This window comes from Rathayibacter sp. VKM Ac-2927 (genome assembly GCF_022815525.1).
Lineage (GTDB): Bacteria > Actinomycetota > Actinomycetes > Actinomycetales > Microbacteriaceae > Rathayibacter > Rathayibacter festucae.
This window is the reverse complement of the sequence record NZ_JALGRT010000009.1, coordinates 56102-168025: the sequence shown is the minus strand read 5'-3', so window position 1 is coordinate 168025 and position 111924 is coordinate 56102. Positions and strand designations below refer to the sequence as shown.

Sequence of the window (111924 nt, the reverse complement as noted above, 5' to 3'; positions counted from 1 at the left end):
TGTCTCCCCGGCGCTTTCGCTGCCCGGCTCGACCTAGAAGACTGTATCCGAACGCCGCGCGAACTTCCAAATCGACGGCGCCCCGATTCGGGCACCGCGACGCCGGACCCGCGTCGTTCCGCGCGAAACCGGCCCGCAACCCGCTGTTCACCCGGGCGTGGCGCGCCGTTCCCGGTGCATCGCAGCGCCGCGGATCCGCTACGATCATTTCTCGGGCCGTCCACAAGACGGCCGTCAGGGCGATTGGCGCAGTTGGTAGCGCGCTTCCTTCACACGGAAGAGGTCATCGGTTCGAGTCCGGTATCGCCCACCACCTCTCTCCCCTCCATCTTCCGCATCTCCACCCGCGCATCTCCACACCGCGGAGGCACTCTCGTGATGGGTCGCTCCCACGCCGTCTCCGGCGCGCTCGCCTGGTCCGTCGTCACGACCGTCCCAGCCCTCGCCGCGCCGCTCGGCCTCGCCGGCCTCCCGCTCGACCTGCGGCTCGTCGGTCTCGGCGTCGCCGCCGGCTGGGCGCTCGTCCCGGACGCCGACCACGCCCGGGCGACGATCTCGCGCTCGGCACCCGGCGCGTCCCTCCTCACCGCGACCGCCGGCCGCATCAGCGGCGGCCACCGGCACGGGATGCACTCCCTGCTCGCCGTGGCCGTCGTCTGGTACCTGATCCCGCTCCTGGTCGCCCTGCGCTTCCCCGTGCCGCTCGTCGGCCCGGTCTCGCTGGCCGCCGTGCTCACCCTGCCGGCGATCGCCTTCGCCGCGAAGGCGGTCAGGGCGGCGCCCTCCTGGCCGATCGCCTGGGCCGGAGCACTCGTCGTGACCGTGCTCCTGGTCACCCTCGCCGACGGCACCTGGGCCTGGCTGCAGGTCGCCGCGACCCTCGGCTACCTCGTGCACGTCGCCGGTGACGCCCTCACCACCGAGGGGATCAACTGGCTCTGGCCGCTGCGGATCCGCTCCCCGCGCTGGGTGCGCCGCACGCCCGTGCTGCGGCGGCTCTGGACGTCCGGCGGCTACGCCGCGATCCCCGTCCTCGGCTCGGCCGGCTCCTGGCGCGAGACGATCCTCTACTGGCTGATGTCGGCCGCCACGATCGTGCTGACGGCCTGGCTGCTCGCCGAGGAGCTCCTCTGACCCCGGGCGGGAGCCTTCAGTACACCGCCCCCGGGTTCATGATCCCCAGCGGATCGAACACCGCCTTGATCCCGCGCTGCAGCGCCATGGAGTCCTCGCCGAGCTCCTCCGCGAGCCAGCGCCGCTTCAGCAGCCCCACCCCGTGCTCCCCGGTGAGGGTGCCGCCGAGCGCGAGCGCGGTGCGGAACAGCTCGCTCGCCGCCGCCCAGACCTCCTCGCCGACCCCGTCGGACCCGGCAGGCACGACGAAGTTCGGGTGCAGGTTGCCGTCGCCCGCATGGGCCACGGTCGGGATGCTCAGCCCGGTGCGCTCCTCGATCCCGCGGATCGCGGCGAACATCGCGGGCAGCGCCGAGCGCGGCACGCAGACGTCCTCGATCAGCACCTCGCCCTCGGCCTCGAGCGCGGGATGGAAGGCCCGCCGCACCGCGAGCAGCGCCTCGCCCGCCACCGGGTCGTCCGTCGACTCGGCGTCCCCGCCGGCCTCGGTGACGATCGCGAGGATCCGGCGCGCCTCGTCCTCCGCTCCCCCACCGTCCGTCTGCACGAGCAGGTAGGCGGCGCCGCGGTCGAGCTGTGCGCCCGTGTAGCGGCCGATCGCCGCGAGCGCCCCCTCGTCCATCAGCTCCATCACCGCCGGTCGGAGCCGGGCCGCCGTGATCGCCGCCGAGGCGGCCGCGGCCGCGACAACACTCGGGAAGTACGCGCCGATCGTCACGACGCGGCCGGCGGGGATCGGCCGCAGCTTCACCGTCGCCTCGACGATCACGCCCAGCGTCCCCTCCGAGCCGGTCAGCAGCGCCGTGAGGTCGTAGCCGGCGACGCCCTTCACGCTGCGCCGCCCGGTCCGCACCAGGCGCCCGTCGGCCAGCACGACGGCCAGACCGAGCACCGCCTCGCGGGTGACCCCGTACTTCGCGCAGAGCAGCCCGCCCGCGTTGGTGGCGATGTTGCCGCCGATGCTCGAGATCGCCTTGCTCGCCGGGTCGGGCGAGAAGATCAGCCCGTCCGCGGTGACCGCGTCCGACAGAGCCTGATTGAGCACGCCCGGCTCGACGACCGCGAGCTCGTCCTCGAGCGAGATCTCCAGGATGCGGTCCATGGCCGCCGTCGAGAGCACGATCGCGCCGTCCCGGCCGACGGCCCCCGCGGCGAGCCCCGTCCCCGCACCGCGCGGGACGACCGGCACCCGGTGCTCGGTGGCGAGCCGGAGCGTCGCCTGCACGTCGGCGACCGAGCGCGCGCGGACCAGCGCTAGCGCGCGTCCGCCGGCGGTCCAGCCGGACTTGTCGGTGTGCGCGGACTCGAAGTCCGGCCCCTCGGTCGTCACCGCGTCGCCGAGCTCCTCGCGCAGCCTCCGGAGGACGAGCGCACCGCCGACGGCCTCGGCACCGATGCCGATTCCGGTGTGAACTGTCTCGGCGGCGCTGGTCTCGGTACGGCTGGTCTCGGTGCTGCTCATGCGGGTCACTCCGGGCGGATCGCGGGTCGGCCCCTCGATCCTTCCACGGCGGCCCGGTCACGCGGCAGGATGGGCGGATGAGCGGAGCGCGGCGATGACGGGACCCACGAGCGCGGGGATCCTCCTGCACCGGCTGCGTGACGGCACGCGCGAGGTGTTCCTCGGCCGGATGGGCGGCCCGCTGTGGACCCGCCGCCCGCGGGCCTGGTCGATCCCCAAGGGCCTGCACACGCCCGAGGAGGCACCGCTCGACGCCGCTCGGCGCGAGTTCGAGGAGGAGATCGGCGTCGCCGCCCCGGACCTCGACTACGCGCTCCTCGGTGCCTACCGCCAGCGCTCCGGGAAGACCGTCACCGTCTTCGCCGCGGAGTGCGCCGGCGAGGTCGCGTTCGTCGCCAGCAACACCTTCGAGCTCGAGTGGCCGCGCGGCTCCGGAGTGATCCGCGCCTACCGGGAGATCGAGCGTGCGGAGTGGCTGCCGCTCGAGCGCGCCCGCGAGGAGATCACCGCCGGGCAGGTGCCCGCCCTCGACGATCTCGAGCGGGCCCTGACCGCGACGGACCGACCGGCGGCCCAGCGCCCGGGAGCGCAGGACTCGGCTCAGTAGTCGAGGACGTCCAAAGGGATCGCCAGGTCGTCGTCGGTCGCCATCGGCACGGGCCGGCCGAGTCGGCGGGCGCGGTCGGCCAGCTCCGCGACCAGCGCCTCGTCGACGATCTCCGCGGCGTCCTCGGGCTCGTCCTCGACGAGCATCTGGCTCGACGGTCCGAGCAGCAGCCGGGCCGTCAGCACGCCGCCACCGCGCCGGACAGGGATCTCCACCGTGGCCGCGGTCGCCGTCGAGGCGAGCATCCGGGCGTACTCGAGCACCGCGTCCGCGATGTCGTCCCCGGTGAGGACGCTCCCCTCGGCGTAGTGGATGCGTCGCACGGCGGACTCCTTCAGTCGGCGGAGCGGCCGGCTGCAGGAGAGCCCGGCCGGCTCCCTCCCCAGGGTGGCACGCGCTCCCCGGCGCGCAGGCGGATCGGCAAACATCCGCCGGGGGCTTTACTTCCCGGCACCGCCCCCGCCGTGCCCGCGGTCGTCGGCCGCCGAGTAGACCCGCAGCGCCAGTGGCACGATCCGGACCCTCGCCTCGTGGAAGCCGTCCGGCTCGCCGTCGAACACCTCGCTCTCGCCGTCGTGCGCCCACTCCGGGTCCACGCCGGCCGGTCGCCGCGCGCCGACCACGACGCCCGCGGTGCTGGCCGACTCGACCACCGGCGCGCGCCAGCCGGGCACCCGCCCGACCACCGGCGTCGCGCCCCGCCCGAGCGCGAGCGACACCGCGCCGCGGGTCCGGGGCGTCCGTCCCGAGTGCAGCACGCGGATGTCGAGCTGCCCGTCGTCCAGGCGCCGGCGGGCGAGCGGCGTCGCGGTGCGCGGGTGCTCCCGGTTCACTCCGACGAAGTACGACCAGACCAGCTCCGTCCGCCCGTCGCGCCGCAGCTCGAACGGGTCGGTCGAGCGCACCACCTCGAAGGCGGCGAGGACCGCGGCGAGCGGCTTGCCGATCACCTTCTCGCGCTTCTCCCGCGCGGCCACGAACTCCGGATACAGCCCGATCGAGACGGTGTTCAGCACCGTGACCGGCTCGGCGTCCCCGGCCGTCACCTCGGCCACATCGACGTCGCGGCGCTCGCCGTGCGCCGCCGCGTCGAGCGCTTCCTGGATCGTCACCAGGCCCAGCGCCTTGGCGAAGTGGTTCATCGTCCCGCCCGGCAGCACCAGGAGCGTCAACCCCTCGGCCCGCGCGAGCCCCGCGCCGACCGCCATCGTCCCGTCGCCGCCGTAGACGCCCAGCACCTCGGGCGGAGCGTCGCCGGCGCACGCCGAGCGCACCACGTCGCCGAGGTCCTCGCCCTCGGCCAGCCGGTGCACCCGCGCCGCGGGGAAGCGCTGCAGGAGGAGCGGCTCCGGATCCGGCCGGTGCGAGTCGCGCCCGGCGCTCGGGTTGAGCACCACCAGCAGCCCGGCTCCGTCGCCGAGCGGACGCACGTCGACCGGCGGCCGGCTCGTCCGCTCCGAGACGGGGACGTGCCGCGGGCGCGCCGGGACCAGCACCTTCCCGAGGCTCGCGACGACCGCGCCGAGCGCCGCTCCGCCGACCACGTCGGAGAGCCAGTGCACCCCGACGTGCAGGCGCGAGAAGGCGACGGCCGCGGCGAGCGGCGCGACGGCGAGTCCCACCCGCGGGTTCTCGAGCGCGACCCCGGCGGCGAAGGCGGCGGCACTCGCCGCGTGGCCGGAGGGGAAGCTCGGCGAGGTGGGCACGCGGGCGAGCCGCCGCCCCACCGGCACGTCCACCACGAGCGGTCGGACCCCGCCGAAGAGCTGCTTGCCGACGAGGTTCGCCGCGGCGCTCGCCACCGCCAGCGACGCCGCTCCCCGCGCCGCCTCGCGGGGCCGGCCGGCCAGGAGCAGCAGCGCCCCGAGCCCGAACCAGAGCGCTCCGTGATCGGCGGCGCGCGAGAGCCCGACCAGCGCTCCGTCCACGAGCGGCACCGGACGGCGCGCGTTGAGCTTCCGGGCGGCGCGGGCATCGGCCCGGCGCACGGCGCGCGGCACTGCGAGGACGCGCCGGAGCAGGACGGACGGGGGTCGGGTTCCGCGCAGAGGCATGCCTCCAGGGTAGGAGGCGCCTTCCGCGACTCCCTGAGCCCTGGGCGGCTAGACCTCGCCGAACCCCGACGCGACCAGGTCGGCCAGCCGCCCCACGGCCTCCTCCGCCTCGGCGCCGGTCGCCGAGATCGCGATCTCGTCACCGCGGTCGAGCCCGAGCGACATCACGCCGAGCAGGCTCGTCGCGTCCTTGCCGTTCACGTCGATCCGCGCGTCGAAGCGGGTGGCGAGGGTGACGAAGTCGGCCGCCGGCCGGGCGTGCAGCCCGTTCGGGTTGATCAGCCGCACCGTCCGCCGCACGCTCGCCGACTCGGCGGGCGCCACGGGTGACTCGGCGAGGAGCGCGCCCCGGGCCGACTCCGCCGCCGCGAGCACGTCCGCCAGCGCGGCACCGGTGCCCGCCGCCACGGCCGCCGCCACGGCGCCCTCCACGAGCGGCGCGTCCGCGATCCGGACCCGCTCCCGCGCCTCGTCGTCCAGGAACTCCACCGCGGTCTCCGCGGTCATGATCGCCGAGCCGAGGTCGCAGAGCACCACGGCGCCCTCGCCGGAGTCGGCCTCGGCCAGCGCCGCGGTGATCCGCTCGAAGCTCGTCCCGATCCCGCCGTCGTCCGTGCCGCCCGCGGCGATCAGCGCGACGTCGGGCGCCATCTGCGCCGCCAGCTCCACGAGTCCCTCGGCCAGTCGCGCGCTGTGCGAGACGAGGACGAGCCCGACGCTCACGCCGCCGCCTCGGCCGCGGCGCGCAGCAGCAGGACGCTCGACACGCTGCCCGGATCGCGGTGCCCGACGGCCCGCTCGCCCAGGTAGCTCGCCCGGCCCTTCCGCGCGACGAGCGGGTCGGTCGACTCCGCTCCGCCCTGTGCCGCGTCCGCTGCCGCGGCGAGCACGGCGGCCGCCGAGGAGCCGTCGGCCGAGGCGGCCTGCGCGGCCTCGACCGCCGGCGTCCACGCGTCCACCATCGTCTTGTCGCCGACCTCGGCCTTGCCGCGCAGCACGATCCCGTCGCGCGCCGCCGCGAGCAGTGCCGCGACCGCGGAACCGTCGAGCGACTCCTGCCCGGTGACCGCGCCGGACGCCTTGAGGAACGCGGTGCCGAACAGCGGCCCGGAGGCTCCGCCCACCGTCGAGATCAGCGTGGTCGCCACCAGCTTGAGCACCTCGGCCGGAGTCGCGAGCTCGGCAGCCGCGTCGAGCTTCGCGACCACGGCCTGGAAGCCGCGGTCCATGTTCTCGCCGTGGTCGCCGTCGCCGATCGCGCGGTCGAGCGTGATCAGCTCCACCCGGTGCTCCGAGACCGCCTGCGCCGCGGCCCGGATCCACGTCACAGCCCATGCCGCGTCGAGCCCCTGCGCTCCCTGTCCGTCCTGCATCGATCCGTCCTCTTTCCTGTGTCGCCTCTGCGACCGTCGTGTCGTCGTGCGGTCGTGTCGTCGTGTGCGCGCCGCTGTCCGGGCCGGGCGCCCGCCCTCTGCTCGGGGCCGCTCAACGCCCCCAGCGCAGCGCCGCGGTCTGCACCGGTGCGTCCCAGAGCTCCGTCAGCGCGTCGTCCAGCTTCAGCAGCGTGATCGAGACCCCCTGCATCTCCAGCGAGGTGACGTAGCTGCCGACCAGGCTGCGCCGCACCGTCACGCCCTTCTCGGCGAGCACCTCCGCGGCACGCCGGTAGACGAGGTAGAGCTCGACCTGCGGGGTGCCGCCCAGTCCGTTGACGAAGAGGAGCACGTCGTCGCCGGAGGAGAAGGGCAGGTCCTCGAGGATCGGCGCGAGCAGGCGGTCGACGATCCGGTCGGCCGGCTCGAGCGGGATCCGCTCGCGGCCGGGCTCGCCGTGGATGCCGATGCCGATCTCGATCTCGTCCTCGGCCAGCTCGAAGCTCGGCTCCCCCGCGTGCGGCACCGTGCAGGGCCGCAGCGCGACGCCCATCGAGCGGACGTTCGCGATCACCGTCTCGGCGATCGCCGCCACCTCGTCCAGCGAGTCGCCGCGCTCGGCCGCCGCTCCGGCGATCTTCTCCACCATCACGGTCCCGGCCACGCCGCGGCGCCCCGCCGTGTAGAGGGAGTCCTTGACGGCCACGTCGTCGTCGACGATCACCGAGCGGACCTCCACGTCGTCGGCGAGGGCCAGGTCGGCCGCCGTCTCGAAGTTGAGCACGTCGCCGGTGTAGTTCTTCACGATGTGCAGGACGCCCGCACCGCCGTCGACCGCCTTCGTGGCGGCGACGATCGGATCGGGCGTGGGCGAGGTGAACACCGGCCCGGGCACCGCGGCATCGAGCATGCCGACGCCGACGAAGCCGGCGTGCAGGGGCTCGTGCCCGCTGCCGCCGCCGCTGACGATGCCGACCTTCCCCTGCCGAGGAGCGTCGACGCGCACCACGAACAGCGGATCGGGCTCGACCCGCACCAGGTCGGCGTGCGCGAGGCCGAATCCGGCCACGGACTCCGCGACGACGTTCTTCGGGTCGTTGATGAGCTTCTTCATCGAGGTCTCCTCCAGGGCGCTCCGCTCCGTCGCGGACAGCGGCTCCACGTTACGCCCGCCGTCCCGGCTCGCGCAGGCCCGGCCGCGCGGCTCAGGCGCCGCGCCGGGTCTCCTCGACCCACTGGTCCAGCTTCGCCGTCGCGGCACCCGAGTCGACCGCCTGCGCGGCGCGGTCGAGCGCCGAGCGGAGGCGGTCGAGGATCGCCGTCCGGATCAGACCCGGGTCGCGCGCCAGATCGAACGCGATCAGTCCCGCCGCCGCGTTCAGCAGCACGATGTCCCGCACCGGCCCCTCCTCGCCGGCCAGGACCGAGCGGACGACCTGCGCGTTGTAGGCGGCGTCGCGCCCCCGGAGCTGGTCGATGCTCGCGCGGCGCAGGCCGAGGTCGCGCGGGTCGAGGTCGTGCTCGACGACCGAGCCGCGCGAGACCTCCCAGATGTGGCTGTGCCCCGTGGTGGTCAGCTCGTCGAGCCCGTCGTCGCCGCGGAAGACGAGCGCGGTCGCGCCGCGGGTCTGGAACACCCCGACGAAGAGCGGGACCCGGTCCAGGTGCGCGACCCCGACGGCGGACGCCTCCGGCCGCGCCGGGTTGCAGAGCGGCCCGAGGAAGTTGAAGACGGTCGGCACGCCCAGCTCGGCCCGCACGGGCCCGGCGTGGCGGAACCCCGGGTGGAACATCGCGGCGAAGACGAAGGCGATCCCCGTCCGGCGGAACACCTCGGCCACCCGGTCGGCGGAGAGCGTCAGATCGACGCCGAGCGCCGCGAGCACGTCCGAGGAGCCCGACGAGGAGGACGCCGCGCGGTTCCCGTGCTTGATGACCGGCGTGCCCGCGGCCGCCGCGATGATCGACGCGGTGGAGGAGATGTTGACCGTGCCGAAGCGGTCCCCGCCGGTCCCGACGATGTCGAGGGCCATCGGATCCACGTCCAGCGGCACCGCGTGCTCGAGGATCGCGTCGCGGAAGCCGACGATCTCGTCGACCGTCTCGCCCTTGGCGCGCAGCGCGATCAGCAGGCCCGCGAGCTGCGCCGGCGTGGCCTCGCCCTGCATCACCCGCTCCATGGCCCAGGTCGCCTCCGACACCGAGAGATCGGAGGAGTCGAGGAGGGAGCCGAGAATGAGCGGCCAGGACAGGGTTTCCGACATGGCTCTCAGATTATGCGACTACGAAGGCCCCACGGGAAGTGCGAGTTCCCCCCCTTGCGATCGTCCATAATGGTCTGTGTGACGAGCACCTCTCTCTCCCCCACGGCCACCGTGCCCGCAGTGAACCGACCCAACCCGGTCGCGGTCGGAACGATCGTCTGGCTGGGCAGCGAGGTCATGTTCTTCGCGGGCCTGTTCGCGATCTACTTCACCCTCCGCAGCACCTCCCCGGAGCTGTGGTCGGCCGAGACCAGCATCCTGAACGTCCCCTACGCGAGCGTCAACACGGTGATCCTGGTCGCCTCGTCGTTCACCTGCCAGTTCGGCGTCTTCGCCGCCGAGCGCCTGCAGCCCCGGTCCACCGGGCTCAGCCCGTTCAAGTGGGGCATGGTCGAGTGGTTCTTCCTCACCTACGCCCTCGGAGCGGTCTTCGTCTGCGGCCAGGTCCTCGAGTACGCGACCCTCGTCTCGGAGGGCGTCACGCTCTCGAGCAACGCCTACGGCTCCGCGTTCTACCTCACCACCGGCTTCCACGCCCTGCACGTGACCGGCGGGCTCATCGCCTTCCTGCTCGTCATCGGCCGCGCCTTCGCCGTCAAGAACTTCGGCCACAAGGAGGCGACCAGCGCGATCGTCGTGTCCTACTACTGGCACTTCGTCGACGTCGTCTGGGTCGGCCTCTTCGTCGTCATCTACTTCCTGAAGTGAGGCCAGCCGCCTCCATGCCCCACCACACTCCCGAACCCCGCAGGAAGGTTGCCTCGATGGCCTCCCCGAAGACGAAGAGCCGCGCCAAGAAGGGTCGCCGTCACCCCCTGGCCACGCTGGCCCTGATCGCGATCGGCCTCGGCCTCACCGGCGGCACCTACGCGGCCGTCGGCGTCGCGACCTCCGCCTCCGCGGAGACCTCGGCCACCAGCCAGCAGACGATCGACGAGGGCTCGAAGCTCTTCGCCGCCAACTGCGCCACCTGCCACGGCCTCGACGCCGCGGGCACCGACAACGCCCCGTCGCTGATCGGCGTCGGCGCCGCCTCGGTCGACTTCCAGGTCGGCACCGGCCGCATGCCGATGCAGATGCACGGCCCGCAGGCCCTCGAGAAGCCGGTGCAGTTCACCGACGACCAGGTCGCCGAGCTGGCGGCCTACGTCGCCTCGTTGGCGCCCGGCCCCGCCATCCCCAGCGGCGAGGTCCTCGACGCCCAGGGCGACTCGGCCAACGGCGCCGAGCTCTTCCGGATCAACTGCGCGATGTGCCACAACGTCGCCGGCGCCGGCGGCGCCCTGACCGAGGGCAAGTTCGCTCCCCCGCTGGGCGGCGTCACCGAGGCGCACATCTACGAGGCGATGGTCACCGGCCCGCAGAACATGCCGGTCTTCAACGACCTCAACATCTCGCCGGAAGACAAGCGCGACATCATCTCCTACCTCAAGTACATCGAGGCCAACCCCTCCCCGGGCGGGTTCGCCCTGGGCTCCCTCGGCCCCGTCGCCGAAGGCCTCTTCCTCTGGATCTTCGGACTCGGTTCCATCGTCGCCCTGACGGTGTGGATCACCGCACGATCCAACTAGCAGACACCGGCGCCCTGGCGGGCGCTCGACCCCCACGACGCCGAGCGGCGTCGACACGGCGTGAAAAGGAGAACCATGGCAGAGCACGATGAGGGTGGCACCGACCTCGCCACCTCGTCGGCCACCGGGCACGGGAGTGCTCCGGCCGGCACCGCGGTCGTGACGCGGGACCGCGTCCAGGACCCGGGCCTCCCGCCGCACCGCCCCCGGATGACCGACGTCGACCCCAAGGTCGCGAAGCGGGCCGAGCGCACGGTCTACACGCTCTTCTACCTCTCCTTCGCGGGCTCGATCTTCGCGGTGGCCGCCTACATGGCGTTCCCGATCACGGAGAACATCGAGTCGGTCCGGCTGAACACGCTGTTCATCGGCCTCGGCATGTCGCTGGCACTCCTGGGCATCGGCATCGCCGCCGTCCACTGGGGCAAGCAGCTGATGTCCGACCACGAGGGCATCGACATCCGCCACCCCGTCCGCAGCGCGGAGGACACCCGTGCCCGTGCGCTCGAGATCTTCGACCAGTCCGACAAGGAGTCCGGCTTCGGCCGGCGCTCGCTGATCCGCAACAGCCTCATCGGCTCGCTGATCGTCTTCCCCCTGCCCGCCGTGATCCTGTTCCGAGGCCTCGGACCGCAGGACCAGAACCCCGTCGCCCTCCTCAAGACCACGATGTGGCGCGAGGGCACGCGGCTCACCCTGGACCCCTCCGGAGCGCCGATCCTCGCATCGGACGTCACGCTGGGCTCCGCCTTCCACGTCATCCCCGAGGGACTCGACGAGGTCGAGGGCAAGCTGGAGGAGAAGGCCAAGGCCGCCGTCCTCCTGATGCGCCTGAAGCCCGAGGACCTGACCGTCAGCGAGGGTCGCGAGACCTGGAACTACGACGGCATCGTCGCCTACTCCAAGATCTGCACGCACGTCGGCTGCCCCGTGGCGCTGTACGAGCAGCAGACCCACCACCTCCTGTGCCCGTGCCACCAGTCGCAGTTCGACATCAAGCGCGAGGCCGAGGTCATCTTCGGTCCTGCGAAGCGCCCGCTTCCGCAGCTCCCCATCACCATCGACGCCGACGGATACCTGGTCGCCCGCAGCGACTTCACGGAGCCGGTCGGACCATCCTTCTGGGAGCGATGACACACATGTCCACCACCACACCTTCCCGCCCCGCGGCATCGCCCGCAGAGCCCGGCGACGGCGTCATCCTCGGCAGCGGCAAGCTGCAGAAGGGCTACGTCGGGGCCGCGTCGAACTACATCGACGAGCGCACGAGCATCTCGGCGGTCGTCAAGGAGTTCGGCCGCAAGATCTTCCCGGACCACTGGTCGTTCCTCCTCGGCGAGGTCGCGCTCTACAGCTTCGTGATCATCCTGCTGTCGGGCACCTTCCTCACCTTCTTCTTCCAGGCCTCCATGGTCGAGACGCACTACGAGGGCAGCTACCTGCCGCTCAAGGGCATCGAGATGTCCGCGGCGATGGCCTCGTCGCTCGACATCTCGTTCGACATCCGCGGCGGCCTGCTGATGCGGCAGATCCACCACTGGGCGGCCCTGCTGTTCGTGGCCTCGATCGGCCTGCACATGCTCCGCATCTTCTTCACCGGCGCGTTCCGCAAGCCCCGCGAGATCAACTGGGTCATCGGCTTCGTCCTCTTCATCCTCGCGATGGCCGAGGGCTTCACCGGCTACTCCCTCCCGGACGACCTGCTCTCGGGCAACGGCCTCCGCATCATCGACGGCATGGTCAAGGGCATCCCGATCGTCGGAACCTGGGTCTCGTTCCTCCTCTTCGGCGGCGAGTTCCCCGGCACCGACATCGTCGGCCGCCTCTACACGCTGCACATCCTGCTGCTGCCGGCGCTGGTGCTCGCGTTCATCGCTCTGCACCTCGTGTTCGTGGTCGTCCACAAGCACACCCAGTTCCCCGGTGCGGGCAAGACCGAGCAGAACGTCGTCGGCTACCCGGTGCTCCCGGTCTACGCCGCCAAGGCCGGTGGATTCTTCTTCATCGTCTTCGGTGTCGTCGTCCTCATCGCCTCGCTGTTCACGATCAACCCGATCTGGAACTACGGCCCGTACGACCCCTCCCCCGTCTCCGCCGGCACCCAGCCAGACTGGTACATCGGCTTCGCCGACGGTGCCCTGCGTCTGGTCCCGCCGGGACTCGAGTGGGCGATCCCGGGCCTCGGCACGATCTCGTTCAACATCCTCCTGCCGCTCTCCGTGGTCGGGCTGTTCATCGTCGTCGTCCTGCTCTACCCGTTCCTCGAGGCCTGGATCACCGGTGACAAGCGCGAGCACCACCTGCTCGACCGCCCGCGCAACGCCGCGACCCGCACCGCGATCGGTGCCGCCGGAGTCACGTTCTACGCCGTCCTCTGGGCTGCGGCGTCCTCCGACATCATCGCGACGCACTTCCACCTCACGATGGAGGGCGTCATCCACGCCCTGCAGTTCCTCCTCTTCGCCGGTCCGGTCATCGCGTACTTCGTCACGAAGCGCATCTGCCTCGCCCTGCAGAAGAAGGACCGCGAGATCGCCCTGCACGGCTTCGAGTCCGGTCGCATCGTCCGCCTTCCCGGCGGCGAGTTCATCGAGGTGCACCAGCAGCTCGACGCGTACGAGCGCTGGAAGCTGGTCGGCCAGGAGGAGTACGAGCCCCTCATGATCCGCCCGGACTCCCGCGGCCGCATCACCGCCCCGGAGCGCGTGCGCGCCGGCCTCTCCCGCTGGTTCTTCGAGGACCGGATCACCCCCGTCACCCAGAAGGAGCTCGAGAGCTCGCACAGCGAGCACTGACTCCTCCCCCGAAGGGCCCGGACGCACAGCGTCCGGGCCCTTCGTCGTCCCCTGTTCGACCACCCCTCACAGAGCGCGGACACCACCGGTCGAGCGGCACCCCCGCACGGCAGAGTCCGCCCCCTCATGCTGACTGAGTAGCGCGCACCGCGGGCACATCGAGATCCACCACTGTCAGAACGCGAGTCTGCAGACCCGCCCTGCTGAGGACCCTGGTCTCGATACGCCCCTACGGGGCTGTTCGACCAGCATGGACAGCACGGCCGCCCTCATGCTGATCGAGTAGCCCGCGCAGCGGGCGTATCGAGATCCACCACCGCCAGAACACGAGTCTGCAAACCCGCCCTGCTGAGGACCCCGGGGCTCGATACGCCGCTGCGGGGCTACTCGACCAGTATGGACAGCACGGCCACCCTCATGCTGATCGAGTAGCCCGCGCAGCGGGCGTATCGAGATCCACCACCATCAGAACATGACTCTGCAGACCCGCCCTCCTGAGGACCCCGGGTCTCGATACGCCCCTGCGGGGCTACTCGACCAGCAAGAACAGCACCGCCGCCCTCATGCTGATCGAGTAGCCCGCACAGCGGGCGTATCGAGATCCACCACCATCAGAACACGACTCTGCAGACTCGCCCTGTTGCGGAAGCCAGGTCTCGACACGCCCCTGCGGAGCTACTCGACCAGCATGAAGGGTGCTCCGCGCTTCCGGACTATCGGAACGGATGCAGGCAGTCGGCTGAGGCGCGTGACGGGTCCGCTCGCGGCCCAGTGACAGCACGAGTGGAGTCGGGGCGGCCTCAGGGGGCCCTTCAAAGCCTGTTTCGCGCCCGTCCGTGTGTTGGACGCTCGGAGGCAGACCTCAGACGCCCAGACCCGCCCTGCGGGCTCCCTCGCGCCACGCGAAAGGGCCGGGTGCCGGAGATCGAAGCCTCCTGCACCCGGCCCTCGGAGCCGTGCAGTCCGCCTAGCGGGCGAAGTACCCGCGGTAGTACTCGTACACCCAGCCGGCGATGGCGACCAGGAAGAGGCCGACCGCGATGTAGGTGATCCAGAAGCCGACCGCGAGGCCGAGGAAGGCCAGCGCAGCGGAGCCGCCGAGGATCAGCGGCCACCAGCTCCACGGGCTGAAGAAGCCCAGCTCTGGGTCGCCGTCGTCGATGTCGGCGTCGAGGCGGTCCTCGGGCAGCTCGGCGCCCTGGGCCTTGTGCACCCGGCCGACGTAGAAGGCGATGAAACCGCCCAGCACCGATGAGAGCGCGATGCCCACGGTGCCGACCCACTCGACCTGGCCGGTGTCGATCAGCGACCAGAGGATATAGGTGACGTCCGCGAGGAGGAAGAACCCGGCGAGCAGCCAGAACAGATTGACGTTGGCGCGCATGGCCCTACTTCACCGTGCCTTCGGACTTGTCGTACGTGGGGGCGTCCGGAGCGTCCTTCGCCGGGCCGATGCCGACGGGGATGCCGGCCTCGGGGTGGTTGAGGTCGAAGGCCGGAGCCTCGCTGCGGATCCGCGGGATGGAGGTGAAGTTGTGCCGGGGCGGCGGGCAGGAGGTCGCCCACTCGAGCGAGCGAGAGAAGCCCCACGGGTCGTTCACAGTGACCTTCGGCGCCTTGCGGGCCGTGATGTACACGTTGAGGAAGAACGGGATGAGCGAGACCGCGAGGATCATCGCGCCGATCGTCGACAGCTGGTTCATCCAGGTGAAGCCGTCCTCGGGCAGGTAGCTCGCGTAGCGGCGGGGCATGCCCACGACTCCGAGCCAGTGCTGGATGAGGAAGGTGGTGTGGAAGCCGATGAACAGCAGCCAGAAGTGCCACTTGCCCAGGGTCTCGTTCAGCATCTTGCCGGTCCACTTGGGCCACCAGAAGTAGAAGCCCGAGAACATCGCGAACACGACGGTGCCGAACACCACGTAGTGGAAGTGCGCGACGACGAAGTACGAGTCGGACACGTGGAAGTCCAGCGGCGGCGAGGCGAGGATGACGCCGGTGAGGCCACCGAAGGTGAAGGTGATCAGGAAGCCGATCGCCCAGATCATCGGGGTCTCGAACGTCACCGATCCGCGCCACATGGTGCCGATCCAGTTGAAGATCTTCACGCCGGTCGGGACCGCGATGAGCATCGTCATCAGCGAGAAGAACGGCAGCAGGACCGAGCCGGTGACGTACATGTGGTGCGCCCACACGGTCACGGACAGGGCGGCGATCGCGATGGTCGCGTAGATCAGCGTCTTGTAGCCGAAGATCGGCTTCCGGCTGAAGACCGGGAAGACCTCGGAGACGATGCCGAAGAACGGCAGCGCGATGATGTACACCTCGGGGTGGCCGAAGAACCAGAACAGGTGCTGCCAGAGCAGCACGCCGCCGTTGGCCGCGTCGTAGATGTGCGCATCGAACACGCGGTCGGCACCGAGGGCGAACATCGCGGCGGCGAGGACCGGGAAGGCCAGCAGCACGAGGATCGACGTCACCAGGATGTTCCAGGTGAAGATCGGCATGCGGAACATCGTCATGCCGGGGGCGCGCATCGTGATGATCGTGGTGATGAAGTTCACCGCACCGAGGATCGTGCCGAAGCCGGACAGCGCCAGGCCGAAGACCCAGAGATTGCCGCCGAGCCCTGGCGAGAACGTGGTGCTCGAGAGTGGCGCGTAGGCGAACCAGCCGAAGGACGCGGCGCCCTGCGGGGTGATGAAGCCGGCGACCGCGATCAGCGAGCCGAAGCTGTAGAGCCAGTAGGCGAACGCGTTGAGTCGCGGGAACGCGACGTCCGGAGCGCCGATCTGCAGCGGCATGAGGACGTTGGCGAAGCCCGCGAAGAGCGGCGTCGCGAACATCAGCAGCATGATCGTGCCGTGCATCGTGAAGAGCTGGTTGTACTGCTCGCGGGTCTCGACCACGGCGAGGCCGGGCTCGAAGAGCTGGGCGCGGATGACGAGGGCCATCACGCCCGCGATGCAGAAGTAGATGAACGAGGTGATCAGGTACATGTACCCGATGACCTTGTGATCGGTGGACGTCATCCAGCGAACGAGGACGTTCGCCTTGCGCTCGACCGGCGGTGTGCCGAATGAGCGGGACGGGGCGGGTGCGGTGGCGGTGCTCATGCTCCCTCTACTCCTCGTTCTCGGTGCGGGCCGGCGCGCCGGTGCCGGGCAGGTTGCTGTTGCGGTCGTACTCGGCGCCGAGCTGGCCGGTCTGGCCCGCGTCGCGCAGCGACTGGATGTAGTCGTCGTACTCGCCCTGCGAGACGACCTTCACGTTGAAGAGCATTGCGGAGTGGTACTCGCCGCAGAGCTCGGCGCACTTGCCGGCGTAGGTCCCCTCCTTGAGCGGCGTGACGTACATGTAGTTCGTCTTGCCGGGGATCATGTCCTTCTTGTAGAGGAAGTCGACGACCCAGAAGGAGTGGATGACGTCGCGGGCGTCGAGCTGGATCTTGATCTTCTGGTTCACCGGCAGGTAGAGCGTCGGGACCTCGGACTCGACCAGCGAGCCGGCGCCGTCGGCGCTGTCCTCGTACTGGCCCTGGATGCCCGCGGAGTAGACGTCCTCGTCGACGTAGTTGAAGTCCCACGCCCACTGCTTGCCGTACACCTGGATGGTCTCGTCCGGGTCGTCGTAGGCCTGCTCGATGGCGGCCTGGTCGCGCGCGGTGAAGGCGAAGAAGCCGATCACGAGGATCAGCGGCACGATCGTGTAGAAGATCTCGATCGGAAGGTTGTAGCGCAGCTGCACCGGGAGGCCGGTCTGGCCCTTCCGGCGGCGGTAGACGACGACCGCCCAGATCGTCAGGCCCCAGGTGATGACACCCACGGCGAGCAGGACGATCCAGGAGGTGACCCAGAGTCCGATGACCCGGTCGACGTGGTTCGTCGTGCCGGGTTCAGTGGGGAGCCAGCCCTGCAGCTGCTCCTGCGTGCAGCCCGCGAGGACGAGGGCGAGAGCTCCTGCGACGGGTACTGCGACCCATCGGCGGAGACGGCGATTGAAGCGCACCGGTGACCTTTCGGAAGACTGGGGACCAGTTCACACGAAACTGTATTAGACCGGCCCTAGCCTACCCGCCGTCGTCGGCAGGGAGTGCACCGGCACCCGCTCTTGACCTCTCGCCGAAGTGGTGCTGCAACGGCGAACGGCACCCGGCCGCCCGCCGGAGCGGGGAGTCGGGCGCCGTTCGAGCGGGCCGTGCGGCGTGTCGCCGCGGGTGATCAGTGGAAGCTGTCGCCGCAGGCGCAGCTGCCGCCGGCGTTGGGGTTGTCGATGGTGAAGCCCTGCTTCTGGATGGTGTCCTCGAAGTCGATCGAGGCGCCGTCGAGGTAGGGGACGCTCATCTTGTCGACGACGAGGCCGACGCCCTCGAACTCGACCGCGGCGTCGCCGTCGAGCGTGCGCTCGTCGAAGTAGAGCTGGTAGATCAGGCCGGAGCAGCCGCCGGGCTGGACGGCGACGCGCAGGCGCAGGTCGTCGCGGCCCTCCTGCTCGAGGAGGCTCTTCACCTTCGCGGCGGCGACGGGGGTCATCGAGACGCCGTGCGCCGCGGTGGTGGTGCTGGCGGTCAGTGTCGTGTCGGACATGTCACTCCTCGGTGGGATCGGTCGGAACGGAGCCGAGCGTGAACAGCGCTGGCGGGATCGGACGGCGTGCTGCCGACGATTCTACGGTGGCAACCCGGGCGCGGGCCGGGCTATTCCGAATCGCTCAGGCCCGGTGCTCGGCGGCGCGCAGCAGGAACAGCGCCTCCGTCTGCGCCGCGCGCTGGAAGACGCCGAGGTGGAGGGACTCGTTGGGGCTGTGCGCGCGCGAGTCCGGGTCCTCGACACCGGTGACCAGGATCTGCGCGTCCGGGAACTCGCGCACGAGGTCGGCGATGAAGGGGATGCTGCCGCCGACGCTGGTCTCCAGCGGCGCGCGGCCCCAGGCGTCGGCCATCGCCTGCTCGACCAGGCCGACGGCCCAGCCCGAGGTGTCGACCAGGAAGGGCTCCCCCGTGTCGACGTCGGCGATCTCGAGGTGGGCCCCGAACGGAGCGTGCGCCCGCAGGTGCCGCTCGAGGGCGGTGAAGCCCTCCTGCGCCTCCTGCCCGGGAGCGATGCGGGCGCTGATCTTGACCCGCACGGACGGGCTGAGGGTGTTGGAGGCGTCCACCACGCTGGGCGCGTCGATGCCGGTGACCGTGATCGACGGCTTCGACCAGATCCGGGAGAGGAGCGGTCCGGAGCCGATCGGCGACACGCCGTCGAGCAGGCCGGAGTCGCGGCGCAGGTCCTCCTCGGTGGTCTCCGGAACCGCACCGTCGTGCTCGGTGAGCCCGGCGACCGCGACCGAGCCGTCCTCGTTCCAGAGCGTGTCGAGGAGGCGGATCGTCGCGAGCATCGCGTCGGGCACCGCGCCGCCGAGCATGCCCGAGTGCGAAGCGTGCTCCAGGGTGCGGACGGTGAGGGTCAGCGTGACGTTGCCGCGCAGGCCCACGGTGAGCGAGGGGGTGTCGATGTCCCAGTTGTCGCTGTCGGCGACCACGATCACGTCGGCCCGCAGCGCGTCGTGGTGCTCGCGGAGGAAGGTCGGGAACGAGCGGGAGCCGAACTCCTCCTCGCCCTCGATGAAGAGCACGAGGCCGAGGTCGTGGTCGTCGCCCGCCACCCGGCGCAGGGCCCGGACGGCGGCGAGGTGCGAGACCACGCCGGCCTTGTCGTCCGCGGCGCCGCGGCCGTAGAGGCGGTCGCCGCGCACGGTCGGCTCGAACGGCGGCGTCTCCCACGCCTCCTCCGCCCCCTGCGGCTGGACGTCGTGGTGGGCGTAGAGCAGGACGGTGGGTGCGCCGTTGCGGGCGGCCCGCGTCGCGAGGACGGCGGGCTGACCGAGGAGGTCGGAGTCGCCGATGGTGGAGCTGCGGATCGAGACCTCGTCGAAGGCACCCGTCTCCCGGGCGAGCTCGGCGATCGCCTCGGCGCTGGCGGCGACGCGGGTGGCGTCGAAGCCGTCCCAGGAGACGGAGGGGATCCGGACGAGCCGGCCCAGCTCGCCGAGCGAGCGGGGCAGGTCGTCGCGCACGGCGGCGAGCACCTCCTCCTCGGCGGCGGACAGGGTGGAGGACGGAGTCGGAGCGTCGTGAGCCATGGAGGTAATCTTAAGAGACCCTCGATTCCAAGGACGTTCCCCTGTGGCCAAGCACCCGATCGCACCCGACACCCCCGACGACGCCGACGTGACGGCCATCGGGAAGGGCCGGCCGACCCCGACGCGCCGCGAGCAGGAGCTCGCCCGCAAGCGTCCGCTGGTCGTGACCGACCGCAAGCAGGCCGCGCGGGACGCCCGCGTGAAGACCGCGGAGCTGCGCGAGCAGGCCCGCGTCGGCATGGCCGCCGGTGACCAGCGCTACCTGCCGGTGCGCGACAAGGGCCCGCAGCGCAAGTACGTCCGCGACTACGTCGACGCGCGCTTCAGCTTCGGCGAGTTCCTCATCCCGGTGATGGTCGTCGTGCTGCTGATCAGCTTCTTCCCGCAGCCCGAGCTCGCCTCGCTCACGCTGATCATCCTGTGGGCGTTCTTCCTGCTCGCCGTCCTCGACTGCATCCTGCTCGGCCGCCGGCTGAAGAAGAAGCTCGCCGAGCGCTTCGGCGGCGCCGACAAGGTCGAGAAGGGCATCCCGTGGTATGCCGCGATGCGCGCCCTGCAGCTGCGCGTGATGCGCCTGCCCAAGCCTCAGGTCAAGCGCGGAGCGTTCCCGGCCTGACCCGGCTGCGCGAACCGGGCCGGCAGAGGCCGGACCGGTCCCGGCGGCCTCGGATTACGCGGCGCGCAGCCTGGCGAGCCCGCGGTTGATCTGACGGCCCCAGAGCGGACCGCGGAAGACGAACGCCGAGTAGCCCTGCACCAGCGTCGCGCCGGCGTCGAGCCGTTCCTGCACGTCCTCCGCTGTGTCCACTCCCCCGACGGAGATCACGCAGAACCCCGCGGGGACGACACCACGGATGACCCGCAGCACCTCGAGTGCGCGCGCGGCGAGCGGAGCGCCGGAGAGCCCGCCCGCTCCCGCACGCTCGACGACGGCGCGGTCGGTGCGCAGTCCCTCGCGGGACAGGGTGGTGTTCGTGGCGATGACACCGGCGAGGCCGAGGCGCACCGCGAGCTCGGCGACGCGGACGACCTCCTCGTCCGAGAGGTCCGGCGCGATCTTGACCAGCAGCGGAGTCGTGTCCGCCGCCTCGGCGACCGCGGCGAGCAGCGGCTCGAGCTTGTCGATCTCCTGCAGGCCGCGCAGACCCGGGGTGTTCGGCGAGCTGACGTTGACGACCAGGTAGTCGGCGAGCGGCGCGAGCATCCGGGCGCTGACCAGGTAGTCCTCGACGGCGTCGTCGACGTCGACCACCCGGCTCTTGCCGATGTTGACGCCGATCACGGGGCGGCCCCGGGCACTGCGCAGGCGGGCGAGGCGCCCGGCCGCCGCGCGGGCGCCGTGGTTGTTGAAGCCCATCCGGTTGATCAGCGCGCGGTCGGCGATCAGCCGGAAGAGACGCGGGCGGTCGTTGCCGGGCTGGGCGCGGGCGGTCAGCGTGCCCACCTCGACGTGGCCGAAGCCGAGCGCGCCGAGACCGAGCACGGCGGTCGCGTCCTTGTCGAAGCCGGCGGCCACACCGAACGGCGTCCGGAAGCGCAGGCCGAGCGCCTCGACCGAGAGGTCGGCGCGCGGCACGGTGAGCCGGCGGACGAGCGGGGCGACGGGGCCGAGCGCCTGGATCACCGGGAAGGCGAGGTGGTGCGCACGCTCGGGATCGAGGCGCTTGAGCACGGTGGAGAACAGCAGCGGGTACACGGCGGCCCTCACAGCTCGTCGGCGGTGTGCAGGGCGGCGGGGCGCTCGGCGCGCAGCAGGGCGATCGCCGACTCGAAGTCGTCGAGGGAGTCGAACGCCTGGTAGACGCTCGCGAAGCGCAGGTAGGCGACCTCGTCCAGCTCGCGGAGGGGGACGAGGATGGCGAGCCCGATGTCGTTCGCGTCGATCTGCGAGGCGCCGGTGGAGCGGAGGTTCTCCTCGACCCGCTGGGCGAGCACGGCGAGGTCGGTGTCGGTGACCGGGCGGCCCTGGCAGGCCTTCCGGACTCCGCTGACGATCTTCTCGCGGCTGAACGGCTCCACGACTCCGCTGCGCTTGATCACGACGAGGCTCGCCGTCTCGGTGGTGGAGAAGCGGCGGCCGCAGGACGGGCACTGGCGGCGGCGGCGGATGGAGAGGCCGTCGTCGCTGGTGCGCGAGTCGATCACGCGGGAGTCGGGGTGCCGGCAGAAGGGGCAGAACATCTCGGGTGCCTCTCGAGGTCAGGCGAAGCGGGCGTCGACGGCGTCGCCGTGCGCGGGGAGCGCCTCGGCGTCGCTCAGCGCGCGGATGTGCGGGGCCACCCGCTGCAGGGCGGCGCGGTCGTAGGAGACGAGCTGCTGCGGGCGGAGGAAGGTGTGCGCGCCGAGACCGGAGGAGAAGCGCGCCTGCCCGAGGGTCGGCAGCACGTGGTTGGAACCGGCCAGGTAGTCGCCGAGGCTCACCGGGGTGGTCGGGCCGAGGAAGACGGCGCCGGCGTCGTGGATCCGCTCGGCGGTGGCCTCGGGATCGACGGTGTGCAGCTCGAGGTGCTCGGGGCCGTAGGCGTCGCTGAACGCGCAGGCGATCTCGAGGTCGTCGACGATCACGAGGGCCGACTGCGGACCGGAGAGGGCGATGCCGACGCGCTCGGAGTGCTGGGTGCGCCCGGCCTGCTCGACGATCTCGCGGCCGACGGCTTCGGCGAGGGCCGGATCGTCGGTGACGAGCACGGCGGAGGCGGCCTCGTCGTGCTCGGCCTGGCTGACCAGGTCGGCGGCGATCAGGCGCGGGTCGGCGCTGGAGTCGGCGATGACGAGGATCTCAGTGGGTCCGGCCTCGGAGTCGATGCCGACCTGGCCGAGCACCTGGCGCTTGGCGGTGGTGACCCAGACGTTGCCGGGACCGGTGATGATGCTCACCGGGTCGAGGCCGAGGGAGTCGACGCCGTAGGCCAGGGCGGCGACCGCTCCTGCGCCGCCCATGGCGTAGACCTCGTCGACGCCGAGAAGCCCGGCGGCGGCGAGGATCGTCGGGTGCACGGAGCCGCCGAACGCCTTCTGCGGCGGCGAGGCGATCGCGACGGAGCCGACGCCGGCGACCTGGGCGGGCACGGCGTTCATGATCACGCTGGAGGGGTAGACGGCCTTGCCGCCGGGGACGTAGAGGCCGGCGCGGCCGACGGGCTGCCAGCGCTGGGTGACGGTGGCCCCGTCGTCGAGCACCGTGGTGCAGGCCGGCGGGATCTGCGCGGCGCTGGCCTTGCGGACGCGGACGATCGCCTCCTCGAGGGCCGCGCGGATCGCGGGGTCGAGGTCGCGGACCGCCGCGGCGATCTCCTCGGCGGGCACGCGCAGGTGCGGCGGGCGGACACCGTCGAGGCGCTCCGCCTGCTCGAGCAGCGCTTCGGCGCCGCGCGCGCGGACGTCGGCGATCAGCTCGGCGACGACGGGCCCGACGGCGGCAGAGGTGCCCGGATTGCGCGGAACGAGGGCGAGGAGCTCGGCGGCGGACGGACGTCGCCCCCGCAGATCGAGAGTCTGAATCATGGCCGCCCCAGCCTACCGGCCGCGCTCGCGCCGCTCCCCCGCGGGCGCCTTCCCGCGCCGCCGACGGCGGGACTCGATCCGTCGCCGGGTCTCGAGACGCCGCTCCGCGGCTAGTAGACCAGCATGCGCAGCGCACGCGCCCCGCCCGCTTCATGCTGATCGAGTAGCCCGCGCAGCGGGCGTATCGAGATCCACCACCGCCCGCACGCCGGTCACCGGGTCTCGATACGCCGCTGCGCGGCTACTCGACCAGCATGTGCAGCGCGCGCCGCGTCGGCGCGGCTCAGTACAGGCAGTTCGGACCCAGCAGGCTCTTCAGCTCGCCGAAGAGGTCCGGGGTGATCCGGACCGGGAACGGGACCTCGAAGACGCGGGCCGTGTCGCCCTTGATCAGCTTGAGGCGGACCTCTGTGCGGCCGGAGTGGCGGATGAGCACGTCGCTGAGCTGCGAGACGGTGTCGGTGGTCGCGCGCGACTCCGGCATCGAGACGGTCAGTGGCCCGGAGTCGCCGTCCTGGCTCATCTCGGGAGCGAAGAGGCTGAACGCGTGCAGGTTCATGCCGTCGTCGCGCATGCTGACGCGGCCGCGCACGACGACGATGGAGTCGTTCGTCAGCGCCGGAGCGAACTCCTGGTACGCCTTGCCCATGAACATGCAGGTGATCTCACCGCCGAAGTCCTCGACCTGGATCATCCCGTACTGGTTGCCCGACGCCTTCGCCATCCGGTGCTGCACGCTCGTGACGAGTCCGGCGACGACCACCGTCTCGCCGTCGCCGATCGACTCCGAGACCAGCAGGTCGGCGATCGTCGTGCTGTAGTGCTTGGCCAGCTCCGTCTCGAGCCCGGCGAGCGGGTGGTCGGAGACGTAGAGGCCGAGCATGTCGCGCTCGAAGGCGAGCTTGTCCCGCTTGGCCCACTCCGGCCGGGTCGGCACCTGGATCGCGGCCTGCGGCTCGTCCCAGAGGCTGTCGAAGTCGAACCCGACCTGCCCGTTGGCCTCGTTGCGCTTCTCGCCGACGGCGGCCTCGACCGCGTCCTCGTGCACCTCGACGAGCGCGCGCCGGGTCGAGCCGAGCGAGTCGAACGCGCCCGCCTTGATCAGCGACTCGATGGTGCGCTTGTTCGCGACCGGGAGCGGCACCTTGCGGAGGAAGTCGTGGAACGACTCGAAGCGCCCCTTCTCCTCCCGGGCGACCCGGATGCCCTCGACGACGTTGGTCCCGACGTTGCGGACGGCACCGAGGCCGAAGCGGATGTCGGGCCCCACTGCGGTGAAGAAGCCGATCGACTCGTTGACGTCCGGCGGCAGCACCTTGATGCCCATCCGGCGGCACTCGTTGAGGTAGGCGGCCATCTTGTCCTTGGAGTCGCCGACGCTGGTGAGCAGCGCGGCCATGTACTCCGCGGGGAAGTGCGCCTTGAGGTAGGCGGTCCAGTAGGAGATGACGCCGTACGCGGCCGAGTGCGCCTTGTTGAACGCGTAGTCGGAGAAGGGCAGCAGGATGTCCCAGAGGGTCTTCACCGCGGCCATCGAGTAGCCGTTGTCGGCCATGCCGCCGGAGAAGCCCTCGAACTGCTTGTCCAGCTCGGACTTCTTCTTCTTGCCCATCGCGCGGCGGAGCAGGTCGGCCTGCGCCAGGGTGAAGCCCGCGAGCTTCTGCGCGATCGACATCACCTGCTCCTGGTAGACGATCAGCCCGTAGGTGCCGCCGAGCACCTCGGCGAGCGGCTCCTCGAGCTCCGGGTGGATCGGGGTGATCTCCTGGACGCCGTTCTTCCGCAGTGCGTAGTTGGTGTGCGAGTCGGCACCCATCGGGCCCGGCCGGTAGAGCGCGAGGACCGCGGAGATGTCCTCGAAGTTGTCGGGCTTCATCAGGCGCAGGAGCCCGCGCATCGGCCCGCCGTCGAGCTGGAAGACGCCGAGCGTGTCGCCGCGGGCCAGCAGCTCGTAGGCGGCCGGGTCGTCGAGCGCGAGGTCCTCGAGGACGAGGTCCTGACCGCGGTTGGCGCGGATGTTGTCGAGGGCGTCGTCGATGATCGTGAGGTTCCGCAGCCCCAGGAAGTCCATCTTGATCAGGCCGAGCGACTCGCATGCGGGGTAGTCGAACTGCGTGACGATCTGGCCGTCCTGCTCCCGCTTCATGATCGGGATGATGTCCTTGAGCGGATCGCTCGACATGATCACGCCGGCCGCGTGCACGCCCCACTGGCGCTTGAGGTTCTCAAGGCCCAGGGCCGTCTCGAAGACGAGCTTCGCCTGCGGGTCCTCGGCGATGACGTTCCGGACGTCGAGCGCCTCCTTGTAGCGCGGGTGCTCGGGGTCGTTGATCCCGGTCAGCGGGATGTCCTTGCCCATGATCGCGGGCGGCATCGCCTTGGTCAGCTTCTCGCCCATCCCGAACGGGAAGCCGAGCACGCGCGACGCGTCCTTGAGCGCCTGCTTCGCCTTGATGGTGCCGTAGGTGACGATCTGCGCGACGCGCTCGTCGCCGTACTTGTCGGTGACGTAGCGGATGACCTCGCCGCGGCGACGGTCGTCGAAGTCGACGTCGAAGTCGGGCATCGAGACGCGGTCGGGGTTGAGGAAGCGCTCGAAGATCAGGCCGTGCTTCAGCGGGTCGAGGTCGGTGATCTTCATCGCGTAGGCGGCCATCGAGCCGGCTCCGGAGCCGCGGCCCGGGCCGACGCGGATGCCGTTGCGCTTGGACCAGTTGATGAAGTCGGCGACGACGAGGAAGTAGCCCGGGAAGCCCATCTGCAGGATGACGCGGGTCTCGTAGTCGGCGCGGTCGCGCACCTCCTGGGAGATCCCGTCCGGATAGCGCTCGTTGAGCCCGGCCTCGACCTCCTTGACGAACCAGGTGTCCTCGGTCTCGCCCTCGGGGACGGGGAAGCGCGGCATGTAGTTCGCGGAGGTGTCGAACTGCACGTCGCAGCGCTCGGCGATCAGCAGGGTGTTGTCGCAGGCCTCGGGGTGGTCGCGGAAGACCTGGCGCATCTCGCGCGGGGACTTGAGGTAGAACTCGTCCGCGTCGAACTTGAAGCGCTTGGGGTCGTCGAGCGTGGTGCCCGACTGCACGCAGAGCAGCGCCGCGTGCGAGGTGGCGTCGTGCGCGTGGGTGTAGTGCAGGTCGTTCGTGGCCACCAGCGGCAGATCGAGGTCCTTCGCCAGCCGGATCACGTCGCCGATGACGCGGCGCTCGATGTCGAGGCCGTGGTCCATGATCTCGGCGAAGTAGTTCTCCTTGCCGAAGATGTCGCGGTAGTCCGCGGCCGCCTGGCGCGCCTCCTTGTACTGCCCGAGGCGCAGTCGCGTCTGCACCTCGCCGCTCGGGCAGCCGGTGGTCGCGATGAGGCCCTCGGAGTGCTCGGCGAGGATCTCGCGGTCCATCCGCGGCTTGAAGTAGTAGCCCTCGATCGAGGCGCGCGAGGACAGCCGGAAGAGGTTGTGCATGCCGGTCGTCGTCGAGCTCAGCAGCGTCATGTGCGTGTAGGCACCCGAGCCGGAGACGTCGTCCCCGCCGCCGTCGCCCCAGCGGATCCGGGTCTTGTCCGAGCGGTGCGTGCCGGGCGTGATGTACGCCTCGGTGCCGATGATCGGCTTGATCCCCGCCGCGGTCGCGGTGCGCCAGAAGTCGAAGGCGCCGAACACGTTGCCGTGGTCGGTGACGGCGATCGCCGGCATGCCCTCCTCCACCGCCGCGTCGATCAGCGGCTTGACCCGGGCGGCACCGTCGAGCATCGAGTACTCGCTGTGCACGTGCAGGTGGACGAAGGAATCGTTACTCGGCAAAGGATGCGCCTCCGACGGACTGCGGGCAGGGAGACCGAAAGTCTACCCGCGTCACTCCCCGCGGAGGACGTCCAGCGCGTGCGCGAGGTCGTCCGGGTAGGTCGCCTCGAACTGCACCCACTCCCCCGTGCCCGGGTGGGTGAAGGCCAGCCGCACGGCGTCCAGCCACTGCCGGGTGAGGCCGAGGCGCTTGGAGAGCGTGGGGTCGGCTCCGTACATCGCGTCGCCCACGCAGGGGTGGCGCTGGGCCGCCATGTGCACGCGGATCTGGTGCGTCCGGCCGGTCTCGAGCCGGATCTCGAGGAGCGAGGCGAAGGGGAACGCCTCGATCGTCTCGTAGTGCGTGACCGAGGGCTTGCCGTCGGCGCGGATCGCGAACTTCCAGTCCGAGGAGGGGTGGCGTCCGAGCGGCGCGTCGATCGTGCCGGTCAGCGGATCGGGGTGCCCCTGCACGACGGCGTGGTAGATCTTCTCGACCAGCCGGTCGTGGAAGGCGCGCTTGAGGTGGGTGTACGCGCGCTCGGACTTCGCGACGACCATCAGGCCGCTCGTGCCGGCGTCGAGCCGGTGCACGATGCCCGCCCGCTCGGCGGCGCCGGAGGTCGAGATCGTGAAGCCTGCCGCGGCGAGGGCGCCGAGCACGGTCGGGCCCTCCCAGCCGACGGCCGGGTGCGCCGCGACCCCGACGGGCTTGTCGATCACCACGATGTCGTCGTCGTCGTGGACGATCCCCAGGTCGGGGACCGCGATCGGGACGATGCGCGGCTCCTCGCGGGGACTCCACTCGACGCTGAGCCAGGCGCCCGCGGCGACGCGGTCGCTCTTGTCGAGGACCCGGCCGTCGGCGGTGACGCCGCCGGCGTCGATGACCTCGGCGGCGAAGGTGCGCGAGAAGCCGAGGAGCTTGCCGACGGCGGCGTCGGCGCGTAGGCCGGCCAGCCCGTCGGGGACGGGCAGCGCGCGGGACTGCACCATCAGGCGCCGCCGCGCGGCTCGGAGTCGATCGCCGCGGTGCTGTCGGTGTCCGCACCGTCCTCCGCGGCGGCCTGCTCGGCCTTCCGCGAGGAGCGCGTGCCGTCGAGGTTCACGCCGCGCAGGCTGAGGATCACGAAGAGCCCCATCGCCGTGCAGATCGCGATGTCGGCGACGTTGTAGATCGCCGGCAGCAGCCACGGCGTGTAGAGGAAGTCGACCACGTGGCCGAGACCGAACGACGGCTCGCGGAAGAGCCGGTCGAACAGGTTGCCGAGCGTGCCGCCGAGCAGCAGCCCGAAGAACAGCGCCCACGCCGTCGAGCGGATGCGCCGCGAGAACCAGATCACGGCGACGACCACGCACGCGGCGATGATCGAGAAGATCCAGGTGGAGCCGCTCGCGAGCGAGAACGCGGCTCCGGGGTTCTTCACGTAGTGCAGGATCAGCACGTCGCCGAGGACGTGCACGTCCTCACCGAGCGTGAGCCCGGTGCTGACGAGGTGCTTCGCGGTCTGGTCGATCGCGAACACCGCGAGCGCAACGAGGCCGAGGGTGACGAGCACCCTCGGCCTGACGTTCGCTGCGGTGGTGCTACGCCCCAAAGCCGGGGAACGAGGACGACTCGGCCGACACCGGCTGGGTGTCGAGGTCGCGGAGCTGGCCCTCGATGTAGCTCTTCAGCTTCTGGCGGTACTCGCGCTCGAAGGTGCGGAGCTCGTCGATGCGGTGCTCGACCGTCGCGCGCTCCTCCTCGAGCTTCGCGACCTGGGCACGCTGCTTGGCCTCGGCCTCGGCGACGATGCGCGCGGCGGTGGCACGGCCCTCGGCGACGAGAGCATCGCGCTTGTCGGCGCCCTCGCGGACGTGCTCCTCGTGGAGACGGCGCGCGAGCTGCAGGAGTCCGCTGGAGCTCTCGGCCTCGTCGACCGGAGCCGACTGCGAGGCGGCGGGAGCGGCCTGGGCGGGAGCCGGGGTGGGCTCCGGCTCGGGCTCGGGCTCCGGCTCCGGAGCCGGGGTCTCGTCGACCACGGGAGCGGGGGCCGGCGTGGACGCGACGGGGGCGTCCATCGGCCGCGAGTCACCGGAGGAGAGGCGCTGGCGCAGCTCCTCGTTCTCCTGGTTCAGGCGGCGGAGCTCCACGACGACCTCGTCGAGGAAGTCGTCGACCTCGTCCTGGTCGTATCCCTCGCGGAACTTCGTCGGCTGGAACCGCTTGTTGACAACATCTTCGGGAGTGAGCGCCATGGCTTTCCACCTTCGATTTCAAGTAGGTACACGTTCAAGAACGTTCGGCTGGAGCTAGCAACGACTAAAGCTAGCAACTGGGAGCGCGCGGCGCAGTGCGGGCACAGCGGAGCACGTCCGATCGACGCCAACGATACAGGGGACGCGGGCGACCCGTGCACCGCCGGGCATCAGACGCGCTGGAGCCAGGTGGCGATGTACATGCCCACGATGACGCAGAGCATGGTGAGGCTCCAGCCGAAGTCGAGGGCGATCGGGCCGATCGAGACCGGCTTGATTACGCGGCGGAAGAAGGAGATCGGCGGATCCGTGACCGTGTAGACGGTCTCGGCCGCCACGAGTCCCACGCCGCGAGGGCGCCATTCGCGGCGGATCACCCGGACGAGATCCAGGACGAACCGCGCCCACATGGCGAAGAAGTACAGCAGGAGCGCGAAGTAGAGGACGCTCGCGAAGAGCGAGATGACGGAGCTCACCGAACGACAGGGCTCCCGGGATCAGGACTTCGCGAAGAACGACGCGTCGGCGTCGCTCTCGGCGGAGGCCGAATCGCCCGCGACCGTGATGTGCGACGGGGAGAGGAGGAACACCTTGCTCGTGACGCGCTCGATGCGGCCGTAGAGGCCCTGCGAGAGGCCGCTGGCGAAGTCGATCAGGCGGCGCGCGTCGGCGTCGCTCATCTGCGAGAGGTTGATGATGACGGGGATGCCGTCGCGGAAGTTCTCCGCGATCACCTGAGCGTCGCGGTACTGCTTGGGGTGGACGGTGAGGATCTCGTTCATCTCAGCGTGTGCCGTCGCCTTCGGGGTCTGGGGGGTGGGCTTGCGGAGCGGGGTGACCGTCGCGCGGGGCTGCTGCGGGGTCGGCTCGACCGGCGGGACCGGCTGGACCGGGGAGACCGGGGCGCGGTGCGCTGTCGCGGGGGCCGCCTCGACGGTCTCGGCACGCTCGTACTCGACCTCTTCGTCGGCGAGTCCGAGGTACACCATCGTCTTCTTCAGCGGGTTGGCCATCAGTGTCCTCCGTGTTGTCGTCGCACCCACAGCTGGGTCACGACGAGGCTACGGGCGGGCGGGCCGATTGCCGGTGATTGCCGACCCGATTCGCAGGTGTGTCGCACCCTCGGCGATCGCGTCGGCGAAGTCGTTCGACATGCCGGCGGAGATGCCGGTCGCACCGGGGTCGATCGAGCGGACCCGCTCCGAGATCGCGCGAAGCCGCGCGAAGGCCGGGCGGGGCTCCTCGCCGAGCGGAGCGACGGCCATCACGCCGCGCAGGACCAACCCCGGGGCGGCCGCGAGGGCCTCCGCGAGCGGCTCGACCTCGCCGGGAGCCGCTCCTCCGCGATCGGGGTCGTCGGTCAGATTGACCTGCAGGAACACGTCGAGCGGCGCCTGCCCGGGCTCCGGCGGGCCGGCGTCGAGCAGCGGCACGAGGGCGAGCCGGTCGACCGAGTGGATCGAGCTCGCGTAGCGCTCGACCTGGCGCGCCTTCTTGCTCTGCAGCTGGCCGATGTAGTGCCAGCGCGCGGGCGTGCCGGCGAGCTCGGCCGCCTTCTCCTGCGCCTCCTGGTGGCGGTTCTCGCCGAAGTCGGCGACGCCGAGCTCGAGGAGGTCACGGAGGAGGGAGACGGGGTGGTACTTGGTGACCACGATCGTGGTCAGCTCCGACGGGTCGCGACCGGCCGAGCGGGCGGCGTCGGCGACCTGCTCGGTCACCGAGGCCCAGCGCTCGGCCAGCTCGCGATCCACCACAGCGGCGACTACTTGAGGAAGTCGGGGATGTCGAGGTCGCTCTCGTCGTCGTCGAACGACGGGTCGGCGACGGGAGCCGGCGCGGCGACGGGGGTGCTCGACCAGATCGACCCGGCCGACGGCGCGGCGACCGGGGCCGGGGCGGGCTCGGACGACGCCTCCGCGGGCAGGCTCTGCTGCGGGCGCGGCGCGGCGACGGCCGCGGGACCGGTCGCGCCGGGCTCACCGCCGTCGAAGCCCGCCGCGATCACGGTGACGCGCACCTCGTCACCGAGGGTGTCGTCGATCACGGCACCGAAGATGATGTTCGCCTCGGGGTGCACGGCCTCCTGGACCAGGCGCGCCGCGTCGTTGATCTCGAAGATGCCGAGGTTCGATCCGCCCTGGATGGAGAGCAGCACGCCGTGCGCGCCGTCGATGCTCGCCTCGAGCAGCGGGGACGCGACGGCCAGCTCGGCCGCCTTGATCGCCCTGTCCGCCCCGCGCGACGAGCCGATGCCCATCAGCGCGGAGCCGGCGCCCTGCATGACCGACTTGACGTCGGCGAAGTCGAGGTTGATCAGGCCCGGGGTGGTGATCAGGTCGGTGATGCCCTGGACACCGGCGAGCAGCACCTGGTCGGCCGTGGCGAAGGCCTCGAGCATCGAGATGCCGCGGTCGCTGATCTCGAGCAGGCGGTCGTTCGGGACGACGATGAGGGTGTCGACCTCGTTCTTCAGGGTCGCGACACCGGCCTCGGCCTGGGTCTGGCGGCGGCGGCCCTCGAAGCCGAAGGGCTTCGTGACGACACCGATGGTGAGCGCGCCGATCGACTTCGCGATGCGCGCCACGACGGGCGCGCCGCCGGTGCCGGTGCCGCCGCCCTCGCCCGCAGTGACGAAGACCATGTCGGCGCCCGCGAGCACCTCCTCGATCTCCTCCGCGTGGTCCTCGGCGGCGCGGCGGCCGACCTCGGGGTCGGCGCCGGCGCCGAGTCCGCGGGTCAGCTCGCGGCCGACATCGAGCTTGACGTCCGCGTCGCTGAGCAGCAGCGCCTGCGCGTCGGTGTTGATCGCGATGAACTCGACGCCGCGGAGGCCGAGCTCGATCATGCGGTTGACGGCGTTGACGCCGCCACCGCCGATGCCGACGACCTTGATCACGGCGAGGTAGTTCTGGTTTGAAGTCACGTGTCCGGCCTCCGGGCTGAACCTTAAACCTGTAGTTGAGGCTTAAAGTTATGCTGAGTATGCATTTGGGGTGTGGGCTCGACGGTAGGCGGAGTGCGCGCCGCGCTGCGACAGACACGCCCGCAATCGGAAAAGAGCCGCGCGGATCCGTCCGGCGCGCCGCTCATCGCCGGGCGACGACGGCGGCCTCGGGCGAGGAGACGTCGTAGGAGGCGACCGCCGCGGGGTCCGTCGCCGCCATCAGCTTCTCCAGGACGACGGCCTTGAGCGCGGAGTCGTCCGACCCGCCCCAGAAGACGACCGCGCCGTCCGCGAGGGTCAGGGAGACGTCGTCCCCCGTGGTCGCGGCCGCCGAGGCGACCTGGCTCTCGAGCGACTCCGGCAGGGTGAGCAGCACCCGGGCGGTCGCGCGGAACGCCGCTCCCGAGGCGGAGCCGGTCGGCGTGCTGAGCAGCGGGTAGCCCTCCTGCGCGGCCGGCGCCGTCTCGATCACCACGCCCGCCGGGTCGACGAGGTCGAACTCGGCGCCGTCGGCGATCACGCCGACCGGGGTCCGCTCGACGACGCTGACGATGAGCGTGCTCGGCGGTCGCGTCTGCACGGAGTAGCTGCGCACCAGGGGGTAGCTGCCGAGCACCCGCCCGACGGCGGCGCGGTCCACCAGCGTGAGCGGCACCCCGACCTGGTCGGCGAGCGAGTTCTGGATGTCCTCGGCGCTGACGCGCTGGGTGCCGGTGATCTCGATCGTCTTGACGGCCATCAGCGGCGAGTACGCCGCGACCGCGACGACCAGGGCGAGGACGACGAGCGAGCCGGCCGTGACCAGGGCGATGGTGCGGCGGCGGCGTGCGCGCTTGGTGAAGCGGCGGACCTCGCCACGCTCGAAGCGGCGGCGCTCCCGAGCCGCCTTCGCGAGCGCGCGACCCTCCGCCCCGGGCAGCGGGAGACCCCGGAGCCGGGACAGCGGCGTCCTCCGCGGCTCGGCCGCCGTCCCGGGCGGAGTCCTCTCCGACTCGACCGGGGCGGGCTCGGCACGCGCGGGTACCGCCTTCTCGGACGTCGCCTTCGTGGACGTCGCCTTCGCGGGTGCGACCTTCTCAGGTGCGAGCTTCGCGGGTGCGACCTTCGCCGGTCTCCCGGCCTCCGCCGCCTTCTCCGCCTTCATCCGCTCGGCCTGCAGCTTCCCCGCCGCACTCCGAGGAGCGGACGGCAGCCGCAGCGACGCCGGCGTCGTCAGCCGGATCGGCTCGGTGGGGTGCTCGTCGTCGCCGGACGGACGCGATTGCGCCGGCGGAGGGCTCGCCGGACGAGCGGGCGCGGAACGCACTCCGCTCGGCGGCCGCACGCCGTCCGGCCGCTTCATCGCGCGACCGGCGCGACCTCGCTCGCGCCGAGCGACTCGAGCAGCTGCGGGATGATCCGGTAGACGTCGCCGCAGCCGAGGGTGATCACGAAGTCGCCCTCGCGTGCGATCTCCGCGGTGCGGCGGGACGCCTCCTGCCAGTCGGCGAGGAACGAGACGCGCGAGGGGTCGGCGAACTTCTCGCTGACCAGCGCGCCGGTGACGCCTGGCTCGGGGTCCTCGCGCGCGCCGTAGACGTCGAGCACGATCGTCTCGTCGGCGTAGGTCTCCAGCGCCTCGGCGAACTCGCGGGCGAAGAGCCGGGTGCGGCTGTAGAGGTGCGGCTGGTGCACGGCGATGATCCGGCCGGTGCCGACGACGGTCCTCGCGGCCGAGAGGGCGGCGGCGACCTCGGTGGGGTGGTGCGCGTAGTCGTCGTAGACGCTCACGCCGCGCACGGCGCCGTGCAGCTCGAAGCGGCGCTCGGTGCCGCCGAACTCGGAGATCGCGGCGAGGGCCGGAGCCGGTTCGAAGCCGAGGCCGACGAGCACGGCGAAGGCGCCCGCCGCGTTGATCGCGTTGTGGCGACCCGGGATGCGCAGGCGCGTCGTGTAGCGGCGGCCCTCGTACTCGACGGTGAAGCCGACCGGGCCGACCAGCTCGAGGTCGACCACGCGGACGTCCGAGCCCTCCGCCTCGCCGAAGGTCAGGACCTTCGGTCCGTCGATGCGGCGGGTGACGCTCACGGCGCCGGGGTCGTCGGAGGAGATGACGACCAGCTCGCGCGCGCTCGAGGTGAAGGTGACGAACGCCTCCTCGAACGCCTCGAGCGAGCCGTAGTGGTCGAGGTGGTCCGGGTCGACGTTGGTCACGAGCGAGACCGCGGTGTCGTAGAGCAGGAAGCTGCCGTCGGACTCGTCCGCCTCGACGACGAAGACCTCGCCGGAGCCGGCCGCCGAGGACGTGCCGAGGCCCTCGATGATGCCGCCGTTGACGAAGCTGGGGTCGGCGTCGAGACCGAGCAGACCGGTGACGATCATGCCGGTCGAGGTGGTCTTCCCGTGTGCGCCGGCGACGGCGACCAGGCGCTTGCCTCGGACGAGCCAGGCGAGCGCCTGCGAGCGGTGCAGGACGGGCAGGCCGCGCTCCTTGGCCAGCAGGTACTCGGGGTTGTCCGGCCACAGGGCCGACGTGACGACGACGGCCTCGGCGTCGCCGAGATGCGCCGCGTCGTGCCCGATGGCGACCGGGATGCCGAGCTCGCGGAGCTGCTCGATCGGGTGCGACTCGCGCACGTCGGAGCCGGTGACGCGGTGACCGGCGCGGTGGAACAGCCGCGCGATCCCGCTCATCCCCGAGCCGCCGATGCCGATGAAGTGGACCGAGCCGAGCTCGTCGGGGACGGTGATGCCGAGGTCGGGCTTGATCACGGGGCTCTCGCTTTCGGGTGGTCGGCGCGGCGTGCGGGGTGCCGCAGGCCGGACGAAGGGATCAGTTTAACCGCGGAGGGATCAGTGCGGACGGAGACCGGAGCCGATGAGGTCGACCAGCCGGCCGGAGCCGTCGCGCACGCCGACGGACGCGGCACGGCGACCCATGTCGGCGAGGCGCGGAGCGTCGTGCAGGAGCGGCACCAGGTCGCTCGCGACCCAGGCCGGGGTGAACGCCGAGTCCTCGACGAGGAGCGCTCCGCCCGCATCGACGACACCGCGGGCGTTGAAGCGCTGCTCGCCGTTGCCGACCGGGTAGGGCACGTACACCGCAGGGAGGCCGAGCGCGCTGAGCTCGCTCACGGTGGCCGCTCCGGCGCGGGAGACCGCGACGTCCGCGGCGGCGAGAGCGAGGTCCATCCGGTCGCAGTAGGCCAGCAGCTGGTACCCCGCGACGCCGGGGTCGGCGATCTCGGCGCGGTCGCCGGTGATGTGCAGCACCTGGAAGCCGGTCGCCACGAGCGCGGCGGCGCTCGCGTGCACGGTCGCGTTGATCCGCCGGGCACCGAGCGAGCCGCCGGTGACGAGCAGGGTGCGGCGTGCGGGATCGAGACCGAAGGCGGCCATCGCCTCGTCGCGCACGGCCGCGCGGTCCAGCTGCGCGATCTCGCGGCGCAGCGGCATCCCGACGACCTGCGCGTTGCGCAGCGGCGTGCCCTCGAAGGCGACGCCGACGAACGGGGTGAAGCGGGCGCCGAGCCGGTTGGCGAGACCGGGCCGGGCGTTGGCCTCGTGCACCACGAACGGGATCCCGGCGCGCCGGGCGGCGAGGTAGGCGGGCGCGGCCGCGTAGCCGCCGAAGCCGACGACCGCGTCGATCCGGCGCTCGCGGAGAGTGCGGACGATGCCGTCGATCGTCGCGCGGAAGGCGGAGGGGAAGCGCAGGGCGGCGCCGTTGGGACGGCGCGGGAACGGCAGGCGCGGGATCACCGACAGCTCGTAGCCGCGCAGCGGCACCAGTCGTGCCTCGAGTCCCTCGGCCGTGCCGAGGACGAGGACCTCGTCGTCCGGGTGGCGCGCCCGGATCTCGTCGGCCGTGGCGAGCAGCGGATTGACGTGGCCGGCGGTCCCGCCGCCGGCGAGCAGGAAGCGGGTCATCGGGCGGCGGCCTTCTTGGCGGCGCGCGCGGCGGCGCCGTCGCTCGGCGAGGTCTGGTGGCGTGCGAAGGAGAGCACGACGCCGATGGCGAGGAGCGAGCTGAGCAGGGCGGTGCCTCCGGAGGAGATCAGCGGCAGCGGCACTCCGAGCACCGGGAGCACCCCGAGCACCACCCCGATGTTGACGAACGCCTGGCCGATCAGCCAGACCATGACGGCGCCGGTCGTGATGCGGACGAACGGGTCGGTGGACGCGTGGATGATGCGGAAGAACGCGATCGCCAGGACGACGAAGAGCGCGAGGACCACGATCGCCCCGATCAGGCCGAGCTCCTCGCCGATGATCGCGAAGATGTAGTCGTTGTCGGCCGCGGGCAGCCAGGACCACTTGGCCTTGGAGTTGCCGAGGCCGACGCCGAAGATGCCGCCGGAGGCCATCGCCCAGGTGCCGTGCACGGGCTGCCAGCAGGAGGTCTCGTACTGCTCCGAGCCCGAGCAGTCGCCGAGGAAGGACATGATCCGGGTCAGCCGGTTCTCGCTCGAGACCGCGAAGAGCACGGCGCCGACCGCGCCGACGAGCACGATCGGGATCAGCACCTTCATCTGCACGTTCGCGTAGAAGAGCGCAGCCAGGACGATGCCGGCGAGGATCAGGACGGTGCCGAGGTCGCCGCCGCCGAGGACGAGGCCGATCGAGCCGCCCGCGACGATCAGGACGGGCATCAGCGCGTCCTTCCAGTCCTTGGGGCCGCGGTAGCGGCGGGCGAGCAGCAGGCCGAGCCAGAGCGCGAGCGCGAGCTTGATGATCTCGGACGGCTGCATCGTGAAGCCGCCGATCCGCAGCCAGTTGCGGTTGCCGCCGACCTCCCAGCCGAGCGGCGAGAAGAGCACGAGCAGCTGCAGGACGCAGCCGGCCCCGAGCAGGAGGGGTGTCGCCTTCTTCCAGAAGCGGATCGGCACGCGCGACACCACGAGCATCAGCGGCACGCCGAGCAGGGCGAAGCCGCCCTGGCGGAAGAAGCCGCCGAAGGAGTCGTCGCTGCGCACGTAGGAGGTGACCGAGGAGGAGGAGAGCACCATCGTCAGCCCGAAGAGCACGAGGAAGAGCGTCGTGCCGAAGAGCAGGAAGAAGTTCGGCGATCCCGAGGCGAGGACGCGGGCGAGCACGATCCGCGCCGTGCGCAGTCCGCCGCGCTCCTTGTGCTGCTCGCCCTCGGTCGCCTCGGCGCGCGAGCGGTCAGTGCGCGAGCGGTCAGTGCGCGAGCGGCCCGGGCTGCGGTTCGTCGTCGGAGCGGTCATCGGCTCCCCCTCCCAGATACGTCGCCACGGCGGCCGCGAAGAAGCGGCCCCGCTCCGCGTAGTCGCGGAACTGGTCCATCGACGCCGCAGCAGGTGCGAGCAGGACGACGTCACCCGTGCGGGCGAGCACCGCGGCGGCCTCGACGGCCGCCTGCATCACCGCCCCAGTGTCATCCGGGACCACCTCGGTCACGGGGAGGGCGGGCGCGTGTCGCCGGAATGCCTCGAGGACCTCCGCGCGGTCCGCGCCGATGACCACGGCGCCGCGCAGGCGGCCGACGTGGGCGCCCACGAGAGCGTCGATGTCGACGCCCTTCAGCAGCCCGCCGACGAGCCAGACGACGGACGGGTAGGCCCGGAGCGAGGCGTCGGCGGCGTGCGGATTGGTGGCCTTGGAGTCGTTCACCCAGACCACGCCGGAGCTCTCCGCGACCACCTGGATGCGGTGCGCGTCGAGCTCGAAGGTCGCGAGGGCGCGGCGGACGGCGGCGGGCTCGATGCCGCAGGCCCGCGAGAGCGCGGCGGCCGCCAGCACGTTCTGCACGATGTGCGGGGCGGCGAGTCCGCGAGCGGCGAGCTCGTCGACGGTCGCGATCTCGATCGCGCTCGTCGCGCGGTCCTCGAGGAAGGCGCGGTCGCAGAGGATGCCGTCGACGACGCCGAAGTCGCTCGGCCCGGGGACCCCCAGGCCGAAGCCGATCGCGCGCGCGCCCTCGATCACTTCGGCGTCGACCACCATCTGCTCGGTGGCGGCGTCGGCGCGGTTGTAGACGCAGGCGACCCGGGTGTTCGCGTAGACCTTCGCCTTCGCGGCGCGATAGGCCTCGAAGGTCCCGTGCCAGTCGAGATGGTCGTCGGCGATGTTCAGGCAGGTGCTCGCGAGCGGCTCGATCCGGCCGAGGTAGTGCAGCTGGTAGCTCGAGAGCTCGACCACCAGGACGTCGAAGCCCTGCGGGTCACGGACCGCGTCGAGCACCGGGATGCCGATGTTGCCGCAGGGGGCGGCCCGCAGCCCGCCGGCGACGAGCATCGTCGCGGTGAGCTGCACGGTCGTGGTCTTGCCGTTCGTGCCGGTGACCAGCACCCAGTCGGCCGGGGTGCCGTCGGCACGGACGACCTTGTCGCGCACGCGCCAGGCGAGCTCGACGTCGCCCCAGAGCGCGATGCCCGACTCCCCCGCCCACGCGACGATCGGATGCGTCGGCGCGAAGCCGGGCGAGACGACGACGAGCTCGGGGTCGAACGACGCCAGCTCCACCGGGACGCGGTCGAGCCGCTCGGCCCGGTGCAGGCGCGCCCCGATCACCTCGAGCAGGCGCTCGCGCTCCTCGTCGGCGCGATCGGCCAGGACGAGCACCTCGGCGCCCAGCTCGGTCAGCGTGTCGGCGACGGAGAAGCCGGTGACCCCGAGGCCGAGCACGGCGACGCGGAGACCGCGCCAGTCGGCGTGCCAGCTGGTCAGCGACTCGGGGCGGGCGGACGAGGCGGGATCGGTCATGCCAGGGAGAGCCATTCGAGGTAGAAGAGCCCGACGCCGGCCGCGACGAAGATGCCGGCGATGATCCAGAAGCGGACCACCACCGTGATCTCGGCCCAGCCCTTGAGCTCGAAGTGGTGGTGGAGCGGGCTCATCAGGAAGATGCGCTTGCCCCGGGTGAGCTTGAAGTAGATCCGCTGCACGATCACCGAGCCGGTGACGATGACGAACAGGCCGCCGATCAGGATGACCAGCAGCTCGGTGCGGGTGAGGATGGCGAGTGCGGCGAGCGCGCCGCCGAGGCCGAGCGAGCCGGTGTCGCCCATGAAGATCTGCGCGGGCGAGGTGTTCCACCAGAGGAAGCCCACGAGCGCGCCGGAGATCGCCGCGGCGATGATCGCGAGGTCGAACGGATCGCTCACCTGGTAGCACTTGTCGGCCACCTCGGGGTTGAGCTGCGCGTCGAAGCACCACTGGTTGGACTGCCAGAAGCCGATGATGACGTAGGAGCCGATCGCGAGGATCGAGGAGCCGGTCGCGAGGCCGTCGAGGCCGTCCGCGACGTTGACGCCGTTGGACGTGCTGGTCACGATCACGCAGATCCAGAGCACGAACAGCCCGATGCCGATCCAGCCGAGCGCGGCGAAGTCGAAGGGCAGGTCGCGGATGAACGAGATCGACGTCGAGGCGGGCGTCAGTCCGTTGGAGTCGCGCACCATGATCGCGATGACCGCGAAGGCCGCCGCGACGATGATCTGCCCGGCGATCTTGGCCCAGCCGCCGAGCCCGAGGCTGCGCTGGTTGCGGGTCTTCAGGAAGTCGTCGATGAAGCCGACGAAGCCGAGCCCGACCATCATGAACAGCACCAGCAGCGCCGATGGCGCGAGCGCCCGGTTGCCGAAGAGCGAGCCGAGGAAGTATCCCGCCACGGTGGCGATGATGATGACGATGCCGCCCATCGTCGCCGTGCCGTGCTTGACGTGGTGCGACTTCGGTCCGTCCTCGCGGATGAACTGGCCCCACTGCAGGCGGTGGAACAGCCGGATGAACAGGGGCGTCAGCAGCAGCGTGAAGGCGCCGGAGAAGGCTCCGGCCAGAAGGAGTGCTCTCATCGGTGGCGCTCTCCCAGTCGGTCGCCCAGGAATCGCAGCCCGGCGGAGTTGGACGACTTCACCAGGACGGTGTCGCCGCTCCGAAGATAGCCGTCGAGCAGGTCGTACGCCTCGTCGGCGGTCTCGACGAAGACGGACTCGCCGCTCCAGGAGCCCTCGCGCTCGGCGGCGACGTGGATCCGTCGCGCCTTCGCGCCGACCACCACGATCTGCGCGATGTTGAGCCGGACGGCGAGCAGGCCCACGCGGTCGTGCTCCTCGTCGGCCCACTCCCCCAGCTCGCTCATCTCGCCGAGGACCGCGACGGTGCGCCCCTCCGGCTTCGCGATCTGGGCGAGGGTCCGCAGGGCGGCGGCGGTGGAGTCGGGGCTGGCGTTGTACGCGTCGTTGACGACCGTGACGTCGGCGCCGCCGAGCACCTGCATGCGCCAGCGCTCGGCGAGCGTGACGGTCCCGAGCGCGTCGACGATCGCGTCGAGCGGGACGCCGACGGAGAGCGCGGCCGCGGTGGCCGCCAGCGCGTTCATCACGTGGTGCTCGCCGAGGACGCGGAGGAAGAGCTCGGCGCGGGCGGCCTCGCGGCCCTCCCCGGCGCTGATCTCGACGGTGAAGCGGGTGCCCTCGGCCGTCGGCTCGATGTCCACGGCGCGGACGTCGGCCTGCTCGCCGTGGCCGAACCACAGCACCCGGGCGGCGGTCCTCGCCTGCATCGAGGCGACGCGGCCGTCGTCGGCGTTCAGCACCGCGACGTCGTCGGCCGTCAGGTCGGCGACCATCTCGGTCTTCGCCTCGAGGGTGCGCTCGATGCCGCCGAACTCGCCGGCGTGAGCGAGGCCCACCGCGAGGACGATCCCGACGTCGGGCTTCGCCATCCGGACGAGGCGGCGGATCTCGCCGACCGCGCTCGCGCCCATCTCGGCCACCAGGAACCGCGTCGAGGGCGACACCTTCAGCATCGTGATCGGCGCGCCGACCTCGTTGTTGAAGGAGCCCTGCGGGGCGACGGTCTCGCCCTCGCGCTCGAGGATCGTGCGGAGGAGGTTCTTGGTGGTCGTCTTGCCGTTGGAGCCGGTGACCGCGAGGACGGTGAGGTTCCCGAGCGCGCGCACGCGGCGGACGACCTCGGTCGCCAGGGCGCCGAGCGCCTCGACGGAGTCGTCGACGAGCACCTGCGGCACGTCGAGGTCGAGCGGGCGCTCGACGATCAGCAGGGCGGCGCCGCGCTCGACGGCGACCGGAGCGAAGAGGTGGCCGTCGGTGTGCTCGCCGCGCTTGGCGACGAAGATGCCGCCGGGCGCGATCTCGCGCGAATCGGTCTCGGTCGCGCCGTCGACGACGGTGCTCGCGTTCGCGGAGGAGCCGGCGAGGTGCAGCCGGCCGGAGACGGCCGCGGCGATCTCGGTGAGGGTCAGGGCGATCATCTAGAGCCAGCCCGCCTCGCGCAGGGCCTGCCGGACGTCGTCTCTGGCCGAATACGGCATGTGCACTCCTGCAATCTCCTGATAGTCCTCGTGGCCGGGTCCGGCGTAGAGGATCGCATCGCCCTCGTCCGCGAGGGCGACGGCCGCCCGCACGGCGGCCCGCGGGTCGGGGATCTCGTGGATCTCCCGGCCGGGCACGGCCTCGGTCGCCGCGCCGACGAGGACGGCGCGGATCGCCGCCGGGTCCTCCCAGCGCGGATGGAAGTCGGTCACGATCACGACGTCGGACAGCTCCGCGGCGATGCGCCCCATGTCGGCCCGCTTCGTGGTGTCCCGGTCGCCGTCGGCGCCGAAGACCATGATCAGCCGGCCGGGGGTCAGCGCCCGCAGCGCCTCGAGCGCGTTCGAGAACGCGTCCGGGGTGTGGCCGTAGTCGACGTAGACGCGCGGACCGCGGTCCCCGGAGACGCGCTCGGCGCGACCGGGGATGTAGACGTCGAGTGCGCCCTCGCCCAGAGCGTGCGCGATGGCCTCGAGGTCGAAGCCCGACTCGACGAGCATGACGATCGCGAGCGCCGCGTTGGCCGCCATGTACCAGCCGATCAGCGGGATGCTCACGACGACCGAGCGGTTCTCGGGCCCCTCGAGGCGGAAGGTCGTGCCGTCGGCGGTGCTCTCGACGACGGTCATCGACCAGTCCGCCGGCGTGCTCGGAGCGACTCCGACGACGGGCGAGCTGGCGAGCGTCGTCACGGGGATGCGGCTGCGCTCGACGAGCTCGCGGCCCCAGCTGCTGTCGACGGTCACCACGCCGCGGCGAGCCCGGTCCGGACCGAACAGATCGGCCTTCGCCTCGAAGTAGTGCGCCATGTCGGTGTAGTCGTCGAGGTGGTCGTGCGTCAGGTTGGTGAAGCCGACCACGTCGAAGACGAGGCCGTCGATCCGGTGGCGGGTGAGCGCCTGCGCGGAGACCTCGATGGACACCGCACGCACCGCGGACTCGCGCATCCGGGCGAGCAGGGCGTGCAGCTCGCTCGCCTCCGGAGTGGTCAGCGAGCTGACGACCGCCACGTCGCCGATGCGGCGCTCGGCGGTCGAGCTGAGACCGGAGACGACGCCGAGGCGGCGCAGCAGCGCGTCGAGCAGGTACACCACGCTCGTCTTGCCGTTGGTCCCGGTCACGCCGAACAGCGTCGGCGCGTCCTCGCGGGTGCGGTGGATCCAGGCCGCGACGTCGCCGAGGGCGGCACGGGGGTCGGGCGTGACCAGCACGGGGAGGCCGCTGCCGGCGGCCAGCTCGGCGCCCTCGGGATCGGTCAGCACCGCGACCGCTCCCGCTGCGGCGGCACCGGCGGCGAAGGCGGCGCCGTGCGCGGCCCGGCCGGCGACACCGACGTAGAGGTCGCCCGGCTCGACGCAGCGCGAGTCGAGGGTGACCCCGCTGACCTCGACGCCCTCGACCCCGCGGACGGGCCCGAGCGAGAACTCGGCGACGAGCTGCGCGAGCGCGCGGGGCGCCGGGTGCTCGGGCCGGAGGGAGGACTGCGGGCGAGTGTCGTGCAATGCCCGCTCTTTCTCTCGTGCTGGTGCTCGTGCTGGTTCTGGTCTGCTGGGTCGTGTCCTGGAGAGGGCGGTCACCACGTGGTGGGGTACTCCACCGGCGGGACCGTGGACGGCTCCACCCGGTTGGTCTTGAGCACCTGGGTCATGACCTGCTGGAACACGGGGGCCGTCGCCTGGGACGTGTTCATCTTAACCGGATCGGCGATGGTGACCGTCACGACGTACTCCGGGTCCTCCGCGGGCGCGAGGCCGGCCAGCGAGACGGTGTAGCTCTTCGAGTAGCCGCCGTTGCCGTCCGGCTGCTGCGCCGTGCCGGTCTTGGTGGCGATGTTGTAGCCGTCGACGTGGATGTCGTTCGCCAGCCAGCCCTCGTTGTAGTGGGTCTGCAGCATGTCCACGACGTCCTTCGCGGCACCGGCGGAGACCACCGGGGTCCCGGTGGTGTCGGGCACGTCGATCACCGAGCCGTCGGGCATGGTGCAGCCCTCGACCAGCTGCGCGGGCAGGCGCACCCCGCCGTTGCCGAGGGTCTGGTAGATGCTCGCCACCTGGACCGCGGTCGCCGAGACGCCCTGCCCGAACATCGTCGTGTAGTTGGTCTGGTTGTCCCAGTCCTCGGAGTCGGCGAGGAGGCCGCCGGTCTCGCCGGGGAAGTCGACAGCGGTCGAGGCGCCGAGGCCGAACTTCTTCAGGTAGTCGTAGCGCTGCGAAGCGGAGAGCTTGGAGCCCATCATCGCGATGCCGACGTTCGAGGAGTCCTTGAGGATCCCGGTCAGCGTGTAGTTCGTGGGCGTGTGCGCGAAGTCGTCGCTGAAGGAGGCGCCGTCCTTCTCGAAGGTGTCGGGGACGACGACCTGGCTCGTCGGGCTCGCGAGGCCCTGGTCGATCAGCATCGCCGCCGTCATCGGCTTGAAGGTCGAGCCGGGCTCGAACGGGCTCTGGAAGGCGCGCGAGCCGCGGTCGGCCGGAGCGCTCGCCGAGACGTTGTTCGGGTCGACGGTCGGGGTCTCGGCGACGGTCAGGAGCTTGCCGGTCTTGACCTCCTGCACCACGACGATGCCGTAGCTGCCGCCGACCTCGGCGACCCGCTGCGCGAGCACCTGCTGCGAGTAGTACTGCAGGTCGGCGTCGATGGTCAGCTCGAGCGTCCCGCCGTCGACCGCGGGGGTCTCCGCCACGGTGCTGCCGGGGATGCGGACGTAGTCGGCGCTGCGCTCGTAGCTCTCGGAGCCGTTGGCCCCGGCGAGGCAGGCGTTCTCGGCGTACTCCATGCCCTCCTGGGCGGCGCCGTCGCCGCCCACGTAGCCGACCAGGTTGCCGGCGACCGCGCCGTTCGGGTAGGTCCGGCCCTGCTGCGTCTCGAAGTAGGTCCACGGGATGTCGAGGGCGACGAGCTTCTGGTACGCCTCGAGGTCGAGGCCCTCGGAGAGGATCAGGTAGTTCGCCTTCGGGTCCTTCGCGACCGCGTCGCTCACGGCCGTGACGATCTGCGGGACCGTCTGCCCGGTGATGGCGCCGATCTCGGAGGCGGCCTGCTCGACGCTGACCATCACCTCCTGGCCGTCGGGCATCTCGCGCAGGAACTCCGCGACGTTCTTCGGCGAGGTCGTCAGCCGGTACCGGGTCGTGGCGTCGGCGAGCACCGTGCCGGAGCGGTCGACGATCGAGCCGCGGGTGCCGTAGGTGATGACGCTGTTCGACTGGTTCTGCGCCGCCTCGTCGGTCAGCTCGTTGGCGCGGACGACCTGGATGTCGACCAGCTTGCCGATGAACAGTCCGACGACGGCGGCGATGACGAGGAAGGTGACGGCGGTGCGTCGCCTGCTCGAACGGTGATGTCTCACGGCGCTAGGGGCCCTTCGGTGCGTGGTCGGAGCGGCTCAGTGCGTGCTCGGGCGGAGTCAGTGCGTGATCGGGGCGGGCAGCTCGCCCTGCAGCGGGGCGACCGCCGTGGTGGAGCCGGGTGCGGCCGCGGCGGCCGGCGGTGCGATCAGCGCGTTCGGCACGGCGGAGGCGGTCGCGGCGGTGCCGACCTCGCTCGCGGCGGCGGTGGCGGGATCGCCCAGCACGGCACCGTCGGAGAGGCGGAGGTAGACGGGCGCGGTGTTCGCGACCATGCCCAGGCCCTGCGCGGCGGTCGCGAGGTTCTGCGGCGAGCTGAGGGTGTCGACCGCGTCCTGCTTCTCCGCGTTGCCGCGGGTGAGCGTCTTCTGCTCGCCCTGCAGCGTCGCGATCTGGTAGGCGCCCTCGGAGAGGCCGACGCTGACCAGGAGCTGGATCACGATGATCGCGAACAGCCCCGCGACGGCGACGATCCCGTAGACGAGCTTCGGCCGGGCCTGGCGCGCCGGAGCGGGGACCGCCTCGATGCGGGGTCGCTGGGCCGGCTCGGCGGGCTGCGCCGGTCGTGCGGTGCTGCGGTCGATGACGGGGTCGATGACGGCGGTCGCGCTCATGCGGTGCTCCTGATCCTCTCGGCCGCGCGCAGTCGCACGGGTGTTGCTCGGGGGTTGGCGGCCTTCTCGTCGTCCGAGGCGAGCTCTGCGCCGCGGATGACGAGCCGGAACTCGGGTCGGTGCTCGGGCAGCTCCATCGGCAGGCCGACCGGCGCCGTGGAGGAGGAGGCGGCCTGCAGGGCGCGCTTGACGATGCGGTCCTCGAGCGACTGGTACGCCTCGACGACGAGGCGCCCGCCGACGGCGATGCGGCCGAGTGCGGCGGGGATCGCCCGCTCGAGCACGGAGAGCTCCTGGTTGACCTCGATGCGCAGCGCCTGGAAGACGCGCTTGGCCGGGTGCCCGTTGCGCTGGATCGCGACCGGGGTCGCCGCCTGGATGATCTCGACGAGCCGGCCGGAGCGCACGATCGGCGCCGACGCGCGGGCCTCGACGATCTTCTTGGCGTAGCGCGCCGCGAGCCGCTCCTCGCCGTACTCGTGGAAGATCCGCCGGAGCGCGATCTCGTCGTAGTCCGCGAGGATGCTCGCCGCGGTGAGCGGCGCCGACGCGTCCATCCGCATGTCCAGCGGAGCGTCCTTGGAGTAGGAGAAGCCGCGCTCGGTCTCGTCGAGCTGCAGCGAGGAGACGCCGAGGTCGAACAGTGCGCCGTCGATCGTGTCGATGCCGAGCTCGTCGAGGACGTCGGGCAGCTCGTCGTAGACGGCGTGCACGAGGTCGATCCGCGCGGAGTGCGCGGCGAGCCGGGCGCCCGCCAGCTCGAGGGCCTCCCGGTCGCGGTCGAGGCCGACGAGGTGGAGGCGCGGGAAGCGCTCCAGCAGCGCGAGCGAGTGGCCGCCCATGCCGAGCGTCGCGTCGACGAGCACGGCGCCGTCGCGCTCGAGCGCCGGAGCGAGCAGCTCGACGCAGCGCTCGAGGAGCACGGGCAGGTGCCGCTCCTCGGTCGGGCGCACGTCGGCGCGGGGTGCGTCGGCGCTGCTCGCGTCGTCCGCGCTCACGTCGGCGCGGTGCGCAGGGGTGCTCTCGGTGCTCTCTGTCATGGCGGTCCCGCCGTCCTGTTCCTGCCGTCCGATCCCCATCCAGCTCACGACCGGACACCGGGGAAGGTGCGTCCGGGCGCCGAGTGGCTGGGAGTCGCGCGGCAGGAGCTAGAACAGTCCGGGGATCACCTCCTCCTCGGTGTCGGAGAACACGGACTCCTGCTCGGTGAGGTAGCTGTCCCAGGCGTCCTGGGCCCAGATCTCGGCGCGATTGCCCGCACCGATGACGGTGAGGTCGCGGTCGAGACCGGCGTAGGCGCGCAGCGGCGCCGGGAGGGTGATGCGGTTCTGCTTGTCCGGCGTCTCGGCGCTGGCGCCGGAGAGGAACACGCGGAGGAAGTCGCGGGCCTGCTTGCTGGTGACCGGCGCCTGGCGGATCTTCTCGTGCATCGCCTCGAACTCGCGCTGGCTGAAGACGTAGAGGCACCGCTCCTGGCCGCGCGTGACGACGACTCCGGAGGAGAGCTCGTCGCGGAACTTGGCGGGAAGGATGACGCGGCCCTTCTCGTCGAGCTTGGGGGAATGAGTGCCGAGGAACAACGGACTGCCCCCACTTCTCTCCGGCCAAGGTTGGTGTGGGCCCCACAGTACTCCACTTCCCCCCACCCACAACCCTCCGAACCGTCACGGCGCGCCGGGACGGTCCCGTCGATCCGCGTCGTTCTGCGGATCCAGCACGGTGGAGCGCAGTGGAGGGGAATCGCACTCCCGGGGAGCGTCCGGGCATGAAAAAAGGGCCGATCCGTGAGGGTCGACCCTGTGGGTGGTGCGGGGTGGAGGACCCGCGCCGTGGAGCGCTAGGAGCGGCCGTCGCCGCGGTTGTCCCACCGGTCGTTCAGACGGTCCATGAAGTTGGACCCCTGGCGTCCGCTCGCGGAGCGCGGCTTCGAGGGCCGGCCCGCCTCCGGGATTCCGGAGGTGGTGGAGCCGCCGGGCGCGGGGCGCATCGCGACGACCACGCCGGCCAGCATCAGCGCGAAGCCGGCGACGCCCACGAGGGGCTGACGGACGATCACACCGGCGACGAGGACTCCCAGGCCGACGATGGCGAGGAGGATGCCGAGCACGAGCGCGCGGTAGTTGGTGCCGCCCCGGCCCTTGCTGACCGCCGCGACGAAGTCGGCGTCGTTCTGATAGAGATTGCGCTCCATCTCGTCGAGGAGCCGTTGCTCGTGTTCCGAAAGCGGCATCGGGACCCCTTCAGGGTGTGGCGTCGACCCGGCGGGGACGGCACCGAGGGTGGGCGGGCGGTCTGCTCGACCGGGCTGGTGGCGCTTCAGTGTAGACCGCGGCCCGCCGAGGCGCCAGGCGCCATCGGTGCATAGGCTGGTCGGGTGAACCACAGCACTCGTCTGGTCGATCGCGTCCAGTTCCGAATCGATGAATTCCTCACCGGGCGCACGCCAATTCTGCGCTCCATCGGAGAGGACGTCTCCGCCCTCGGCGACCTTTCGCGGGACTTTCTCAGCGGGGGCAAGCGCTTCCGGGCGCGCTTCTGCGAGGCGGGCTGGACGGCGGTCTCCGCCGTCCCGAGCGACGCGCACCGGAGTGCCTCGGATCCGGTCGCGCGGGTCGGCGCGAGCCTGGAGCTGTTCCACGCCGCGGCCCTGGTCCACGACGACGTGATCGACAACTCCGACACCCGCCGGGGCGCCCCCTCGGCGCACCGCCGCTTCGCGTCGCTGCACGCGGGCGGCGGCTGGTCGGGCGACGCGGACGAGTTCGGCCGCTCCTCCGCGATCCTCCTCGGCGATCTGCTGCTGGTCTGGTCCGACGAGATCTTCGCGGACGCCGAGTGGGCGCTCGAGGACCGCACCGCCGCGGCGCGGGCCCGGGCGGAGTTCAACCTGATGCGCACGGAGGTGACCCTGGGCCAGTACCTCGACATCCTCGAGGAGAGCGCCTGGGTGCGGCACCCCGAGCACGAGCACCTCGAGCGCTCGGAGCGCGTGGTCGTCTTCAAGAGCGCGAAGTACAGCATCGAGGCACCGCTGACCATCGGCGGCTCGCTCGGCGGCGGCGACGACGCCCAGATCGACGCCCTGCGCCGCTTCGGCCTGCCGCTCGGCATCGCCTTCCAGCTGCGTGACGACGTGCTGGGTGTCTTCGGCGATCCGGCCGTGACCGGGAAGCCCGCCGGCGACGACCTCCGCGAGGGCAAGCGGACCGTGCTGCTCGGCCTCGCCCGCGCAGCCGCCTCGGCGGGCGAGCGCGACGAGCTCGACGCCGTGGTCGGCCGAGCCGACGCGAGTGCCGACGACATCGCCCGTGCTCAGGAGATCGTGGCGGGCTCCGGGGCGCTCGACCGGCTCGAGGAGCGGATCGCCCGCGACGTCGGTGCCGCGCTGGCCGTGCTGCCGGACGCGCCCCTGCGCGAGGAGGGCCTCGCGGAGCTCCGCGAGCTCGCCGACCGGGTCACCGCCCGGACGGCGTAGAGCGGATCAGCCGGACCGGCGCGCTCCGGTGCCGGCTCGGCTCAGGCGAGCGCCTGGGCCACGCGGCGGACCTCGGCCTTGCGGCCGGCGAGCAGCGCCTGCACGGGGCTGGTGCCGAGGCTGTCCTCGTCCGCGAGCAGCCAGTCGATCGCCTCGTCGTCCGAGAAGCCCTGGTCCGACAGCAGGATCGCCGTGCCGCGGATCTCGCTGAGCGGCTCGCCGTCGCGGAGGAAGACGGAGGGGACGACGAGCTTGCCGTCACGGCGAGTGCCGAGCAGGTGGCGCTCCTCCAGGAGGCGGCGCACCCGGCTGACGCCGAGACCGGTGAGCTCGACCAGATCGGGCACGGTCAGCCATTCGATCTCGGGAGCGGACGGGGAGGCGGAGGCAGCGGACGAGTCGGTCACCCGTCAAGAGTGCCACGAGCCGCCTCCGCGTTGCACGCCGGTTGTCAGGAGCGTCTTGCCTAGACTCGTCGCGTGACCACCAGCCAGCTCGACCCTCTCCTCGGCCGTCTCGTCGACGGCCGGTACGAGGTGCGCTCCCGCATCGCGCGGGGCGGCATGGCCACCGTCTACCTGGCGCACGACCAGCGCCTCGAGCGCCGGGTCGCCATCAAGGTGATGCACGGGCACCTCTCCGACGACGCGACGTTCAAGAACCGCTTCGTCCAGGAGGCGCGCTCCGCCGCGCGCCTGGCCCACCCGAACGTGGTCAGCGTCTTCGACCAGGGCCAGGACTCCGACATGGCCTACCTGGTGATGGAGTACCTCCCCGGCATCACGCTGCGCGACCTGCTCAAGGAGCGCGGGAGGCTGACGGCCCAGCAGGTCGTCGACATCATGCACTCGGTGCTGTCCGGCCTCGCGGCCGCGCACCGGGCCGGGATCCTGCACCGCGACCTCAAGCCCGAGAACGTGCTGCTCGCCGATGACGGCCGGATCAAGATCGGCGATTTCGGCCTCGCCCGCGCGGCGAGCGCGAACACCGCGTCGGGTCAGGCGCTGCTCGGCACGATCGCGTACCTCTCCCCCGAGCTGGTCACCCGCGGCACCGCCGACACCCGCAGCGACATCTACGCCATCGGCATCATGATCTACGAGATGCTCACCGGCGAGCAGCCCTTCACGGGCGAGCAGCCGATGCAGATCGCCTACCAGCACGCGAACGACTCGGTCCCCTACCCCAGCGCGAAGGTGCCCTCGGTGCCGACCTCGCTCGACGAGCTCGTGCTCTGGGCGACGGAGCGCGACCCGGACATGCGTCCGCGCGACGCCGGCGTGATGCTGGCGCAGCTGCTCGAGGCCGAGCGCCTGATGGGCATCACGCCGACCGACCGCCGCGGCGCGGACACCCAGGCCGTCACCCCCCTTCCGGTGGCGGAGCCCGCCACCGCGCTGCTGTTCGACGAGGCGGTGACCGGGCACACCTCGGTGATCGAGGGCTCGCCGGCGGAGCTCGAGCAGCGCGACGACGACGACGCGGTCGCGCGGCTCGCGACGAAGCGCCGCACGCGGCGCCGCCGCGGCGTGCTGCTGACGGTGATCGTGCTGCTGCTCGCCCTCATCGGCGGCGGGACCGCGTGGTGGTACGGCGAGGGCCCGGGCGCGATCGTGAACGTGCCGGACGTGGTGAGCCGCTCGCAGGACGACGCGACGGCCGCGCTGGTGAGCCAGGGCTTCGAGGTGTCGCCGCAGCAGGCGAACGACCTGACCGTGCCGGCCGGGACCGTGCTCAGCACCGATCCGCCAGGCGGCCAGGGGCTGCACAAGGGCGAGGTCGTGACGCTGGTCGTCTCCAGCGGCCCGCGGCAGATCGAGGTGCCTGCACTGGCCGGTGTCTCCGAGGAGGAGGCGACGGCCGCGATCCAGGCCGCGCCGTTCACCGTGGGCGAGGTGACGCGGATCTTCGACGCCGACGTCCCCGCGGGCGTCGTCGTCTCGGCGTCGCTGCCCGACGGCGGCGAGCTGCCCGCGACGATGTCCGAGACGAGCACGATCGCGATGACGGTCAGCCTCGGGGCGATCCCCAACGTCGTCGGTCTCACAGTCGACGAGGCGACCGCCGCGGCGAAGGACGCCGGGCTCGCCCTCGACCGCGAGCGCGAAGACTGGAGCGACACGGTCGCCGCCGGCGTCGTCCTCACCCAGATCAACCCGGAGGCGCCCGCAACCACCGGCGACACCGTCTCCGTCGTCGTCTCCAAGGGCCCGCAGCCTGTCGCCGTCCCCAACGTCGTCGGGATGACCCGCGACCAGGCGAAGGCCGCGCTCAGCTCCGTCGACCTGAAGTGGAGCTACGGCCTGACGACCCCGCTGATCGACCAGGTGCCGGACGAGGTGACGAAGGTGACCAACCAGTCCGACAAGGAGGGCGCCCTCGTGCAGCGCGGCACCACGGTCCAGCTCTCGATCACGATCACGATCTGACCGCGGAGCACTGCTGCCGAGCGCGGCACGCCGCGTCGGCATGCCGCGTCGGCACGCCGCGTCGGCATGCTGCGTCGGCATGCTGCGTCGGCATGCTGGTCGAGTAGCCCCGCAGGGGCGTATCGAGACCCACCCACCTGACAACGGTGGATCTCGATACGCCCGCTCCGCGGGCTACTCGATCAGCATGGAGGGGCCCGCTCCGCGGGCTCCTCGATCAGCATGAACCGCCTCCGGCACACGACCGGCAGCAGAAACATGCTGGTCGAGTAGCCCCGCAGGGGCGTATCGAGACCCAGCCTCCAGACAACGGTGGATCTCGATACGCCCGCTCCGCGGGCTACTCGATCAGCATGGGAGCGCCCGCTCAGCGGCCTCCTCGATCAGCAGGACGGGCCCGCCCAGCGGGCTCCTCGATCGGCAGGGAGGGCCCGCTGGCGGGCAGCGGGCGGCTCAGCGCTCGCGCAGCTCCTCGGCGACGAGGAAGGCCAGCTCGAGGGACTGCATGTGGTTGAGGCGGGGGTCGCAGACCGACTCGTAGCGCGTCGCGAGGGTCGCCTCGTCGATGTGCTCCGAGCCGCCGAGGCACTCGGTGACGTCGTCGCCGGTGAGCTCGACGTGGATGCCGCCCGGGTGCGTGCCCGCGGCGCGGTGCGCCTCGAAGAAGCCCTTGACCTCGTCGACCACGTCGTCGAAGCGACGGGTCTTGTAGCCGGTGGGCGTCGTCAGTCCGTTGCCGTGCATCGGGTCGGTGACCCAGAGCGGCAGCGCGTCGCTCGCCTTGACCGCCTCGAGCAGCGGCGGCAGGGCGTCGCGGATCCTGCCGGCGCCCATCCGCGTGATGAAGGTGAGGCGGCCGGGCTCGCGGTCCGGGTCGAGCTTGTCGATCAGCTCGAGCATCGTCTCGGGCGTCGTCGACGGGCCGAGCTTGACGCCGATCGGGTTGCGGACGCGCGAGAGGAAGTCGACGTGCGCGCCGTCGAGCTCGCGGGTGCGCTCGCCGATCCAGATGAAGTGGCTGGAGGTGTTGTACGGCGTGCCGGTGCGCGAGTCGATCCGCGTCATCGGGCGCTCGTAGTCCATCAGCAGGCCCTCGTGGCCGGTGTAGAACTCCGTGCGCTTCATGCCCTCGAAGTCGGCACCGCAGGCCACCATGAACTTCACCGCGCGGTCGATCTCGCGGGCGAGCTGCTCGTAGCGCTGGTTCTGCGGGTTCTCGGTGAAGCCCTTGTTCCAGTAGTGCACGAGGCGCAGGTCGGCGAAGCCGCCCTGGGTGAAGGCGCGGATGAGGTTCAGCGTCGAGGCGGCCGTGTGGTAGCCCTGCACGATGCGGCGCGGGTCGGCGGTCCGCGACTCCGGAGTGAAGTCGTAGCCGTTGACGATGTCGCCGCGGTAGGCGGGCAGCGTCACGTCGCCGCGGGTCTCGAGGTCGCTCGAGCGGGGCTTGGCGAACTGGCCCGCCATGCGGCCCATCTTGATGACGGGCATGCTCGCGCCGTAGGTCAGGACGACGGCCATCTGCAGCACGGTCTTCACGCGGTTGCGGATCTGGTCCGCGGTCGCGCCGGCGAAGGTCTCGGCGCAGTCGCCGCCCTGCAGCAGGAAGGCCTCGCCGCGGGCCGCGGCGCCGAGGCGCTCGCGCAGCTGGTCGACCTCGCCGGCGAAGACGAGCGGGGGCAGCGCGGCGACCTCGGCGGACGCGGCGGCGACGGCGGCGGCGTCCGGCCAGTTCGGCTGCTGCTTGACCTCGAGCTCACGCCAGTAGTCCAGGCCGGCGACCACGGAGGGGGCGGCGAGGACGTACGGTTCGTTCGGATCGATGACCACGAGGGTTCCTGGTTCTGACGGGCGCGCGGCGCGCGCAGTGATCGCCGCCCGGTCGGACGGCGACGGTTGACGAGCTTATCGGCTCGGCGGAGCGTTCTCCGGAGGTGCGCGCAGTCGGCCCACCGGACCCGGCGCTGTGCGGCCGGCTCGGCGCGGCGGGTTCAGCGCAGCAGGGCCGCGCGCTTCTCCTTGACCGAGGTCGCGTAGACATCGAGGTACTCCTGGCCGCTCAGAGCCAGCAGCTCGTACATGATCTCGTCGGTGATCGAGCGGAGGATGAAGCGGTCGCCCTCCATGCCCTCGAAGCGGCTGAAGTCCAGCGGCTCGCCGAAGACGATGCCGATGCGCCCGAGCTTGGGCAGCCGCTTGCCGATCGGCATGATGCGGGCGGTGTCGATCATCGCCACCGGGACGACGGGCACCCGCGCCTCGAGGACCATCCGCGCGACGCCGGTGCGGCCGCGGTACATCCGTCCGTCGGGGCTGCGGGTGCCCTCGGGATAGATGCCGAGCGCCTCACCGCCGGCCAGGACGCGGAGCCCCGTGTTCAGCGAGGCCTCGGACGCCTTGCCACCGGAGCGGTCGATCGGCAGCATGCCGGTGGCGGTGAAGAAGAGCTTCGTCGCCCAGCCCTTCAGGCCCTTGCCGGTGAAGTAGTCGCTCTTGGCGAGGAAGACCATGTTGCGCTCGATCACCAGCGGGAGGAACACCGAGTCGATGAAGGAGAGGTGGTTGCTCGCCAGGATGACGCCGCCGGTGGCCGGGACGCGGTCGGCGCCGACCACCCAGGGCCGGAAGATCGTCTTGAGCAGGGGCCCCGCGACGATGTGCTTCATGAACCAGTAGAACAAGGGGCGCTCCTCAGCGGTCCGCGACCGGGGTCACAGCGAGCTCGCGTGCAGGCGGGCGAGGTCGGCGGCGCCGACGACCCCCGCGTCGTTGACGAGCTCCGCGATGCGGAACTCGGGTTCGGGGTGGTACCCCCGGGCGGGCAGGTTGTCGAGGTAGGCCTGGCGGATCGGGTCGAGCAGCAGGTCGCCGGCCTGCGCCACTCCCCCGCCGATCACGAACATCTGCGGGTCGAGGACCGCGCTCAGGCTCGCCGCCGCCTCGCCGAGCCAGTGGCCGAGCTGGCGGAGGGCCGCGAGGGCGCCCAGGTCGCCGGCGCTGATCAGCTCGGCGATGACGCCGCCGTCGAGCTCGCCGCCGTTCCTCGCACGCGCGTCGGCGATGCCCTGGCCGATCCCGCCGGCGTCGGCGAGCTCGGCGGCGAAGCGCTGCAGTGCGCGGCCGGAGCCGTACTGCTCGATGCAGCCGCGAGCACCGCAGCCGCAGGGCAGGCCGCCGGGGACGACCCGCATGTGGCCGATCTCCGCCGCCGCGCCGAAGCCGCCGCGCAGGAGCCGGTCGTTGATGACGATCGCGCCGCCGACGCCGGTGCCGATCGTGAGCATCAGCATGTCGCTCACCAGTCGGCCGGCGCCGTAGCGGAACTCGGCCCAGCCGGCCGCGTTGGCGTCGTTCTCGATGATGATCGGCAGGTCGATCCGCGCCGAGAGCTTCTCGCGGAAGGGCTCGTTGCGCCAGTTGATGTTGGGGGCGTAGTAGACGATCGACTGCGAGGCGTCGATGAAGCCGGCCGCGGCGACGCCGACAGCGGAGACGTCGCCGGCGGGCAGGCCCTCGCGCAGGCGCGCCACCATCTCGACGACGACGTCGACGATGAGCTCGGGATGACCGGCGGGCGTCGGCTGGCGGTCCTCGCGGACGATGCCGCCGAACTCGTCGACCAGCGCTCCCGCGATCTTCGTGCCGCCGATGTCGATACCGATCGCGTGCACGCGAACCGCCTTCCGCTAGCCTCCGACGCCGCTGCGCCGCGGGTCCGCCCTGGAGCGGCGGCCACATCGAGTGTAGTGACCCGCCGAGAACCGACGTGCGGATCGTTATCCTGAGTGGATACACAGTCGGGATGCGCCGGTAGGCTGGACCCGACAATCATTCAGGTACCGAAGGAGTTGCCGTGGAGCAGTTCGATTCCCCCCTCGTGGTCGCGCCGGATCCGCAGGCCAACACGACGGCGCTGCTGCTCGACCGTGTGCGGGAGACGCCCGACCGGGCGCTCTTCGCCCTCCCCGAGGCCGGCGGCTGGCGCGACGTCACCGCCCGCGAGTTCCTCGACCAGGTGACCGCGCTCGCGAAGGGACTGATCGCGGCGGGAATCGAGCCCGGCGACAAGGTCGGCCTGATCTGCAAGACCCGCTACGAGTGGACGCTGATCGACTTCGCCGTCTGGTTCGCGGGCGGCGTCCTCGTGCCGGTGTACGAGACCTCCTCCCCCGCGCAGGTGCAGTGGAACCTGTTCGACTCCGGAGCGCGGGCCGTCATCGTCGAGACGGCGGACCACTTCGCCCGCTTCGACGAGGTCCGCCCGGATCTCCCGGACGTCCGGCTCGCCTGGCAGATCGGCCTGGGCGACCTCGACAAGCTGGCCGCGCGCGGGGTGGACGTGCCGGACGCCGAGATCGAGCGCCGCCGCTCGATCGCCACCGGTGCGGACATCGCGACGATCATCTACACCTCCGGCTCGACCGGCCGCCCCAAGGGCTGCATCATCCGGCACTCCAACTTCGTCGAGCTGAGCCGCAACTCCGCGGTCGCGCTCACGGAGCTGATCCACCAGCCGGGCGCCTCGACGCTCCTCTTCATCACGACCGCGCACGTGTTCGCCCGCTTCATCGCGATCCTCTGCGTCCACGGCGGGGTCAAGGTCGGGCACCAGGCCGACACGAAGCAGCTGCTCCCCTCGCTCGGCTCGTTCAAGCCGACGTTCCTGCTGGCCGTGCCGCGCGTGTTCGAGAAGGTCTACAACTCGGCGGAGCAGAAGGCCGAGGCCGGCGGCAAGGGCAGGATCTTCCGGCGCGCGGCCGATGTCGCCGTCGCCCACTCGATCGCCGTCGAGGCCGGCTCGGTGCCGCTCGCGCTGAAGCTGCAGTTCCTGCTCTTCGACCGGCTCGTCTACTCGAAGCTGCGCACGGCGATGGGCGGCAACGTCCGCTTCGCGGTGTCCGGATCGGCACCGCTCGGCGACCGGCTGGGCCACTTCTTCCACAGCCTCGGCATCAAGATCCTCGAGGGCTACGGGCTCACCGAGACGACGGCGCCCGCGACGGTCAACCGGACCGAGCGGTTCAAGATCGGCTCGGTCGGCCCGGCGATGCCCGGCTGCTCCATCCGGATCGCAGCGGACGGCGAGATCCAGGTGCGCGGGATCGACGTCTTCGGCGGCTACTGGAACGACGAGAAGGCGACGGCCGAGGCCTTCGACGGCGAGTGGTTCAAGACCGGCGACCTCGGCTCGCTCGACGAGGAGGGCTACCTCCGCGTCACCGGGCGCAAGAAGGAGATCATCGTCACCGCGGGCGGCAAGAACGTCGCGCCGGCCGCGCTCGAGGACCCGATCCGCGCCAACCCGCTCGTCGGCCAGGTCGTCGTCGTCGGCGACCAGCGCCCGTTCATCGCGGCGCTGGTGACCCTGGACCCCGAGATGCTGCCGACCTGGCTCGCGAACAACGGCCAGGACGCGAAGCTCTCGCTCGATCAGGCGGCCGTGAACCCGGCCGTCCTCGCGGAGGTGCAGCGCGCCGTCGACGCCGCGAACGCCCGCGTCTCGCGCGCCGAGTCGATCCGCAAGTTCGTGATCCTGCCGACCGAGTTCACCGAGGCGAGCGGCCACCTCACCCCGAAGATGAGCATCAAGCGGAACGTCATCCTCGACGACTTCGCCGCGACCATTAGCAGCGTCTACAGCGCCGCCCCCGCCACCGAGGGCATCAGCCTCCGCTGACTGGTCCACGTCTGCACCACGGTGGATCTCGATACGCCCGCTCCGCGGCCTACTCGATCAGCATGGGCACACTCATGCTGGTCGAGTAGCCCCGCAGGGGCGTATCGAGACCCGCCCTCGCCAGCAGGGCGGCTCTGCAGACTCCACTTCCGACGCGGGTGGATCTCGATACGCCCGCTCCGCGGTCTACTCGATAAGCATGCTGCGCAAGCCGGCCGAAGCGCGATGGCCGAAGGCCGAGCCGTATCCGGCGAAGCGCGTCCCAGCGCTTCGCCGTCGGCGGACGCACGACGCTCTGCGGAACGCGACCACCCCAGGAGGCCGACCGCGCCGAGCCGGGCAGGGACCGGCTCGGAATCAGCTCAGAACCAGGAGCTCTCGCGGACTTCCTTCATGGCGGCTCGGCGGTCGTCCTTGGAGAGGCGGTCGAGGTAGAGGCGGCCGTCGAGGTGGTCGCACTCGTGCTGGAGGGCCTGGGCCATCAGGCCGTCGCCCTCGAGGACGACCTCGTTGCCGTCGAGGTCGGTGCCGCGGACCTTGGCGTGCGGGTAGCGGATCGCGGGGTACCAGAGGTTGGGGACGGAGAGGCAGCCCTCGTCGACGGGCTCGGGCTCGCCGCTGAGCTCGACGATCTCGGGGTTGAGGATGTAGCCGACGACGCCGTCGACGTTGTAGCTGAAGGCGCGGAGGTTGACGCCGATCTGCGGAGCCGCGACGCCGGCGCGCCCGGGGGTGCGCACGCTGTCGACGAGGTCCTCGACCAGTCCGCGGATCCCGTCGTCGATGGTCTCGATCGGGGCGGACACCGTCTTCAGGACGGGATCGCCGAAGATCCGGATCTGGCGTTCGGTCATGCGGTGCGCTCCCTCAGTGCCTCCTCGGCGGAGAGGAGGGCGTTCTCGACGACTTCGCTCGCCGCGGGGTGCGGCCAGTACTGGCTGCGGGCGAGGCCGCGGATCCCGACCCCCGCGCTGGCGGCCTGGACGAGCGGCTGAATGAGGATACTCGCCTGCGGGCCCATCAGGTGCGCGCCGAGCAGCTCGCCGTCGGGTCCGACGACGAGGGTGCAGATGCTCGAGTCGTCCTCCATCGCCCAGCCGTAGGCGGTGGAGCCGAACTCCTGAGTGACGGCGACGACGTCGATGCCGCGCTCCCCCGCCTCCTTCTCCGTGAGGCCGAAGTGCGCGATCTGCGGGTGCGCGAAGATCGCTCCGGGCACGGGGGCGAGGGTGTTCGAGAGCATCTCGCCCGGGTGCAGGAGGTTGTGCGCGACGAGCCGCGCCTCGTGGTTGGCGACGTGCTTGAGCTGCCACTCCGAGGAGACGTCGCCGAGGGCGAAGAGCCCGGGCACGACGCGTCCGCCGGAGAGGACCCGCTGCTCGTCGTCGACGACGACACGGCCGTCCGGGTGCAGGTCGATGCCGACGGAGGCCGCGGCGATGGTGTCGCTGTTCGGGTCGCGCCCGGTGGCGACGAGGATCGTGTCGGTCTCGACGCGGGTACCGTCGTCGAAGGTCGTGACGAGCCCGCCCGGAGTCGCCTCGACGCTCTCGGCGGAGACGCCGGTGCGGACGTCCCAGCGCTCGCGCGCGAGCGCTGTGAAGCCGCGGGCGATGCCCTCGTCGAGCGAGCGGAGCAGACGGTCACCGCGGACGGCGACCGTCACCGCGGTGCCGAAGGCCGAGAAGATGTGGGCGAACTCGACCGCCACCGCACCGCCGCCGAGGACGAGCATCCGGGCGGGGAGCTCGTCGATCCGCATGATCGAGTCGGAGTCGTGGATCCGCGGGTCGGGCTCGTAGGCCGCGAGGAGCGGACGCGGACGCGAGCCCGCGGCGACGACCACCTGCGGTGCGCTGATCCGGACCCCGCTCGCGCTGACCAGCACGTGCGGCCGGTCGCCGTCGCCGAGCGACTCGAAGCCGAAGCTCTCGCGCAGCACGGTGACGTTCTCGGAGCGGTTCGCCCGGTAGTCGAGGCCGCCGGCGCTGATGGCGTCGGTGCGGCCGAACACGCGGTCGCGCACCTCGGCCCAGTCGGGCCGGGCCACTCGGCCGTGCACGCCGACCCGGTCGCCCTGGTCGACGTCGGTCACGATGTCGGCGACGTGCACGAACATCTTGGTCGGGATGCAGCCGGCGTTGAGGCAGGTGCCGCCGAACCACTCGCCGTCGTCGAGGATCGCGACGCGGGAGCCGGCCCACTCGGGGCCGACGATCGAGTTGCCGGACCCGGCGCCGAGCACGATCAGATCGAATGCCAGGGTCTCCGCGGAGTCGGCCGCCACGGCGTCCTGCAGAACCGCGTCAGGCACGACGGACCGGGATGCCCTCGACGACGAGCGCGGCGAGCAGGCGCGCCGCCTCCTGGGTCGCCGGGCGCAGCTGCTCCCACTTGACGACCGAGCCGGCGGCGAGCACCGGGTCGTACGGGATGCGGACGATGTCGCGCACGCGCGAGCGGAAGTGCGACTCGATCTCCTCGAGCTTCACCAGGCTGGTGCCCTGCGTCGCGGTGTTCAGCGCGACGACGGCGTTCCGGACGAGATCGCCGTAGCCGTTGGCGTCGAGCCAGGTCAGGGTCTCGGAGGCCAGGCGCGCCTCGTCGACACTGCCGCCGGAGACGATCACGACGCTGTCAGCGCGCTGCAGCGTCGCGCGCATCACGGAGTGCACGATGCCGGTGCCGCAGTCGGTGAGCATGATCGAGTAGAAGCGCTCGACGAGGTCGGCGACGACGTTGTAGTCGTCCTCGTCGAAGGCCTCGGAGAGCTGCGGGTCCGTGTCCGAGGCGAGCACGTCGAGCCGGGTCTCGTCGCGCGAGACCATCGTCGAGAACTCGGTGAAGCCGGTCACGCCGGCGGCGCGGTTGACGACGTCGCGGACGGTCGAGCGGGTCTGCTTGGGGACGCGCTCGGCCAGGGTTCCGCGGTCGGGGTTGGCGTCGACCGCGATGATGCGGTCCTCGCGCGAGTCGGCGAGGGCCATCCCGAGCAGGGTCGTGACGGTCGTCTTGCCGACGCCGCCCTTGCGGGTCATCACCGGGACGAAGCGGGTGCCGCCCTCGAACTGGCGGCCTATCCGCTCGTCCATCGCCTTCCAGGCCTGGACCTTCGCGGAGTCGCCGAGGTTGACGGTGTGGAAGGTGAGGCCGTAGACGAAGCGGTTCCAGCCGCCGGTCGGCGCGGGCCGGGTCTTGCGGTTGACCTCGAGGAGCCGGTCGGGCGTCAGCATCGACGCGGACTCGGGCGCGGAGGACGACCCGCCGGTGCCGGACTCGGCGCGGAGGCGGTCGCGCCGGGTGACGCCGGGAGCCGGATCCGCGGCAGCCGGGTCGGACTCGCGCTCGATCTCCGGGGCGGGCTCGGCAGGACGCTGCTCGCCGCGACCGCGCGGCCGCTCGCCCGAGTCCTCGGGGAGCACCGACACCTCGTCGCGCGAGGCGATGCCGGCCGAGACGGGCCGGACGGCGCCCGGTGCGTCCGGGATGCCGAGGCGTCCGACGTCGATCGTCGGGTCCTCCACGGGTGCCGGAGCGCTCGACCGACGGCGCGCCGGAGCGGGCGAGTCCAGCCGGATGCCGTCGGGGATGCGGGTCGGAGCGGTGTCGCTCGCGCGCGGGGCGTACTGCTCGGAGTCCCGCGCCGCGTCGAGCGCCGTCCGCGGAGTCGGGCCGGTGTCGAGATCGGGCTGGTCGTCGTTGCGCTCATCCATGCGAACGAGCCTCCTTCCGCTTGCCGCCAGTGTACCGACGGGCCCGGCGGCGCACGGGGGCTCGGCTCCCGTCCTCGCGCCTGCTAGGTGCCGAGTGGAACCGTGTGCAGGGAACGGTTAGGTTCTCCCACCCGGAGGAAAGTAAAGTACTCAGCCATGCATGTACTCAGCGTGAGCTCCCTCAAGGGCGGCGTCGGCAAGACCACCGTGACGCTCGGCCTTGCATCCGCGGCGTTCTCGAAGGGCCTGCGAACGCTGGTCGTCGACCTCGACCCGCAGTCCGACGTCTCCACCGGCATGGACATCAACGTCGCCGGTCACCTCAACATCGCCGACGTCCTCACGTCGCCCAAGGAGAAGATCGTCCGCTCGGCGATCGCGCCCTCCGGCTGGACGAAGGAGCGCCAGGGCACGATCGACGTCCTGATCGGCAGCCCGTCCGCGATCAACTTCGACGGACCGCACCCCAGCATCCGCGACATCTGGAAGCTCGAGGAGGCGCTCGCGAGCGTCGAGGCCGACTACGACCTCGTCCTGATCGACTGCGCGCCCTCGCTCAACGCCCTCACCCGCACGGCCTGGGCCGCGAGCGACCGGGTCGCCGTGGTCACCGAGCCGGGCCTGTTCTCGGTGGCCGCCGCCGACCGCGCGCTGCGCGCGATCGAGGAGATCCGCCGCGGTCTCAGCCCGCGCCTGCAGCCGCTCGGTATCATCGTCAACCGCGCGCGCGTGCAGTCGCTCGAGCACCAGTTCCGGATCAAGGAGCTGCGCGACATGTTCGGCCCTCTGGTCCTCAGCCCGCAGCTGCCCGAGCGCACCTCGCTCCAGCAGGCGCAGGGCGCTGCGAAGCCGGTGCACGTCTGGCCGGGCGAGAGCGCGCAGGAGATGGCGCACAACTTCGACCTGCTGCTCGACCGCGTCATCCGCACGGGGCGCATCGGCGAGCAGGCGGTGCCGGCGGCGACGAGCTAGCCCGGCGAGGTCCGCGCACGGCGTCGCAGCCTCGGCTGCGGCGCCGTCGCTGTGTGCGGGAGCGGGTCACGCCGGAACGCCGGCATCGGACGGCGGGTCTGCAGGGCCGGCGTGCTGGGGACGGTGGGTCTCGATACGCCCCTTCGGGGCTACTCGACCAACATGCGGGAGCGAGCCTCGATCGAACGCCGTGCCCGGACGGCCCAGCATGATGACCGCGCCCTGCGGGGCTCCTCGGCAAGCAGGTGTCGCAGGCGTGCGGCGATCGACCGGCAGGAGGGGCGGGTCAGCCGACCTTGCGGGAGGCGCGGCGGCGGGCGAGCTCGTCGGAGGGGTCGACGGACTGGTGGTCGAGCTCGACGAGGCTGGTCTCGACCTCGCGGAGGACCTTGCCGACGGCGATGCCGAAGACGCCCTGGCCGCGGCTGAGGAGGTCGATGACCTCGTCGTTCGAGGTGCAGAGGTAGACGCTCGCGCCGTCGCTCATCAGCGTGGTCTGCGCGAGGTCGTCGACGCCGGACTCGCGGAGCTGGTTGACCGCGGTGCGGATCTGCTGGAGGGAGATGCCGGTGTCGAGGAGGCGCTTGACGAGCTTCAGCACGAGGATGTCGCGGAAGCCGTAGAGGCGCTGGGTGCCGGAGCCGGAGGCGCCGCGCACGGTTGGCTCGACGAGCTCGGTGCGGGCCCAGTAGTCGAGCTGGCGGTAGGTGATGCCCGCGGCCCGCGCTGCGACGGCGCCGCGGTAGCCCGCGTCGGCGTCGAGGTCGGGCAGTCCGTCGGTGAAGAGGACGAGGTCGCGCTGGCCGCTGACGTCGCGGCTGACTTCTCTCATCCCTGTGCCTTCCGGATACGAACGTCGGTCGCTCCGAACGCGCTCCCTAAGCTACCGACCCGGGGATGCCGAGTAAACGACATCCGCTCTTCCGGGAGGGCGTGTCGTCGGCCCGGCCCGGAGATCACGAGCGAGCGAGCCGCGAGAGCGCGCTGCGCACCATGGCCTCGCGGATGGTGCCGAGGTGCGCGGCGAGGCCGATCGCGTTCTCGGCGGCGCCGGCCGTGCCGGACGCGTCGCCGCGGCGGGTGCTCGAGGCGACGACGCTCTCGATCAGCGACATCTCGCGCTCCACGGCGATGCGGAGCGGGCGGAGGTGGCGCGGCTCGATGCCCGAGCGGCCGAGGTCGACGAGCGCCTTGAGCGTCGTGACCGCCTCCTCGCCGAAGACGTCCCCGCCGCGGACCAGCCCGGCGGCGATCGCCTCGCGCACCAGCGCCGGGCTCGCCCCGGATTCGCTCGCGAGACCGTCGCGGGTGAGCCGGGTGGCGGGGGCCAGCAGGGAGGGTGCGGCGCCGCCGGCACCGGCGGGGAGGGACGGCTCGCGTCCGGCGTCGACGTCGTCGAGGTAGCCGCGGATCACCTTGAGCGGCAGGTAGTGGTCGCGCTGGAGCGCGAGGATCATCCGCAGGCGCTCGACGTCACCGGTGGAGAACTTGCGGTAGCCCGAGTCGGTGCGAGCGGGCGAGACGAGCCCCTGCTCCTCGAGGAACCGCAGCTTCGACGGCGTGACGTCGGGGAACTCGGTGGTGAGGTGGGAGAGGACCTGGCCGATGCTCAGGAGAGCGGCCGGGCCGGACGGGAGTGCGCGAGCGGCCGAACGACCCACGGCTACGCGTCCGGAGCGGCGACGAGGTCGGCGCGGGACGCGTAGAAGGTGAGGCGGAACTTGCCGACCTGCACCTCGGAGCCGTCGGTGAGGATCGCGGACTCGATCCGGACACCGTCGAAGTAGGTGCCGTTCAGCGAGCCCAGGTCGCGGACCTCGAACGAGGTGCCGCGGCGCACGAACTCGGCGTGCCGGCGCGAGACGGTGACGTCGTCGAGGAAGATGCCCGCGTCCGGGTGCCGGCCGACGGTCGTCGAGTCGATGTCGAGCAGGAAGCGGGCCCCGGTGTTGGGACCCCGACGGACGACGAGCAGGGCGGAGCCGGAGGGCAGAGCGCCGACGGCCTCGGCCTCCTCGCGGGATGCCCGGTTGTCGAGCGCCGCCAGCTGGGCGCCGATGTCGTCGGTGAACGTGAGGGTCGTCTCCGTCGACGGCTCGACGGGAACGGACGGATCTGCGGATGACGCTCCGCGCACGGACTCGACCAAGACGTACCTCCTCGCTATCCCCTCAGCGTATCGGAATCGGAGGGCCCGCCGGTCGCCCCTGACGGTCCGTCGACCCCCAGGACGAGGCCTCGGGTCTGCACCGCGTAGACGATCCCCGCCCACCAGTAGAGGAACGCGCCCCAGAGCGCGAAGGCCCACGCGACGGGGAGGGACGCCGGGGCCAGCGCCGGGAAGGCCTGCCCGAGCATGATCAGCGGCAGCGCGTAGAAGAGGCAGAACGTGGCGAACTTGCCCAGGTGGTGCACCGGCAGCGGTCCGTAGCCGTGGTTCGCGAGGACGACCGCGAGCACGACGAGCATCAGATCGCGCGCGACCAGCACGGCCACCAGCCACCAGGGCACCAGCTCGCGGACGGCGAGCCCGATCACCGTCGCGAAGATGTAGAGGCGGTCGGCGGCCGGATCGAGGACGGCGCCGAGGCGCGTGATCTGGTCGAAGCGGCGCGCGATCCAGCCGTCGAGGTAGTCGGTGAGGCTGGAGAGGACGAGCGTCAGCAGGGCGAGCGCGTCCTCGCCCTCGATGATGAGCACGAGGAACACCGGCACCAGTGCGAGCCGCACCATGCTGAGGATGTTCGGGACCGTCCAGATGCGGTCCTCCGCCGCACGCGCCATGCCGGGAGCCCTCGTCAGCGCTTGTCGCGCCAGACCCGCTCGAAGGGGAGCCGCCAGGCGTGCGGGGCGATCAGCTGGTGGATCGCGTTCGGGCCCCAGGAGCCCGGTGCGTAGAGGCGCACGGGCGGCGGGTCCTGCAGGAGCGGCGCCGACACCTCCCAGAGGCGCTCGATGCCCTCGGCGGTGGTGAAGAGCGTGTGGTCGCCGCGCATCGCGTCGAGGATCAGCCGCTCGTAGGCCTCGAGGGCGTCGCCGGCGCGGTCGGTCTCCTGCAGCGCGAACTGCATGCTCAGCTTGTCGAGCCGCATGCCCGGGCCGGGGCGCTTGCCGTAGAAGGACAGCGACACCTTGGAGGCGTCGGCCAGGTCGAAGGTGAGGTGGTCGGGGCCGTGCGCGCCGACGCCGGAGCCCTGCGGGAACATGCTCTTCGGCGGCTCGCGGAAGGCGATGGAGATGATCCGCTGCCCCTCCGCCATCCGCTTGCCGGTGCGCAGGTAGAACGGCACCCCGGCCCAGCGCCAGTTGTCGATCTCGCACTTGAGGGCGACGAAGGTGTCGGTCTCGGAGTCGGGCGCGACGCCCGGCTCCTCGCGGTAGCCGATGTACTGGCCGCGGACGACGTTCTCGGGGTTCAGCAGCCGCATCGAGCGGAAGACCTTGTTCTTCTCCTCGCTGATCGCCTTCGGCTCGAGGGCGGTCGGCGGCTCCATCGCCATGAAGGCGAGGACCTGGAAGAGGTGGGTGACGACCATGTCCTTGTAGGCGCCGGTCGACTCGTAGAACTCGGCGCGGCGGTCGAGGGTGAGCTTCTCGGGGATGTCGATCTGGACGTGGTCGATGAAGTTGCGGTTCCAGATCGGCTCGAAGAGGCCGTTGGCGAAGCGGAAGGCGAGGATGTTCTGCGCCGGCTCCTTGCCGAGGAAGTGGTCGATCCGGAAGATCTGCTCCTCGTCGAACGTCTCGTGCAGCTCGGCGTTGAGGACGACGGCGCTCTCGAGGTCGACGCCGAAGGGCTTCTCCATGATGATCCGCGAGCGCTCGACGAGGCCGGCCTCCGCGAGCATGCGGACGACCGAGAGGGCGGCGCGCGGCGGGACGCTGAGGTAGTGCAGGCGGCTGACGTCCGGGCCGAGCACCTTCTCGGCGTCGGTGACCGCCTTCGCCAGCGCGGCGGGGCCGGCGGACTGCGGGACGTAGCGGAGCTTGGAGGCGAACTCGTCCCACTGGGCGGGGGTCAGCGAGCGGCTGCCGAACTCGTCGTAGGCGAGCTTGGCGAAGGCGCGGAAGGACTCGTCGTCGTGCTCCTCGAGCGAGGTGCCGACGATCTGCAGGTCGGGTGCGAGCGAGGACAGCGCCAGGTGCGCCATGCCCGGGATGAGCTTGCGGCGGGACAGGTCGCCCACGGCCCCGAAGAGGACGACGACGTGAGGGGCGGCCTGCTCGGTCTGGACGGCGGGGGCGGGAGGTGCAGGGGTCACGGTCACCCCTCGATCATTCCATTCCGCCGCGTGACAGTGGCGTCATCCGCCGGACACGCGCCGCCGCTAAGGTCGTGCCGTGCCTCCGATCTCCGACGCGCCAGCCGCGACCGCAGCACCCGCCTCCTCCGCCTCCTCCGCCGACGGGACCGTCGCGCCGCCGTTGGACGACCGCATCCGCGGCGACGTCCATCTGCTCGGCGAGCTCCTCGGCCAGGTCCTGCGGGAATCGGGCGACGACAGCCTCTACACCGACGTCGAGCGGCTCCGCGCCCTGACGATCGGCGCCTACGACAGCGGGCACCCGGACGAGCTGGCCGCGGCGGAGGAGTTCGTCGCGTCGCTGACCGCCGAGCGCGCCGAGGAGGTGGCGCGGGCGTTCACCTGCTACTTCCACCTCGTGAACGTGGCGGAGGAGTTCCACCGCGTGCGGGTCCTGCGCCGCCGCGACGCCGACGCCGGCGCCCAGCGGCCCGAGGACTCGATCATCGCGTCGATGGCGACCCTCACCGACGAGCTGGGCGAGGAGGAGGCGTTCGAGCGCCTCTCGCGCCTGGAGTTCCGCCCCGTCCTCACCGCGCACCCGACGGAGGCGCGCCGCCGCGCGGTCTCCTCCACCATCCGCCGGATCAGCGCCCTGCTCGAGCAGCGGGACGACCCGCGCACGGGCGGCGTCGTGCTGGTCGAGAACCGCCGGCGCCTGCTCGCCGAAGTCGACACGCTCTGGCGCACGGCGCCGCTGCGCGAGTCGAAGCCCAGCCCGCTCGACGAGGTCCGGACCGCGATGAGCGTGTTCGACGAGTCGCTGTTCTCCGTCCTGCCGCGGGTCTACCGCCGGCTCGACGACGCGCTGCTCGGTGACGCCTCCGGCACCCGCAAGCCGATCGCCCCCGCGTTCGTGCGCCTGGGCACCTGGATCGGCGGCGACCGCGACGGCAACCCGTTCGTCACCGCGGAGACGACCCTCGAGGCCGTCGACATCGCTGCCGAGCACGTCCTGATCGGGCTCGAGCGCGTCGCCCGCCGGGTCGGCCGCTCCCTCACGCTGGACGCCGGCACCACTCCCCCGTCGGCGGCCGTCGAGGCGCTCTGGGCCGCGGGGGTCGAGAAGGCGCCCGAGCTCGCCGCGGTCATCGCCGAGCGCTCGCCGAGCGAGACCCACCGCCGCGTCCTGCTCTTCACAGCGGACCGGCTCGCGGCGACCCGCTCCGGCGGCGCGCTCGCCTACGGCTCCGCCGCCGAGCTGCTCGCCGACCTGCGGACCCTGCAGGACTCGCTGATCGAGGCGGGCGACGTCCGCTCGGCCTACGGCGACCTGCAGGACCTGCTCTGGCAGGTGGAGACCTTCGGCTTCCACCTCGCCGAGATCGAGGTGCGGCAGCACTCGAAGGTGCACCGCGAGACCCTCGCGGCGGTCCGCGCCGGCGGTGAGCTCGACGAGCGCAGCATCGAGGTGCTCTCGGTCTACCGCGCCATCGCGACGATCCAGGAGCGCTTCGGCACCGACGCGGCCCGCCGCTACGTCGTGTCGTTCACCCAGTCGGCCGAGGACCTCAAGACGGTCTTCGACCTGGCCGAGGCGGCGACCGACGGGAACCCGCCGATCATCGACGCGGTCCCGCTCTTCGAGACGTTCGCCGACCTCGACGCGTCGACGGACATCCTGGCCGAGATGATCCAACTGCCCCAGGTGCGCGCGCGCCTCGCCGCGACCGGGAACCGGCTCGAGGTCATGCTCGGCTACTCCGACTCCTCGAAGGACGTCGGCCCCGTCTCGGCGACGCTCGCGCTCTACGACGCGCAGGCGCGCATCGCGAAGTGGGCCGAGGACGAGGGCATCGTGCTCACGCTCTTCCACGGCCGCGGCGGCGCCCTCGGCCGCGGCGGCGGACCGGCGAACCGCGCGGTGCTCGCGCAGCCGCCCGGCTCGGTCGACGGCCGCTTCAAGCTGACGGAGCAGGGCGAGGTCATCTTCGCCCGCTACGGCAACCCGGACATCGCCACCCGGCACATCGAGCAGGTCGCCGGTGCGACGCTTCTCGCCTCCTCGCCCTCGATCGGCGAGCGCAACGCCGGCGCCGCGGACCGCTTCCGCGACGTCGCCGCGACGATGGACCGCGAGTCGCGCCGCCGCTTCTTCGAGCTGGTCAAGGCCGACGGCTTCGCGCCCTGGTTCGCCCGGGTCACCCCGCAGGAGGAGGTCGGCCTGCTCGCGCTCGGCTCGCGGCCGGCCCGCCGCGGCCTCTCGGTCGAGTCGCTCGAGGACCTGCGGGCGATCCCGTGGGTCTTCGCCTGGACCCAGGCCCGCGTCAACCTGACCGGCTGGTTCGGACTCGGCAGCGCCCTCGAGGCGGTCGGCGACCTGGACGAGCTGCGCACCGCCTACGAGACCTGGCCGCTGTTCACCACGATGATCGACAACGTGGAGATGTCGCTGGCGAAGACCGACGAGGGCATCGCCCGACGCTACCTGGCGCTCGACTCCCGCGACGACCTCGCCGGTCTGGTGCTCGACGAGATGGAGCTCACCCGCCGCTGGGTGCTCTCGATCACCGGCGAGGAGAGCCTGCTCACCGGGCACCGCGTGCTCGGGCGGGCCGTGCGGCTGCGCACGCCCTACGTCAACGCGCTGTCGCTGCTGCAGCTGCGCGCGCTCCGGGCACTGCGCACGGATCCGGGCGGCTCGGGGACCGAGCAGAACCAGCGGCTCCTGCTGCTGGCCGTGAACGGCGTGGCCGCCGGCCTGCAGAACACGGGCTGATCCCGCTCGCCGCGGGACTCCCGCGCGAACGACGGAACCCCCGGCGGCCTGAGCGGCTGCCGGGGGTTCCGTCGTCGTGCGGGTGGAGCGGTGCGGATCAGATCTGCGCGCCGTGGTCGAACTTCTGCGGGGCGCCGGACTCCTGCGCGGCCTTCGCCTCCTCGTACTGCTTGCGGACCGCGACCATGTCGAGGCCGCGGACCTGCTCGAGCAGGGAGTCGAGGGCCGGGGCGGGCAGGGCGCCGGGCTGCGCCATCAGCGGGATGCCGTCGCGGTAGACGACGAGGGTGGGGATCGACGAGATGCCGTAGCTGCCGGCGAGCTGCTGCTGGTCCTCGGTGTCCACCTTCGCGAAGGTGACGTCCGGGTTCTTCTCGCTGGTCGCCTCGAAGACGGGGGCGAACTGGCGGCACGGGCCGCACCACTCCGCCCAGAAGTCGATGAGGACGATGCCGTCGGAGACGGTCTGGTCGTGGGTGTCGAGAGTCATCGCTGTCGTGGCCATGAGGGATGCAACCGACCCGATCCGCGCGCTATTCCCGGGCGGCGGGCGGGGTGGTCGGCGCCGCGGAGTCCAGCAGGTCGAGCAGGGTGCGCGGGCCCAGAGCCGTGGCGCCGAGCTCCTCGATCCGGGCGACGAGGCCGCGGTCGGCGGTCACCACGCGGGCGGTCGACCCAATCGCCGCGACGCGCTCGACGATCGCGTCGTCTCCGGAGCCGGCGGCGCTCTCGACGCTCAGCCGTCCGCGCGGAGCCGCGTCGACCGCGTCGGCGGTGCGTGCCGCCCGGGCGTCGCCCTCGAGGACGACCGCGATCCGCGGCCAGACCGTGTCGGCCTCGACGGCGAACAGCGAGCCGGGGACACCGAGTGCCGCGAGGCGCCCGAGCGCCGCGACGAGGCGCTCCGCCGCGCCGGCGCGGTCGCGCCACCAGCCGTCCGGACGCGAGCCGACGACGTTGGCCGCGTCGACGACGAGGACGCACGGCTCGGTGTCGAGGGCGCGCAGCTCGCGCCAGGAGGCCTCGAACCCCGGGTGCAGCGGGAGCGCGTCGACCTCGGCCGGCGGGACCCAGCGCAGCTCCTGGCTCTCGGCGTCGGCGATCCGCGGGGTGAAGTGCTCGAGGGCCCGGGCGACGACGGTGGTGTAGCTCCAGGGGCCGATGGTGACGACGCGGGAGAGGACGGGCACGACGATCCCGTCGGGCACTCCGGCCTCCTCGACCGATTCGCGCAGGGCGCCCTCGAAGGCGGTCTCCTCGGGGTGGCGGGCGCCGCCCGGGAGTCCCCAGGTGTCGCCGAAGTGGCTCCAGGTGGCGCGGTGCTGGAGCAGGACGCGGCCGTCCGGGTCGCGCAGCAGCAGCCCGGCGGCGCCGAAGCGACCCCAGAAGCGGCGCCCGTCGCCGATCTCGACCCAGCCGTCGCCGAGCGCGGCGTCGAAGGGGTGGCGCGGAAGCGCTCCGCCGTCGGCCGGGCCGTCGCTCGTCATGCGCTCCAGCCTTCCACATCGCGCCGACCGTCCCGGACCGCCCGCCGCACAGCACCGAGTCGCTCACCGGCTCGAATCGAGCACCTGGCAGAATCGACGGATGCGCCGCTCGAGGATCCTCCTGCCCGCGACGCTCGCCTGGCTCGGCGTGATCGCGCTGATCACCCTCACGCCGGCGCCGTACCCGGCCGGACAGCCCTCGGCGCTCGTCCGCGGGATCATCGCGTTCCTCGCCTCCACGCCGCTGACCGCCTGGTTCACCTTCGATGTCGCCGAGTTCGTCGCCAACGTGCTGATGTTCGTGCCGCTCGGCGCGCTGGTCGCGCTGCAGCTGCCGCGGCGGCGCCGGCTGCTCGCCGCGCCGATCGGCCTCGGCGTCTCGATCCTGATCGAGACGATCCAGCTGCTCGCACTGCCCTCGCGCGTCGCGGACGTGCGCGACCTCGTCTCGAACGGCACCGGCGCGCTTCTCGGTGCGCTGCTGGTCGTCGTGCTCGCCCGTCTCCCGCTCCGCCCCCGGAAGGACCGCACCGCCCATGCCCGCTGACACCCTCGTCGTCCTCGGCCGCCCCTCGCTCGACACTCCGGCGCACGACGCAGGCTCCGCATCCGTGCTCGATGCGACCGGTCGGGGCGGGCTGGACGTCACCGACCTCGGCTTCACCCGCGGCGACGGGGTCTTCGAGACGATCAACCTGGTCGACGGGCGGCTGCAGGCGCTCGACGCGCACCTCGACCGGTTCGACAACTCGGCGCGGATGCTGGACCTGCCCCGCCCGGACCGCGCCGCCTGGCGGACGGCGATCGACGAGGCCGTCGCCGCCCACCCGCGGGTGCCCGAGGCGATGGTGAAGACGATCCTGAGCCGCGGGGTCGAGGGCGACGGGCGGCCGACCGGCATCGTCTTCGTGCAGACGAGCCCGGACTTCGGGCCGGCCCGCCGGGACGGCGTGCGGGTGGTGCTGCTCGACCGCGGACTGCGCTCCGACGTGCAGCACACGTCGCCGTGGCTGCTCGCCGGCGCGAAGACGCTCTCCTACGCGGTCAACCGGGCGGCCTCGCGAGAGGCGCTGCGGCGCGGGGCGGACGACGCGCTGTTCGTGTCCAGCGACGGCTTCCTGCTGGAGGGGCCGACCTCGAACCTGGTGCTGCTCGCGGGCGGCGAGCTGGTCACTCCGCCGCCGAGCCTGGGGCTGCTGCCGGGGACGACGCAGGCGGACCTCTTCGCGCTCGCAGGCGGGCTCGGGCTCGGCACGGCGGAGCGCCCGCTGCGGGCCGAGGACCTCGCGGCGGCCGAGGCCGCCTGGCTGGTCTCCAGTGCGCGGAACGCCGCGCCGATCCGCGCGGTGGACGCGCAGGAGCGCCGCGTCGACCACGAGCTCACGGCCCGGATCAACGCGGCGCTCCTCGCGCGCTAGGGGCGGTCGCTCGGACCGGCCCGCTCAGGCGGGACCGCTCAGACCTGGTCCTCGATGTCGGCAATGCCGTGGTGCATCAGACCGCCGCGGGTGTAGTCCAGGGCGGGGTCGGGGCTGCCCTGGACGCGCTCGTCGGCCGCCTCGTCGTTGATCACGGCGGTGACGATGCCGCGCCAGTCGGTGCCCTCGGCGACGGCCTCGTCGGAGCCGACTCGGCGGGTGACGAAGACCGCCTCGCCCTCCTCACCGCTGTGCGAGATGATCGCGAGGACGCCGACCGCGCGGCCCTCGGGGTGGCGGACCTGCCACTCCTCGTGGCCCGACGGGACGAGGGTGAACTCGAGTCCGGCGTGCGGGAAGGGGCTGTCGCGCAGCTCGGACGGCGAGCCGCTGTGCTCGGGCGCTCCGCGGGTGGGGACGCCCTCGCCGGTGTCCTCGCCGTAGCTGTGGTATGTGCTCATGGTGAACCTCCTCGGTCGGCGGCCGGTGGGGCCGCGGATCCCTCGTCGATGGGACCACCCCCATCATGGCTTCGTAGACTGGACGGATGCAGATCCCGGTGACCGGCTCCGTCCGCGTGGACGCCTGGCTGTGGGCGGTCCGCGTGTACAAGACGCGCTCGGCCGCCACGACGGCCGCCCGGGCCGGTCACGTCCGAGTGAACGGCGAGCGGGCCAAGGCCGCGCAGACCGTGAAGGTCGGCGACGAGGTCCGCGCCCGCATCGGCGGCTTCGACCGCGAGCTCGTGGTCCGCGGCCTGATCGTGAAGCGGGTCGGCGCGCCCGTCGCGGCCGAGTGCTTCGAGGACCGCACTCCCCCGCCGCCGCCGCGCGAGGCGGCCCCCGCGATCATCGAGCGCGACCGGGGCGCCGGCCGCCCGACCAAGCGCGATCGGCGCGAGATCGAGCGGCTCCGCGGCTTCTGACGGCCGGCTCCGCGCCTCAAGGAGCGAGCGCGCGTGCCCGCTCGAGGAGCTCCTCGGCGACCTCGTCGAGGAAGCGCTGCTGCAGGGCGTCGCCGACCTGGACGAAGGCGATGTCGGTGAAGCCGGCCTCGATGAAGGGGACGACGCTCTGGGCGAGCTCGTCGAGGTCGGGGCCGCAGGCGATCGACTCGGCGACGTCCTCCGGGCGCACGAACTGGCTGGCACCCGCGAAGCCGGCCGGGGTGGGCAGGTCGGCGTTGACGGACCAGCCGCCCGCGAACCAGCGGAACTGCTCGTGCGCCAGGGCGATCCCCTGCTCCTTGTCCGGCGCCCAGCAGATCGGGATCTGCCCGATCGAGCGCGACGGAGCGGCGTCGGCACCGCGGACGGCGGTCCACTGCGAGATCAGCTCGGCCTCGGGCTCGGTGGTGATCAGGTGGTCGCCGAGCGGGGCGAAGCGCTCGATCGACTTCTCGCCCGAGACGGCGAGGCCGATCGGCACGGGCTTGTCCGGGAGGTCCCAGATCCGGGCGGAGTCGACGCGGAAGTAGTCGCCCTCCCAGGTGACCAGCTCACCGGTGTGCAGGGCGCGGATGATGTGCACCGCCTCCTCGAGCATGTCCTGGCGCGCGGAGACGGCGGGCCAGCCCTCGCCGACCACGTGCTCGTTCAGGTTCTCGCCCGAGCCGAGGCCGAGGAGGAAGCGGTCGTCGGAGAGGATCGCGAGGGTCGCCGCCTTCTGCGCGATCACGGCGGGGTGGTAGCGGATGGTCGGCGCCGTGACGTAGGTGGCGAGCTCGATGGTCGAGGTCGCCTGCGCGACCGCGCCGAGCATGGTCCAGGCGTAGGAGGCGTGCCCCTGCTCGGTCAGCCAGGGCGAGTAGTGGTCGCTCGAGACCGCGAACTCGAAGCCGTGCCTCTCGGCATCGACCGCGTAGCCCACCAGCTGCTTCGGGCCGCTCTGCTCGGTCATCAGGGTGTAGCCGAATCGCACCATCGTCCGCCTCGTTCCGCTCGTCGTCGTCGCCGTGCCGGAGGGCAGGCGTCCATCGTTCGGCTCCATCGTCGGGCGGGGACGGGTGCTGCCGACAGCCCCTTGCCCGCCGGGCGGGGGCGGGCTAGCGGCGCCGTGCGTCAGACGAAGCGGACGCGGTTCTGGACGCGGGTGCGGACCTCGAAGGACTCGCCGTAGCCGCCGAGGCGCGGGTCGTCGGTGCCGGAGCGCAGCAGCTGCGGGAGGAGGGAGCGGCGGAGGAGCACGTCTCCCGCGTGGCGACCCCGCTCGACCTGCTCGTAGGGCTGCTCGAGGGCGTCGTCGGGGACGACGATCACGCTCGCGGAGAAGCGCACGCCGAGCTCGCGGCCGAGGCGGCGGGCGGCCTTCGAGAGCGAGGCGAGCGGCTTCTCGTCCTCGGCCAGGCCGGCACCCTCGACCTCGCCCTTGCGCAGGCGGACGGGCTCGCCCCAGTCGGCCGAGGTCAGGGCGAGGAGGCCGGACGGGCCGAGCACCAGATGGTCGATCTTGACTCCGCCGTCGCCGACCGCGACGTCGTTCCAGATCGTGAAGGCGATGCCGAGGGCGCCGACCAGGGAGGCCGTCGCCTCCTCCGCGTGGGCCTTGGCCAGCCAGGAGCGGACCTCGCGGGGGGCGGAGCGCACCAGCGCAGGATCGAAGGGGTCGTCGATCTCGACGCCGCGGCCGACCCACTCGCGGACGAGGCGGAGGTAGTACTCGCGAGCGGCGCCACCCGGGTGGCCGTAGGAGCGGGCGCGCACAGAGGACGCCGTCTGCTGGCGGGGCGAGCCGGTGTACGGCGCGTGCGAGGAGGCTCCGGGGGCGGGCGCTCCGCGGTCGTAGTCGACGCGGGCGCCGGCGCTGCCGATCCGCTCCCAGGCGACCTGCACGGCGTGGAACGAGGCCGCGTCTCCCCCGGTGTCCGGGTGGGTCTCGCGCAGCAGGCGGCGGTAGGCGCGCTTGAGCTCGTCCTCCGACGCGCTCGCGGGGACGCCCAGCACCTCGTAGGGGGTGCGGGCGGCGTGGCTGTCTGGCATGTGCTTCCGGAGGGTCGGGGGCGGCGGATGAACGCCCGGTCTCCGAGCATATCGACGCCGCCCGGGCGCCCGGTGGGAGCGCGCAGGGCGCACGCTCCACGGCGCCCGGGTGCGGGTCGGCGTCCGGACTCGGGTCAGCGGTCGGCGAGCAGCTCGCGGACGCGCGGGATCACCTGGGTGCCGTAGAGCTCGATGTTCCGCATGATCGCGGCGTGCGGCAGGGTGCCGGCGCTGTACTTGAGGTCGAAGCGGTCGATGCCCAGGGCGCCGACGGTGTTCGCGATCTTCCGGGCGACCGTCTCGGGAGAGCCGAGGTGCAGCGCGCCCTCGGGGCCCGCCTCCTCGGCGAAGCGCTCGCGGGTGAGCGGGGCCCAGCCGCGCTCGCGGCCGATCGAGTCGAGCATGCCCTTGTAGTGGCCGAAGTACAGCTCGTGCGCCTCCTCGTCGGTGTCGGCGATGAAGCCGGGCGAGTGCACGGCGACGGGCAGGCGCGGCTGCTCGAGCTGGTCGAGGGCGCGGCCGAAGAGGTCGACGTAGGGGCGGAAGCGGGCGGGGGCGCCGCCGATGATCGCGAGGACCAGCGGGAAGCCGAAGCGCGCGGCGCGGACGACCGACTCGGGGCTGCCGCCGACGCCGATCCAGGTGCGCAGGCGGCGGTCGCCCTCCATCGTCGGGTAGACGCTCTGCTCGGTCAGGGCCGGGCGGACCGTGCCCTGCCAGGTGACCGGGCCGCCCTGCACGAGCTCGTGGAAGAGCTCCAGCTTCTCCTCGAAGAGCACCTCGTACTGGGAGAGGTCGAGGCCGAAGAGCGGGAAGGACTCGGTGAAGGACCCGCGGCCGAGGATGACCTCGGCGCGGCCGTTCGAGAGCCCGTCGAGGGTGGCGAAGCGCTGGTAGACGCGCACGGGGTCGTCGGAGGAGAGGACGGTGACCGCGGAGCCGAGGTGGATGCGCTCGGTCCTCGCGGCGATCGCGGCGAGCACGACGTCCGGGGCGCTGACGGCGAAGTCGGCGCGGTGGTGCTCGCCGACGCCGAAGAAGTCGAGGCCGACCTCGTCGGCGAGGACGCCCTCCTCCACCACGTCGCGCAGGACCTGGCCGTGCGAGAGGAGCGTGCCGTCGGCCGCGGCCGTGACGTCGCCGAAGGTGTCGACACCGAACTTGATTTCATGCGTACTCATGGACTTTGCAACCTCCGAGGGTCGGGGACTATTCCGGCGGCGACGGCCGGCTCGCGGTAGGCCAGCCCCAGCGATGAGACGGTGTCGTGCGCGTTCAGGCCGCTGGGGTTGGGCAGCACCCAGAGCGGGGCGCCGGCGATCGGCTCGTCCTGCCGCCCCTGGCGCGCCTTGGTCCGCCCGAAGGCGGCGCGGTAGGCGGTGATGCCGACCATCGCGACGGCGGCGGGGCGGACGCGCTCGACGGTGCGGATCAGGCGCTCGGCGCCGGCGCGCAGCTCCTCCGGCGTGAGCTCGTCGGCGCGGGCGGTGGCGCGGGGTGCGAGGTTGGTGATGCCGACGCCGCGGTCGGCGAGGGCGCGGCGATCCTCGGCGGTCATCCCCTCGGAGACGCGGAACACGCGGTCGAGGATGCCGGCGGCGGCGAGGGCCGGGTAGAAGCGGTTGCCGGGGTGGGCGAAGTGCGCGCCGGTCGCGGCCGTCCAGAGGCCGGGGTTGATGCCGACGAAGAGGAGGCGGACGTCGCCGTCGAGCAGGTCCTCGACGGTGCGGTCGCGGTACGAGGCGAGCTCGGCGCGGGAGAACGGCATGCGGCCATCCTGCCGTGCGGGCCGCGCGGACGGTGGCAGCATGGGGGCATGACGAACGCATCGCAGGACCACCCGATTCAGCACGGCAGTGACGACGCAGCCCTGGACGAGAAGCTCCGCGGCATCCTGCTGCAGGTCGCCGGCGACGCCGAGCTCCGGCCCGAGGAGGACGTCGAGGCCCTGCTGCGCCAGCGCCTGCGCGACACCCGCATCGAGATCGCGGAGGAGCACATCGCCGGGCTCGCGCGGCGGATCCCCGGGCTGACGCAGCGCGGCGGCGGCGACCTGAGCCCCGGCGCGCACTGAGTCCCGGAGCGCACTGAGTCCCGGAGCGCGCTGAGCGCACCGCGTCACTCCGGCAGCGCCGGTCCCTTCCGGTGGTGGTCGAAGACCAGGCTCGTCCGGGTCGAGGCGACCGCCGGGTGCGCCGAGAGGTTCGACACCACGAAGTCGCGGATGTCGTTCGAGTCGCGCACGGCGACGTGGAGGAGGAAGTCCTCCGAGCCGCCGAGGAAGAACAGCTGCACGACCTCGGGCAGCGCGCGGATCTCCTCGGCGAACCGGGTGATCGCCTGCCGCTGACCGGCGCGGATGTTGACGCTGATCAGTGCCTGCAGGGTCAGCCCGAGGGCCGCGGGGTCGAGCTCGGCGGTGAAGCCGGTGATGATGCCGCGCTCGACGAGGGAGCGCACCCGCGAGACGCAGGTGGAGGGCGCGATGCCCGCCTGCTCGGCGAGGCGGCTGTTCGGGGTGCGGGCATCGGCGCGGAGCAGGCGGACGAGGGTCCGGTCGATCGGATCGAGGTCGCCGAGGTCGTGCAGATCCTGCGGTCTCATGGCGGCACGGCTCCCTCTGATCGCGGATCCTGCGGTGAACACTCCGATTCTCGACGATCCTGCGGATGTTCTCCCGTTCGAAACATGATCTTCGCACGATAGGGGCAGTCCACCGCGAAGGAGCAGTCATGCGCATCGGCATCCCCACCGAGATCAAGAACAACGAGAACCGGGTGGCGGCGACGCCCGCCGGAGTGCACGAGCTGGTGCGGCGCGGGCACGAGGTGCTGGTCGAGGCGGGCGCCGGGCTCGGCTCGCGGGTCTCGGACGAGGACTTCGCCGCCGCCGGCGCCCGGATCGTCGCGGGGCCGGACGAGGTCTGGGGCGAGGCCGACCTGGTGGTCAAGGTCAAGGAGCCGATCGAGGCGGAGTACCCGCGGATGCGCTCCGGGCAGATCCTCTTCACCTACCTGCACCTCGCCGCCTCCCGCGCGTGCACCGATGCGCTGCTCGCCGCCGGCACCACCGCGATCGCCTACGAGACCGTGCAGCTGCCCGATCGCCACCTGCCCCTCCTCTCGCCGATGAGCGAGGTCGCCGGGCGGCTCTCGATCACCGTCGGCGGCTACCACCTGATGCGGGCGGCCGGCGGGCGAGGCACCCTCCTCGGCGGAGTGCCCGGGACGCCGAAGGCCAAGGTCGTCGTGATCGGCGGCGGCGTGGCCGGCGAGCACGCGGCGGCGAACGCGCTCGGCATGGGCGCCGACGTGACCGTGGTGGACCTGTCGATCCCCCGGCTGCGCGAGCTCGAGGCGCGCTTCGACGGGCGGATCCAGACGCGCGCGTCCTCGACGTACGAGATCGCGGCGCAGATGGCGGAGGCCGACCTGGTGATCGGATCGGTCCTGATCCCGGGTGCGCGGGCGCCGAAGCTCGTGACGGACGAGATGGTGGCGACGATGAAGCCGGGCTCGGTGCTGGTGGACATCGCGATCGACCAGGGCGGCTGCTTCGAGGGATCGCGGCCGACGACGCACGACGACCCGGTCTTCGCGGTGCACGACAGCGTCTACTACTGCGTCGCCAACATGCCCGGCGCGGTGCCGGAGACGTCGACGCGGGCGCTGACGAACGCGACGCTCCCCTACGTCGTCGCGCTGGCGGACCGCGGCTGGAAGGCGGCGCTCGCGGCGGATCCGGCGCTCGCGAAGGGGCTCAGCACGCACGACGGGCAGGTCGTGAACGCGGCGGTCGCCGCGGCGTTCGGGCTGCCGGCGGCGAGCCTCGAGGACCTGCTGGGCTAGGCGGCCGCGGTCAGCTCAGGCCGAGGGTCTCGACGATCTGCGCGATCTCGTCCTCGGGGGCGGCCGCGAGGTCGACGGTGACGTGCCGCTCGTCGTCGCCGAGCGGCTCCAGGGCCTCGAACTGCGAATTCAGCAGGGCGGGCGGCATGAAGTGGCCGGTGCGCGCGCCGAGGCGATCGGCGATCAGCTCGCGGGTGCCGGCGAGGTGCACGAAGACGAGGTCGTCGCGGCGGAGCACGTCGCGGTAGCGCCGCCGCAGGGCGGAGCAGGTGACGACGACGGAGTCGCCCCCGCTCACGAGGGCGTCCACGCGGGCCGCGATCGTCGCCAGCCAGGGGGCGCGGTCCTCGTCGTCGAGCGGGACGCCCTCGGCCATCTTCGCGACGTTCGCGGCGGGGTGGAGCTCGTCGCCCTCGACGAAGGTCCAGCCGAGGCGGTCGGCCAGCAGGGTGGCGATCGTGGACTTGCCGCTGCCGGAGACGCCCATCACGACGAGGGCGCGGACGGGAGTGGCGGAGGGACTGGCCGATGCGGTCATGACCTCGATTATGTCCGACGAATAGCTGGTCGGGCGAGGCGAGCGCCGGAATACTGGGGGCATGGACGGACCGCGCTCGCTGCACGAGGCGGTGCTCGACGAGCTCGGGTCGCAGATCGTGCAGGGCGCACTGGCGCCCGGGAGCGCCTTCAGCGCGGACGAGCGGGCGGAGCGCCGCGGGGTCTCCCGCTCGGTGATGCGCGAGGCGGTGCGCGTGCTGGAGTCGCTCGGGCTGGTGGTCTCGCGGCGGCGGGCGGGGACGCGGGTGCAGCCGCCGGAGTGCTGGAACGCGCTGGATCCGCGGGTGATCGGCTGGAGCCTCGACGGGCCGGACCGGCAGGCGCAGCTGCACCGGCTGAGCCAGCTGCGCCTCGGCGTGGAGCCGCTGGCGGCGCGGCTCGCGGCGGAGCACGCGACGGCCGGGCAGCGGATCGCGCTCGCCGAGGCGGCGGGCGGGATGTCCGGGCACGCTCGGGCGGCCGATCAGGCGGCCTACCTCGCCGCCGACGTCGTCTTCCACCGGACGCTGCTGGCGGCGTCGGGGAATCCGATGCTCGCGCAGCTCGGCGACCTCGTCGCGGAGGTGCTCGCCGGGCGCACGCGGCACGCGCTGATGCCGCGCGAGGCGGACTCGGAGGCGGTGGGGCTGCACCGGTCGGTCGCCGCCGCGGTGGCCGAGGGCGACGGCGAGGCGGCGGAGGCGGCGATGCGCGCGATCGTCGAGGAGGCGGACCGGGCGGTGCAGGCGGGGTGAGGGCGGGTCGTGGCGGGCGGGTCTCGATACGCCCTGCGGGCTACTCGACCAGCATGCAGGGCAGGCGGCTCCCGACGGGGCGGGTCTCGATACGCCCTGCGGGCTGCTCGACCAGCAGGGGTCGGGCTGCTCGAGCAGCCTGGCTCGGGCTGGTCGACCGGCGTGACTCGGGTGCTCGACCGGAGGGGGCGGTCGGGCTGCGAATGGGGTGGGGCGGGTTGCTGTGCGGGCCGGCGGGGCGCACAGTGGAGGGATGGCCGAGGGATACTCCTCCGCGCAGGTGCGGGCCGCCGAGGCGCCGCATCTGGCGCGTCGAGAGCCGCTGATGCAGCGGGCAGCGGACGGGCTCGCGCGGGAGCTGCGGGCCGCGCTCAGCACGCGCCGGGACCGGCGCGGCGCGGGCAGCGTGCTCGTGCTGGTCGGGCCGGGGAACAACGGCGGGGACGCCCTGTACGCGGCGGCCGAGATATCCTCCTCCGGCAGCGACGTGTCGCTCGTGCTGACCGCGGACCGGGCGCACCAGCGCGGACTCGCCGTCGCGCTGGACGACGGCTGCGGCCGCGTCGCGGCCGACGACCCGGCCGCCCTCGCGGCCGCCGTCGCCCGCGCGGACGTGATCGTGGACGGCATCCTCGGCATCGGCACGGCGGAGCCGGCGCTGCGCGGGCGGCCGCGCGAGGTGGTGGCGACGGTGATCGAGGCGCTCGGACGACGCGAGGACGCGCCCGTCGTGGTCGCCGTCGATCTGCCGAGCGGCATCGGGCCCGACGACGGCGCGGTACCGGACGAGACCGTCCTGCCCGCCGACGTGACCGTGACCTTCGGGGCGATCAAGGCGGGGCTGCTCCTCGAGCCGGCGCGCTCCTACGTCGGGCGGATCCGGCTCGTGGACATCGGGCTCGGGCCCGACCTCGCCGGGGTCGAGCCGATCGTCAGGACGTAGAGATTCGGCCTACGCCTGCGCGCCGCGGGTGAGCAGGTGCGCCCGCTCGGGGTGCTGGTCGAACCACTGTCCGACGTACCAGCACATCGGCACGATGCTGCGGCCGCTCGTCGCCTCGATGTCGTCGACGGCGAAGGCGACCAGCTCGCCGGCCAGCCCCTGGCCGCGGTGCGGCGGCGAGGTGAAGGAGCGCACGAGCGAGACGCTCTCGTCGTTCTCGTGGAAGTCGAGGACGCCGACGAGCGCCCCGTCCTGGTGCAGCTCGTAGCGGGACGCGTGGTCCGCCCGGCGGAAGTCCTTGGCCATCTCCCCAGGGTAGGCCGCTCGCGCTCCGCACGGCCGGGGTGGTCAGGATCCGTCGCCGAGCAGATCGCCGTCGACGTAGTACCAGCGGCCGTCCTCGCGGAGGAAGCGGCTGCGCTCGTGCACCAGCCCCGGCCCCTCGGACGAGCGGTAGGAGGCGCGGAACTCGACGAGCCCCTCCGCGTCGTCCTCGCCGCCGAAGGAGGTGTCGACGATCTGCAGGCGCCGCCAGCGGACGTCGTCGTCGAGGTCGACGCGCTTCGGGCGGGTGGACGGGTGCCAGCTGGACAGCAGGTAGCCGGCGCTGCCGAGGACGTTCGCGCTGTAGCGGCTGCGCATCAGGCGCTCCGCGGTCGGCGAGGGCGTCTCGCCGAGGTGGGCGGGGCGGCAGCAGTCGGCGTAGTGGCGGCGGCTTCCGCACGGGCAGGCGTCGGCGGGGTGCATCCGGACAGTCTCGCAGGGCGCGGGCGCGCCGGATCGCCCTACTCCCCCGCTCCCGCCGGCTCCGCCACCAGCGACACCGCGAGCAGATCGCCCGTCGGCCCGGCGCCGACGGCGTGCAGCGAGAACTCGACCAGGCCGTCCTCACCCGTCGACGGGGTGATCTCGTACTCCACCTCGACGGCGTCGTCGAGCGTCCGGACGGCGAGCGGCTCGCCGAGCGGGCGGCCGTCGATCCGGAGCTCGTGCTCGCCGCCGCCGTCGCGGTCGCGCAGCAGGACGCGGAGCACGGCGGCGCGCCGCGACGGATCGACGAGGGTGTAGCCGAACCAGCCGTCCGGGCCCTCGGCGCTGCGCCAGTGCACGCCGTCGGCGCCGCCCGCACGGCTGCGGTGCCCGACGAAGGCGTGGTCCGACTCGGGCTGCTGCTCGCCCGCGGTCACGGAGTCGATCACCGCGGCTGCGGAGGCGGCCTCGCGGTCGAGCGCGGCGAGCTCGGCCCAGCGCGCGGCGGCGTCGGAGCCGGTGGGCCAGTAGAGCGTGTAGCGGCTGTCGTGCAGTGCGGAGAAGGGCTCGAGGCGGACCGGACCGCCGTCGGTGCGGAGCTCCGCGGTCAGGGTCGCGCGGTCGAGGAGGGCGACGGCGCCGACTCCCCCGGTGACGACCGGGGTCGCGGCGAGGTCGCGGAGCGGGCCCGAGGCGACGTGCGCCATCCGCCGGTCGTCGGCGATCAGTCCGTCGAGGTCGGCGTCGTCGGTCCTCGCCGCGAGTACGACGGGGCCGTAGGAGAACGCCGACCAGGCGGAGCCGTCGGGCAGCGGCTCGGCGCGGAAGCCGAGCGCGAAGACGACCCGGATCTCGTGGCGACCGGGCGCCAGGACGGCGGTGCGGACGAAGCCCTCGGCGGCCGCGGTGTCGAGCGCTGCGCCGTCGACCGTCACGGTCATCGACTCCGCCCACGACGGCCGGCGGAGCCGCACGGCGCCGGCGCGCTCCAGGTCCACGGTGATGGTCACGTCGTCCGCCTGCGGGAAGGCAGTGTCGATCCGCGCGCGCAGCCCGTGCTCCGGGGCGTCGAGGGTCGAGGGCAGGTAGAGGGCGATCAGCAGGTCGTCGCCGGTCTGCGCATGGTCACCGTCGCGCGACTCGTCGCCGACGAGGGCGTAGATCAGCTCGCCGTAGCGGGCGTGGTTCTCGAGCCCCGTGCCGACGCAGCACCACATCCCCTCCTGCGGCGCGGAGTAGACCCGGTAGTGCGCGGGGCGCAGCGGCGTGAAGTAGACGAAGCCGCCGTCGGGGTGCTGCGAGGAGAGCAGGTGGTTGTACTGCGCGCGCTCGACGTAGTCGAGGTAGCGCTCCTCGCCGCCCGCCTCGAAGAGGACACCGCTCAGCTCGATCATGTTGGCGGTGTTGCAGGTCTCGGGGCCCTCGCGGTCGAGGATCATCGACGTGAAGTCGCTCGCGCGGTGGAAGTGCTCGCGCACGCTGTTGCCGCCGATCGCGACGGTGCGCTCGCCGGTGACCCGCTCCCAGAAGAAGCGCGCGGCCGGCAGCTGCTCGCCGCCGAGGCGCGCGTAGCCGACCGCCTTCGGGATCTGGGTGTTAGCGTGCAGCCCGTCGAGCGCGTCGCGCCGCTCGAGCAGCGGGTCGAGCAGCGCGCGGTGCGAGAAGCGCGCGGCCTCGGCGCGGTAGGCGGCGGCGCGCTCGGAGTCGCCGGGGTCCGCGGCGGCCACCTGCTCCGCGAGATCGGCGAACGCCTCGTTCATCCCGCCGAACTCGGCGTGCAGCATCGCCTCGAAGGCGTCGTCGTCGAGCTCGGCGGAGACGCCGAGCCACCAGTCCGCGAACCGCACGGCCATCGCGAGCGCCCGCTCCGAGCCGCCGGCGGACGCGGCGTCCAGGAGCCCCGAGAGCGTCTTGTGCAGGTTGTACAGCGGCACCCAGCGGCCGTTGAGGGTGAAGAGGTCGGCGTCGACCTCGCCGCGGGCGAGCTCCTCCCCCAGTGCGCGCCCGCCGGGGACGCCGCCGAGGTAGCCGGTGCCGACCGCGTCCTGGGCCCGCTCGAATCCGTCGAGCAGGGTCTCCATCCGCTCGCGCGCGGCGGCGTCGCCCGTGGCCGCGAGCATCAGCGCGCTCGCCGAGAGGGCGTGACCGCCGACGTGCCCGTCGAGCCCGTCCGACTCCCAGTTGCCGTAGCCCTCCGCCGCGGGCAGACCGGCCTCGCGCAGGAACGGCGCGAGCAGGCGGTCGGGGTCGAGCGCGAGGAGGTAGCGCAGGCCCGTGGTCTGGGCGTCGGCGAAGGCGCTCGGCAGCAGGCGGACGGAGCGCAGCGGGAAGCGGCGAACGGAGCGGACGGCGGGGACGGTGCGGGGCAACGGGAGACCTCTCAGCCCTTGACGGCGCCCGCGACGAGACCGCGGACGTAGTACTTCTGGATGGCGGCGTAGAGCAGCAGGCACGGGATCATCAGCAGCACCGCGCCGGCGATGACGTAGCCGAAGTCGGTCTGGCCGAAGGCGCCGGAGGAGATGTTCTGGATGGCGACCGGCAGCGTGAAGAGGTCCTGCCGGGTGAGGAAGGTCAGCGCGCCGAGGAAGTCGCTCCAGGCGCCGAGGAAGGCGAAGAGGAAGACCGTGGCGACCCCCGGGACGATCATCGGCCGCAGCACCGAGAAGAGGATGCGGAACGGGCCGGCCCCGTCGATCCGCGCGGCCTCGGTCACCTCGCGCGGGATCTGCGCGAAGGAGTTGCGCATCAGGAACACCCCGAACGGCAGGTTGAAGGTGAGGTAGAAGAGGATGATCCCCAGGTGCGTGTCGGTCAGGCCGAGCGCGTTCATCTCGAGGAAGAGCGGGGTGAGCACCGCCTGGAACGGGACCATCATCGTCAGCAGGATCAGGCCGAAGGCGACGTTCGAGCCGCGGAACGGGAAGAGCACCAGGGCGTAGGCGGCGAGGGTGGTCACGACCACGCTGAGCACGGCGGTGCCGAGCGAGATGATCAGCGAGTTGACGATGTAGGTCCCCGCGCCGATCGAGCCGAGCAGGCCGGTGTAGTTGTCGAGGGTCAGGTTCGAGAAGGACTGCTCGGCGGCGGGCGCGACGATCTGCGCGCCGGGCTGGAACGAGCGCAGGATCGACCAGCCGACCGGCGCGACGAACGCGACCGAGACCAGCGTGCCGAGCACGACGTAGAGGACGGTGCGGAGCCGGGCGGCGGGGGTGCTGCGGCGTCGGACCGGCACCGGGGCGGCGGCGGGCGGCGGCGGGCGGACGGGCGTCGGAGTGCGAGGGGGCATCAGTCGTCCTTCATCACGCGGAACTGGAGCAGCGTCAGCGCGGCGGCGATGACGACGACCACGAACGACAGCGCGGTCGCGTAGCCGACCTGCAGATCGCCGAAGGCCTTGTTGTAGACGTAGAGCATCACGGTGAGGGTGCCGGTGCCCGGCCCGCCGCCCGTGATCACGTAGAACTGGGTGAAGGCGAGGATCGCGCCGACGAAGCCGAGCACGCTGAGCAGCCCGAGGTAGCGCTTCACCAGCGGCACCGTCACCAGGAACTCCTGCTTCCACCGGCCGGCGCCGTCGATCGCCGCGGACTCGTAGAGGGCGTCGTCGATGCCCTGCATGCCCGACATCAGGACGATCATCGTGAAGCCGGAGCCGACGTAGGCGCCGAGGAGGACGATCAGCGTCGTCGCGCTCGTCGCGTCGAGCAGCCAGGCCGTGGGCGCGTCGGTGAGGCCCAGGGCCATCAGCACCTGGTCGAGCGCGCCGCTGTCGGGGCGGAACTCGAGCAGCGCGACGAAGCTCAGCGAGGTGAGTCCGATCACGTAGGGCACGAAGACGGCGGTGCGGATGATCCCCGCCCCGCGCCGGTTCGAGCGCACCAGCACGGCGAGCAGGTAGCCGACGACGATGCCGAGCAGCGTCGAGACGACGGCGAAGCCGAGCGTGTAGAGCACGGACGCCCAGAACGTGGTGTCCGAGAAGGCGGTCGTGTAGTTGTCGAACCCGACGAAGCCGACGGTGCCGACCAGCGGCCAGTCCGTCACCGAGATCACCACCGCGAAGATCAGCGGTACGACGACGAAGACGACGACGAGCACGAGGGCGGGCAGGATCATCAGGAGCCCGGTGCGGGCGTCCTTCTCTCCGAGGGCGACGCTCATGCCTGGTTCACCTCCAGGACGCGGGCCGTCTCCTCCTGGCCGCGGTCGAGGACCGCGTCGAGGTCGTCGTCGCCGAAGACCGCGCCGCGGAACATCGCGAGCCACGGGGACTGCACGGTGTTGGTGAGCTGGGTGTACAGGGTGGTCGGGGCCGCGAAGCCCTCGTTCATCCGCTCCATCCCGGGGACCATCAGCGGGAACTCGTCGGCGAAGCCGGTCTCGAGCACGTCGTCGCGCACCGGGTACCAGCCGAGCGCGGCGAGCTCGGACTGCTGCTCGAGCTCGGTGACGAAGCGCATGAAGTCCCAGGCCGCCTCGGGGTTGCGCGCACCGCGCGGGATGGAGAGCACCGCGCCGCCGGAGAACTGCGAGACGCCGCCGTCGGGGCCGGGGAACGCGCTGACGCCGAGGTCACCGAGGAACTCGGGGGTGGCTCCGCCGACGATCAGATCGTAGGAGCCGGGGAAGAGGCCGACGGTGCCGTCGAGGAAGTCCTTGCCCCAGGCCGTGCCGCTGTCGGCCGAGGCGCCGGGCTGGGCGAGGCCCTCCTGCTCGAAGGTGCGGTAGAGCTCCAGGGTGCGCCGCAGCGGCTCGTTGCCCGCGACGGTCGCGCTCTGGCGGCCGACGACGCCGTCGTAGAAGGGGCTCTCGTCGGCCCAGAAGTGCGGCTGGATCACGTAGCCGAGGATGCCGGCGGAGTTGCCGGTGAAGGTCACCCCGGAGACGCCGTCGAGCTGCTGGAGCGCCCGGGCGTGGGTCAGGTACTGGTCGAAGTCGGTCGGTCCCTGCTCCGGGTCGAGGCCCGCCTGCTCGTAGAGGCGCTTGTTCCAGAACAGCTGCGACACGTTGGAGAGGGCGGGCAGGCCGTAGACCTTGCCGTCGTAGGAGGCGACGTCGAGCAGCGGCCGGTTGAGGCGGTCGGCGTAGGGCAGCGCCTGGATCAGCGGGGTCAGGTCGGTCAGCGCCTCGCGGGAGCTGAAGACCGGCGTGGTGACCGAGTCGGGAGCGACGACGTCGGGCACGGCGTCCGCGCGGATCGCCGTGGCGAGCTTGGTGACCATCTGCCCCTCGGGCAGCACGGTCAGCTCGACCCGGACCGCGCTCTGCGCCGCGTGGTACTTCTCGACGATCAGCTGGGCCGGCGTGAAGGCGACGCTGCGGCACCAGAATCGGATCGTGCCGCTCGGGGCGGCGGCGAACGAGGGCGCAGACACGTCGGCCTCGGGCAGCACGGCGGAGCAGCCGGTCAGGCCGAGCGCGGCCGCCAGACCCGCACCGCCGAGGGCGAGCGCGCGGCGGCGGGTCAGGTCGGGCAGGTGCGGGTCGAGCAGGCGGAGAGGAGAGTGCATCGTCGGTCCCTCGTCGTTCGGTCGGTGCGGGCGGTCGGGTGCGTGCGGGCGGGTGCGCGGCGGGTGGGCGCCGGATCAGGTGGAGTCGCGGACGATCAGCTGGCAGGGGTGCGCCTCGATCCCGGCGCGGGGGCGGCCGTCGATGGCCTCGAGCGCGCGGGCGCCTGCCGCCCGGCCGAGCTCCTCGAGGTTCATGTCGACCGTGGTGAGCGCGGGACGGGAGTTCATCGCCGCGGCGGCCCAGTTGTCGAAGCCGACGATCGCGACGTCGTGCGGGACGCTGACGCCGGCCTCGCGGAGGCCGTCGGCGACGCCGCGGGCGATCTCGTCGCTGCCGCAGAGCACCGCGTCGACCGGCTCGACCCGCTGGCGCAGCATCTGCGCGGCCTGGCGGCCCCAGGTCTCGGTCCAGTTGCCGTAGAGCGAGCGGTCGCCGACCAGGCGCAGGCCGAAGGAGGGCGCGTGCTCCTGGACCGCCTCGGCGCGGATCCGGGCGGAGTAGTCGAGCCGGGGCCCGGCGACGTAGGCGATGTCGCGGCGCCCGAGCGCGGCGACGTGCTCGAGGGCGAGCAGGATGCCCTGAGTCTGATCGACGACGACCGACATGTCGGCCGGGTCGTCGGAGGAGCCCATCACGTAGACGATCGGCACGCTGGTCGCCGGCAGCGCCGGGCGCGGACCGGTGAGGTTGGTCATCACGACGATCGCGTCGACGCCGCGGGCGGCGAGGATCTCGACGCAGTGCCGCTCGCGGACCCGGTCGCCGCGGGAGTTGCTCAGCAGCACCGAGGCCTGCTCGGCGGGGAAGGCGTCCTCGAGGCCCCACATCACCGGGATGCTGAAGCGGCCGATGTCGTCGGAGGTGACCAGTCCGATCGTGAGCACCCGCTGCTCCGAGGCCGGCCCGCTCGCGGCGGCCGGCAGCGCGAAGCCGAGCTCGGCGGCGGCGGCGAGGATCCGCCCGCGGGTGTCGCCGCTCAGCTGGCCGCGGTTGTTCAGCGCCTTCGAGACGGTGCCGACCGAGACGCCGGTCGCCGCGGCGACGTCGCTGAGGGTGACGCGGCGGGCGGGGAAGCTCATCGGGGTCGTCCTCTTCTCGTCGTCGAGAGCGCGGGTGCGCGTGACGGCCACGGTAGCTTGCGGCAACTTTCCGCGTCAAGGCAAACCTTGCCGTGTCTTGCGTTGAGGGACGCGGAGGTGTGCATCCCCTCCACGTCCGCGGCTCCGGGTTGAGACGGGCCGGGGATCTCGGCATCGTGGCTCCCTCATCGATCACGGACGGAAGGAACGACCCGATGCTCACGCTCACCGACAACGCCAGCACCGTCGTCAAGACCATCACCGGTCAGACCGAGACCCCCGTCGAGGGCGGACTCCGCATCAGCGGCGACGACCTCGACGCCCGCAACTTCGCCGTCGCCGTCGCGCCGGCCCCGGAGACCACCGATGCGGTCGTGGAGCAGGACGGTGCGCGGGTCTTCCTCGACGTCGCCGCCTCCGTGGCCCTCGGCGACAAGGTGCTCGACGCGCAGGTGGACGAGGGCGGCTCCGTCACCTTCGGCATCACGCCGCAGGGCTGACGCTCAGCCGCTCGAACGACGGAGGCCGCCCTCCCGCTGCTGCGGGGAGGGCGGCCTCCGTCGTTCCGGGCGGCTCAGGACAGGACGTCGCGGGTGGTGAAGCGCGCGATCGCCAGCGAGCCGAAGACGGCGACGTAGGCGAGCTGCAGGAGCGCGTTCTCGCCGAACGAGCTCCAGGCGATCGGGTCGCGGAGCAGGTCGGCGAAGTCGAACCAGCGGTCGGTGAACAGGAACGGGTGGAGGGCGTCGAGCTGCGAGAGCGAGCCGACGATCTGCGCCGCGATCGAGACGACGACGGTCGCGGCCATCGCGCCGACCGGGACGTCGGTGAGCGTCGAGACGAACAGGCCGATCGCCGCGAGGCCGACCAGCGAGAGCGCCGCGTAGACCGCGATCGCGAGCGCGCGGCCGATGGCGTCCGCGAGCGGGACGGTCGTCCCCGAGAGCAGGGTGACCGGGCCGGCCGGGAAGAGCGCCAGGCCGATCAGGATGCCGACGACCATCACGGTCAGCGCCGCGGCGAGGCAGAACGCGATCGCGGCGGCGAACTTGACCGCGAGCAGCCGGATCCGGCCGACCGGGCTGACGAGCAGATAGCGCAGGGTGCCGAGCGACGCCTCCCCCGCGATCGCGTCGCCCGCGACGACGCCGACGGTCAGCGGCAGGAAGAGCGGGACGGCGACCGTGATCGCCGCGAAACCGGTGAACAGGCCGTTGCCGGCGATCGCGCCGACGAAGGAGGGCCCGCCGCCGTCGCCGCCGGACAGCCGGACGGCGACCGCCAGCAGGATCGGGATGGCCGCGAGGGCGGCGAGCAGCGCCCAGGTGCGGCGGCGCCGGAAGAGCAGCGCCAGCTCGGAGGCGAGGAGCGAGCCGATGCCGAGGCTGCGGCGCGGACGGGCGGGGGCGCCGGTGTTGGTGGCAGCGGCGGCCGCAGTGGTCTCAGCGCTCGACATCGAAGCCCTCCCCGGTGAGCTGGACGAAGCGCTCCTCGAGCGAGGGGCGGCGGACGGAGAAGCCGCGCACCCGGACGCCCGCGGTGACGAGGGACGCGACCACGGACTCCGGAGCGGCGGTCGTCGGCATCGCGGCGACGACCAGCGGCGGATCGATCGGGTGCTCGGCGGGGACGAGCCGAGGTGCGAGCCCCAGCTCGACGAGGGCGCGCTGCGCGTCGACGACATCGGGCGTGAGCAGCTCGAGGGAGGCCGCGTCGCCGCGGAGCTCGTCGAGCCCGCCCTGCGCGACGAGGCGGCCGGTGCGCATCACGGCGGCGTGGGTGCAGAGCTGCTCGATCTCGGCGAGCAGGTGGCTGGAGACGAGGACCGTCGTGCCGTCGGCGTTGAGGCTGCGCACGAGCGAGCGGACCTCGCGGGTGCCCTGCGGGTCGAGCCCGTTGGTCGGCTCGTCCAGGACGATCAGGTCGCGCGGCGAGAGCAGGGCGACGGCGATGCCGAGCCGCTGCTTCATCCCGAGCGAATAGGACCCGACCTTCTTGCCGGCCGCAGCGGAGAGGCCGACGCGGCCGAGGGCCTCCTCCGCCCGGCTGTCGCGGCTGCGCGCGGAGGTGCCGGCCTCGGCCGCGTCGAAGCGGCGCAGGTTGGCGCGGCCGGAGAGGAACGGGTAGAAGCCGGGCCCCTCGACGAGCGCGCCGACCCGCGGCAGCACCTCGGCGGCGCCGCGCGGCATCGCCGTGCCGAGGACGGTGATGTCGCCCTCGCTCGGCGCGGCCAGGGCGAGGAGCATCCGGATGGTCGTGGTCTTCCCCGAGCCGTTGGGCCCGAGGAAGCCGAAGACGGCGCCGCGCGGGACGGCGAGGTCGAGACCCGACACCGCCTCCTGGCGCCCGAAGCGCTTGGTGAGGCCCCGGGTCTCGACCGCGAGCTCTCCGGTCGTCACCGACCGGCGGCGGCGGTCAGCGCGCCGACCGGGACGGCGCCCGCGAGGACGCGTCCGTCATCCGTGAAGAGGACCGTGAACAGCGCGGACGAGAGCACCCGGCCGCCGTCGACGGCCGTGGTCACGGCGTTCAGCTGGGCGAGCGACTCGGCGTCACCGGCCGGCAGCTCGACGATCGAGCCCCACCCGGTGCCGGTGGTGGTGACGCCGGAGTCGCCCTCGGGCGCGGCCGGGACGTCGGTGGCGTCGGTGGAGGGGTCCTGCTCGTGCGTCGGTGCGGCCTTCTCGGTGACCTCCGCGCCGACGGGCGGCGTGAAGGAGAACATCGCGGCGTCGGGCGCCGAGACGTCGAGGCTCGTGTAGGCGACGCTGAAGGCGGGCGCGGTGCCGCCGACGGGAGTGACGGCCACGCCGAGGGGCAGGCCGGTCTCGCCGTCGATCGAGACGGTGACCGAGCCGACGAGGGTGCTGCTGTCGCGCGGCGTGAGCACGAGCTCGTAGGCGTCACGGCCGGCGACGCGGACGTCGGAGCCGACGGCGACGGTGGTCGTCGGGTCGATCGCGGCGAGCAGCTGCTCGGCGATCGAGGACGGGGTCGGGATCTCGCCGGCGGGAGCCTCGGTCGGCGGAGCGGCCGTGTCGCCGGCGGGCGGCAGCAGGTGGGTCGCGGAGTTCTCGGCGGAGTCGTAGATCCAGACGCCGTCGGCCTTCGTCGCGACGACGTCGCGCTCGGCGAGGCGGTCGAGGACCTGCAGGCGCGCGCCGTGCTCGGCGTCGACGAAGACACGGGCCTGGTGAGAGCCGGTCGCGAGCTCCATCAGCGCGCTCGTCGCCGAGGCGTCGTCCGAGCCCTGCGCACCGGAGCCGGTGCTGCCGAGAGCGGAGAGGTCGGGGAGCCCGAGGGCGGAGGTCTGCTGGACCTCGCCCGAGAAGGCGGTGGTGTCGCTCTCGGCGACGAAGGTCAGGAGGTCGGCGGCGGACTTCTCCGGGAGGTCCCCGGCCGCGCTCGCGGACAGGGGCAGGGTGACGGCCGCGGCGACGACGACCAGGGGGACGGCGGCGGCGGGGACCCAGCGCTTCCAAGAGGTGCTCATAGTCCTCGACGCTACGCCTCGAATCGGCGCGCCGCCTCCGAGTGGGGCGCCGTCACGGCGGACCGTCAGGCGATGCGGTCGGCCGAGACGACGACGTTGTCGACGTAGTGGCCGTAGGAGTCGTCGAACACTCCCCCGCAGGTGATCAGGCGCAGCTGCGGAGTCGGGCTCGGGCCGTAGACGTCCTCGGTCGGGAAGTCCTCCTTGGGCACCGAGACCGAGCCGGTGACGGAGAAGGTGCGCGTGCTGCCGTCCGACAGGATCACGTCGACCGTGTCGCCGGGGACGAGGGCCGTGAGGTCCAGGAAGACGCCGGGGCCGATCCGCGAGTCCACGTGACCCGCGATGACGGAGGGGCCGATGTCGCCGGGGACGACGCCGTCCCGGTACCAGCCGGCCTCGTCGACCTGGACGGGCGGCTGGATCCAGCCGGTGTCGTCGCGGGTCAGCGACTCGAGGGTGGAGTCGACGCCGATCGCGGGGATCACGACGCGGACCGGGGTGACCGCCGAGCGCGCGGGAGCGGCGGCGGCGACCGGGTTCTGCAGCGCGCCCGCGTCACCCGGGGACGGGGTGGCCGGCGCCGTGGTGGCGGGGGCGGAGGAGGAGGAGGAGGAGGCGGACGTCGCCGCGGGGGCGGCCTCCTCCCCCGCGGTGGCGCAGCCGGCCAGGAGCAGGAGCGCCGCGAGGGCGGCTCCCGCTCCGGCGAGGCGGCGCATCAGCTCGCTCGGCCGGTGCCGACCGAGGAGCGGCGCGCGATCAGGGCGAGGGCACCGGCGACCGCGGCGAAGACGCCGAGGACCGAGAGCACGCCGAGGAGTCCGTCGACGAGCGGCGCGGCGGCGGACGTGGTGGAGGCGACGTGCACGGCGGTGGCGCCGCCTCCGGTCTGGATGCCGCCCGTGGGCAGGTCGCCGATGGCGGCCGAGTCGAGCACGGGCGAGACGACGAGGCCGTTCGAGGCGTCGTCGAGGACGAAGAGCGAGGCGACGGAGCCGGGCGCGAGGTCGAGGTCGGCCGTCGCGGTCACGGCACCGGCCGAGAGGTCGAGGCTCCACGGGCCGGCGGGGACGCTGGTGTAGCCGGTGGCGGTGCCCTGGGCGGCGCCGGTCGCGAGCAGCGTGCCGGTCGTCGTGGCGACGTCCACCTGGCTCGCGGTGGTCGAGGCCTGGACGACGCGGACCCGGGCCTGGCCGTCGGCGGGCGGGGTGAGGTCGTCGGTGAAGACCGTGGTGCGCAGTACGGCGTTGCGGCCGAGGGCGGCGACGGTCAGCGGGGTGCCGGCCGAGACGTCGACGGACTGCTCGATGACGGGGGCGGTGCCCTCGGGGGCGTCGGAGGGGACCATCGCGACGACGTAGGTGCCCGGCTGCAGCGTCCAGTAGGGCGAGACCGCGCCGTAGGCCACGCCGTCGAGCTCGAAGCTCGCCCCGCCGCCGCCGAGGGCGGTCAGGGTGACGTCGACCGACTTGGTGTCCGGCGAGAGGTGCGCGACTCGCACCCAGCCGGTGGCCGGCGGCGCCTCGGCCGCCGAGGCGGGCGCGGCACCGAGGGCGGCGAGCGCGGACACCGCGGCGAGGGCGAGCGCGGCGCGCGCGAGACGGAGGGGGCGGATCGGGTTCATGGCGGGTCCTTCGGGTGGGTCGTGCTACTGAGCGCCCGGGAGCAGCCCGGTCGGCTCATCGAGGTCGAGGGTGACGAGGAGACCCTCGGGGGTCGACTCGACGGACGTCGGGACGAAGTCGCCCGACTGGCTGCCGAGCCAGGTGGTCGCGCTCTGCAGCGCGGCGGCGTCGGCAGGGAGCGCGGCGCCGTTGTAGCCGGACAGGATCATCCGGTGGCGGACGCCGTCGACCTCGCTGGTGCCGACGGGGAAGTCGGCGACCGAGAGCGGGGTGAAGGCGAGCTGCTGGCCGAGCAGGAGGAGGAGCCGCGAGTCGACGCGGCCCCCCTCGAGCAGGGCGCGGGCGGCGTCGGTCGTGGTCAGCGCGGGGTTGGCCGCCAGCTGGCTGCCGGCCGAGGCGCGCGCGGCGGTCAGGACGGTGGCCGCGGCGGCGGCCTGATCGGTGCCCTGGTCGAGGACGCGGCGCACCTCCACCGCGGTGTCGCCGCTGCCGAAGCTCGCGACGGCCTCCGAGTTGTCGAGCGCCGTCTCGGTCTCGCCGGTCGCGCTCGCCCGCAGGCTCGGCGTGACGAGGATGTAGTCGGCCGCGCGCCAGGCCGAGTCGGGTGCCGCCGCGGAGAGCGTCGACTCCGACACGACGGTGTCGCCGGGGAAGCCGGCGTCGGTGACGTCGCCGACGAGATCGTCCTGCACCAGGAGCACCGAGGCGGGGTCGATCGTGTCCGCGACCCAGGCGACGGCGGCCTCGGTGGTGCCGGGAGCGGCGGCCGCGACGGGCCCGGTGGTGCCGCCGGCGTCTCCGCCGCCGTTCGTGATCAGCGGGACGGCGACGAGCGCGCCGCCGATGAGCAGCACGGCGGCGCCGATGCCGGCGACGATCAGGACGGTCTTCCGGCGGAGGCGGGGGCTGCCCTCGTCGTCCGCGGCCTCGGCGGAGACGGGAGCGCCGTGCCACTGGTGCGCTGTGGCGGGCACGGGCGGCGCGAGGAAGCCGGGGGCGTCGTCGTCGTCGCGGGTGTCGCCGTCGGAGTCGCTGCGGCCGGGGAACGGCGCGGGAGCGAGGAAGCGATCGCTGAAGATGTCCTGTGCGGGGTCCTCGGTGCGGTGCTGCGGCGCGGTGTGCTGCTCGGGTCCGCCGAAGGATTCCTGCGCGTACTGCTCGGGTGCGTCGTACTGCTCCGGCTCGTCGTACTGCTCCGGCTCGTCGTACTGCTGCGGCTCGTCGTGCTGATCGGGCTCGTCGTACGGCTCGGGCTCGACGTGCTGCTCGGGCTGGACGGGCGCGGAGCGGCGGGCCGGATCGGGCAGGAGCAGCCCGAAGGCGCCGCGGCTGCGGCCCTGGACCGGCACGAAGGAGGCGGCGTTCGGGTGCGGGAACTCGAGGTGCTCGATGTCGAGCTCGCAGACCTCGCCGATGACGGGTGCGAGGGCGGGGCCTTCGGCGTCGGTCGGCGCGAGGGCGAAGCCGCGGAGGAGCGCGGCGTCGACGGTCGGTGCCGGCGGGAGCGGAGGTGCGACGGGCGCTGCGGCATCGACAGGGGCCGGCGGCTGGACCGCGGACGGCGCGGAGGTCGACGGCTCGAAGAACTGCGCGTCGACCGGCTGCGCGTCGGCGGGCGGAGCCGCGGGCGGCCGGGGCGCGGCGAGGCGGGTGCCGTCGAACTCGAGGTCCGCGGGCTCCTCGGTCCCGGACCCCTCGGTCTCCTCCGCGGCGGGCTCGACCGGCTGCTCCGCGAGGGGCGGGGCGAGGACGGGCGGGGCCGGGGGTGCGGGCGGCGCCGGAGGCGCGTCGAAGAACTGCGCGTCGACGGGCTTCGGCTCGAAGCGCGACGACGGGGGCGGCGGCGCGATCGTCACCGCGTGCGGCTCCTCGACCTCCTCGGAGGGCGCGAAGTCGCGCGGGAGGTCGATCATCGGCGACGGCGCGGCGGGCGCCGGGGCGGGCGGCGGCGGGCTGCGGAACGCGCTGTGCGATCCTCCGCCGCGGACCGGGCGCGAGAGATCGGGGACGAAGGAGGCGACCCCCGGATGGGGGAATTCGAGAGCATCCGCGTCGAGTTCGCAGTACTCGCCGATCGCGGGCGCGGGCACGTCGAAGACGTACCCGGCATCCGCGTGCGCCGGAGCGGCGTGCTGCTCGAGGAGGGCGTCCCGGCGGGGAGCCTCCTCGTCACGCGCCGGAGCCGGCAGGTACTCGGTCACGTCGGGTTCGACTCCGTACGGGGGTTCCCCTTCCCCGGGGGAGTCGCTGCGCCGCGAGCGCGAGAACAGCTGCCGGGCGGCCGAGACGGCGGTGCGCGCCATCAGCGGCGGCTCCGTCCGGCGTCGTTCCGACATTCGAGGGTCACAGCTCCTCTTCGGAGCGGACGCGCCGATCGGTCTGGTCTGGCGCGCGTTCCGGAGTGCTGTCCCCACATGCTCATGAGGCGCAGTCTTCCGTATCCGCTGGCGCGAAAGGTACCGGAGGTGGCGCTTGTGATCTGTTCGTCACGCGGTCGACCCTGGGGAGGAGCCTCTGCGGGAGGGGTGCGCTGGAGCGGCCGCGGCGAGGATGATCGCAGGATGGACCTCCCGTTCCCCCTCCCCCTCGCCCCGATGCTCGCCAAGGCGGTCGCCGCGGTGCCCGCGCAGGACGCGGTCGACGGCGGTTACTCCTACGAGCCGAAGTGGGACGGCTTCCGGGCGATCGTCTCCGTCTCCGGCGGGGTCTGCGAGATCGGCAGCCGCGGCTCCAAGCCGCTCACCCGCTACTTCCCCGAGCTGGTCGAGGCGTTCCTCCGGCTGCTGCCCGACGGCTGCGTCCTCGACGGCGAGATCGTGCTGGCCACCGGGCCGGGCGGGGCGCAGCGGCTGGACTGGGAGCTGCTCTCGCAGCGCATCCACCCGGCGGCCAGCCGCGTCGCGACGCTCGCGGCCGAGACCCCGGCGATGCTCGTCGCCTTCGATCTGCTCGCCGTGGACGGCCGGAGCCTGCTCGACGAGCCGTACTCGGCGCGGCGCGAGGCGCTCGCCGCACTGCTGGAGGGGGTCACTCCGCCCGTGCACCTGGGCCGGACCACCGCCGACGAGGCGCTCGCCCGCGACTGGCTGGAGCGGTTCGAGGGCGCGGGGCTGGACGGCGTGATCGCGAAGCCCCTCGCCGCGCCCTACGCTCCGGGCAAGCGGACGATGCTCAAGGTCAAGCACCACCGGACGGCCGACGTCATCGCGATCGGCTACCGCGAGCACACCTCGAAGCCCGGGCTCGGCTCGCTGCTGCTCGGCCTGTACGACACCGACGGGACGCTGCGGCAGGTGGGCGGTGCCTCCGCCTTCACCGACGCCCGGCGGGTCGAGCTGATCGAGGAGCTCGCCGACGTCGTCGAGCGCGACGCGGACGGCGAGGCGGTGCGCGGTGACGGCGAGCGCAGCCGCTTCTCCGGGAGCCGCGACACCTCGTTCGTGCGGCTGCGGCCGGAGACGGTGCTCGAGGTGCGCTACGACCAGATGGAGGGGGCGAGGTTCCGGCACACCGTGCAGTTCGAGCGCTGGCGGCCGGACCGCGACGCCGGCTCGTGCACCTTCGCGCAGCTGGAGCAGCCGACGGCGTACGACCTGGGCGACGTGCTGGGCTGACGCTACTCGGCGGCGTCCTCCCCGGACGCCGCCGCCGGCTTCTTCGCGCGGCTGGGCTGGACGCGGGGCGGCTCGCCCGGCATCTTCGGGAAGTCGGGCGGGAAGGGCAGTTCGCCGAGGCCCGCGGAGAGGTCGCGCTCCCACCAGCCGAGCAGCGCGTCGAGGCGGCCGGGGGCGTCACGCATCCGCGCCCAGGGGTCGCCCGTCGTGCTCAGGCGCTCGGGAACGGTGCGGATCGTGAACGCGGTCGGATCGATCCCGTCGAGCTCCTCCCACTCGACCGGGCAGGAGACCGGAGCGTGCGCGAGCGGACGCGGACTGTAGGCGCCGGCCATCGTGCGGTCGCGGTTGGCCTGGTTGAAGTCGACGAAGATCCGCTCGCCGCGCTCCTCCTTCCACCACGCCGTCGTGACCTGCTCGGGCATCCGCCGCTCGAGCTCGCGGCCGGCGGCGATCACCGCGTGCCGCACGTCGAGGAACTCGTGCTCGGCCACGATCGGCGCGAACACGTGCAGCCCGCGGTTGCCGGAGGTCTTCACGAACGACTCCAGGCCGGCCTCGCGCAGTACCTCGCGGAGCGCGTGCGCCGCGACGACCGCGTCGGCGACATCGGTGCCCGGCTGCGGGTCGAGGTCGATGCGGAGCTGATCGGGCCGGTCGGAGTCCTCGGCGCGGGACGCCCACGGGTGGAAGACGAGGGTGTTCATCTGCGCGGCCCAGACGGCGACGGCGGGCTCGTCGATCACGAGCTGCGGGTGCACGCGGCCGCTCGGATAGGTGACTGGGACGGAGCGGACGTACTCCGGGGCGCCCTTGGGCGGGTTCTTCGAGAAGAACTGGTCGCCGTCGATGCCGGAGGAGAAGCGCTGCAGCGAGATCGGCCGGTCGCCGTTGGCGGCGACGAAGGCCTCGCCGACCGCGATCAGGTACTCCGCCACCTCGCGCTTGGTGATGCCCGGCTCCGGGAACAGCACGCGGCCCGGGCTGGAGACGCGCACCTCCCGGTCGCCGTGCGGTCCGGGGACGGTGAGGACGACGGCGTCGCTGCTGGGCATGTCAGCGAGGCTAGCGGGCGCCGCCGTCGGGCGACAGCGGTCCCCCGGGTCGGCGGCGCAGGCGGATCGGGCCCTTGGCGCGGGAGGGATCGACGATCTGCCCGCCCTGGACGATGTCGATCTCGCCGCGGTCGACGAGGCGGCGGGCGGCGCGGCGGACCGGCTCCATCAGCGGCCGCCACTCCTCTCCCCCGACGCGGCGGGCGACCTCGGACGGGCAGGCGGTGGCGGACGCGGCGCGGGCGAGGAGGACGGTGCGGATCTCCTCCTCGAGGCGCGCCTCCTCCGGGCCGACGCCGCGACGGCGGCAGGCGTCGGAGCAGTAGCGGACGTTCTCCCAGTCGCGCGCCCACTTCGCGCGCCACTCGATCTCGCGGCCGCAGGAGGCGCAGGTCTTGTTCTCGGGGCGGGTGCTCGATTCGCGGGGGCGGTGGGCCATGGAGTCGAGTGTGCGCGCGTGCGGGCGGGGGTGCCACGGGTTGCGCGGGGAGCGGACGCGGGGATGGGGGTGGTGGGTGTTCGATCTGCAGGCGTTCCGGGGGATGTGCCGCCCCGGGGCGGCTGGGAGGGCTCTCGCCGTCGCGTCGCCTGCAGATCGGACGAGCGGTGCGGGCTTCGGGGGGGCGGAGGCGGAAGTGTCATACTCCGCAATGAGGCGAACGGACTCCGCCCGGTGCGACAGGCTGGAGGGGCCGTGCTGCGGCGCGATGACGGGCCCGTTCCGCGCCGCATCCCCGATCGATCTGGAGTCTCCGATGAGCCGTGAGAACCTCGCCACCGCGTCCGAGTCCACGCCCGCGGGCGACCCGCGGCCGCACGCCGCCTTCGCCGGGCTCTCGCCCGCGGACTTCAAGCTCGCCTTCCGCAACCACGCCGCCGGGGTGGCGCTGATCACCGCCGACCCGGGCACCGGACCGGTCGCGCTGACCGCGACGTCCGTCTTCTCCGTGAGCGCCGAGCCGCCGCTGTTCGTCTTCTCGCTGTCCTCGGCGTCGTCGAGCTCGCCCGCCATCCAGGCGTCGGAGACCCTCGTCGTGCACCTGCTCGGCGCCGAGCAGCTCGACCTCGCCCGCCTCGGCTCGACCAGCGGCATCGACCGCTTCGCCGACACCTCGATCTGGTCGAGGTTGCCCACCGGCGAGCCGTACTTCCCCGGCGCGTCCGCCTGGATCCGCGGCACCGTCATCAACCGCATGGAGGCCGGCTCGTCGACGATCGTCGCCGTGCACGCCCTCGAGGCGCACGTCCCCGACGACTCCGACGCCACCGCGCCGCTGGTGTACCACAACCGGACGTGGCACCACCTCGGCGAGCACTCCCGCCTGGGCTGACGCCCGGGGGCGGCCGGCCCACTCCTCGAAAGTTGCGGTAGCCGGGCGCGACTACCGCAACTCTTGAGGAGTCGGCGGCGCCGACCGCGGCTGCGGCCGCGAGTCCGCAGAAGTCGTCGTACTCGAGTGGCCGGTACGACGGCTTCTGCGGAGCGATGAGCGGTGAGCGGGGCTCTCGGCTGATGGTCTGGTCGCGGGCGGGTCTCGATACGCGCTGCGCGCTACTCGACCAGCATGGGGCGGCCGCGTACTTCGCCTGCGTGGGGCGCCCGCCTTCTTCGCCCGCATGGGGCGGCCGCGCTCTTCGCCCGCATGGGGCGCCCGCGTTCTCCGCCTGCATGGGGCGGCCGCGTGCTCGGCCCGCGCCCGGTAACAGCGCGCTCGTTGCGGCCGACGCCGACGCGCAGGGAGTTCAGGCTGATCGAGGAGCGCCCGCAGGGCGCGTATCGAGATCCCGTGTCGGCTCGTCGCGGTGTCGACGTCCTCACGGGTGTCGGCTCTCCCCCGGAGGGTGGGTCTCGATACGCGCTGCGCGCTACTCGACCAGCATGGGGGGCGCTGCGCGCTGCTCGACCAGCTCGGGGTGCGCTGCGCGCTGCTCGACCAGCTCGGGGCGCGCTGCACACTGCTCGACCAGCTCGGGGCGCGCTGTGCGCTGCTCGACCGGCGTGGAGGGGCTGCGCGTGAGCGGCCGAGGCCGGTCAGGCATCCGGGCCGGTGACGACCGGGCGGGCGGGGGTGTTCGACCACTGAGACCAGGAGCCGGGGTAGAGGGACGGGGCGAAGCCGGCGAGGGTGAGGGCGACGGCGTCGGCGGCGGCCGTGACTCCGGAGCCGCAGTAGACGCCGACGGGGGCGTCGGGGCGGACGCCGAGGGACTCGAAGCGGGTGCGCAGGGCGGCGGCGTCGAGGAAGCGGCCGTCGGCGTCGACGTTGCCCGTCGCGGGGGCGTTCAGAGCGCCGGGGATGTGGCCGGCGCGGGGGTCGATCGGCTCGACGTCGCCGCGGTAGCGCTCGGGGGCGCGGGCGTCGAGCAGTACGCCGGTAAACGGCAGCGCGGCGGCCTCGTCGATGTCGAGCACCGGCAAGGCGCCGTAGGCCAGCTCGACGTCGCCCGCGACCGGCGAAACGGGGCCCGTCTCCAGCGCGCGGCCCGAGGCGGTCCAGGCGCGGAGCGAGCCGTCGAGGAGGCGCACGTCGGCGACTCCGGCGGCGCGCAGCAGCCACCAGGCCCGCGCGGAGGAGAGGTTCTTCAGGTCGTCGTAGACGACGACGGCCTGACCCTGGCGCAGGCCCCAGCGGCGCGCCGACTCCTGCAGCGCCTCGATCGGAGGCAGGGGGTGGCGGCCGTCCTCGGGGGCGCCGTGCGCGGCGAGCTCGTGGTCGAGGTCGACGTACACGGCGCCGGGGACGTGGCCCTCGAGGTACGCGGGGCGGCCGTCGGGCCGGTCGAGGCGCCAGCGCACGTCGAGGACGAGCGGCGGCTCGGGCGAGGCGAGTGCCGCCTCCAGCTCGTCGGGGGTGACGAGCACGTCGGAGCGGAGGGTGGTGGTCATGTCGGTCCTCTCGAGGGGTGCGCTCACAGCGCGGTACCGGGATTCAGGATGCCCTGCGGATCGAAGACCCGCTGCACCGCGCGCTGCAGGGCGACGACGTCGGGGCCGAGCTCGCGGCGGGCCCAGTCGCGCTTGAGGGCGCCGACGCCGTGCTCGCCGCTGACGGTGCCGCCGAGGTCGAGGGCGAGGGCGAAGACGGCCTCGGCCGCGGCGTCGGCCTGGCGGCGGGACCGCTCGGAGTCGTCGCGCAGGCGGATGATCGGGTGCAGATTGCCGTCGCCGGCGTGGGCGAAGACGTAGACGTCGGCGCCGGTGTCCGCGGCGATGGCGTGCACGCGGCGGATCGCCTCGGCGAGGCGGGAGCGGGGCACGGCGATGTCCTCGATCAGCACGCGGCCGCGGGCCTCGATCGCGGGCAGGGCGTCGCGGCGGGCGCTCGCGAGGGCGAGACCCTCGGCCGGGTCGAGGGTGGTCTCGACGCTGAGCGCGGTCGCGGCGAGCACCGCGCGCACCTCGGCGATCTCCTCGGCGGCGCCGAAACCGTCGGTCTGCACCAGGAGGAAGGCGCCGCCGCGGCCGGCCAGGGTCGAACCGCGCAGGGCGTCGATGGCCTCGAGTGTGCGGTCGTCGACCAGCTCGAGCACGCTCGGGCGCAGACCCGCACGGGCGAGGGCGACGGCGGCCTCGGCGCCCGCGGCCACGTCGGCGAAGAAGGCGGCGGCGGTCGCGGTCGCCCGCGGCCGGGGCAGCAGGCGGAGGGTCGCGCCGACGACCACGCCGAGGCTGCCCTCGGAGCCGACGACGAGCGCGGTGAGGTCGAGGCCGACGACGCCCTTCACGGTGTCGCGCCCGAGGCGGACCAGCGAGCCGTCGGCCAGGACCACGTCGAGGGCGAGGACGGCGTCGCGGGTGACTCCGTACTTCGCGCCGCGCAGGCCGCCGGCGTTGGTGGCGATGGTGCCGCCGATGGTCGCGATCTCGACGCTGCCGGGGTCCGGGGCGTAGAGGAGGCCGTGCACGGCGGCGGCGCGGTCGAGATCGGCGGTGATGACGCCCGGCTCGACGCGGGCGACGCCGTCGACGGGGTCGATCTCGAGGATGCGGTCGAGGCCCGAGACGTCGAGGACGAGGACGCCCTCCCCCGCGCTGGCGCCGCCGGCGAGTCCGCTGGCGGCGCCGCGGGTGACGACGGGGATGCCGTGGGCGGAGGCGTGCCGGAGCGCGGCGCGGACGTCGTCGACCGAGCGGGCGCGCACGACGCCGAGCGGGGTGCCGCCGGGGGACCAGCCGGAGCGGTCGGCGGTGGGGACGTCGGCGGTGATCTCGACAGGGGTGGGGTCGACGGCGGGGTCGACGGCGGGGGCGAGCGCGCTCACTCCGCGATCCGCTCGATGATCGGCGCGGCGGCGGCCGACGCCTTCACCCGCTCGAGGAAGAGGACCACCGTCGCGGCGGCCGAGCGGTGCGTCGCGTCGTTCAGCGCGTCGTGGCGGCCGTCGGCGAGGACGTGGATCTCGGCCCGTGGGGCGGTGCGGTAGACGGCGACCGCCTCCGCGAGCGGGCTGATCGCATCGGCCGCGCCGTGCAGCGCGAGCAGCGGAACGGTGACGGCGCTGGCGGCGACGGCGAGCAGCTCGGGCGGCAGTGCGGCGTCGCGCGCGGCGGAGTCGGTCTCGCGCTCGAGGACGCCGGCGTGGTTCGGGCAGGCGGTCCGCTCGCCGATCCCCCCGCCGCTCTCGGCGCGCACGGGCAGTCCGGCGAGGACGACGGCGTCGACCGGCTCCGTCGCGGCGAGCTCGAGGGCGACGGCCGCGCCGGCGTCGGAGCCGACGAGGACGAGCGGGGCGATGGTCGCGGGGTCGCGGAGGAGGGCGAGCGCGGCGTCGCGGACGCCGGGGGCCGTGGCGTCGCCGAAGGCGCGGACACGGTAGGCGTCGCGGGCGATGCGGCTGCCGAAGCGCTCGTAGACGGCGGGGGTCTCGCCGCGGCCGCCGAGGACGACGAGGGCGCCGCGCGGGGCGATGCCCTCGGGCTCGTCGAAGGCGCGGGCGGCGGGGGCGGTGGTGGGCGGGTGAGTGAGGGTCATGGGGGGCTCCTTGGTAGGGCGGGCGTACCGGCGGGTGAGTGTGCGGAGGGGGTGGGTCTCGATACGCCCCTGCGGGGCCACTCGACCAACATGAGGCTGGCCTGGTGGGGCTGCTCGACCAGCATGAGGACGGGGCTACTCGACGAGCACGGGGACGGGGGCGAGCAGGTTCGCGAGTGGGAGCGGCGCGGCGGCCGCGGCGCGGCCGTGCACGCCGAGCAGGAGCTGCAGGCGCTCGTTCAGTGGGGCGGGCACGCCGGCACGCCGCGCGAGCAGCACGATCTCGCCGGTGAGGTGGTCGATCTCGCTGCTCGTGCCGCGGGCGGCGCTCTGCCAGGTCGACAGCCGGCCGGCGGTGTGGCCGGGCACGGGATCGACGGCGAGGCGCGTGCCGTCGTCGGGAGCGACCGCGAGGCCGTTGGCGGCGAGGGCGGTGCGCGCTTCCGCGACGAGCAGGTCGCGCGCGGCGGCGCGCTGCTCGGCCGGGCCCTCGAACAGGTCGAGGCCGTTGGCCGCGTTGGCGAGCAGCTTGCGGGCCTTCCAGGCGCCGATGTCGGGCACGGCGCGGGCGGCGAAACCGGCGTCGCGGAGGATCGCGGCGTACTCCTCCGCGCGCGGATCGGCGGCGTCGGGGTGCCGGCCGATCCAGAGCACGCCCACGGTCGGGTAGGAGGGCGAGACGACCTCGCCGGGCACCAGGAAGCTGGCGGCGATGCCGATCGACACCCCGTAGACCGCGGCGAAGCGGCGCAGCGCGCTGTCCTCGGTGGCGAGTCCGTTCTGCAGGGTCAGCATCGGCAGCTCGGCGCCGGCCCCGCCCCCGGCGAGCGGCGTCCAGGCCCACTCGGCGAGCGCCGCCTCCGCGTCCTGCGCCTTCACCGCGAGCACGAGGACGTCGCCGCGCGCGGGCGCTGCCTCCGCGGGGCCGGCGGCGACGGGCAGCCGGACGATCTCGTCGCCCGCCGGCCGGCGCACGCGCAGACCGTTCTCGCGGAGGAGCCGCAGGTGCTCCCCGCGCGCCACGAGCACGACCGGCTGCCCGGCCAGGTGCAGCTGCGCGGCGAGGACCGAGCCGACGGCCCCGCCGCCGATCACGAGGAAGCGGCCGCTCACGGGCGCACCGCCGCTCGGCCGGGGATCGCCGCGAGCAGGGTGCGGGTGTACTCCGCGGCGGGCGAGCCGAAGACGCGAGCCGTGGTCCCCGCCTCCTGCACCCGCCCGCGGTCGAGGACGACGACCTCGTGCGAGACCTCGGCGACGACGGCCAGGTCGTGCGAGACGAAGAGGTAGGCGACGCCGAGATCGCGCTGCAGCTCGACCAGGAGCCCGAGGATCTGCGCCTGCACGGACACGTCCAGCGCGGAGACCGGCTCGTCGAGGAGCACGAGATCCGGCCCGAGGGCGAGCGCGCGGGCGATCGCGACCCGCTGGCGCTGACCGCCGGAGAGCTCGGCCGGCAGCCGGGAGAGGAAGGAGCCGGGCAGCCCGACCCGGTCGAGCAGCTCGCGAGCCCGCTCCAGCCGCGAGGCGCGGTCGCCGATCCGGAACGAGACCAGCGGCTCGACGACCGACTCCAGCACCGTGAAGCGCGGGTCGAGCGCGGCGAAGGGGTTCTGCTGCACGAGCTGGATCCGCCGGCGCAGCGGCCGCCACTGCCGGTCGCTCGCCGCGGTGAGGTCCTCCCCCTCCACGAGCACCCGGCCGCTCGACGCCCGCTCGAGACCGAGGGCGATCCGCAGCGCGGTCGTCTTGCCCGAGCCCGACTCCCCCACCAGCGCGAGGGTCTGCCCCGCGCGGATCGAGAACGAGACGTCGTCGAGCGCACGGTACGGCGGGCGGCGGCCCGGCAGCGCGAAGTCCTTCACGACGTTCTCGACCCGGACGATCTCCGGAGCGGGCTCGACGTGCTCGAAGCGCGGCACGAGCTCGCCGCCGAGGCCCGGCGCCGCCGCGAGCAGCTCGCGGGTGTACTCCTCCCGCGGCGCGACCAGGATCTGCGCGGGCGGGCCCTGCTCCACCACCCGGCCCTCGCGCAGCACGAGGACGCGGTCGGCCCGGTCGGCGGCGACGGCGAGGTCGTGGGTGATGATCAGCAGCGCGATGCCCTGCTCGCGGACCAGCGACTGCAGGTGATCGAGCAGGCGCTTCTGCACGGTGACGTCCAGGGCCGAGGTCGGCTCGTCGGCGATGATCAGCCGCGGGCGCCCGGCCAGCGCGATCGCGATCAGCGCCCGCTGGCGCAGCCCGCCGGACAGCTCGTGCGGGTACTGCCGGGCGCGCAGCTCCGGATCGTCGATGCCCGACTGCCGCAGCGCCTCGAGCACCTCGGCGTCGACGGAGCGGCGGTCGACGCCGCGCAGGCGCACCGCTTCCGCCACCTGGGCGCCGATGCGCAGCGTCGGGTTGAGCCCGACCATCGGGTCCTGCGGCACGAGGCCGACGAACCGGCCGCGCAGATGCCGGAGCCGCTTCTCGGCCGCACGGGTCACGTCCTCGCCGGCGAGCGCGATCGAGCCGCCGGTGATCCGGCCGCCGGAGGGCAGCAGGCCGAGCACGGCGTTCGCGGTCGTCGACTTGCCCGAGCCGGACTCGCCGACCACGGCGACGATCTCGCCGGCCGCGATCTCGAGCGAGACCTCGTGCACGACCGTGCGCTCGCCGTAGGCGACGCTGAGGCGGTCGAGCCGCACGAGCGGGCCGGACGCGGCGGGCCCTGCGGAGGGGACCACGCCGGCGCTCATCGCTGCACCTCCTCGAGGCTCTTGGCCACGTGGTTGAGCGCGAAGACCAGCAGCCCGACGAAGAGCCCCGGCAGCAGCGACAGCCACGGGCTGGTGACGAGGTAGTTGCGGCCGCTGGAGATCAGCGTCCCCCACTCCGCTGCGGGCGGCGCCGCGCCGAAGCCGAGGAAGCTCAGCGCGGCGATCGCGATGATCGCGGTGCCGAGATCGAGCACGGCCAGCACGGCGACCGGCCCCCAGGAGTTGGGCAGCACGTGCCGCACGAGCACACGCAGCCGGCTGGCCCCTCCGGTGCGCGCGGCCTCGACGTAGGGCAGCGTGCGCACGCGGAGCACCTCGGCGCGGGTGGTGCGCGCGAAGCCGGGCAGGATGCCGATCCCCACGGCGAGCGCCACCGGCAGCGTGCCGAAGCCGATCGCCGTCACGATCGCCAGGGCGAGCAGCAGCCCGGGGATCGCGAGCAGCACGTCGACGATCCGCATGATCACCGCATCCACCGCTCCGCCCGCGGAGCCGGAGACCACGCCGAGGGTCAGCCCGCCGACCAGGGCGATCGCGAGGGCGATCACCGTCGCCTGCACCGTCAGCGCCCCGCCGTGCAGGACCCGCGCGAACAGGTCGCGGCCCAGCTCGTCGGTGCCGAAGAGGTGCACGAGGCTCGGCGCCTGCAGCTTGTCGGCCGGCGCGGTCGCCGTCGGGTCGACGCCGGTGAACAGCGCGGGAGCGATCGCCGAGGCCAGGACGAACAGCACGAAGACCAGCGCCAGGACGAAGCCCGGGCGGCGCAGCAGCAGGCGGAGGACCCGCACGCGGCGGGCACCCCGGCCGTGCGCCGCGCGGGTGAGCGGCTCGGGGACGACGAGCGCCTCGGGCCGGGTGAGTTCGAGAGTCATGGTCGGCTCGCCTTCGGTGTCGAGGTGATGCGCGGATCGAGGAGGGGGTAGAGCAGGTCGACCAGGAGATTGATGCCGACGAACACGACGGCCGCCAGCACGACGATCGCCTGGACGACCGGCACGTCCTGGGTGAGCACCGACTCCTGGGCGAGCGTGCCGATGCCCTGCCGGGCGAAGATCGTCTCGGCGACGATCGCTCCCGTGACGGTGTTGCCGGCCAGGATGCCGAGGATCGTCAGCGTCGGCAGCGAGGCGTTGCGGAAGGCGTGCCGCCACTGCACCGCGCCGCGGGAGAGGCCCTTGGCGCGGGCCGTGGTGATGTACGCCTCCGCCTCGACGTCCGCGAAGCTGCGGATCAGCACCTGGGCGAGCATCGCCGAGGTGGGGATCGCCATGGTCACCGCGGGCAGGATCAGGCTCGCCGGGGTCGCGCTGCCGGTGGAGGGCAGCAGGTGCAGCGAGAAGGCGAAGAACTGGATGAGCAGCAGGCCGATCCAGAAGCCGGGGAACGCCACACCCGCGGAGGGCAGCCGGCCGAGCACCGTCTTCAGCGGCGCCCAGCGGACGTACGCCGCCAGGTAGGCGAGCACGGTGCCGCCGATCAGCGCGAGGCCGATCGCCAGGGCGCTGAGCTGCAGTGTGCCGGGCAGCTTCTCGGCGATCAGGTCGGTGACCGGGATCCCCTTGGTGATCGAGGTGCCGAAGTCGCCCCGCAGCGCGTTCGCGAGCATCGTCGCGTACTGCTGCCAGACCGGCTGGTCGAGGCCGTAGCGGGCCTGAGCCTCGGCGAGCTGCTGCGGGGTGAGCGAGTCCACCTCGACGTTGTTGGCCGACAGCAGGAGCGCCAGCGGGTCGCTCGGCAGCAGCCAGAGCACCGCGAAGGTCACCGTGTAGGCGGCCCAGAGCACCAGCACCGCCTGACCGAGCCGGCCGAGGAGGTAGCGGCCGAGGCCCGAGGGGGCCGAGCGGGTGCCCGGCCTCCCCGGTGCTGCCCCCGGTGCCGCGGCCACGGGGGCCGAGCCGAGCGCGGTCACGGCTGGATCCAGGCGTCGGCGAAGTCGCCGAACGCCTCCGAGGTGAAGCGGAAGCCGTGCACCGCCGATGAGACGCCCGCCAGCTGGACCCGCTCGGCGAACGGGAAGACCAAAGCGTTGTCGATCAGGTAGTCCTGCAGCTCGCCGTAGACCTCGGCGCGCGCCGCGGTGTCGACCGTCTGCACGCCCTCGTCGAGCAGGGCCTGCACGGTCGCGGCCTGCTCGGCGTCGAGGCCGTTCGTCGCCTGCGCCTTCGAGCCGGCGTAGCGGGAGTCGATGATCCACTGGATCACTCCCGGGTCGGCCCGCGTGTAGTAGGTCGAGATCAGGTCGTAGTCGCCGCTGTTCAGCACGTCGGCGCGCTGGGCGTTGGTGATCACGTTCAGCTCGAGCTCGATGCCGACCTGCTTCAGCTGGTCCTGGATCAGCTGATCGCCGGCACCGAACTGGGTGACGATCGGCACCGAGAGCGTGAGCCGCCGCCCGTCCTTCGAGCGGTAGCCGTCGTCGCCGAGCTTCCAGCCCGCCTCGTCCAGCAGCTCGCCCGCGCCCTCGGCGTCGAAGGCGAGCTTCGACGACTCGTCTTCGTAGAACGGAGTCGTCGTGTTGTAGATGCTGGTCGCGGCCGGGTAGCCGGAGCCGAAGACCGTCGTCGCGTAGGTGTCGCGGTCGATCGCCTTCTGCACGGCCTGCCGCACCCTCTCGTCCGAGAGGATCTTCCCCTCGGCGACGTTCGGGTAGTAGTTGCTCGCGGGGCCCGGCAGCGAGCGGCTCTCGACCGTGTCGCCGGAGCCCGTGATCACGGCCTGGTCGTTCTCCGAGATCGGGTTCCGCGGCCAGGCGATGTCGATCTCGTCGCTGGTCAGCTGCCCGACGCGGACGCTGTCCTCCGCGACGTAGCTGATGTCGATCCCGTCGAGGTGCGCCTCCCCCGTGTTCTCGCGCAGGGCCGAGCCCCAGGCGTAGCCGTCGCGCTTGTCCAGCGTGATGCCGGTGCCGGGGGTGTAGCCGGTCAGCGTGAACGGGCCGGAGCCGACGATCCCGCCGAGGCAGCGCTCCTCGGGCGTCTTCTCGTAGGAGGAGGCGGCGAGGATCGCCAGGTTGGTGGTCGAGGTGCCCTGCAGGAACGCGGCGTTGGGCGTGGAGAAGACGACCTTCACGGAGTCGGCGTCCACGACCTCCGTGCCCGAGTAGCCGGCGAGGTAGACGCCTCCGTAGGCCGAGGGCAGCTGCGCGAGGGTCGCCTTGTCGTTGTCGAACGAGGTCTTCACGCTCTCCGCGGTGAAGGGCGTGCCGTCCGAGAAGGAGACGTCGGTGCGCAGGTCGAAGGTGTACTCGGTGCCCGCGTCGTTGACGCTCCAGTCGGTCGCGAGCCAGGGCTGGATCTCGCCGGTCTCCGGATCCTGGTCGGTGAGCGAGTCGGCGACGTTGCGGATCACCGTGCGGTGCTCGATCCAGTAGGTCTGGAACGGGTCGACGCAGGAGAACGCGGCGTTGTCGGGGAAGAAGGCGAGCGAGAGCCGGCCGCCGTCGACGGGGGTCGCGTCGTCGGCGGCCGTGCCCGCGCCCGAGGCGCCCGAGCAGGCGGAGAGGGCCAGCGCGGAGGCGAGGGCGAGCGCGGCGGCGGTGGCCGATCGTCGGAGGGGGCGTGAGCGGTGGAACGTCATGGCGGTGGTCTCCCGTGCAGAGAAGTCGGAGTGCGGGGTGTCGGAGTGCGGGCTGTCAGAGCGCGGCGGCCGCGAGCGAGCGCGTGCCGGCGATCAGGAGGGCGGCGTCGTCCTGCGGCGGGTGCACCCGGGAGGCGAGGACGTCGCGGAGGTGCCGCTCGAGCGGGTGGTGCCGGGTGAGCCCGGGGTTGCCGAGCGCGGCGACGGCCGTCTCGACCGCGGTGACGGCCGAGCGGGTGGCGAGAAGCTTGCCGACGACGAGGCGCTCGGCGGCGCGCGGATCGCCCGCATCCACTCGCGCGGCCAGCGAGAGCAGCACCTCTTCGGCCTGCACCAGCTGCGCCTGGATCTCGCCGGCGACCGAGCGGATCCGCTCCGTCGTGGCGATCGGCCGGCCGAGCGAGGTCGGGATCCGCTCGTTCGCGAAGCGCACGAAGAAGCTCTGCGCCGCCCGTCCGACGCCGACGTAGAGCGCCGCGACCGCGAGACCGAAGCCGCCGGCCGCCCCGGACTCGGGCGCGAGCTGCGAGCGGGGCGTCCCGCGGAAGTGCTCCAGCGGCAGGCGGACCTGCTCGTAGACCACGTCGTGCGTGCTCGAGGCCCGCTGGCCCAGGTGGTCCCAGGTCCGCTCGATCCGGACCCCGGGGGCGTCGCCGGGCACGATCGCGTGCGCGAGCTCGGGCTCGCCCGACGCCCCGCCGTGATCGACCGCCCAGACCAGGTGGTACGCCAGCCCCTCCGAGCCGGTGGCGAAGCCCTTGCGGCCCTCGAGCAGCCACCCGTCGCCGTCGCGGCGGACCGACGTGGCGGGCAGGCCGCCCCGGGCGGGAGCGCCCCACTCGGGCTCGGCGCGCACCGCGTTCAGCAGCACGGGGCGCTCGGCGGAGTCGGCGAGCACCGAGCGGTAGAGCTCCTCCGGCCAGAGCGCGGCGCGGTCCTGCGCGGCGTGCTGCAGCACGGTCATCGCCGAGATCAGCGCGACCGCCGGGTCGCCCTGGCCGAGCGCGCCGAAGACGCGGACGAGGTCGACGGTGCTGGCGGGCGTGCCGCCGTAGCGGGTGCCGACGCCGAGGGAGAGCAGTCCCGCCTCGTGCACGGCCTGGATCCCCTGCCAGGGGAACTCGGCGGTGCGGTCGTAGTGCTCGGCGGTCTCGGCCAGGCGGGCCGTGATCCGGGCGAGCGCGCGGTCGGAGACATCGGGCGCGGGCAGGACCGCGGCGGCGGAGCGGACCGTGGCGGCCTGTCCCGTGAGCAGCGTCACGCGATCGCCCCGGCGAGCTCGGCCTCGAGCGGCGGCTGCGCGACGACCTCGCCGCGGCGCCCGGTCACCTCGCGGTGCGCGAGCTCCTCGCGGACCAGCGGGATGACGTACCGGCCGTAGTCGACCGCGTCGTTCAGGTTGTCGTAGCCGCGGATCGAGATCAGGTCGGCGCCGAGGTCGACGTAGTCGAGGATCGCCGCGGCGACCGTCTCCGGCGTGCCGACGAGCGCGGTGGAGGCGCCGGCCGCCCCGGTGGCGGTCGCGGTCGGCGTCCAGAGCGCCCGGTCGTGCAGGTCCTTCCGCCGCGCGATGTCGAGGAGGCGCTGCGAGCCGACGTTCGCCGGGCCGGTGGCGCTCGGCGTCTGCACCCAGAGTCCCTTCTCGCCCTTCCGCGGGTTCGTCGTGCCGCCGCGGCTCTGCAGGATGCCGAGGATCCGGTGCGCCTTCTCCCAGGCGAGCTCCTCGGTCGGCGCGATGATCGGCCGGAAGGTGACCCAGGTGCGCGGGGTGTCGGCGCGGCCGGCGGCGAGCGCCGCGTCCGCGATCCGGTCGATCTGCTGCTGGGTGTCGGCCAGCGGCTCGCCCCAGAGCCCGAAGACATCCGCGAGTGCGCCGCCCTGGCGGTAGGCCTCGTCGCTCGAGCCGCCGACCGAGATCGGGATGGTGCCGCGCACCGGCCGCACCCGCGAGACGAAGTCCTCGAAGCGGTAGTACTCGCCCTCGTGATCGAACGGCTCGGTCGCCGACCAGACCTTCCGGAGGATGCGGAGGTACTCCTCCTGCCGCGCGTAGCGCTCGGCCTTGCTCAGCCGGTCGCCCTCGCGGGCCTGCTCGTGGTCGTTCCCGCCGGCGATGAAGTGCACGACGGCCCGGCCGCCCGAGAGCTGGTCGAGAGTGGCGAGCGCCTTCGCCGCGACGGTCGGGTAGACCGTGTTGGGCCGCAGCGCGACGATCGGCTTCAGGTGCTCGGTGTACTGGGTGACCGCGGCGGCGATCGTGAACGGGTCGTGCCCGGCCGAGCCGTAGGGCACCAGCGTGTAGTCGAAGCCGCCGTCCTCGAGGATCCGGGAGTAGCGGCGCAGATAGGCGACGTCGATGGCCGGGTCGGCCAGGCCGTTGACCTCGTTCGAGTGGTTGACGTTGATCGCGGAGATGAACTCGACGGTCATGGGAGGTCCTTTCGAGAGGGTGCGGAGGCGCACCGGAGGCGCGCGGGCACGCCGGAGGAGCGCGGGAGGGCGCGGAGAGAGGGACGCGCGGCGGGCGGCGGCGCGCACATGCCGGGACAGGCGGCGAGGGCCAGGCCGTCGGGCGGAGGAGTCGGGCGACGCGGAGGCGTCAGCGGGAGACCGGACAGGAACATCCGCGCACCGGCGCGAAGGGGTTCCCGTCCGAGGACATTCGAGTGCCGACGCTCCCGCGGCTCGCTGCACCGGTCGCGCCGAGCGGCGCGGCGGCGGTGAGGGCGGGCGGGAACGTCATGGCTCCGACGCTACGGGCGAGGTGCTCCGGGCGTCCAACGATGATTCCGGATGCGTTCCGATCGGCGATCCCGATCGTTGGTAACGATTCGTCACACCCGCGTCGGCGGCCGCGACGGAGGTCACACTCGCGCGCCCGCGGGCACCGCGACCGGCCGCGCCCGCACGGTGCCGAAGACCTCCGCGAGCGCGGCGAGCGCCGTGTCCTCGACGTCCGGGGCGAGGCCGCGCCGCGAGACGAGGCGCAGGTTGACCGAGCCGAGCGCCGGCAGGTCGTGCCGCTCGACGAGTCCCTCGGCGACCGCGCCGCGGTGCGCGGTCGGCAGCACCGCGACTCCGACACCGGCGCGGGCCGCCGCGATCACGCCCTCCAGCCCCGCCGACTCGGCGACCACCCGCAC

At 72.7% G+C, this 111924-nt stretch carries 105 protein-coding genes and 1 tRNA gene (1 of these 106 running past the window's edge); 23 read left to right on the top strand and 83 right to left on the bottom strand.

The annotated features are described in order from the left end of the window. The first annotated feature begins 237 nt into the window (after positions 1-237). Both MT353_RS21170 and MT353_RS21165 read left to right on the top strand, forming a co-directional pair. A tRNA-Val gene (locus tag MT353_RS21170) sits at positions 238-313 on the top strand. Between the two features lie 65 nt (positions 314-378). After that, on the top strand, positions 379-1134 hold the full coding sequence (locus MT353_RS21165; RefSeq protein WP_127886939.1) for a metal-dependent hydrolase: 756 nt from the start codon (positions 379-381) through the stop codon (positions 1132-1134). Between the two features lie 16 nt (positions 1135-1150). On the opposite strand, the gene MT353_RS21160 is transcribed toward MT353_RS21165, so the two are convergent. Continuing rightward, on the bottom strand, positions 1151-2596 hold the full coding sequence (locus MT353_RS21160; RefSeq protein WP_243625841.1) for an FAD-binding oxidoreductase: 1446 nt from the start codon (positions 2594-2596) through the stop codon (positions 1151-1153). A 94-nt stretch (positions 2597-2690) separates the two neighbouring features. On the opposite strand from MT353_RS21160, the gene MT353_RS21155 reads away from it, so the two are divergent. Then, complete coding sequence (locus MT353_RS21155) at positions 2691-3203, top strand: NUDIX domain-containing protein (RefSeq protein ID WP_243625840.1); 513 nt, start codon at positions 2691-2693, stop codon at positions 3201-3203. On the opposite strand, the gene MT353_RS21150 is transcribed toward MT353_RS21155, so the two are convergent. From MT353_RS21150 to trpD, 6 genes are all read right to left on the bottom strand, one after another. Then, positions 3197-3526, bottom strand: coding sequence for a hypothetical protein (locus MT353_RS21150; protein ID WP_123735875.1), 330 nt, complete (start codon positions 3524-3526; stop codon positions 3197-3199). The two genes, MT353_RS21155 and MT353_RS21150, sit on opposite strands and share 7 nt — an antisense overlap. 117 nt (positions 3527-3643) lie before the next feature. Next, entirely contained in the window at positions 3644-5257 is a 1614-nt protein-coding gene (locus tag MT353_RS21145) for a bifunctional phosphatase PAP2/diacylglycerol kinase family protein (RefSeq protein WP_243625839.1), read from the bottom strand. 48 nt (positions 5258-5305) lie between these two features. Then, a complete protein-coding gene (gene dhaM, locus MT353_RS21140; protein WP_243625838.1) occupies positions 5306-5980 on the bottom strand; it encodes a dihydroxyacetone kinase phosphoryl donor subunit DhaM in 675 nt (224 codons plus the stop codon). Beyond that, a complete protein-coding gene (dhaL, locus tag MT353_RS21135; protein WP_243625837.1) occupies positions 5977-6630 on the bottom strand; it encodes a dihydroxyacetone kinase subunit DhaL in 654 nt (217 codons plus the stop codon). Before dhaL ends, dhaM begins: the two co-directional genes overlap by 4 nt. Positions 6631-6742: 112 nt before the next feature. Further along, positions 6743-7744 (bottom strand): dihydroxyacetone kinase subunit DhaK, encoded by a 1002-nt coding sequence (dhaK, locus tag MT353_RS21130; protein ID WP_243599904.1) that lies wholly within the window; start codon positions 7742-7744, stop codon positions 6743-6745. 91 nt (positions 7745-7835) lie between these two features. Beyond that, positions 7836-8894: an anthranilate phosphoribosyltransferase gene (trpD, locus tag MT353_RS21125; RefSeq protein WP_123735877.1), complete on the bottom strand. Its 1059-nt coding sequence runs from the start codon at positions 8892-8894 to the stop codon at positions 7836-7838. Between the two features lie 69 nt (positions 8895-8963). Here trpD and MT353_RS21120 point away from each other — a divergent pair, with 69 nt between their 5' ends. The 4 genes from MT353_RS21120 to MT353_RS21105 all read left to right on the top strand — a co-directional run bounded on the left by MT353_RS21120 (position 8964) and on the right by MT353_RS21105 (position 13260). Continuing rightward, positions 8964-9602 (top strand): heme-copper oxidase subunit III, encoded by a 639-nt coding sequence (locus MT353_RS21120; RefSeq protein WP_123446158.1) that lies wholly within the window; start codon positions 8964-8966, stop codon positions 9600-9602. A 56-nt stretch (positions 9603-9658) separates the two neighbouring features. Beyond that, complete coding sequence (locus tag MT353_RS21115; RefSeq protein ID WP_123735878.1) at positions 9659-10465, top strand: c-type cytochrome; 807 nt, start codon at positions 9659-9661, stop codon at positions 10463-10465. A 75-nt stretch (positions 10466-10540) separates the two neighbouring features. After that, positions 10541-11599, top strand: coding sequence for a ubiquinol-cytochrome c reductase iron-sulfur subunit (locus tag MT353_RS21110; RefSeq protein ID WP_123735879.1), 1059 nt, complete (start codon positions 10541-10543; stop codon positions 11597-11599). 5 nt (positions 11600-11604) lie between these two features. Next, positions 11605-13260: a ubiquinol-cytochrome c reductase cytochrome b subunit gene (locus MT353_RS21105; RefSeq protein WP_132436337.1), complete on the top strand. Its 1656-nt coding sequence runs from the start codon at positions 11605-11607 to the stop codon at positions 13258-13260. Between the two features lie 967 nt (positions 13261-14227). On the opposite strand, the gene MT353_RS21100 is transcribed toward MT353_RS21105, so the two are convergent. The 5 genes from MT353_RS21100 to MT353_RS21080 all read right to left on the bottom strand — a co-directional run bounded on the left by MT353_RS21100 (position 14228) and on the right by MT353_RS21080 (position 19386). Then, positions 14228-14644 carry a cytochrome c oxidase subunit 4 gene (locus MT353_RS21100; protein WP_123446154.1) on the bottom strand — a complete coding sequence of 139 codons (417 nt, stop codon included), beginning with the start codon at positions 14642-14644 and terminating at the stop codon, positions 14228-14230. Between the two features lie 4 nt (positions 14645-14648). Next, positions 14649-16373, bottom strand: coding sequence for a cytochrome c oxidase subunit I (ctaD, locus tag MT353_RS21095; protein WP_123446153.1), 1725 nt, complete (start codon positions 16371-16373; stop codon positions 14649-14651). Positions 16374-16380: 7 nt separating this feature from the next. Further along, positions 16381-17265 carry a cytochrome c oxidase subunit II gene (gene coxB / locus MT353_RS21090; protein WP_243625836.1) on the bottom strand — a complete coding sequence of 295 codons (885 nt, stop codon included), beginning with the start codon at positions 17263-17265 and terminating at the stop codon, positions 16381-16383. Between the two features lie 212 nt (positions 17266-17477). Further along, entirely contained in the window at positions 17478-17843 is a 366-nt protein-coding gene (erpA, locus tag MT353_RS21085; RefSeq protein WP_123446151.1) for an iron-sulfur cluster insertion protein ErpA, read from the bottom strand. 124 nt (positions 17844-17967) lie between these two features. Continuing rightward, positions 17968-19386, bottom strand: coding sequence for a dipeptidase (locus tag MT353_RS21080; RefSeq protein WP_243625835.1), 1419 nt, complete (start codon positions 19384-19386; stop codon positions 17968-17970). Positions 19387-19429: 43 nt separating this feature from the next. Between MT353_RS21080 and MT353_RS21075 the strand changes: the two genes are divergently transcribed. Then, complete coding sequence (locus tag MT353_RS21075; RefSeq protein ID WP_243587142.1) at positions 19430-20002, top strand: DUF3043 domain-containing protein; 573 nt, start codon at positions 19430-19432, stop codon at positions 20000-20002. Between the two features lie 54 nt (positions 20003-20056). Here MT353_RS21075 and MT353_RS21070 read toward each other — a convergent pair whose 3' ends face one another. From MT353_RS21070 to MT353_RS20955, 24 genes are all read right to left on the bottom strand, one after another. Then, positions 20057-21082, bottom strand: coding sequence for a quinone-dependent dihydroorotate dehydrogenase (locus MT353_RS21070; protein WP_243625859.1), 1026 nt, complete (start codon positions 21080-21082; stop codon positions 20057-20059). An 8-nt stretch (positions 21083-21090) separates the two neighbouring features. Beyond that, the gene (nrdR, locus tag MT353_RS21065) at positions 21091-21567 is read right to left on the bottom strand and encodes a transcriptional regulator NrdR (protein ID WP_123446147.1); all 477 of its coding nucleotides are present in this window, start codon (positions 21565-21567) and stop codon (positions 21091-21093) included. Between the two features lie 18 nt (positions 21568-21585). Next, the gene (gene hisD / locus MT353_RS21060) at positions 21586-22890 is read right to left on the bottom strand and encodes a histidinol dehydrogenase (RefSeq protein ID WP_243625834.1); all 1305 of its coding nucleotides are present in this window, start codon (positions 22888-22890) and stop codon (positions 21586-21588) included. Between the two features lie 283 nt (positions 22891-23173). Then, positions 23174-26635 carry a DNA polymerase III subunit alpha gene (gene dnaE, locus MT353_RS21055; protein WP_243600275.1) on the bottom strand — a complete coding sequence of 1154 codons (3462 nt, stop codon included), beginning with the start codon at positions 26633-26635 and terminating at the stop codon, positions 23174-23176. 102 nt (positions 26636-26737) lie between these two features. Further along, a complete protein-coding gene (locus MT353_RS21050) occupies positions 26738-27658 on the bottom strand; it encodes an RluA family pseudouridine synthase (RefSeq protein WP_123733325.1) in 921 nt (306 codons plus the stop codon). 2 nt (positions 27659-27660) lie between these two features. Next, positions 27661-28224: a signal peptidase II gene (lspA, locus tag MT353_RS21045; protein WP_123735886.1), complete on the bottom strand. Its 564-nt coding sequence runs from the start codon at positions 28222-28224 to the stop codon at positions 27661-27663. Between the two features lie 28 nt (positions 28225-28252). Continuing rightward, positions 28253-28906, bottom strand: a complete 654-nt coding sequence (locus tag MT353_RS21040) for a DivIVA domain-containing protein (RefSeq protein ID WP_123446143.1) — start codon at positions 28904-28906, stop codon at positions 28253-28255. Positions 28907-29076: 170 nt separating this feature from the next. Next, positions 29077-29382: a YggT family protein gene (locus MT353_RS21035; protein WP_260300677.1), complete on the bottom strand. Its 306-nt coding sequence runs from the start codon at positions 29380-29382 to the stop codon at positions 29077-29079. A gap of 21 nt (positions 29383-29403) precedes the next feature. Next, positions 29404-29919, bottom strand: a complete 516-nt coding sequence (locus MT353_RS21030; RefSeq protein ID WP_123446142.1) for a cell division protein SepF — start codon at positions 29917-29919, stop codon at positions 29404-29406. A gap of 48 nt (positions 29920-29967) precedes the next feature. Further along, on the bottom strand, positions 29968-30660 hold the full coding sequence (locus MT353_RS21025; RefSeq protein ID WP_243625833.1) for a YggS family pyridoxal phosphate-dependent enzyme: 693 nt from the start codon (positions 30658-30660) through the stop codon (positions 29968-29970). Between the two features lie 8 nt (positions 30661-30668). Next, on the bottom strand, positions 30669-31829 hold the full coding sequence (gene ftsZ, locus MT353_RS21020; RefSeq protein WP_123704523.1) for a cell division protein FtsZ: 1161 nt from the start codon (positions 31827-31829) through the stop codon (positions 30669-30671). A 163-nt stretch (positions 31830-31992) separates the two neighbouring features. Then, entirely contained in the window at positions 31993-32994 is a 1002-nt protein-coding gene (locus tag MT353_RS21015) for an FtsQ-type POTRA domain-containing protein (protein ID WP_243625832.1), read from the bottom strand. Between the two features lie 194 nt (positions 32995-33188). Next, positions 33189-34601, bottom strand: coding sequence for a UDP-N-acetylmuramate--L-alanine ligase (gene murC, locus MT353_RS21010; RefSeq protein WP_243625831.1), 1413 nt, complete (start codon positions 34599-34601; stop codon positions 33189-33191). Positions 34602-34682: 81 nt separating this feature from the next. Then, positions 34683-35759, bottom strand: a complete 1077-nt coding sequence (murG, locus tag MT353_RS21005; protein ID WP_243625830.1) for an undecaprenyldiphospho-muramoylpentapeptide beta-N-acetylglucosaminyltransferase — start codon at positions 35757-35759, stop codon at positions 34683-34685. Beyond that, entirely contained in the window at positions 35756-37057 is a 1302-nt protein-coding gene (gene ftsW, locus MT353_RS21000) for a putative lipid II flippase FtsW (protein ID WP_243625829.1), read from the bottom strand. Before ftsW ends, murG begins: the two co-directional genes overlap by 4 nt. Further along, complete coding sequence (murD, locus tag MT353_RS20995; RefSeq protein ID WP_243625828.1) at positions 37011-38555, bottom strand: UDP-N-acetylmuramoyl-L-alanine--D-glutamate ligase; 1545 nt, start codon at positions 38553-38555, stop codon at positions 37011-37013. The genes ftsW and murD overlap by 47 nt, the downstream gene beginning before the upstream one ends. Beyond that, entirely contained in the window at positions 38552-39646 is a 1095-nt protein-coding gene (gene mraY / locus MT353_RS20990) for a phospho-N-acetylmuramoyl-pentapeptide-transferase (RefSeq protein ID WP_123446135.1), read from the bottom strand. The genes murD and mraY overlap by 4 nt, the downstream gene beginning before the upstream one ends. Then, the gene (gene murF, locus MT353_RS20985) at positions 39643-41067 is read right to left on the bottom strand and encodes a UDP-N-acetylmuramoyl-tripeptide--D-alanyl-D-alanine ligase (RefSeq protein ID WP_123446134.1); all 1425 of its coding nucleotides are present in this window, start codon (positions 41065-41067) and stop codon (positions 39643-39645) included. Before murF ends, mraY begins: the two co-directional genes overlap by 4 nt. Then, complete coding sequence (locus MT353_RS20980) at positions 41068-42630, bottom strand: Mur ligase family protein (protein ID WP_123735893.1); 1563 nt, start codon at positions 42628-42630, stop codon at positions 41068-41070. A gap of 71 nt (positions 42631-42701) precedes the next feature. Beyond that, positions 42702-44474 carry a penicillin-binding protein 2 gene (locus MT353_RS20975; protein ID WP_243599891.1) on the bottom strand — a complete coding sequence of 591 codons (1773 nt, stop codon included), beginning with the start codon at positions 44472-44474 and terminating at the stop codon, positions 42702-42704. Positions 44475-44531: 57 nt separating this feature from the next. Continuing rightward, positions 44532-45086 (bottom strand): hypothetical protein, encoded by a 555-nt coding sequence (locus MT353_RS20970; protein WP_123735894.1) that lies wholly within the window; start codon positions 45084-45086, stop codon positions 44532-44534. Further along, positions 45083-46126 (bottom strand): 16S rRNA (cytosine(1402)-N(4))-methyltransferase RsmH, encoded by a 1044-nt coding sequence (gene rsmH, locus MT353_RS20965; protein WP_243625827.1) that lies wholly within the window; start codon positions 46124-46126, stop codon positions 45083-45085. The genes MT353_RS20970 and rsmH overlap by 4 nt, the downstream gene beginning before the upstream one ends. A gap of 108 nt (positions 46127-46234) precedes the next feature. Next, positions 46235-46666 carry a division/cell wall cluster transcriptional repressor MraZ gene (gene mraZ, locus MT353_RS20960; protein ID WP_123446130.1) on the bottom strand — a complete coding sequence of 144 codons (432 nt, stop codon included), beginning with the start codon at positions 46664-46666 and terminating at the stop codon, positions 46235-46237. Between the two features lie 257 nt (positions 46667-46923). Continuing rightward, on the bottom strand, positions 46924-47316 hold the full coding sequence (locus tag MT353_RS20955; protein WP_123704544.1) for a DUF3040 domain-containing protein: 393 nt from the start codon (positions 47314-47316) through the stop codon (positions 46924-46926). Between the two features lie 144 nt (positions 47317-47460). On the opposite strand from MT353_RS20955, the gene MT353_RS20950 reads away from it, so the two are divergent. Beyond that, the gene (locus MT353_RS20950) at positions 47461-48561 is read left to right on the top strand and encodes a polyprenyl synthetase family protein (RefSeq protein ID WP_243625826.1); all 1101 of its coding nucleotides are present in this window, start codon (positions 47461-47463) and stop codon (positions 48559-48561) included. 41 nt (positions 48562-48602) lie between these two features. On the opposite strand, the gene MT353_RS20945 is transcribed toward MT353_RS20950, so the two are convergent. Next, positions 48603-48968 carry an Rv2175c family DNA-binding protein gene (locus MT353_RS20945; protein ID WP_243599887.1) on the bottom strand — a complete coding sequence of 122 codons (366 nt, stop codon included), beginning with the start codon at positions 48966-48968 and terminating at the stop codon, positions 48603-48605. Positions 48969-49040: 72 nt separating this feature from the next. Here MT353_RS20945 and pknB point away from each other — a divergent pair, with 72 nt between their 5' ends. Then, a complete protein-coding gene (gene pknB / locus MT353_RS20940; RefSeq protein WP_243599886.1) occupies positions 49041-50990 on the top strand; it encodes a Stk1 family PASTA domain-containing Ser/Thr kinase in 1950 nt (649 codons plus the stop codon). 453 nt (positions 50991-51443) lie between these two features. Here the strand turns inward: pknB and MT353_RS20935 are convergent, their stop codons facing one another. The 3 genes from MT353_RS20935 to MT353_RS20925 form a co-directional block, all read right to left on the bottom strand. Further along, positions 51444-52772: a class II 3-deoxy-7-phosphoheptulonate synthase gene (locus MT353_RS20935; RefSeq protein WP_123446548.1), complete on the bottom strand. Its 1329-nt coding sequence runs from the start codon at positions 52770-52772 to the stop codon at positions 51444-51446. A 206-nt stretch (positions 52773-52978) separates the two neighbouring features. Then, positions 52979-53668 (bottom strand): 1-acyl-sn-glycerol-3-phosphate acyltransferase, encoded by a 690-nt coding sequence (locus tag MT353_RS20930; protein WP_123735898.1) that lies wholly within the window; start codon positions 53666-53668, stop codon positions 52979-52981. 30 nt (positions 53669-53698) lie between these two features. Next, a complete protein-coding gene (locus MT353_RS20925) occupies positions 53699-54658 on the bottom strand; it encodes an ROK family glucokinase (protein ID WP_123446125.1) in 960 nt (319 codons plus the stop codon). A 182-nt stretch (positions 54659-54840) separates the two neighbouring features. On the opposite strand from MT353_RS20925, the gene MT353_RS20920 reads away from it, so the two are divergent. Continuing rightward, the gene (locus MT353_RS20920) at positions 54841-56664 is read left to right on the top strand and encodes a long-chain fatty acid--CoA ligase (RefSeq protein WP_243625825.1); all 1824 of its coding nucleotides are present in this window, start codon (positions 54841-54843) and stop codon (positions 56662-56664) included. Positions 56665-57026: 362 nt separating this feature from the next. Here MT353_RS20920 and def read toward each other — a convergent pair whose 3' ends face one another. The 3 genes from def to MT353_RS20905 are packed head-to-tail and all read right to left on the bottom strand — an operon-like array spanning position 57027 to position 60377. After that, on the bottom strand, positions 57027-57518 hold the full coding sequence (def, locus tag MT353_RS20915) for a peptide deformylase (protein WP_243625824.1): 492 nt from the start codon (positions 57516-57518) through the stop codon (positions 57027-57029). After that, on the bottom strand, positions 57515-58978 hold the full coding sequence (locus MT353_RS20910; protein WP_243625823.1) for a mycothione reductase: 1464 nt from the start codon (positions 58976-58978) through the stop codon (positions 57515-57517). Before MT353_RS20910 ends, def begins: the two co-directional genes overlap by 4 nt. After that, the gene (locus MT353_RS20905; protein WP_243625822.1) at positions 58971-60377 is read right to left on the bottom strand and encodes a MinD/ParA family protein; all 1407 of its coding nucleotides are present in this window, start codon (positions 60375-60377) and stop codon (positions 58971-58973) included. The genes MT353_RS20910 and MT353_RS20905 overlap by 8 nt, the downstream gene beginning before the upstream one ends. Positions 60378-60533: 156 nt before the next feature. On the opposite strand from MT353_RS20905, the gene MT353_RS20900 reads away from it, so the two are divergent. Beyond that, on the top strand, positions 60534-61349 hold the full coding sequence (locus tag MT353_RS20900) for a ParA family protein (protein WP_123446122.1): 816 nt from the start codon (positions 60534-60536) through the stop codon (positions 61347-61349). 286 nt (positions 61350-61635) lie between these two features. On the opposite strand, the gene MT353_RS20895 is transcribed toward MT353_RS20900, so the two are convergent. The 5 genes from MT353_RS20895 to zwf form a co-directional block, all read right to left on the bottom strand. Next, positions 61636-62181: a MerR family transcriptional regulator gene (locus MT353_RS20895; RefSeq protein ID WP_123446121.1), complete on the bottom strand. Its 546-nt coding sequence runs from the start codon at positions 62179-62181 to the stop codon at positions 61636-61638. 124 nt (positions 62182-62305) lie between these two features. Continuing rightward, the gene (locus MT353_RS20890) at positions 62306-63010 is read right to left on the bottom strand and encodes a MerR family transcriptional regulator (RefSeq protein WP_243599882.1); all 705 of its coding nucleotides are present in this window, start codon (positions 63008-63010) and stop codon (positions 62306-62308) included. A gap of 2 nt (positions 63011-63012) precedes the next feature. After that, complete coding sequence (locus MT353_RS20885; protein WP_279392406.1) at positions 63013-63498, bottom strand: FHA domain-containing protein; 486 nt, start codon at positions 63496-63498, stop codon at positions 63013-63015. 14 nt (positions 63499-63512) lie between these two features. Next, on the bottom strand, positions 63513-64133 hold the full coding sequence (locus tag MT353_RS20880; RefSeq protein WP_243625821.1) for a CDP-alcohol phosphatidyltransferase family protein: 621 nt from the start codon (positions 64131-64133) through the stop codon (positions 63513-63515). A 14-nt stretch (positions 64134-64147) separates the two neighbouring features. Next, positions 64148-65611 carry a glucose-6-phosphate dehydrogenase gene (gene zwf / locus MT353_RS20875; RefSeq protein WP_123704898.1) on the bottom strand — a complete coding sequence of 488 codons (1464 nt, stop codon included), beginning with the start codon at positions 65609-65611 and terminating at the stop codon, positions 64148-64150. A gap of 79 nt (positions 65612-65690) precedes the next feature. On the opposite strand from zwf, the gene MT353_RS20870 reads away from it, so the two are divergent. Then, entirely contained in the window at positions 65691-68372 is a 2682-nt protein-coding gene (locus MT353_RS20870; RefSeq protein ID WP_374204729.1) for a phosphoenolpyruvate carboxylase, read from the top strand. Positions 68373-68469: 97 nt separating this feature from the next. Here the strand turns inward: MT353_RS20870 and trxA are convergent, their stop codons facing one another. After that, positions 68470-68877, bottom strand: a complete 408-nt coding sequence (gene trxA / locus MT353_RS20865; protein ID WP_123446118.1) for a thioredoxin — start codon at positions 68875-68877, stop codon at positions 68470-68472. A gap of 28 nt (positions 68878-68905) precedes the next feature. Beyond that, positions 68906-69859 carry an NUDIX hydrolase gene (locus MT353_RS20860; RefSeq protein WP_132436371.1) on the bottom strand — a complete coding sequence of 318 codons (954 nt, stop codon included), beginning with the start codon at positions 69857-69859 and terminating at the stop codon, positions 68906-68908. Positions 69860-69959: 100 nt separating this feature from the next. Here MT353_RS20860 and MT353_RS20855 point away from each other — a divergent pair, with 100 nt between their 5' ends. Together MT353_RS20855 and MT353_RS20850 are read left to right on the top strand one after the other, a co-directional pair. Continuing rightward, positions 69960-70406 (top strand): VanZ family protein, encoded by a 447-nt coding sequence (locus MT353_RS20855; RefSeq protein WP_243599879.1) that lies wholly within the window; start codon positions 69960-69962, stop codon positions 70404-70406. Further along, positions 70396-71277, top strand: a complete 882-nt coding sequence (locus tag MT353_RS20850; protein ID WP_243625820.1) for an aminotransferase class IV — start codon at positions 70396-70398, stop codon at positions 71275-71277. The genes MT353_RS20855 and MT353_RS20850 overlap by 11 nt, the downstream gene beginning before the upstream one ends. 38 nt (positions 71278-71315) lie before the next feature. Here MT353_RS20850 and MT353_RS20845 read toward each other — a convergent pair whose 3' ends face one another. Next, entirely contained in the window at positions 71316-71738 is a 423-nt protein-coding gene (locus MT353_RS20845; protein ID WP_243625819.1) for a hypothetical protein, read from the bottom strand. 86 nt (positions 71739-71824) lie between these two features. On the opposite strand from MT353_RS20845, the gene MT353_RS20840 reads away from it, so the two are divergent. Next, positions 71825-72202 carry an RNA-binding S4 domain-containing protein gene (locus MT353_RS20840; RefSeq protein ID WP_123446113.1) on the top strand — a complete coding sequence of 126 codons (378 nt, stop codon included), beginning with the start codon at positions 71825-71827 and terminating at the stop codon, positions 72200-72202. 16 nt (positions 72203-72218) lie between these two features. On the opposite strand, the gene MT353_RS20835 is transcribed toward MT353_RS20840, so the two are convergent. The 4 genes from MT353_RS20835 to MT353_RS20820 all read right to left on the bottom strand — a co-directional run bounded on the left by MT353_RS20835 (position 72219) and on the right by MT353_RS20820 (position 76022). Then, entirely contained in the window at positions 72219-73199 is a 981-nt protein-coding gene (locus MT353_RS20835; protein WP_243625818.1) for a TIGR03557 family F420-dependent LLM class oxidoreductase, read from the bottom strand. Between the two features lie 137 nt (positions 73200-73336). Next, entirely contained in the window at positions 73337-74254 is a 918-nt protein-coding gene (locus tag MT353_RS20830) for a J domain-containing protein (protein WP_123735909.1), read from the bottom strand. Positions 74255-74388: 134 nt separating this feature from the next. Beyond that, on the bottom strand, positions 74389-75435 hold the full coding sequence (locus MT353_RS20825; RefSeq protein ID WP_243625817.1) for an LLM class flavin-dependent oxidoreductase: 1047 nt from the start codon (positions 75433-75435) through the stop codon (positions 74389-74391). Then, positions 75432-76022, bottom strand: coding sequence for a mismatch-specific DNA-glycosylase (locus MT353_RS20820; RefSeq protein WP_243625816.1), 591 nt, complete (start codon positions 76020-76022; stop codon positions 75432-75434). Before MT353_RS20820 ends, MT353_RS20825 begins: the two co-directional genes overlap by 4 nt. A gap of 48 nt (positions 76023-76070) precedes the next feature. On the opposite strand from MT353_RS20820, the gene MT353_RS20815 reads away from it, so the two are divergent. Beyond that, entirely contained in the window at positions 76071-76328 is a 258-nt protein-coding gene (locus tag MT353_RS20815) for a hypothetical protein (protein WP_243599873.1), read from the top strand. A 44-nt stretch (positions 76329-76372) separates the two neighbouring features. Here MT353_RS20815 and MT353_RS20810 read toward each other — a convergent pair whose 3' ends face one another. Continuing rightward, on the bottom strand, positions 76373-76858 hold the full coding sequence (locus MT353_RS20810; protein ID WP_123446107.1) for an Lrp/AsnC family transcriptional regulator: 486 nt from the start codon (positions 76856-76858) through the stop codon (positions 76373-76375). Positions 76859-76986: 128 nt separating this feature from the next. On the opposite strand from MT353_RS20810, the gene ald reads away from it, so the two are divergent. Then, entirely contained in the window at positions 76987-78102 is a 1116-nt protein-coding gene (gene ald, locus MT353_RS20805) for an alanine dehydrogenase (RefSeq protein WP_243599871.1), read from the top strand. A gap of 10 nt (positions 78103-78112) precedes the next feature. On the opposite strand, the gene MT353_RS20800 is transcribed toward ald, so the two are convergent. Then, entirely contained in the window at positions 78113-78640 is a 528-nt protein-coding gene (locus tag MT353_RS20800; RefSeq protein WP_243625815.1) for a gluconokinase, read from the bottom strand. Between the two features lie 61 nt (positions 78641-78701). On the opposite strand from MT353_RS20800, the gene MT353_RS20795 reads away from it, so the two are divergent. Both MT353_RS20795 and MT353_RS20790 read left to right on the top strand, forming a co-directional pair. Continuing rightward, complete coding sequence (locus MT353_RS20795; RefSeq protein ID WP_243625814.1) at positions 78702-79394, top strand: FadR/GntR family transcriptional regulator; 693 nt, start codon at positions 78702-78704, stop codon at positions 79392-79394. A gap of 253 nt (positions 79395-79647) precedes the next feature. Beyond that, positions 79648-80337, top strand: a complete 690-nt coding sequence (locus MT353_RS20790; RefSeq protein WP_123735915.1) for an NAD(P)H-hydrate epimerase — start codon at positions 79648-79650, stop codon at positions 80335-80337. Positions 80338-80346: 9 nt separating this feature from the next. Here the strand turns inward: MT353_RS20790 and MT353_RS20785 are convergent, their stop codons facing one another. The 7 genes from MT353_RS20785 to MT353_RS20755 all read right to left on the bottom strand — a co-directional run bounded on the left by MT353_RS20785 (position 80347) and on the right by MT353_RS20755 (position 87683). Beyond that, on the bottom strand, positions 80347-80643 hold the full coding sequence (locus MT353_RS20785) for a GNAT family N-acetyltransferase (RefSeq protein ID WP_123706542.1): 297 nt from the start codon (positions 80641-80643) through the stop codon (positions 80347-80349). 42 nt (positions 80644-80685) lie between these two features. Continuing rightward, positions 80686-81084, bottom strand: coding sequence for a YchJ family protein (locus MT353_RS20780; protein WP_123446101.1), 399 nt, complete (start codon positions 81082-81084; stop codon positions 80686-80688). Between the two features lie 38 nt (positions 81085-81122). Next, on the bottom strand, positions 81123-83456 hold the full coding sequence (locus MT353_RS20775; RefSeq protein WP_243625813.1) for a beta-L-arabinofuranosidase domain-containing protein: 2334 nt from the start codon (positions 83454-83456) through the stop codon (positions 81123-81125). Between the two features lie 11 nt (positions 83457-83467). Further along, positions 83468-84379: a carbohydrate ABC transporter permease gene (locus MT353_RS20770; protein ID WP_243625812.1), complete on the bottom strand. Its 912-nt coding sequence runs from the start codon at positions 84377-84379 to the stop codon at positions 83468-83470. Further along, positions 84379-85254 (bottom strand): carbohydrate ABC transporter permease, encoded by an 876-nt coding sequence (locus MT353_RS20765; protein ID WP_243625811.1) that lies wholly within the window; start codon positions 85252-85254, stop codon positions 84379-84381. Before MT353_RS20765 ends, MT353_RS20770 begins: the two co-directional genes overlap by 1 nt. Continuing rightward, positions 85251-86603 (bottom strand): ABC transporter substrate-binding protein, encoded by a 1353-nt coding sequence (locus MT353_RS20760; RefSeq protein WP_243625810.1) that lies wholly within the window; start codon positions 86601-86603, stop codon positions 85251-85253. Before MT353_RS20760 ends, MT353_RS20765 begins: the two co-directional genes overlap by 4 nt. Before the next feature lie 75 nt (positions 86604-86678). Further along, positions 86679-87683 carry a LacI family DNA-binding transcriptional regulator gene (locus MT353_RS20755; RefSeq protein ID WP_243625809.1) on the bottom strand — a complete coding sequence of 335 codons (1005 nt, stop codon included), beginning with the start codon at positions 87681-87683 and terminating at the stop codon, positions 86679-86681. 215 nt (positions 87684-87898) lie between these two features. On the opposite strand from MT353_RS20755, the gene MT353_RS20750 reads away from it, so the two are divergent. Next, a complete protein-coding gene (locus MT353_RS20750) occupies positions 87899-88183 on the top strand; it encodes a hypothetical protein (RefSeq protein ID WP_123446096.1) in 285 nt (94 codons plus the stop codon). A gap of 74 nt (positions 88184-88257) precedes the next feature. Here MT353_RS20750 and MT353_RS20745 read toward each other — a convergent pair whose 3' ends face one another. The 6 genes from MT353_RS20745 to MT353_RS20720 form a co-directional block, all read right to left on the bottom strand. Next, entirely contained in the window at positions 88258-89139 is an 882-nt protein-coding gene (locus tag MT353_RS20745; RefSeq protein ID WP_243625808.1) for an ABC transporter permease, read from the bottom strand. Then, the gene (locus MT353_RS20740) at positions 89126-90082 is read right to left on the bottom strand and encodes an ABC transporter ATP-binding protein (RefSeq protein ID WP_243625807.1); all 957 of its coding nucleotides are present in this window, start codon (positions 90080-90082) and stop codon (positions 89126-89128) included. Before MT353_RS20740 ends, MT353_RS20745 begins: the two co-directional genes overlap by 14 nt. Continuing rightward, complete coding sequence (locus tag MT353_RS20735) at positions 90079-91176, bottom strand: hypothetical protein (RefSeq protein WP_243625806.1); 1098 nt, start codon at positions 91174-91176, stop codon at positions 90079-90081. The genes MT353_RS20740 and MT353_RS20735 overlap by 4 nt, the downstream gene beginning before the upstream one ends. Before the next feature lie 65 nt (positions 91177-91241). Continuing rightward, positions 91242-91895 carry a class F sortase gene (locus tag MT353_RS20730; protein WP_243599862.1) on the bottom strand — a complete coding sequence of 218 codons (654 nt, stop codon included), beginning with the start codon at positions 91893-91895 and terminating at the stop codon, positions 91242-91244. Beyond that, a complete protein-coding gene (locus MT353_RS20725) occupies positions 91895-92800 on the bottom strand; it encodes a DUF4397 domain-containing protein (RefSeq protein ID WP_243599861.1) in 906 nt (301 codons plus the stop codon). Before MT353_RS20725 ends, MT353_RS20730 begins: the two co-directional genes overlap by 1 nt. A 24-nt stretch (positions 92801-92824) precedes the next feature. After that, the gene (locus MT353_RS20720) at positions 92825-95137 is read right to left on the bottom strand and encodes a hypothetical protein (protein WP_243625805.1); all 2313 of its coding nucleotides are present in this window, start codon (positions 95135-95137) and stop codon (positions 92825-92827) included. Between the two features lie 225 nt (positions 95138-95362). Here MT353_RS20720 and MT353_RS20715 point away from each other — a divergent pair, with 225 nt between their 5' ends. After that, positions 95363-96415, top strand: a complete 1053-nt coding sequence (locus MT353_RS20715; protein ID WP_243599859.1) for an ATP-dependent DNA ligase — start codon at positions 95363-95365, stop codon at positions 96413-96415. Positions 96416-96417: 2 nt separating this feature from the next. On the opposite strand, the gene ligD is transcribed toward MT353_RS20715, so the two are convergent. After that, positions 96418-97470, bottom strand: a complete 1053-nt coding sequence (gene ligD, locus MT353_RS20710; RefSeq protein ID WP_243599858.1) for a non-homologous end-joining DNA ligase — start codon at positions 97468-97470, stop codon at positions 96418-96420. A 10-nt stretch (positions 97471-97480) separates the two neighbouring features. Then, positions 97481-97909: a DUF2256 and DUF3253 domain-containing protein gene (locus MT353_RS20705; RefSeq protein WP_123732960.1), complete on the bottom strand. Its 429-nt coding sequence runs from the start codon at positions 97907-97909 to the stop codon at positions 97481-97483. A gap of 316 nt (positions 97910-98225) precedes the next feature. Here MT353_RS20705 and MT353_RS20700 point away from each other — a divergent pair, with 316 nt between their 5' ends. Beyond that, a complete protein-coding gene (locus tag MT353_RS20700) occupies positions 98226-98801 on the top strand; it encodes a flavin reductase family protein (protein ID WP_243625804.1) in 576 nt (191 codons plus the stop codon). A gap of 701 nt (positions 98802-99502) precedes the next feature. Here MT353_RS20700 and MT353_RS20695 read toward each other — a convergent pair. From MT353_RS20695 to MT353_RS20645, 11 genes are all read right to left on the bottom strand, one after another. Continuing rightward, positions 99503-100357, bottom strand: coding sequence for a sulfurtransferase (locus MT353_RS20695; RefSeq protein WP_243625803.1), 855 nt, complete (start codon positions 100355-100357; stop codon positions 99503-99505). 23 nt (positions 100358-100380) lie between these two features. Continuing rightward, complete coding sequence (locus tag MT353_RS22100) at positions 100381-101733, bottom strand: FAD-binding oxidoreductase (protein WP_243625802.1); 1353 nt, start codon at positions 101731-101733, stop codon at positions 100381-100383. After that, positions 101730-102443, bottom strand: coding sequence for an alpha/beta hydrolase (locus tag MT353_RS20685; protein WP_243625801.1), 714 nt, complete (start codon positions 102441-102443; stop codon positions 101730-101732). Before MT353_RS20685 ends, MT353_RS22100 begins: the two co-directional genes overlap by 4 nt. Before the next feature lie 135 nt (positions 102444-102578). Then, complete coding sequence (locus MT353_RS22095; RefSeq protein ID WP_243625800.1) at positions 102579-103556, bottom strand: ketopantoate reductase family protein; 978 nt, start codon at positions 103554-103556, stop codon at positions 102579-102581. Continuing rightward, entirely contained in the window at positions 103553-105184 is a 1632-nt protein-coding gene (locus MT353_RS20675; protein WP_243625799.1) for an ABC transporter ATP-binding protein, read from the bottom strand. Before MT353_RS20675 ends, MT353_RS22095 begins: the two co-directional genes overlap by 4 nt. Then, entirely contained in the window at positions 105181-106077 is an 897-nt protein-coding gene (locus tag MT353_RS20670; protein ID WP_243582628.1) for an ABC transporter permease, read from the bottom strand. Before MT353_RS20670 ends, MT353_RS20675 begins: the two co-directional genes overlap by 4 nt. After that, positions 106074-107114 carry an ABC transporter permease gene (locus tag MT353_RS20665; protein WP_243625798.1) on the bottom strand — a complete coding sequence of 347 codons (1041 nt, stop codon included), beginning with the start codon at positions 107112-107114 and terminating at the stop codon, positions 106074-106076. Before MT353_RS20665 ends, MT353_RS20670 begins: the two co-directional genes overlap by 4 nt. After that, entirely contained in the window at positions 107111-108781 is a 1671-nt protein-coding gene (locus tag MT353_RS20660; RefSeq protein WP_243625797.1) for an ABC transporter substrate-binding protein, read from the bottom strand. Before MT353_RS20660 ends, MT353_RS20665 begins: the two co-directional genes overlap by 4 nt. A gap of 55 nt (positions 108782-108836) precedes the next feature. Continuing rightward, complete coding sequence (locus MT353_RS20655; RefSeq protein WP_243625796.1) at positions 108837-110042, bottom strand: acyl-CoA dehydrogenase family protein; 1206 nt, start codon at positions 110040-110042, stop codon at positions 108837-108839. Continuing rightward, positions 110039-111211, bottom strand: a complete 1173-nt coding sequence (locus MT353_RS20650) for an LLM class flavin-dependent oxidoreductase (RefSeq protein ID WP_243625795.1) — start codon at positions 111209-111211, stop codon at positions 110039-110041. The genes MT353_RS20655 and MT353_RS20650 overlap by 4 nt, the downstream gene beginning before the upstream one ends. A gap of 434 nt (positions 111212-111645) precedes the next feature. Then, a protein-coding gene (locus tag MT353_RS20645) for a LysR family transcriptional regulator (RefSeq protein ID WP_132436434.1) crosses the window boundary here: on the bottom strand, positions 111646-111924 show its 3' portion. It continues 615 nt past the right edge of the window; 279 of the gene's 894 nt are visible here — the last part of the coding sequence; its start codon lies off the right edge, out of view; it ends in the stop codon at positions 111646-111648.

What these genes read in the sequence shown, in the direction of transcription:
- dnaE (WP_243600275.1), bottom strand. Translation starts at nt 26,635, where the DNA reads ATGCTCGACGGTGCCGCCCGGGTCAAGCCGCTGATCGACGCGGCGGTG.
- MT353_RS21030 (WP_123446142.1), bottom strand. Translation starts at nt 29,919, where the DNA reads ATGGCCAACCCGCTGAAGAAGACGATGGTGTACCTCGGACTCGCCGAC.
- ftsW (WP_243625829.1), bottom strand. Translation starts at nt 37,057, where the DNA reads ATGACCGCTCCGACGACGAACCGCAGCCCGGGCCGCTCGCGCACTGAC.
- MT353_RS20900 (WP_123446122.1), top strand. Translation starts at nt 60,534, where the DNA reads ATGCATGTACTCAGCGTGAGCTCCCTCAAGGGCGGCGTCGGCAAGACC.
- MT353_RS20800 (WP_243625815.1), bottom strand. Translation starts at nt 78,640, where the DNA reads ATGACCGCATCGGCCAGTCCCTCCGCCACTCCCGTCCGCGCCCTCGTC.
- murD (WP_243625828.1), bottom strand. Translation starts at nt 38,555, where the DNA reads ATGACCGATCCCGCCTCGTCCGCCCGCCCCGAGTCGCTGACCAGCTGG.
- MT353_RS20650 (WP_243625795.1), bottom strand. Translation starts at nt 111,211, where the DNA reads ATGACCGTCGAGTTCATCTCCGCGATCAACGTCAACCACTCGAACGAG.
- MT353_RS20835 (WP_243625818.1), bottom strand. Translation starts at nt 73,199, where the DNA reads ATGGTGCGATTCGGCTACACCCTGATGACCGAGCAGAGCGGCCCGAAG.
- MT353_RS21015 (WP_243625832.1), bottom strand. Translation starts at nt 32,994, where the DNA reads ATGAAGGCGGAGAAGGCGGCGGAGGCCGGGAGACCGGCGAAGGTCGCA.
- MT353_RS20845 (WP_243625819.1), bottom strand. Translation starts at nt 71,738, where the DNA reads ATGAGCACATACCACAGCTACGGCGAGGACACCGGCGAGGGCGTCCCC.
- MT353_RS21105 (WP_132436337.1), top strand. Translation starts at nt 11,605, where the DNA reads ATGTCCACCACCACACCTTCCCGCCCCGCGGCATCGCCCGCAGAGCCC.
- MT353_RS21080 (WP_243625835.1), bottom strand. Translation starts at nt 19,386, where the DNA reads ATGGCTCACGACGCTCCGACTCCGTCCTCCACCCTGTCCGCCGCCGAG.
- MT353_RS20685 (WP_243625801.1), bottom strand. Translation starts at nt 102,443, where the DNA reads ATGACCCTCACTCACCCGCCCACCACCGCCCCCGCCGCCCGCGCCTTC.
- MT353_RS20855 (WP_243599879.1), top strand. Translation starts at nt 69,960, where the DNA reads ATGCGCCGCTCGAGGATCCTCCTGCCCGCGACGCTCGCCTGGCTCGGC.
- MT353_RS21110 (WP_123735879.1), top strand. Translation starts at nt 10,541, where the DNA reads ATGGCAGAGCACGATGAGGGTGGCACCGACCTCGCCACCTCGTCGGCC.
- rsmH (WP_243625827.1), bottom strand. Translation starts at nt 46,126, where the DNA reads ATGACAGAGAGCACCGAGAGCACCCCTGCGCACCGCGCCGACGTGAGC.
- MT353_RS20850 (WP_243625820.1), top strand. Translation starts at nt 70,396, where the DNA reads ATGCCCGCTGACACCCTCGTCGTCCTCGGCCGCCCCTCGCTCGACACT.
- MT353_RS20880 (WP_243625821.1), bottom strand. Translation starts at nt 64,133, where the DNA reads ATGGCGCGTGCGGCGGAGGACCGCATCTGGACGGTCCCGAACATCCTC.
- MT353_RS20755 (WP_243625809.1), bottom strand. Translation starts at nt 87,683, where the DNA reads ATGAGCTTCCCCGCCCGCCGCGTCACCCTCAGCGACGTCGCCGCGGCG.
- MT353_RS20780 (WP_123446101.1), bottom strand. Translation starts at nt 81,084, where the DNA reads ATGCACCCCGCCGACGCCTGCCCGTGCGGAAGCCGCCGCCACTACGCC.
- dhaL (WP_243625837.1), bottom strand. Translation starts at nt 6,630, where the DNA reads ATGCAGGACGGACAGGGAGCGCAGGGGCTCGACGCGGCATGGGCTGTG.
- mraY (WP_123446135.1), bottom strand. Translation starts at nt 39,646, where the DNA reads ATGAGAGCACTCCTTCTGGCCGGAGCCTTCTCCGGCGCCTTCACGCTG.
- MT353_RS21145 (WP_243625839.1), bottom strand. Translation starts at nt 5,257, where the DNA reads ATGCCTCTGCGCGGAACCCGACCCCCGTCCGTCCTGCTCCGGCGCGTC.
- MT353_RS20760 (WP_243625810.1), bottom strand. Translation starts at nt 86,603, where the DNA reads ATGCACTCTCCTCTCCGCCTGCTCGACCCGCACCTGCCCGACCTGACC.
- MT353_RS20675 (WP_243625799.1), bottom strand. Translation starts at nt 105,184, where the DNA reads ATGAGCGCCGGCGTGGTCCCCTCCGCAGGGCCCGCCGCGTCCGGCCCG.
- MT353_RS20735 (WP_243625806.1), bottom strand. Translation starts at nt 91,176, where the DNA reads ATGAGCACCTCTTGGAAGCGCTGGGTCCCCGCCGCCGCCGTCCCCCTG.
- MT353_RS20725 (WP_243599861.1), bottom strand. Translation starts at nt 92,800, where the DNA reads ATGAACCCGATCCGCCCCCTCCGTCTCGCGCGCGCCGCGCTCGCCCTC.
- trxA (WP_123446118.1), bottom strand. Translation starts at nt 68,877, where the DNA reads ATGGCCACGACAGCGATGACTCTCGACACCCACGACCAGACCGTCTCC.
- MT353_RS21160 (WP_243625841.1), bottom strand. Translation starts at nt 2,596, where the DNA reads ATGAGCAGCACCGAGACCAGCCGTACCGAGACCAGCGCCGCCGAGACA.
- trpD (WP_123735877.1), bottom strand. Translation starts at nt 8,894, where the DNA reads ATGTCGGAAACCCTGTCCTGGCCGCTCATTCTCGGCTCCCTCCTCGAC.
- MT353_RS20705 (WP_123732960.1), bottom strand. Translation starts at nt 97,909, where the DNA reads ATGGCCCACCGCCCCCGCGAATCGAGCACCCGCCCCGAGAACAAGACC.
- MT353_RS20970 (WP_123735894.1), bottom strand. Translation starts at nt 45,086, where the DNA reads ATGAGCGCGACCGCCGTCATCGACCCCGTCATCGACCGCAGCACCGCA.
- MT353_RS20790 (WP_123735915.1), top strand. Translation starts at nt 79,648, where the DNA reads ATGGCCGAGGGATACTCCTCCGCGCAGGTGCGGGCCGCCGAGGCGCCG.
- MT353_RS20820 (WP_243625816.1), bottom strand. Translation starts at nt 76,022, where the DNA reads ATGCCGTTCTCCCGCGCCGAGCTCGCCTCGTACCGCGACCGCACCGTC.
- MT353_RS20795 (WP_243625814.1), top strand. Translation starts at nt 78,702, where the DNA reads ATGGACGGACCGCGCTCGCTGCACGAGGCGGTGCTCGACGAGCTCGGG.
- MT353_RS20825 (WP_243625817.1), bottom strand. Translation starts at nt 75,435, where the DNA reads ATGAGTACGCATGAAATCAAGTTCGGTGTCGACACCTTCGGCGACGTC.
- MT353_RS20730 (WP_243599862.1), bottom strand. Translation starts at nt 91,895, where the DNA reads ATGCGCCGCCTCGCCGGAGCGGGAGCCGCCCTCGCGGCGCTCCTGCTC.
- MT353_RS21120 (WP_123446158.1), top strand. Translation starts at nt 8,964, where the DNA reads ATGGTCTGTGTGACGAGCACCTCTCTCTCCCCCACGGCCACCGTGCCC.
- dhaK (WP_243599904.1), bottom strand. Translation starts at nt 7,744, where the DNA reads ATGAAGAAGCTCATCAACGACCCGAAGAACGTCGTCGCGGAGTCCGTG.
- MT353_RS20720 (WP_243625805.1), bottom strand. Translation starts at nt 95,137, where the DNA reads ATGTCGGAACGACGCCGGACGGAGCCGCCGCTGATGGCGCGCACCGCC.
- MT353_RS20810 (WP_123446107.1), bottom strand. Translation starts at nt 76,858, where the DNA reads ATGAGACCGCAGGATCTGCACGACCTCGGCGACCTCGATCCGATCGAC.
- MT353_RS20955 (WP_123704544.1), bottom strand. Translation starts at nt 47,316, where the DNA reads ATGCCGCTTTCGGAACACGAGCAACGGCTCCTCGACGAGATGGAGCGC.
- MT353_RS20745 (WP_243625808.1), bottom strand. Translation starts at nt 89,139, where the DNA reads ATGTCGAGCGCTGAGACCACTGCGGCCGCCGCTGCCACCAACACCGGC.
- MT353_RS20750 (WP_123446096.1), top strand. Translation starts at nt 87,899, where the DNA reads ATGCTCACGCTCACCGACAACGCCAGCACCGTCGTCAAGACCATCACC.
- MT353_RS20905 (WP_243625822.1), bottom strand. Translation starts at nt 60,377, where the DNA reads ATGGATGAGCGCAACGACGACCAGCCCGATCTCGACACCGGCCCGACT.
- MT353_RS21100 (WP_123446154.1), bottom strand. Translation starts at nt 14,644, where the DNA reads ATGCGCGCCAACGTCAATCTGTTCTGGCTGCTCGCCGGGTTCTTCCTC.
- MT353_RS20715 (WP_243599859.1), top strand. Translation starts at nt 95,363, where the DNA reads ATGGACCTCCCGTTCCCCCTCCCCCTCGCCCCGATGCTCGCCAAGGCG.
- MT353_RS20860 (WP_132436371.1), bottom strand. Translation starts at nt 69,859, where the DNA reads ATGACGAGCGACGGCCCGGCCGACGGCGGAGCGCTTCCGCGCCACCCC.
- ctaD (WP_123446153.1), bottom strand. Translation starts at nt 16,373, where the DNA reads ATGAGCACCGCCACCGCACCCGCCCCGTCCCGCTCATTCGGCACACCG.
- MT353_RS20815 (WP_243599873.1), top strand. Translation starts at nt 76,071, where the DNA reads ATGACGAACGCATCGCAGGACCACCCGATTCAGCACGGCAGTGACGAC.
- MT353_RS21115 (WP_123735878.1), top strand. Translation starts at nt 9,659, where the DNA reads ATGGCCTCCCCGAAGACGAAGAGCCGCGCCAAGAAGGGTCGCCGTCAC.
- murG (WP_243625830.1), bottom strand. Translation starts at nt 35,759, where the DNA reads ATGACCCGCTTCCTGCTCGCCGGCGGCGGGACCGCCGGCCACGTCAAT.
- MT353_RS20695 (WP_243625803.1), bottom strand. Translation starts at nt 100,357, where the DNA reads ATGACCACCACCCTCCGCTCCGACGTGCTCGTCACCCCCGACGAGCTG.
- erpA (WP_123446151.1), bottom strand. Translation starts at nt 17,843, where the DNA reads ATGTCCGACACGACACTGACCGCCAGCACCACCACCGCGGCGCACGGC.
- MT353_RS20660 (WP_243625797.1), bottom strand. Translation starts at nt 108,781, where the DNA reads ATGACGTTCCACCGCTCACGCCCCCTCCGACGATCGGCCACCGCCGCC.
- MT353_RS20765 (WP_243625811.1), bottom strand. Translation starts at nt 85,254, where the DNA reads ATGAGCGTCGCCCTCGGAGAGAAGGACGCCCGCACCGGGCTCCTGATG.
- MT353_RS20895 (WP_123446121.1), bottom strand. Translation starts at nt 62,181, where the DNA reads ATGAGAGAAGTCAGCCGCGACGTCAGCGGCCAGCGCGACCTCGTCCTC.
- murF (WP_123446134.1), bottom strand. Translation starts at nt 41,067, where the DNA reads ATGATCGCCCTGACCCTCACCGAGATCGCCGCGGCCGTCTCCGGCCGG.
- def (WP_243625824.1), bottom strand. Translation starts at nt 57,518, where the DNA reads ATGACCGAACGCCAGATCCGGATCTTCGGCGATCCCGTCCTGAAGACG.
- MT353_RS20670 (WP_243582628.1), bottom strand. Translation starts at nt 106,077, where the DNA reads ATGACTCTCGAACTCACCCGGCCCGAGGCGCTCGTCGTCCCCGAGCCG.
- MT353_RS20840 (WP_123446113.1), top strand. Translation starts at nt 71,825, where the DNA reads ATGCAGATCCCGGTGACCGGCTCCGTCCGCGTGGACGCCTGGCTGTGG.
- MT353_RS21165 (WP_127886939.1), top strand. Translation starts at nt 379, where the DNA reads ATGGGTCGCTCCCACGCCGTCTCCGGCGCGCTCGCCTGGTCCGTCGTC.
- hisD (WP_243625834.1), bottom strand. Translation starts at nt 22,890, where the DNA reads ATGATTCAGACTCTCGATCTGCGGGGGCGACGTCCGTCCGCCGCCGAG.
- MT353_RS21155 (WP_243625840.1), top strand. Translation starts at nt 2,691, where the DNA reads ATGACGGGACCCACGAGCGCGGGGATCCTCCTGCACCGGCTGCGTGAC.
- ligD (WP_243599858.1), bottom strand. Translation starts at nt 97,470, where the DNA reads ATGCCCAGCAGCGACGCCGTCGTCCTCACCGTCCCCGGACCGCACGGC.
- ald (WP_243599871.1), top strand. Translation starts at nt 76,987, where the DNA reads ATGCGCATCGGCATCCCCACCGAGATCAAGAACAACGAGAACCGGGTG.
- MT353_RS20770 (WP_243625812.1), bottom strand. Translation starts at nt 84,379, where the DNA reads ATGCCCCCTCGCACTCCGACGCCCGTCCGCCCGCCGCCGCCCGCCGCC.
- MT353_RS20830 (WP_123735909.1), bottom strand. Translation starts at nt 74,254, where the DNA reads ATGCCAGACAGCCACGCCGCCCGCACCCCCTACGAGGTGCTGGGCGTC.
- MT353_RS20785 (WP_123706542.1), bottom strand. Translation starts at nt 80,643, where the DNA reads ATGGCCAAGGACTTCCGCCGGGCGGACCACGCGTCCCGCTACGAGCTG.
- MT353_RS21040 (WP_123446143.1), bottom strand. Translation starts at nt 28,906, where the DNA reads ATGGCGCTCACTCCCGAAGATGTTGTCAACAAGCGGTTCCAGCCGACG.
- nrdR (WP_123446147.1), bottom strand. Translation starts at nt 21,567, where the DNA reads ATGTTCTGCCCCTTCTGCCGGCACCCCGACTCCCGCGTGATCGACTCG.
- MT353_RS20700 (WP_243625804.1), top strand. Translation starts at nt 98,226, where the DNA reads ATGAGCCGTGAGAACCTCGCCACCGCGTCCGAGTCCACGCCCGCGGGC.